Source organism: Pseudoalteromonas sp. SMS1, assembly GCF_021530565.1.
GTDB lineage: Bacteria > Pseudomonadota > Gammaproteobacteria > Enterobacterales > Alteromonadaceae > Pseudoalteromonas.
In genome coordinates this window covers 230,686-314,138 of the sequence record NZ_JAKGBI010000006.1, presented here as the reverse complement: position 1 = coordinate 314,138, position 83,453 = coordinate 230,686, and the positions used below count along the sequence as shown (strand labels likewise).

The window sequence follows — 83,453 nt, the reverse complement described above, 5'->3', positions numbered from 1 at the left end:
CAAACTCAACTGCCAAACTCAACTGCCAAACTCAACTGCCAAACTCAACTGCCAAACTCAACTGCCAAACTCAACTGCCAAACTCAACTGCCAAACTCATTTTGTTCATTAAACTTATGAATGAGTACACACCTTTATAAATTTATTAAAATGCCTTCTATTAAAAAGTAACAAGCCTCATTTTTTAATGTTAAGAGATAAGACCTTAAGCATAATTACTTGATACTAGTGATAAGTTTTAGCTATACTATAAGGAACACATCATACTATATCTAATTTCACTTCTAACTTAACAACATCGAAAATATATACAGAAAGTTACCAATAAAACGACACGTAGAGAGCTGTTTGTTTTAGATAGATACAAAAAAGTTTTTTTGATATAATAAAAGAACACATCATACTTTAATTGTTTTTCAAATTGTTAAACTAAATAATAGTATTTAAGATATTTCCATCCAAAAACTAAACTGCTACGAGCAGCTTTTAATATATTTGAGATTTGAGAACGTACCTCAAAAAAGCATGATGTGTTCTACTGATAATTACTAGCGTTTAATTAAATGTTTCAATTAACTAATAATTGGATATATCTAAAAGATTTAGCTATAATAATAGGAACACATCATACCATTAGAAAAAATGAGTAAAAAATTTAATCTCAGAAGTAATTTTGACTACCTTAATGATCAAATCTCACTGCTTTGTGATGAAATTAGGGATAGTGAAATAGTAACTTGCTATTATTTTTCACTTCCAGATATCACTGAAGAAGACGAAAATAAAGCCCCCGAAGAAATACTTGTTAGTAAATTGTCCGGTGAATTAGCTTTAGAAAAGTGTTTATCTGGGTTTAAAGATCTTTTTGTAGATGATAAAAAAAGCGGAAAAATATTAACTAGGCACCCTGGTATAATTGCGGTAAATGACAGTGATTTAAAGTTAAAGTCACGACTTATTGACGTAAATAAAGCTAAGCAAAGTTTTAAAGATGCTATTTTAGAAATTAACAATAATGATGCACGTTTTGAAGCTGTTCATGATGCTGTTCCAAACTTAATTACTTTAGCAGCATATCGGAAGATACATTTCGAAGATGCAATTCCCTACTCCGTTCGTTTTACTTGGATGAAAAAGCATTCTTCCATTACACTATCAAAGCAAGCTGCACTGGAAATGTTGAATAAATCGTCTGGTTATTCTAACCCGCGTGTTATAGATCAACAAAGTTGGTTTCAAATTGTTGAAACAGAAAAGCTACGTGTAGGAAGCTTAAACGAGAAAAGTAAACTTAGAATAAAGAGGCCGACTCGAGTAACACCTGAAGTTAATATCAGATTCACGGCAAAAAATAGATATCATGTTAGCGGTGCACTTCCTTTTATATTACTAAATCCTCAGAAAGAAACTAAGCTAGGTGAGTTACCAGATTACAGCGCAGCCAATATCGATACCAGAAAAAAAGATTATAGTTATCTCATTGAGCGTATTTATTTAGAAACTTTGGACTAAGCGGTTGATAATATAGGGCTACGCTCAATTTAACATAATTAATTGTAGCTCTATAAACACTATTTCTTAACTATTTCTTCTAGAATGTCTTCATCAATAATTTCTGCATCTTCTACCAATCTCTTACCGCCTTGTATTTCGATGCGTTTATTGTGTTTGTTAAGAGCAAGAATTTCTTCACAGAACTGAGCCGAAGGATGCATTTCATAAATGTAATCTATGATTTTTCCAGTTTGCTCATCTTTTACATTCGATATGTTGTACTCTGAAATAGCACCTTTTTCTATTAGGTCCTTCATCGTCGTAGTCATATCACGTCGAAGCGCTTTCAATTTATTATCTGTTATTTCATCAGAAGAATAGATGGAACCGTATTTTTCCATAATTGACAAAAGTCTAAAATGATAGGTTTTACCTGGAGCTGCATAACGCCATAAGTGATAGAGTCTCAACATCATCCATCGAGATAAACCCCGTTTTAGTTCTTGTGCGCTATTAAAATAATAGCCTTTGTACTCCAAATTATCGATCATGTTGTGAACAAAGGCATTTAAACAAGCAACACATTTTATATTGCCACCCTGCCCTTTTTTTCCACTAAAATGCAATGACGATAAAAAGTTCATATTTGACTCATAAAATGAATCATCAACATCGCTATTTTTAGTATCAGTTGCTCGATATTTAAACGAGAGTTTTGAACCTTGAAGTGCTTCCAGTGATTCTTTTATTTGTGGATAAGGCATAGATTGCCCAACAGCTTTGAGCTCCTGAGCTAGTTCGTTCATAGAAAAAATAACCGCATATTGAATACCGGACTTAAAATTGATTTTAACAATCTTCCCTTTTGATGCCAGTCTAATAAGTGCGCGCTCTACTTTTTCTTCTCTATCAGATGGCCAAACCAAAAACTCTGTTTCATCGCCATCTTTCTTACTGCTAACAACGGCGGGGGTTATTTTAATTTCGCCATCATAAAGAATCCCATCAACCTTCTCAGAAATCCTACGCGTAATGATGGTTTTTTTCGGTGCTTCTTCTAATGGAAGTTTTTTGTGTCCGGAGCGTACAAATCTACCCCATAAGTCATAATGGTTGAACGTATTGGAGTATGCTCTAAGCCCATGATTTGTATTTTCCAAAGAAATTCTTACATCTTTGTTGTCTGTAAATAGTGCTAAGCTTTCGTTATCAATCGCACTTTCAACCCCATGGATTTGACCACGAAGCGAGTCAGGGAGGTTATCAACAGAGATGTTTACCTTGCGGTTCATTTTATTACTTCCAGATTCTTTCGACAGCTAATAACAACACATTCAAAGAGAAAAGTTAAATGATTAAGTTAGTAAAAAACTGATCTGTTCTCAAGTTTTTCTTCAGATCAATTTTTTACTAAGTGATGTCGCTTTTCGGATCAGTATTTTACTTAGAGATGTCCAAAATCAGCGAATCTTGGCTATTTAGCGTCCCTAAAGTCACAGTTTTTCGGCATCTTTGAACTCGCTTGTGTATAAATGGGATATAAATTAGTAAAGATCAGATCTATCCATGGTATAGATCTGATCTTTATTAACTAGAAGAGTTCGTTTTTTTAGTATTTGTGGATATCTGCTCCAATCAAGTTGGTATAAATTAGATCTCACCTACCCAATTTGTTCATAATCCTGTTGATAACCTGTGACTATCTAGATTGATTAGTTTTTAGTTAGTATTTTTTCGATCTGTCAGTACTTAAAGATCTGATCTTTACCACGTATTTTATTGATCTAGAAAAAACATAAAAGACTATAAAAAACAATGATTTATAATCTATATTTTACACTCTATCCTTATATACCTATATATTTAACCATATCTAAACTCCTTATTTATTCTTTATAGCAAAGTCTTAATAGTATTTTTTTGTGATGTCATGCTTTTTATATGTTTACGTTTTATTTAATGGACATTATAATATTAAGTATCAAGTTAAGGAATATTAGTATGTCTATCAATAGCAATGCTCTTTCTACTTATAAATTGTTGAAAGCAACAGCCGAAGTTGCAGAAAAATCGTTAGAAGGACGTATTCAACATTATCGTGCACACCTAAAGTCAGAAGACAAAGAGTTACGAACATATACTCAAAAGGCAGCTGCGGATCTATTGGGTGTCAATAACAGAACTTTAAAAAGAAGACACGACCAAGGCGATTTTGATCATTTAAGCATTCAAAAGGGCGCGAATGGGCATTATGCATATACCCTTAGCAATATTTTCGCGATGGCAGATACACTTGGGATCCATTCTGATCACAGATCGGAGCAAGATAAATTACAAGTGATCGTGATCAATAGTTTAAAAGGAGGCTGTGGTAAAACGACCTCATTGGTAAATTTGGCGGCTGCACTCGCAACCACAAATATCAAAAGATACAGAATAGGTATCATTGATCTGGATCCTCAAGGATCTTCTTCTAGCTTTTTTCCATCTCGAGAACATGATCCAATCACTGTTGGCGATTTAATGAGAGACTGCATAGAGTTAGACGAAGGAGAAACTTGGACCCAATTAGTTTCTGATTCATTTCAAACAACGCATATTCCTAATATTCGTATTCTGCCTTCTGGTATGGATGACTTTTACTTTGAGCATGAAACTGCAACTGAACTAAAAGAGTCTTCTGGATATGACAATACCAGACACTATCACAAATTAAAGGAGCGTGTCATAGAGCCCGTACAGGACGAGTTTGACATTATTCTGATAGATACAGCCCCTTCGTTGAATTTCATGTTCTACAATGCACTGATGGCGTCTACAGCCATGTTAATACCGGTTCATCCTGAGGCCGTAGATTTCGACGCAAACAACAAGTATCTAAAACGCCTTGGTGAGATTTATCATACTGTTGCGGCTCTGGGCCATGAAGGTTGGGATTTTATGCAGTTTTTAGTCACCAATTATGTCAAAGGTAATCATTCTCAGCGTGATATCGTCAAAGACGTAAGAACGGCATTTGGTAGGCAAGTAATGAGTTACCCTATCAACCATAGCTCTGCAATTACGGCAAGTTCTTCTTCATTCAACACTATCTTCGATCAAAAAACGTCTGATTCTCTGGCGAGCCGAGAGTCATTACTAAAATCACAAGAAAACATTAAAGATGTTGTTGATGAATTAGAAATGTTAATTCGCTCTAACTGGGCGTCAACTCAATCAAGTTTAGACTAAGAATACAGGCTTAAATATGGCTAGAAAACGTAAGAATGATACAAGAATAGATCCCTTTGCAACCCCTGTAGAAAGCAGTAGTCTAGACGATTTATTAGGACAGGCATCTGTTGGCCAAGAAGTCACCATGCCAGCACCAAGTGATCCCAACAGACAGATCAAACTGATCTGTGAGGTCATTCCATTTCAACAAATTGAACCGACAACTTCTGTTTATGGTAAAAACCGCCGCGAACAGTCCCTATTGAATGAAAAGTCAGTAGCCGACATATTACCTGCCATTAAAGCAGACGGTAAAAATATGCACCCAGCGTTATGTTGGAAAAAAGGCACTTCACAGGTGGTTTTGTCTGGCTCTAGGCGACGTATGGCGTGTTTATTGGCACAGGCTGATTATATTGTATTTAGTTCTGAAGATTTCACAGACGAAGATGCTAAGGCGCTTGCAATATCATCGGATCAATACATTGCACCTAGTCTATGGGAACTTGGTAAAGCGTATGTTCAAACGCGTCAAAAATTGCAAGATGTTGGAAAAAAAGGCTCATATCGAGAAATCGCTGCGATTGAAGGTGTATCACACACTGCTGTTGCAGATTCAATAAAAGCGTATGAGCAAATAGACAAACAAGTTGTTCTAATGTATCCAACACCAAATCATTTAGGGCGTGAAGTCGCAAAAAAGCTTATTGCTGCGATTAAAGAACACCCTGAGCAATTTGCACTGAAAGTGTCTGAGTTTTCTGATTCCATTCTAGAAGACAACAATATGAGTGACGAAAAGCGTTCGATTGCAATTACAAAGCACCTGACTACATTCGAGTTAGAGTCTACAAATCGCAATGAATGTTTACTTGAGAATAAATTTGTCAAAGTACAAAGAAGCATTAACTCAGGTGCAATTACCGTTAAAATTGATGATAAGGTGCTGACAGAGAAGCGGTTAGAGCAATTGCAAAAATTGTTAAGCAGCTTTAATTAATTTGTTTAGGCCTAGATAACTAGGCCATACTTCTCTCTTTTTGACCTCCAACCAGTCAAATTTTCGTAATTTTGTGCAATTTGCCTCTTTAGCTCATTTCCGTAATTTCATATACTGGTCTTTTACGTCCTTTTACTTGTTAAATAATGTCCTCGCAGTTATCGAAAGAGCAGCTATTAGCTTTATTTGAAGAAATTAAACAGGAACAGTCATCTCAGTTCCCTTTATCAGAGCGCTTTCTCAAGCAGTATTTCAGTTCTGCTATGTTGGCTAAGGCGAAAGAGTATCTTAATGATGATCAAATCTGCTTTTTAGAACACAGCGCCGATTTTTCTCGTATTGATGCACAGGTTATGGGTAACTATGGCAATACGTTCACCCAGCATATTAAAATCGAGCAGGTAAGAGGAACACCTTCCGTTGAAGCGCAGTGTTCTTGTTCTAATAATGCTAAATGTCGTCATATAGCCGCGGTATTACTCAAATTAAAAGTAGAACACTCTGGCGGTTTTGGTGAGTCGTTCATTGTCAATGATTGGTTTAATGAGCTTTCCTTATTACAGCAAGCCTCTGATTTAGATGCCACAAATGTGTTGCTTTTTGTAATTGAGCATCGTGGAAATGAGCTTTTGTTAAATCCTAAGATGTCTCCTCATAAACCTGATGGGCATTACCCTCTTGGCCGTGTTCTTACCGAGAAGCAATTAAATGCGCACGTCCCACCAAAAGACATTTTAGAAAGTGATTACAGGCTATTTAGTTGGGTACGTTCACAAAACACGCCCGGTCACTTCGAGCTATCCGGTAGCTGGGGGTTCGCGGCTTTACAGCAGTTGGTTGCTACAAAGCGTTGCTTCTATGGCAACAGCCGTAAACCGTTGCAGTTTGGACATATGCAGCATTTAGATTTCAGCTGGAAGGCAGAAAAAGACACATTTAAACTCGAAAGCAACCTAACAGATGTGGAGCAGTGGCTGTTAATAAAGTCAGACCCACCGGTTTACTTAGATACAGATAAAATGCTGCTAGGCAGGATTGAGTCAGAGCTGAGTGCGTCTGAAATATCGCATCTTCAAACGATGCCTAGTGTTCAAAAAGACAAGGTTGAAGCGGTCATTAAGCGCTTTCAAGATGTGTTTGCTGATAACGTAATACCTCCTCCTGTAGGCTACGAAAAGCTGCTGCAAAAAAATAAGTTAGTTGCAAGGTTAGACGTAATTGAAGGCGAGTTCAAACAGCTAGCTTTATCTCTGTGCGATACAAAAACAAAGTACTCGAGCGAAAAGCAGTTGAATCGTTGTGAAAAGTTGCTATTGGGTCTCGGTTTTGAAGCGCAAAGCGACGGCTTTAGATTACCGGTAGATGATGACGTTGCGTACCATTGGTTTAATTGTGAAGTCAGGCCCTACCTGCAAAGAAAAATGTGGCAGGTCGATGAAATTCAGCAATGTAAAAAAGTCCAACTGCCAAAAGTGACATTGCAGTTAAAACGAGATAAAAAGCACCATGTGATTGGTAAAGTGATGTTTGATGACAAACTCATTTTACTCGATTGGGATAAGGTGCAAAGCCATGAAGTAAACTCTATTGCAAATGTGTTCCAGTATGTTCAAATTGCTGAGCAACACTATGCAATTTCGAAAGAAGTCTATGAAGAGTTGTTGCTATTAAAGACTAGATTTAGTTATTACTTGTCTAGTTCACAGTTTAAATTCCCCCTCTCCTATGCAAAGAAACTATTTGAATTAGATGCTGTTGAAAGTGTCTCAACGGATGAACGTCTACTGGATTACTTGGCAGAATTGAGTGAGCCCGTCAGTGAAGACGCATCTATGTTAGGGGGCAGCCAACAAACGTTCACATTGCGCGATTACCAATTGCAAGGTGTCAATTGGTTAAAGTTTTTAAATCGACATCAGCTTGGTGGAATTTTAGCGGATGACATGGGACTCGGGAAAACCTTACAAGTCATTGCTTACTTTATTTCTCAACACAATACTTTGGTCACTAAGCCATCTCTTATTGTGTGCCCGACTTCTTTGGTTGGCAACTGGCAGAGTGAATTCAAGAGATTTGCACCACATCTACCTGTGTTAACTGTGCATGGCAGTAACCGTGATAAACAGTTAAACCAGGTCTCTCAGGCACGCTTTATTATTACAACCTACCCTTTGTTAAAACGCGATTTAGCGCATTATTCAGAACTTCATTTTGACTCTATTGTGCTAGATGAAGCCCAATATATTAAAAATGAAACGGCACAAATATCTAAATGCGTGAAACAACTGTCTGCGGAGTTCAAATTATGCTTGAGTGGTACACCTGTTGAGAATAATTTGATGGAACTCAAATCATTACTGGACTTTGTAATGCCGGATGTTTTGGGTACCAAGCAGCAATTTAAACAGTACTTCCAAGTGCCTATTGAAAAAGAACGTGATAGCCGTAAGGCCAAAGAGCTACAGTCATTAATCGCGCCTTTTATTCTACGAAGAACAAAATCCGAAGTGGTTCGAGAGCTGCCCGCAAAAACTGAGCTGATTAAAAAACTTGAGTTTAGTGCTGAGCAAGCTGTGTTGTATCAGCATGTTCAGAGTCAAGTAGAATCGAGCTTAATCGATCTGTTTAAAGAGCAAGGTGTCGAAAGCAGTAAATTGGCATTTTTGGATGCTCTGTTAAAGTTGAGACAAATTTGCTGTCATCCTGGACTGGTAGATAAAACAACCGAATATCATCAGAGTGCTAAATTCAAATGGTTAGGCGAGCATTTACCAATTCTTTTAGAAGAAGGTCGTAAAATTATTATATTTAGCCAGTTTACGACCGTGTTAGATATGATATCTGAACTTTGCACAGAGCAACGTATTCCTTTCACAATGCTGACGGGTCAAACTAGGCAGCGAGACAAAGCAATCGGGCGATTTACTGAAGGTGAAGTTGATGTATTTTTAATTTCGCTTAAAGCCGGCGGTACGGGCTTAAACTTGACTCAGGCCGATACTGTCATTCATTTTGATCCTTGGTGGAACCCTGCTGTTGAGAATCAAGCAACTGACCGCGCGTATAGAATTGGTCAAGATAAGCCTGTATTTGTGTATAAGCTTATTGTTGCCAACTCAATAGAGCAAAAAGTTTTTCAAATGCAAAAAGATAAGCAAGCACTCGTAGATGCCCTATTTGCTGATGCTGGGGTTAAATTAAGCGAATTCAATGAGGCACAAATGTTGGAATTGATAAAAAATTAAAAATAATTTTGAACTTTCCAATCATGTTAAAGTCTACTTTAATGCACGTTGTTAAAGCAGTTAAACAATGAGCACATGTTGATTTCCCCTTATTAATTACGTTACGTTTTTGTAATAAACCAGCTCACTTGAGCTGGTTTTTCTTTTTATGGAGAACTGCTTGTGTTGGAAGCTGTGCCATCGCTCAAGATTACTACTCGTGTAATATAGTGTAATTGCAATTACCCTTTTTTCTGGTTTTGTTCCACATTTGATCCATATTCTTGCTCTTTAATACACACATAGGAAAAAAACACCAAATGAATTGGACTTAAGGCGGGTAACTATGTTGTGCTATGAAAACTCAATTTCGCAGTTAAACTTTATTGAACCTCAATCGCTGTGCGACTATGATCTTATTAATGAAGTTGCAAGCTCTGAAGATTTGGCCAGCATACTAACAATGCTGTTGTTTGATGACACATTGTCTTCTAATTTGAAGAAGCAGGTTAAACAGCAATTAAGAGTACTTAAAGCAAAAAAGAGAAACTAATGGAAGAAATGAACCACATTTTGATTGTCGAAGATGATTTTGATATTGCTGAGCAGGTGATGTTGTTTTTCAAAGCATCCGGCTTTCAGATATCACATATTGCTGACGGCGCAGAAGTGGTTGATTGGGTCCGTGCAAACAGTCCAGATGCAATATTGATGGACATAATGCTACCCAATCAAGATGGTGTTGCGTGTATGCAGCAGATCCGAGAGTTCTCTATGGTCCCTATCGTCATGTTAACAGCGAAAGTCTCTGAAGCTGACCGCCTTAAAGGTTTGGAGTTTGGCGCTGATGATTATGTGTGTAAGCCCTTTAGTGCAGCTGAGTTGGTAATGCGAATCAAAGCGATACTTCGTCGCTGTAGTAATGTGACAGCGCCAGAGAAGCCGCTAATCGAAGTTAATGATGCGCAATTACTGGTCTCTCTAAAAGGCCAATCATTAAGCCTGACAAAAGTCGAATTCGATGTATTTGCGATGCTGTACAATGCGCCGAATAGAGTGTTTTCACGACAGCAAATACTTGATCATATTCAGCCGGATAATTTTGATATTTCTGACCGAGTGATCGATAGCCATATCAAAAATATCCGTAAAAAAATTAAGAATATTGAGTTTTCACCAAAAATAGTTGAGTCGGTTTATGGTGCTGGTTATCGTTTTAATGAGCAACATATCGACAGCTGAGCCCACATGCCTTTGCAGAGAGTGAGTTTCTACCGCTCGCTCTCGAATCCCCACTAAATTTACGTTTCTCTCGCTCATCTAAGTGAATGATTTCAAGTACTCAGGTATGATTTAACGAGCGTTAATTGATAAGAGTCATACTATGTTTTGGAGTACTTTGTCTGATCTGCCAATGGTAACTATTAGTCTTTTGTTTGGTTCAGGGGCGATTTCTGCTTCGATGGTTTTGGCCGTGCTGTGTTATTCCATAAAACAAAAAGCTCGTGCTGACGCTTTAATGTTGCAAAATCAACTGGTTATGCTGGAGAGAGTCAATGAAGAAATTAAAATTGAGCTTAATGAAGCAAAGCAACAACAGTTGAAACTTCACGGCGAAGCTCAACAATATCAGGCTCGACTTACAGAAAAGCATGCCCAACTAAAAGAGTACTATGGGTTGTGGCAGCAAACTCAGACCCTATTGCAAAATGAGCAAGATAAAGCGCATCAATTAGCGCTCAAGCTGACAGATACAGAAACTACCTTGATTGAGAAGCAACGTGCATTTGAAGCACAAATAGCGCAATTAGAGCAAGCAAAAGAAACACTGAAGCAAGAATTCGAAAACCTAGCGAGTAAGATTTTTGAGGAAAAGAGCCAACAATTTGCAGCACGTAGCCAAGAAAAAATACAGCACATTTTGACGCCGGTTCAGGGTGAGTTGAAGGGGTTTCGTGACAAAATGGAAGCGATACACAGCGAAGAGCTTAAACAGCGTGCAGCACTGCAAACTGAGCTTTTACATTTACAAGCAAACAATCAGGCGATGACTGATCAGGCAAGCAAGCTGACCACGGCGTTACAAGGACAGACTAAAACGCAGGGAAATTGGGGCGAGCTGATGCTGGAAAATGTACTAGATAGTGCAGGTCTGCGGCCTGGTTACGATTACAAAAGAGAAGTAAGCTTTACCACAGAGCAGGGTAAGTTTCGCCCTGATGTTATCGTTTACTTACCACAGAGTCGGCATCTTGTCGTGGATGCAAAAACGTCTCTGAATGCCTATACGCGCTATGTGAATGCACAAGATGAGCTCGCAGCTCAACAGGCACTGAAAGAACACGTCTTGGCAGTCAAAGCGCGAGTCAAAGAGTTAGGTGATAAGTCCTATGAGCGACTGCCTGGGTTAAACTCTCCTGAAGTGGTGATCATGTTTATTCCCGTTGAATCTGCTTTTGTTGAAGCCATCAAGTATGCCCCTGACCTTTATCAATATGCGCTCGAGAATAAAGTTCTGGTCGCGACGCCAACCACATTACTGACCAGCCTCAATATTGTAAAACAGCTATGGCGTTTTGAAGAACAAAGCAAACATAGTAAGGAGCTTGCGCTAAGAGCTGAAAAGTTTTACAACAAATTGAACAGTTTTCTGCATAGTTTGGAAGGGGTTGGTAAACAACTTGATAAAGCGCAGGAAACCTATGATAAAGCGCTCGGGCAGCTTTATTCAGGAAAAGGTAACTTGATTAAACAGGCCTCTGAATTTAAGGAGCTGGGTGTTGCAGTGAACAAGGATTTACCGGAAGAGTTACTAGAAAAAGCAAAATTAGAACTGGATTAATTGCGGACAATAAAAAAGGGCTGAAAGCCCTTTTTTATCTGGTACATAAAGCGTAATCACCATTTCTAGGTTTGTCAGAGTACAAGAAGATGTAAAGTGCATTATTTTTTACATCATTCCATACTTTGCTACTTGCATGAGGGCAAAGTGATTGTTGAATATAGCCTTTTATTTCGCTGCGAGTCATCGCTAGCCTTGTTGGGATCTGAATAAATACGTTGAGCTCTCCCTCGTCAAAATTAACACGACTTAGTTTCCAGCTACCCATCATAAATTGTTTAGAGAAATAACGGTTGATGCGTTTTTGCGCTTCAACACTAATATCAGCATGTACAATTGTTTTTGAATTGTTGTCTACCCAATAATTCCAAGCGGACGCTAAAATCAAAAAGCCAGCAAGTAACAGAGACCAAAAAGGCAAAACCTTATTAGACTTTGATGGTACTTTTGACTGACGTCGCTTTCGCTCTGCAATTTTGACCCAATCATTGTGTTTCATTGTACGCTGTGACATAAATTCATTCCTCCCGTTCATGTTGCTTATTAAAACAATGCAATGTGGATAGAAAATGGAGCAAATGAGAAAGGATAAGTGCTCGGAGCAGTTGGGTCGTTATTTTCTAAAAATAGTTATTTTTTCGTATTTTTAAGGTAACTAGGAGCCAGCCCATTAGACTGACTCCTTGGCTTAAACTCGACAACAAACTTACTTGATTGGCAATGAGATTGAAATGTCTAAGCCGCCAAGTGCACTTCGTTTAATATCGATATTACCTGACATAAGTTCAACTAAGCTTTTACAGATGGACAGCCCTAACCCAGATCCCCCGGTTGCGCGACTACGAGAGCTTTCTACACGATATAACCGCTCAAATAGTTTCGGGATTTCTTCGTCCGTAACGGTCGGTGACGAATCTTGCAACTCTATATTTAAGTGCTCTTTGTGTTGATACATTTTAAATACGACACGTCCAGGGCTATCTGTATACAGGCAAGTGTTCTTGCATAGGTTTGTAACAACCCGGTCAAGCTTTGGTTTGTCAATGTTAATGGTTGCGCCATCCGGAATATCAATTTCACTGCTAAAGTCCAAATTATGACTTTCTGTCATACGCGCAATGTCATAGCTATAGTTTTCAGAAAGTGTCCTAACACACTGGATCTGTTCATTGAGCTCTATAGCATTGTTTTCGGCTTGAGAAAGTTGGTAAACATCGGTAATTAGCGCGTTGAGCTGTGAGATTTTGTCATTTATTTTGGCATAAGCTCGGCTATTATCGTCAAATAGATTGTGCTCCAGAGCTTCTATATGGAGTTTCAATACGCTCAATGGGGTTCTGAGCTCGTGGGAAATATCAGCGAGGAGTTTTTCTTTTTGCTTTAAGTTTTGTTGATATAATTTGGCTGCTAGGTTTGCTGAACGATGTTTGATGAAGTAGATGTAGGTCAATAGCGCACATATAAACAACGCCGAGAAACCAGAGATTAACCAGGCTTTTTGCATAAATTTATTGTGCTTTAACTGACTCTGGGCAAGTGCTTTTTCTTTTTCAGACACTTCTAACTGCTGGCGCTGAACTAAGCTACTAATGCTGTTTCTATAAGTCTGCGCTTTTTGGTTGTTCAGTTTGATGTCGTTGGCTTTATGCGCATTGAGCGCCTTTTGAATAAAAGCATAGGCTTCATCGGTTTTCCCTTGTTGTGCAGCTAAGTCTGCAGCTATTTCATAATAGTGTATTGTTAATGGCGAGTGCTCTTCTTCTATGACTAAGTCCGCCAGTTCAGACACATAGTTCTCTGCTAAGTGTGGTTGTTCCAAAAATAAGTATGTTTGAGCTACGCCAATGAGGGCATAAATCAATTGAACAGAGCTTTGTGCCTTGTTTGCAAAGTCCAAACTTAAATGCGCATTGATCAGCGCTTCTTCGCCTTGACCGAGTTTTATGTGGCTACTGGTTAACATATGATAGGCTCGAGAGAGCGCTTCATTCGCCGTTGTTTGCTTTAAGTATGTAAGTGCTTCGTTGATATTCTCAATTGCTAGTACATGGTTTTCTTTTTTAAAAGATACTTGGGAAAGTCTCAAAGCGCTGTCTGCGATAGCCACAATTTCGCCATGCTTTTTATCTTCAGCAAGTGCCCAGCGAAAAAAGATTTCAGCTTGTTCATAGTCATCCAGTCTAACCGAAATGTCACCCAGGTTATAAAAGTTGCTCGCTTTAATCGAGTGGTCATTACTGCCTTTCAAATAGCTTTGAGCTTTGATTTGAAACTGCATGGCTTGTGCCAATTGGTCTTTATGATCGTACAGCGTGCCTAAATTACTATACGCGAGTCCGATTAACGTATTGTCTTCGAGCTCCTGAGCGGCTTTCAATGCGCGATAATAGTGTTTCTCTGCTTCGTCTAAGCGTGACATTCGGCGGTAGTTAATGCCTTTTTCATTATTGAGGGTTCTAACAAGTGGCGTGTCTAAATAGTGATTCTCTTCAATATATTCTAATGTTGATATGGCTTTTTCAAATCGTCCCTGCTTGCGGTAGATTTTCGCCTGTATTAACAGCACTTCAAGCGCTTTTTCCTGATTGAGGTTTTCCAATCTCCAAGGCTCGATTAAATCTAATGCAATTTGATACTTACCTTGTTTCTCTAGACGTTCTAATTCCTCTACATCAATACTTGCAGATACGCTTTTTGTAGAGAATATGCAGGTTAGTAACAAAGGCACGAATATTTTTTTCATAATTTTTCATGTTAAATCAAGACCGTCGCATGCTATGCAACAAATGTGTGACAAATATGGATCATGTAAAGGGGCTTTACAATTTTGAGTAAGTAAAAATGTGCTCTGAGCAAAGTGGCGTTAGTAAAAAAATGATTTATAAGATAATTCGTTGGTAAAATTCAGATCTGAATAGCGAAAATAGTTGGTAAAAATTCGCTTTGTGAGCAATGAAAATGTGCATTTAGTGCTGGATTATTGATTAGCATGCACCAATCGTACTTAATTACGGTCATGTTTGGCGAAAAAGTGAATTATTAAGTGCATTTACCGTACTTAAAATTGTTGTAATTCATAAGCTAGTATTTTCTTGATCCAGATAACAACAGTGCGTAAAAGTGTGATCTGAAACAGATGCAAAACTGACCCCTATCATGATTTTTTCAGATCATGTAAAAAGGGCCCTCAGGCCCTAGTTGTTGGGATTGAAGTGTTTAAAATTGGTTCATTGTGTTTGCTTCGCCGCCAGCTTTGAGTGCATTGTCGCCACTAAAGTATTCTTTGTGGGTATCTCCGATATTTGAGCCCGCTAAATCCTGATGTTTAACAGACGCTTGCGCTCTTCTTATTTCTTGCCTTTGAACATCTCTGACGTATGCCAGCATGCCAAGTTCTCCGAAGTAACCCTCAGACAGCATATCTGTGCTGAGTGCGGCAGTATGGTAAGTTGGCAAAGTAATTAAATGGTGAAAAATGCCCGCTTGTTGTGCCCCATCCATTTGGAAACTTTTTACTTTTTCGTCGGCGATTCTCGCTAACTCAGTACCGTCTAATTCTGGTGCCATGAGTGCTTTTGGGTCGATACTCGGATCTGGATACGCCTCTAATGTTTCACCTTGCGCTTTTAGCTCTTGGTATGCTTGCTCACGGAACTTCAAGGTCCAGTTGAATGAAGGTGAGTTGTTGTACACTAATTTGGCATTGGGCACTTCTTCACGTATACGGTTTACCAGTTCTGCAATTTGATCGACGTTAGGCTTTTCGGTTTCAATCCACAACAGATCTGCGCCAGCTTTAAGGCTTGTGACGCAATCTAACACCACTCTGTCTTTTTCCGTTCCTTCTTTGAATTGATAGAGGCCATTCTCCAAGCGTGTCGGCTTTTGTAATTGACCATCCAGCTTAATGGCCATTTCTCCATCCTGAAGCATACTCACATCATCAATGATTTGTGTATCTAGAAAGGCTGTGTATTGACTTGCAATATCACCGGGCTGTTTTGATACCGGGATCTTTTGTGTCAAGCTCGCGCCCAGAGAATCTGTCCGCGCCACGATAATACCCTCTTCAACACCAAGCTCTAAAAATGCATATCGTACGGCGTTAATCTTGGCTAAAAAATCCTCGTGAGGGACTGTCACCTTACCAGCCTGATGACCACATTGTTTGGCATCGGATACCTGATTTTCAATTTGAATTGCGCAAGCACCAGCTTCAATCATCTGTTTGGCCAACAGATATGTCGCCTCCTCATTGCCAAAACCCGCATCGATATCTGCGATTATAGGCACAATATGTGATTCATAATTGTCTATTTCTGACTGGATAGCGCTGTAGTCTTGGCCTTTTGATCTCATATCATCAAGCGCTTTATATAAATGGTCTAACTCTCGAGCATCGGCCTGTTTAAGGAAGGTATAAATCTCTTCAATTAGCTTTGGCACTGCTGTTTTCTCATGCATACTTTGGTCTGGAAGCGGGCCAAATTCAGAGCGCAGCGCTGCAACCATCCAACCACTCAAGTAAACATATGCCTTTTTGGTAGTTTTTTTGTGCCTTTTTACTGCCATCATCATTTGTTGTGCGGTAAAACCATGCCAACAGCCAAGTGACTGTGTATATTGCGTCGCATCGGCATCATAACGCGCCATATCTGCTCGCATAACTTTGGCGGTATGCTTCGCGATATCCAAACCCGTTTTAAAACGATTTTGCAGATGCATTCTGCTCGCATATTCTGGGTTAATTGATTGCCAGTTTAGATTTTTTGACTCGCAAAGCGTTGTAAAGCGGTCGATCTGTGTTTGGTAGTCACTCATGGTTATTATCCTTCGAACGAGTAGTTAGCTAGATTAAATCGGTATGTCACAACGGAATATGTGAGAGGTGCCGTGACGCTTAATTAAACACTAGGACGACTTTTTAGATTTTTTAAATTTATAGTTGTTATTATGAGTATATTTTTAATGAATGGCTAAAGGGGTTTGTTTTTATACAAATTGATTTATTTTTGAATAACCCGTTCAGAAATTATCGTTCATAGGACCTCGGATATGAGTGCAACTATTCAACAAGCTGGCTTAACAATTGATGGCAGCTTTTATGACTTTGTAAATCAAGAGCTCTTGTCAGGGCTATCAATCGAACCTGAGACGTATTGGCAAGGTGTGGCAACCATAATCAATAAACTCACACCGATAAACCGCGCTTTACTTGCTAAACGCGATGAGATGCAAGAAAAAATTGACCGCTTCCATGTTGAAAACCCTACTTGGGATGCTGCTAAATATCGGACATTTTTGGAATCTATCGGTTATTTACAACCAAAACCTTCTGGATTTGAAATCATCACACAGAATGTAGAACCCGAAATAGCCCTTGTTGCAGCCCCTCAACTTGTTGTCCCCGTGAATAATGGGCGCTTTGCATTAAACGCCGCGAACGCTCGATGGGGATCTTTGTACGACGCCCTATACGGCACGGATATTTTGCCTGAAGAGGACGGCGCTGAAAAAAGTACTCAGTATAACCCTGTGAGGGGGTTTAAAGTGATGGCATATGCGAGGCAGTTTCTGGATAAAGTATTGCCTCTGAGAAATGGCTCACACATCGAAAGCACTCACTATAGCATTGTAAATAAAGAACTTATTGTTACTTTGAACGATCGTAGGCAAGTCCCTTTATTAGATCCAATGCAGTTGATTGGTTATCAGGGACAAATTCAAAACCCCTCGCTATTATTGTTTAAACACAATGGACTGCATTTCGAACTGCTCATTGATCCCAGCGATCCCATTGGTCAGGCTGATAAAGCGGCGATCAAAGATGTGATCTTGGAAGCCGCGCTAACAACCATCATGGATTGTGAGGACTCCGTGGCAGCGGTTGACGCGGAAGATAAAATCCAAGTTTATCGAAATTGGTTACAGCTCAATACGAGTGCGTTAACAACGCAATTCCTCAAAGGCGGTGAGGTAATCACACGTGAACTCAATGCTGATCGAACATACGTGTCACTGGATGGAGAACCGCTTTCATTGGCTGGTCGTGCCATGATGTTTGTGCGAAATGTTGGTCATTTAATGACGACGCCTGCCATTTTAGACATGAATTGTGATGAAGTATTCGAAGGCATTTTAGATGGGATCATAACTGCCACTGCGGCATTACATGATTTGAAGAAAAGCAATGGATGCCGCAATTCAACAGCTAAAAGTATCAACATAGTAAAGCCTAAAATGCACGGTGCCGAAGAAGTCGCTTTCACTGAATTGTTATTCAGTGAAGTAGAGCGGTTACTTTCTTTGCCTGCAAATACGATAAAGATGGGCATAATGGATGAAGAGCGCCGTACGTCAGTCAATTTAAGTGCGTGTATTTATGCTGCTAAAGCGCGTGTTGTCTTTATTAATACAGGATTTTTAGATAGAACTGGGGATGAGATCCATACATCTATGCTTGCTGGAGCGGTATTACCAAAAGAGCAAATTAAGTCCCAACCTTGGATCACCGCTTATGAAAATCAAAATGTTGAAGTGGGGTTGGCATATGGCTTTAAAGGCAAAGCACAAATAGGTAAAGGGATGTGGGCTAAACCGGATAAAATGGCTCAAATGATGGAGCAAAAAATTGACCAACTGCGTGCTGGTGCGAATACTGCTTGGGTGCCCTCCCCGACTGCGGCAACGTTACATGCGATGCATTATCACGAAATAGATGTACAAGCGTGTCAGCAAGCGATTTTATCTCGCCAATCTCAGAGTCTCACCGAACTATTAACCCCACCTTTAATGCGCGGTCATCAACTAAGTGAATCTGATATTCAAGCTGAATTGGATAATAATATACAAGGCATACTTGGCTACGTTGTGAGGTGGGTTGATCAAGGCATTGGTTGTTCTAAGGTACCGGATATATCTCATGTGGGTTTAATGGAAGATCGAGCCACTTTACGCATTTCAAGCCAACACATTGCAAATTGGTTGTATCATGGAATTTGTACGGAAGCACAAGTGCTAAATACGTTCGCAAAAATGGCCAGCGTTGTGGATAACCAAAATAGTGCGGATCCAAATTACCAAATGATGTGCTGTAATGGGCGCCCAGACGCTGAAAACTTATCTTTTCAAGCCGCCGTGGCACTCGTTTTTGAAGGGCGAAATCAACCAAATGGCTACACCGAGCCGTTACTTCACCATTATCGACGCCTATATAAGGCGCAACATAAATAGTCTGGCTTGCTTTGTAGCTCTGCACTTGAGAGGACAGTGCAGAGTGTAAACCCCCTTGACATATTCCCTGCCTAGTAGTTTGTTATTAGATACAATTTGATACACCTTGGTATAATTAGACACGCTATTTTTAATGCGTTTTCAATATATTAATTAGCAAATGTACAAAAATAAGAAATTGCTATGTTCTCTAAAATAACAGGTCATTCGCTACTTGCAGCTGTGTTGTCTCTCTATAGCTCAAGTGCTATATATGCCAAGTCAGAGCCTGATTTTTGGCAAGGGTTTTATAGTAAACGTGAAGTCGGTGGTTTTTTGTCCGTAGGGGCCAGTCTGACTTATTCCGGCGGTTTACTGTCTGATATCGAAACACGCACACATCTCGTCATTAGTGGTAATTACTACTTTGAAAACGGACTGTTTATCGAAGTGCCTGGTAATTCAAACAAGTTTGAACCCAGTTGGGTCATGGGATACAACCTTTATAACCATGGAAACTGGGAGTTTGATGTCATTTATTCATCAGCGCATGCGCCGCTAAACTATCATGTCCACCCCAAAGATGGCAGTGATAAAGATCGCACCGCTTATATTGGAATTAGGGCCTCAGCGGCGTTAGGGGACTATCAGTTTCAAGCACTTGTTGCTCCTAAAGCCGATAATAGTGAATATAACGATGGTGTATATGCATCGGCTTGGATCGCCCGTTCTTGGCAATACAAGAATTGGCATTTTTACGGTTCAGTTGGCCTCCAGTATCGTAATAGTCAGATGCTGGATTATTACTATGGTGTACCAGAAGACGCGGTAATATTAGCGCCTTACGAAGCATCTGGTGGCTTTAACTCGCATTTAAAGGTCGGCTTTACTAAACCACTCAGCGCATCTTGGGTACTAGATGGCACCGTTGGTATAACTGATTACGCCAGCAGTATTGATGACAGCCCTTATTCCAAGCTGGCTAAAAAATATAACGGCAATCGCAGTGAACTTGGTCGACATGTTTCTTTGACATTAAACTATGTGTTCTAGGAGAATTCGATGAATAAATATATGTATTTGCTCGCGATTTTTCCTACTCTCGTCTTTGCAATGCCGGCCCAAACGCCATTTATAATCAGGCCCGACCAATGTGTGGCTTTAGAGCAAGGTCAAAGTTGTTTTATCGATATCACGGTGCGGTGGCAAACAGAAATAAAGGGAAATTACTGCTTATTTATTGATGAGGTTAAGAACCATTGTTGGCAGTCTGCAAAAGCTGGAACATGGAAAAACGAGCTAGAAATGACTCGGGATGTGGTACTAAGCCTCAAAGACAGCGAACATCAATTGATATACAGTGGTAAAGTGCAATATGCGTGGATCTATAAGAAGCGCAAAAATAAAGCCGTTCGTTGGCGTATGTTCTAAGGGTTAGTGATGGAAACGATTAGAATCGCGCTAGTAGAAGATGATGTCGAATTGGCACAGTGGATAGCAGAGTATCTTGAAGTAAAAAAATATCAGGTGACTGTGTACCATGATGGTAAAGCAGGGCTGGAGGGGATAAAGCTCGCGCCGCCAGATCTGGTTATCTTGGATGGTATGCTACCTAGCATGGATGGTTTGGAGGTATGCCGAGTATTGAGCAGCAGCATGACAATCCCTATCCTTATGCTTACGACGAGGGATGAAGAAGTCGACGAAATTCTGGGCTTAGAAATGGGGGCTGATGACTATCTCACTAAGCCCGTAAGAGGCAGGCTTTTGGAAGCTCGGATCAAAAGTTTGCTGAGGCGATCTTGTCACTCTGTGCGGCCCTCCTCTTCGATTGTTTTGGGTCAACTAGAGGTGAACCCAGATACCAGAAATGTGACACTCAATAGTCTTAATATAAAAGTATCCAGTAATGAATTTGATGTGCTGTGGGTGCTTGCGCAACATGCAGGCTCTGTGGTTACACGCGAAGTACTCATTCAGAAATTACGAGGCTTTGAATATGATGGATTTGATCGCTCCATCGATTTACGTATCTCACGTCTGCGCAAAAAACTTGGCGATATCAATGAGCCCTATAAAATCGCAACTGTGTGGGGGAAGGGGTATCAATTGGCAAAAGATGTGTGGTAGGTGACATCATGTGGCAGTTTGTGATTGCATTGGTTGGCGTATTACTGCTAGCAAGTATTGTACTGGGGCAAGTCATTGATCAGTTTTACACATCGGACAATGGGAGCCACCAACACTCGTCGTTTGATGAGATAGAATTGGCTATCCCTTTACTACGCGCCATTGCAGCCAGCGAAATGTCAGAGTCAATAACCGTGCCCAAAGAAAATGGTCGGGCGGCTAAGATTGTGTATCGTGAGCCCCAAGTATACCCTTTACCGGATGTGCTTATGCAGCAACTTGAACGAGGTGAACCGGTTTACTTGGAAACACAAAAACATGTCATGATACATCTACTGACAAGTCAGGGCACAATTTTGGTTTATCAATATGACAAGCCGCGCCCTTTTAGTGAGCATAGTCTAAGCTTAACAATCTCATTTTATGGTTTGCTAGTTACAATCATGGTCGCTTTCCTTACACCTTTTATAAGACGGCTAATAAAACTAAGGCAAGCCGCTAACCGGTTAGGCGATGGGCAATTAGGTGTGAGGCTGAATATTGGCACGCTTTGGTACCTGCGGGATATTGAGTTGTCATTCAATCACATGGCTGACAAAATCAATGTGTTGATGGATGATATTAAGTTGTTAGCAGGGGGGTTGTCACATGAGTTGAGAACACCGCTTGCGCGGATACGTATGGGTTTGGATACCCTGGTTGAAACTGACGACGACACACAACGCGAAAAGTACGAAGTCAGAATTAATAGGCAGCTAGATGAAATGGAGCGGTTGTTACTTCATATGCTTGAATTCGCGCGTCTTCAACACAGTTTAGATGATGCAAGCCCCCACCCTGTGTGTGGGCAAACTCTGCTACAAGAGCTTGTATTTAATGATGTTAATAAATCGATGGCAGTGTGTGCACCGAATACAGACTTTTACATAAATGCAGAGCAAAGTTATGTCATTATGGCACTTTCTAATATTATAGAAAATGCGCTTAAATACGGTAACGGACAAAGTTTATTGGCAGTTATCATAGAAAAAGAAACGGTCGCATTTACAATCAGTGACGATGGTGGCGGCATAAGTGCTAAGCAACATGAGGCTATTTTTAAGCCCTTTGTGAGGTTGAGCCAAGATTCAACCCAAGGGTTTGGAATCGGCTTGGCATTTACTGCAAAAATAGTGCAACGCTTTCGAGGGTCCATAGAGGTTGACCACTGTCCTAAATTAGGTGGAGCAAGGTTCACATTGCGCTTTCCTCGCGTGTATGCCTAGTCGTTTGACTAGATGGTTACATATCTTAAAAAGTTGAATGGTTATGCGTTTTGCGCGTGATTTTTAAGTATTCAGACATGACCTATCGTGCTTTATTTTTGTCATTTATTTGAAATAACCCCTTTTGATGTTTGAATGAGAGGACCTTATATAGGTAAATTATTTTATAGTTTCCATTTTTTTTAATTTTTAATTCCAGGCTGAACAATCAATTAGGATTAATGCTCTAATTTGTGTTTGACGTATTTGGAACCTTCCTATAAATTCCTTTTGAAAATTAAACAAACTGTAGTTACTGGCAAACTAGATGAAAATCTAGGACGCAAAGCTTCCGGTCTAAAGGTTCTGTATTCGTATGCAGAACCCACGATAGCGGGGTTGCTTCATAATCAGGAATATTATGAATACTCATTTAGGATGTGAGCGCCAGATCTACTCAATACCGCTAAATTGTTAGCAAATTGAGGTTAGAGATGAAAAGCTTTTCAACTAAAACACTTGTTTCTGCATTGTGTGCAATTGCAAGTACCATTCCTATTCAGGGCTATACAAATGACTTTTGGCAGAGTTACCTGACGTCGAGAACGGTACAGTCTGATCTAAGAGATCCCGACTCGAAAATAGCGGATGATCAGATCATTGCCAATTATTCTTACGCAGGTTACCAGTTTTCAAATCAACCGATCCCAGACGTTAACACTCTGGGTTACCGTACTTTTGACGTCACAGAGTTTGGTGCTGACATAAAAACTGGTCGCTCTGATAAACAGGCTGTTCGTGATGCGATTTCCGCTGCACATGCATATATCGATGCAGGAGGTCGCGGCGCGATTATCTATTTCCCAGACGGTATCTATGATTTAAATACCCAAGCTGATGTTGAACACCTAGATATGTCCGATACTGCCATGGGCCGTAAAAGCCGTGCCGGCGGATCTATTCGGCTTTCACGAGGCAATATGGTATTACGGGGAGAAAGTAAACAAAGTATCTTATATATGGATAAACACTTAGACTTGGTGTATCCATCTAAGATGTGGACTAGCCCATTTCTATTTGAAATCGGATATAACTATGATAATCGTGATCCCCGTGTAAAGGGTGTGAGTCAAAAAGTCGTCTCTCCAAGTGGTGAGAAGTTCATCACCGATGTGATCTCTACACATCCGAGGCATTCCACACGGACGATACAAGTGAGTGACAGTACTTTATTGAAGGTTGGTCAGTGGGTTCAATTGTCACGCTTTGACCCTCGTGAAGATACCATTGCAGAAGCTTTGTCTCCGTACAAATTAGAGGGAAAATGGGGCGGGATCAAAAAAGGCTTACGCTCGCAAGAATACCATGAAATTACCGCGATTGAAGGCAACCAAGTCACTTTTGCCGCTCCAATTCACCACGCCGTCCAAGGTGATGGGTATTGGGGATTAAAAAAAGCCACATTGATTGAAAACATCGGTATTGAGAATCTGACGATTCAAGGTAATTGGCAAGCTGAATTCAAGCATCATTTGAGTGGTGTACACGATGGTGGTTGGAGCGCTTTACGAGTTTCGCGAGTCGCAAATGCGTGGCTCAAAAATATTGATATTATTGATGTTAACCAAGGCATAACGGTGGTCAACGGCGCTGCTATCACACTAAAAGATATCCATTTTGGTGGAAACCCAGGGCACTTGAGCTTAGACATTAATGCATCAACGCACGTACTGGCGCGCGATATTGATGATCAAGCGCATCACTGGCATGCGGCTGGGTTTTCACATAAAGCAACTGGCAATGTTATCTCTGGCTCAACCCACGCTTCTGATCGTTTTCATAATTTGCATGCGAATATGCCGTATAGCAATTTGATTGAGGACAGTAAAGGTGGCTGGAACTACGGGTTCATGGGAGGTGCTCAAAGCGCACAGCCAAATCATTTAAAACACTTGGTGTTTTGGAATGTGACAAATACAGCGCAGAATGAGGCACTTGATAAGTGGGCATTTATGCGACATGACAGTAAATATGGCCGTGTCATCATGCCTTATGTTGTTGGTTTAAAGGGGGCTGGATTCAATGGTTTCGAAAGCCAACAAAGGTATGACTCTAGCCTTGCGGATGTGGCGCAGGCTCATGTTCAGCAAACCACGCATATTGATAGCTTGTTTGATGCCCAATTAATGCAACGCCGTTGTGCAAAACGTGTGACGGGTGACAATTTAATCGGTGCATGGTCAATTGTTGATAGCGTATGTGATCTCTCTGGCAATGGCCGGCATGGCGTGACATTTGGTGGTTATAAAAGCGTATTTAACGGTGTAGAACAACGCGTAGAGCTTGGCGATATTGACCGTTTTAGTACCATCGAACTGGAATTTAAATATCATACTTGGAATACCACAAAAGCAGGGTTTGCGCTGTCAAAAGGAAACTATGGCACTACAAACCCGTATTACATCCAAATAAACAAGCAAGGCGTGCTCAGTGCCCGTGTTAACGGACAAGGTGTGAATGCAGGCAACTACGCCGATGGTCAATGGCATAAACTGGTGATGCAGTTATCTGGCAACTTACTTTCACTGCACATCGATGGTCAGTTTATCGGCGCTAAAGAAGTTGTTATTCCAGAGGAAAATGATATCCCTTTGAGTATCGGATCACCGCAAAAAGGGACCTACCCCTTCGTTGGTGAAGTGAAAAATATACGCATTTTTCAATAATTGATGGTTGTCCGTTGACTGTTTTTAAACGTGGGCACTGCTTGGCATTTTATTCAAGTCAGCTCGGTATAGACTGGGCTGCAATTGAGCTTATTTAAGGTAATTTATATGACAACGCTTCCTCCATATAAAAAATATGCATTGATTAGTTTGGCATTGGTATTTAGTTGGTTTTCGAGTTTTGCTGTCAATGGTATTAAAGTAGATGAAACCTCTATGTACTGCTTAAAATTAAAAGATAAGGCGAATATGGACTTGTGCAGTAACCAAACACTATAGAGCGAACGGTCTGCATGTCTTGTTGCAGGCCTTCTTTTCTCGATACCTTTAGCCTATTAGTCTGCGTTACTCTCCACACTTTTTTACACACTCTTCTGATGTATATGCTAATTTGAGTACATAAGCTGTGATGTAAAGGACGTATTTTTTGAAAAAGAAAAATGGCCTGCCGTGTTTAATCATGTCGGCACTTTTGAGTGGATGCGTATATTCTCCCTCCAAACAAATTTACTTTGATGAAAGTTGTGGTGTAGAGCGAGAAGTGACTGACGTGACTCAAGATTATTATTATAAATCTCAAGATGGCCGCTTCCCTGCTATGACGGGAGATTTGTTGTTTCCTATTGTACTGACTGCTGTTTCGGCAATCGTATCGAGTACGAAACAGATCGCAGATGCTTCGTCAGAGTCCAGGAAATATCAGAAAACATGTCTTCAAAAAGGTGTTGAACCAAGCACTAAACAGTCGTTCAACCATGCTAATTCGAGTAATAAAACTAAATGCAAAAACAACGCGTTATGTACTATTGAAAGAACGTACTAATGGCTGTAAAGGGGATTTACACGAAACGGAAAAAGCCGCAATGGGCGGCTTATTCAGGGAAGTTCAATGAAAACAAGTTTAAGAAAAGTTTAGCCTTCGCTTTCTAAGAGCTTACCGGTACCAATCTCTATTTTTCTTGGTTTTAACGCCTCTGGTACCTCTCTTTCTAGGCTTATTACCAGTAGGCCATTTTCCAATTCAGCACCGATTACGCGAACATGGTCACCCAATTGAAAGCTTTGCTCAAAGTTACGTTCCGCGATACCTTGGTGAATAAATTTGCGCTCAACTTTGTCTTCTTTATTGGCTTTTTGGCCCTTTATTCTGAGTGTATTATTCTCAGACTCAATGTGTAGCTCATCATTGGTAAAACCTGCGACAGCCATCGTAATTTGGTACTTATCATGGTCCAACGCTTCAATGTTATATGGAGGGAAACTTGCTTGCTTGCCGTTGTGTGCTGCACGGTCCATAAGTGAAGCAAGGTGGTCGAATCCGATGAATGAACGATAAAGTGGAGTTAGATCTACGTTGCGCATAATATATATCCTCAGTTAAGCGATAATACCTGTTTACTCTTCATATGAACCAGTAAACAGGTTAAAAGTAATGTTCTTAATTTGGTTTGGGACCCTGTCGGCGTCCTCAATACACTATTTATGGACGGTCAAAACAGTTTTCAAGAAAAAAACTAAAAAAAAATTTAAAAGCCCGCATGGTGGGCTTTTAAAGCAAGCTCATCTATCTTTCAATTGCTATTGTAACTTTGCTTGGCCTGAATAGACTGTAAATTGCTTGCCGACATATACTTGGTCGTTTTTAAACCCGACAAATGGTACATGGTGCCATTTTGCAACCAGTTTAGAGCGATTTATATCTAGCGTGACAAAACCACGATTTGCTAAATCTACGTAGCGAATATGAGGGTTTTCTGGCATTAATATTTTACCTACATCACCCACAATTTGTTGCAAACCAGGGACCGGTATCGATGGCGAAGTAACAGAGGAGGTCACTATTTCGACGGCAACGGCCCCATCATGCGTAAAGCGGTTATACTTTCGCCAGTCATAGGGGTCTTTACAGATATTCGCAGCCCAAGAAGAGTGAACATCACCGGTAAGTACGACGACGTTATCGATATTATTCGCATCAATAAAGTCGAGCAATCTTACTCTGGCTGCTGGGTAGCCATCCCATGCATCGGCATTGATAGGTTTGCCCAGCATTTGAATTTGCATCATTTGCACTTGTTGACCGAGTAATTGCCACTGTACACCCTGTCGCTTTCCTTCAAGCAAGTTGTCTTGTAACCATTGCTCTTGTTCAAACCCTAATAAGGTGCGCTGTGCATCTAATCTTTCAGGGTCATTGACGTCAACTTGTTGATCTCGCCCTACAAATCGAGTGTCTAGCATATTGAGCTCGGCCAAATCGCCAAATTGAAAGCGTCGGTATGCCTTTTCTCGGTGGCTATTACTAGGCTCACGGATTGGCATCCATTCATAGTAAGCTTTAATAGCAGCCTGACTTCGGGATTGCCAACTGCCCTCACCTTCATTGTGATTTTCAGCACCACCTCGCCAAGTATCATTTGTGAATTCATGATCATCCCAAACGCAGATCATTGGATGTGTTTGGTGCAACTTTTGAAGATCTTCATCTGTTTTATAACAGGCATGGCGCTGGCGGTAGTCGGACAGTGTGACCATTTCATGGGCGGGTACAACTTTACGATTCCATAGAAATGGATTGCGATAAATGTCTTTATTCCCATACTCATACAAGTAATCACCTAGATGCAAGACCGCATCGAGGTCTGATATTTCAGCAATACGTGCATAAACGTTAAAATAACCATAGCTAAAGTGAGAGCATGAAGCCATTGCGAGCTTGATGTTCGATACATCATAAAGTGGCAAAGTCTTTGTTCTACCCACCGGAGAAATGAGTGGTTCATCTAGCTCATCGACAATAAAGCGATAGAAATAACGGGTGCTTTCACGCAATCCCATTGCATCGACTTTCACGGTAAAGTCTTTGTTTTGATCTGTGATCACATGACCCTCTGCGACCATATTTGAAAAGTTTATGTCAGTTGCGACTTGCCAGAGCACCTTAACGGTTAACGTAGCTAGATCGACATGATCGCTGATCTCTTTTGGTATGGTTATCCGTGTCCATAAAATGACGCGATCAGCTAAAGGGTCGCCACTGGCCACACCATGGCTGAATGGGTTTTCTGAAAAGGTGCACCCTGAGAGGGACAGTGACAGAGGCAAACTCGATATGACTACACTGCTTTTGATAAAACTGCGACGGGATATGTTCATAAGTAATTACTCTAATTTTTGCATTTTTTGCATAGTAAATATGTAAAAAGTTAAGGTTTAATTTAATTTTTGTGAATTTTGAGTGTGTGTGGTGTATTAACATGCAATTAAATGAATAAATGCGCGGTATTACAGGACATAAATGTTGAATTGCTAGACAAGCGAGGAGTCGGTAATATGCTTGTTATTTGTTCTAAGTTTTTATATTTAAAATAAAAAAATAATAAATAAGATTTTTTTATTAGTTATTTTTTTGCTGCTGTTTCGTCGTAACTGAGTAACCTAAATTACAGTTATATTGTTAAAATAACAATTTTATTTAAGTGGATGAAAGCGCAAAACTCGGTTCAACCCCTTGTTTAACCTGCCGATTACACTAAACTTTAACGACAAAAGTAAATATGTGATTTCAAACCTAGGTCTGAATATCACAGTGACAATATCGTGGTGGTAATATGCCACGCTCATTGAGACAAATAATATGATTAAAACTCTGCGAACTTCCTTTTATGTGCTTCCTTTAGCACTGGCTACCCATAGTGCTATGGCTGATTGGTCATCGACCATCACGGGTGCATCAGACTACACATTTAATGGTATTAGTCAGACAGAAAATGACTTCGCACTGCAAGCAAGCCTTGATTATAGTGATTCGAAGACAAACTGGTACGCGGGTTCTTGGGCATCAAATGTCGATTTTAGTGATGGCACGGATGTTGAGATTGACGTGTATGTGGGCCGCACTTTTGATTTAAGCAGTGCATGGAGTGTGGATATTGGTATTGCTTATTACAGCTACTATGGCGGTGATGACTCTAGCGACTTAAACTACCCTGAAGCCTATACTAAGTTTGGGTATGAAAATGCCCTTGGCCAAACTAGCTTTAGCTTCTTTTATAGTTGGGACTATGCTGGGACTGAAGCCGGTCACACAATTTCATCATTGTCGCATGCTTTCACAGTTGCTGAAAACCATGATATTACGGTCAGCTATACCGTTTCAAACTCATTGGATGGTGATAAATTTAGCTGGGATGGCAGTGATACCTCTTATCACTACTATGAGTTAGCTTACGCCACCAGCCTTGCTAACTTTGATATCGAAATCGCAGCGCAAGACACATCAATTGATTCAGATACGTCCGACGAACGCATTGCTTTTTCTGTGTCACGCACGTTTGATCTGTAAAGCATAATTTGAGACCTAAAAAAAGCCAGCGTATGCTGGCTTTTTTAGTTATCGGTCGTATTACTTTTTAACGATGGCGTTGTGGTAAACGTTTTGTACGTCATCACAATCTTCTAGCATTGTCATAAACTTTTCGAAGTTAGCAATGTCATCTTCGCTTTCAATTTCTACGTGTGTTTGAGGGATCCAAGTAATTTCGTCTACTTCAAATGTGATACCTTCAAATGCTTCTGTCAAAGCTGTTTTCGCTTTGAAGTACTCTGTATTCGGCGCAAATACAGACACTTTGCCATCTTCAACTTCTACATCCGTTACATCAACGTCCGCCATCATTAGCGCTTCTAATACTGCTTCGTCGTCATCACCAGCAAAACCTAAAATTGCAAAGTGGTCAAACATATGCGCTACACAGCCAGGGCTGCCGATCTTTGAGTCTGTTTTTGTAAATGGTAGACGTACATCTTTAATTGTACGATTAGGGTTGTCTGTTAAACAGTCAACAATCACCATACAGTTACCTGGGCCATATCCCTCGTAACGTGCAGGTGAGTAGTCTTCACCTGCACCACCAGCTGCCTTTTCGATTGCTTTTTCAATAACGTGTGCTGGAACTTGATCTTTTTTGGCTTTGTCGATCAAGCGACGAAGGGATAGGTTAGTTTCCGGATCTGCACCGCCATTTTTAGCTATAACGTAGATCTCTTTACCGTATTTAGAATTTACTTTGGTTTTTGCCGCTGCCGTTTTTGCCATGGCGTTTTTGCGGACTTCAAATGCTCTACCCATCTTAATTCTCGTTATTTGAAATTTTAATGGCAAAGATTCTAACAAGACTGAGGGCTTTGGGCTATACCCTATTAGGAATGACCGTGCCTATCTGAGGCAATAAGCCGGATTTCGCGCTTTTTATGCCAATTGATGCAGAGTTTTTAGGTTTAATTGCTCGACCATCTCTGCGAATTGCTCCCAATCTGTAAAAATGAGATCAGCTTGATTGGCGTAGTCTGGCAGCGCGTGTGGGGCAAAGAAGCAAGCGTGCATATCAGCATTGTGAGCGGCCTGAATGTCATAGAGATAATCGCCTACATATATGCACTCACTTCTTGCGATTTTCCAACGATCTGCGATGCAGAGTAATGCTGAAGGATCAGGTTTGGCTGGTGCGTCATCTCTGGTAACGACGATATCAATTGGCATGTTGCAGCGTTGCAGTTTAATCTGTGCCGCTTTACTAAAATTTCGCGTTACGATTGCAAGTTTAAACCCTCGTTGGTGGAGTGTATCTACGGCGTTTTTGGCACCTGGAATAAACGTACATTGATTAGCATCTTGTAGCTCATGTTGACGGATCAAATCCATTGCTTCTTCGCGCATGTAAGGTGAGGGCAGTGATGATACGAATTCGAGAAGGTCGTCTTCTCTTTGACATCCAAGCTGCGCTTTCATCATTGCGAAATCTAAGCTTGATGTGACGAGTGTGCCATCCAAGTCGAAAATAATTCCTTTAATCATGCGCTTCTTACCTCTTGATCCATAGCAAGACTACAATGTCTGCTTTAAACATAGAGTACGTCAGATCAGGTTGCAAAGATCACAGCCAAAAATAGTTGTAATTGCTGCTGGACCTACCTTTTTGTCAAAAACTTGTCCTTTTTCGCAGTAAATAAAATTACTAAATTGCGCAACAATAAAACTATATTAACTATAATTATTAGTTATTTTATTTGTGAGCGCATAGATGCGCTAATTGTAGCTTTTGAGCGATAACTCGTAACCAATGCTCTATTTTTGTTGGTTGTAAATGTTTTTTTTCTTTTTTAAATTCAAGTTTTTGTTCTTTCAATTTTATGCCTCCTATCATGCCTCAGGGGTAATTATGTGGTATAAAACGATTCAACTCGAACGATATATAATTAACCAAACTATAAGTAAAAATTATGTACAAGGAGCTCGTAAATATTTCTGGGTTACGCATGGTTGAAGCCGCGGCAAGACTCAAGAGCTATAGTAAAGCGGCCAATGAACTGCACGTATCGCAAGCAGCGGTGAGCCAGCAAGTTCGCAAATTGGAAGCGCAGCTAGGGTGTAAACTATTTTATCGCAGCGGTCGAAATATGCATGTAACCCAGCAAGGGGCGGTACTTAGAGACGCAATATGTTTGGGGTTTGATAGCATTGTCGATGGGCTCAAAAAAATCCAATGTGAACCCTTGTCTGGAGAACTAACCATAACCACGACTCAGTCCTTTGCATCTTTAGTACTGGTGCCTAGAATGTGGAAGTTTGCTATTGCGTTTCCTGATATAACGCTTCGAATATTGACTTCAAAGGACACCGAAGATTTGCGTCAAGGTAACATTGATGTTGCCATTCGCTACGGCAGAGTGCCTTATCCAGAGTATCATTGTGAGGTTTTATTTGATGATCCAATTGTACCGTTGTGTTCTGTGGAGGTTGCACAACAGTTGGATGAATATAATCCCAGTAGTTTAAAAGGCTGTTGGCTTATCGATTATGCAGAAAAGCAGTACTGGCCTCAGTGGTTTAAACAAGTTTCCATCTCCCCTGACCTTTCCGATTGCCAAGTATTACAGGTAAACAACATTGATGTGGCGATGAGTGCTGTCCTCGCTGGACATGGTGTCTGTTTAGGATCTGCCAAACAAGCTGCCTACCACATTGAGCAAGGGCTACTGGTACAGCCCTATGCCGCGGGTCTCGAACCTGGTGCGCAATATCGCTTAATGTATGATACCGAGTCTCCAAGGGGGCAACGTATTGCAGTGTTTAGTAACTGGTTACGAGGGGAGCTTGCATGTGTATAGCTTCTACTTTTTTTCATTTAGGGCACAGTGAGTGGATTATTTTGCGCTGTTCCATACTCTACAATAAGAACTAAGAGATGATTTATTTAGTCACAACGGTGGTTTTGATTCTATGCAGTGCCATCTTATTCGTACCAAAATTAAAAAGCTTTACACAGCGCAATGCGTTAGCAAGTAACTTTGCTTTAACGCTGATTGCAACCTTGATAGGTGTTTTATTAGCGATAGGGATTAGTAATTATGATTCGGAAGAAAAAGAGCGGCGCGATTTAGTGAAGTTACTGCATGCTGCTGAAGCTGTTGTGAAAGAAAGCCAAGACTACAGCGTCGAATTGTACAAGCACTATCAACAGCATGAATTGGATAAAGAGAATCCTGATAGCAAAAGGCGATTCTTTGAAAAAAATCCTCTGGTATATCCAACATACTTAGATGCTTTGATGTCACAGCACCTATTCATTAAAAACTTGTCTCAAGAGTCCTTGACTGAATTGAGCGAGCGTTTAATTATTATGAAACGTGCGCAAAGTGCCATGCCCAAATTGTTTATCCAAAGTACGCACTATGTTTTGTACATCCTAGAGCAAGAAAGAAGGTATCAACAACAACATATAACGCTTCTAGAGTTAGAGGCCTTACTTGATGTCAAAGAAGACCAAATAACCCATATTTTGATTGAGGCACTTTAAATGGTAAGGCTGATATTGGCGCTCCTTGTTATTGTGTGGTGTGATAAAGCGGTCGCGTCTGACTGTGACAAAACCGTGTATGATGCAAGCCGTGCACGCCTTGATGCGCAACAGCAGTATAAACACCAAGGGGTTGCTTTTATTGCTGTGGCAAATGGTATTGGACCAGCACGCCCGGCACTAGAACACATCACCCTAACTAAGTGCATAATACTAGACACGCCTTGGCAGATCATTTGGGTTGGTGCTGATAGTAGTATATGCCCAAATCACACAAAGTTGGAAGCAAGTGCACTGCAATATGCACGCGAGTACAATGAACACATGCTGTCTTTGGCACAAACGAGCCCTGACTATTCATGCCCGTTTGTACGTGTAAACCCCGTTGACAAAATTCGCTAGCTTCTGGGCGATTACAATGGCGTTAAACAAGACAATAAAGTGACAGCCCGTTCATTTTACCCGACATTTAAACGCAGTGTTTCCTTTGCGCTGGGCGCTAACAACAATTCTTGATTTGAGGTTGCCTTAAAATTAGAGACCTGTTGGAGTAAATGCTGCGCTTGCTGAATCATTTTTTGGCTTGCATGGGTAGATTGCTCAACCAAATGCATATTCCTCTGTGTTTCGTTGTCTAGCTGTGCGATGGTAGACGACACGGCTGCGACACCATCTGACTGCTCTTGGCTTGCCTCAGTGATCTCGGAAATCATCATATTGACTTCCTGAACAACTTGTACGAGTTGCTTGAATGTGTCGCCTGACGCCGCCACCAGCAAACTCCCTTTTGAAACTGCTTCGGAGCTGTCTTGAATAAGGCCTTTAATTTCTTTTGCAGCAGATGCGCTTCGTTGCGCCAGATTACGAACTTCACTGGCTACCACCGCAAACCCCCTGCCAGCTTCGCCTGCTCTTGCGGCTTCCACAGATGCATTCAATGCTAATAGGTTAGTTTGAAAAGCAATTTCATCAATAACACCGATAATATCGGAGATACTATTACTGCAAGCTTCAATATCACCCATCGCATTGACAGCGTCAGAGACAGTCTCCCCGCCTTGCTGCGCTTTTTTCATCACTTCATCTGCGTGCAATGATACATCCTTAGCGCTTTTTGCATTTTGCTGAACTGTGGTTGTTAACTGCTCCATGGTGGATGCGGTTTCTTCAAAGCTGGCGCCTTGATTTTCTGTACGCTTATTTAACTCTTCATTACCATTGGCGATGCTTTGGGCACCTTGAAATACCTGGTTTGATGCTTCGGTGATCTCCAGTACCATGCTATTGAGGTTGCTCATTAAGCCATTCATGGCCTCTTTCAGAGTATTAAATTCGCAGCCGAGGTCATCATTTATCATGTGGTTTAGTTGACCATCGGCAAGGGCTAAAATGGCTGTTTTAATACTGGAAATGGCATGCTTTCTCACTGTGATATCCGTCGCATACTTTACCACTTTAAACGGGTTGCCATCAGCATCAAAAATTGGGTTGTATGAGGCTTGTATCCAAATTTCTCTTCCCCCTTTACCTATTCGTTGATACTCGCCACTATCAAATTTCCCCTCATTCAATCGCTGCCAAAATTGCGTATACTCCGAGCTGCTGGCATAGTCTGGCAGCGCAAACATTTTGTGATGTTTACCTTGTATTTCACTGAGTGAATAACCCGTTGTCATCAGGAAGTTCTCATTGGCATCTCTAATGGTGCCGTCCATATTGAATTCAATCACGGCTTGCGATTTATGTATGGCAGCGAGCTGACCTGCGAAGTCTGCGCTTTCAAGCTTTTGCCGCGTAATCTCTGAAGCGAATTTAACAACTTTGAAAGGCTTGCCTTTTGAGTCAAATATCGGATTGTAAGTTGCTTGTATCCATATCTTTTTGCCATTTTTGCCTACTCGAGGGTATTCACCCGAATCAAATTTACCCTGATTAAGCTGTTGCCAGAAGTCGATATACGCTTGGCTTTGCGCATAACTGGGATCGGCAAACATGCTATGATGCTGGCCTTGGATTTCTTCTAAGGTATAACCTGTCGTGTGTAAGAAGTTTTCGTTGGCAGTAATAATGGTGCCGTCCATATTAAATTCAATTACAGCTTGTGACTTACTGATCGCCTGAAGTTGGCCCTCATAGTTGGCTGACTGTATTTTTTGAGCTGTAATATCAGACGCATATTTGACCACTTTAAATGGCTGGCCACTGGGATCTAAAATGGGGTTATAAGAAGCTTGTATCCATATTTCTTTGCCGTGTTTACCGCGGCGTAAGTACTCTCCTGAACTAAACTGTCCGGCATTTAGATTAGCCCAAAAGTCACGATACTCTTGGCTATCAGCATAGTCAGGCTCTGCAAACATACTGTGGTGCTGCCCTTTTATTTCATCGAGCGTGTATCCCATGGTTTGCAAGAAATTTTCATTGGCATATAGGATGGTGCCATCCATATTAAACTCGATGACTGCTTGTGATTTACTAATTGCTTGCAGTTGCCCTTTGAAGTCCGCTGATTGCATCTTCGCAGGTGTAATATCCGACGCGTATTTCACGACTTTGTATGGTTTACCCTGTGCATCAAATATCGGGTTATAAGAAGCATTGATCCATACTTCTTTGCCTTCTTTTCCAAGGCGTTTAAATTCACCGGTACTGAAGGAGCCCTGATTTAAACTTTGCCAAAAATGTTGGTATTCTTCACTTTGTGCGTATTCAGGCTCCGCAAACATGCTGTGATGCTTACCAACGATTTCTGAGAGTTCATAGCCCATGACATTGAGGAAATTTTCATTCGCATGAATGATGGTCCCATCTAGGTTAAATTCAATGACTGCTTGCGAACGAGTAATAGCGTTGATTTTTCCGACATAATCCGTATTTTGAATTTTGTAGGTCGTTACATCATGCAGCAGCAACATAGACATGGTGTTGTGAGATGGCGCGTCAAATGCTTTTAGGATATCCAGCTGGAACCAAAAGACTTGATTGTGATTACTGACTATTTTCACCTCACTGGAGGGCGCCTTATTTGTTGTATGTTGGTCTAGGTTCAACTTTCCTTTAAGTACCGTGTCGTATGGCTTATTGATAAGTGCATGGCGTGGGTAGCCGAGCTTGCTAAGCAGCGCATTACTGGCTTCGGTTATCATGCCATCTTCGTTGACTACCAATATACACTGATGATTAAAAATAAGGTCATATTTGGATTGAATTGCTTGTCTTTTTAGACGCTCTGTCCTTGATGAAAAAATCATAAGCCACCGAGTTATTACAAATGAGTGTAAGCAAAAATATAGTTCAAAATATCGGTTATGCCACCCGAGATAAGTGAAGAAAACGGCATGAATTATAGGGAGTTTAAGGACTGGAGCTGTGAAAATGAAACAAACAATTAAAGAAAATAAAAAAAAGCGCGCAGACTCTGCGCGCAAAAAAGTCTCATAAAGACAGGGGGAAAATCAACATGTTAAACAATTGCAAGGTGAACTGCTTGGGTTACTAAGCAGATAACCTGTGTATGCGCTTACTCAACGAGGTAAAGTATAGAATTATTCCCTTGTTGTAATCATCCTATCTCTTGCAAAGGGGTGTGACGCCTTGTTGTATTTTGTAACCTCAGTTGTGCTTTTGAATACACTTATAAATGCGCGCTGAATAGACACGTTAGATATCGTCAATATAGGCACCTGGGGTCATGCCAAGGATATTTTTAAAGTCTTTGATCAGGTGAGCTTGATCTGCATAATCTAATTTGCTTACCAAATGGTGTATGTCGTTAGGTTGTTGCTCTATGAGTGCGAGCGCATTATGTAATCGGTATTTTCGGATCAAATACTTTGGGGAAAGGCCGATGTATTTTTTGAACTGTCGTTGCAAAGTTCGTTTAGATATACCGCTTTTCAGTGCGAGATCCTCGACCGTGTATATATCATCATTATTCTTAATGTGTTCAACTAAGGCTGTTAACTGTTGAACATGGTGCACTTGTACATAGCTACAAAGCGGTTCAAGTGCTTGTTCAAGTGTATAGACTCGGGCTTTATCATTGTCTGTTTGACTTAAAGTTTGAGACAGAGAAACTAAATCACAGTGTAAAAAGCTGGGTAATGAAGTCGTGGTATCAATGTAATGTTCAATCGGGTTTGGCAACACGGGAGCCAATGCTCCGAGTTTAAATTTCACGCCAATTATTCCGTTTTTCCCATGCATTGCGTAATCATATACCTTGCTAACAGGGCCTAGGAATGCACATTTATCTGGAAAAAAAGTCAAATGACAATTCGGGTCCGGCAAGTTCTTTTGGACGTGTTGTGAACCTACTGGTAAATCCCAATCAACCAACCAGTATTGTTCAACTAGACTCGCCTGTTGAGGTGATGGAAAGTAACGTCTTAACGTGTAGTGCTGCTCACTTTTAGCATGATGTAGCACACCGCTTATTTGCTGGTTGTTTTTTTCCACGATTTAGTCCCAATATCTAGCAAGGTATGACGCGTTTTTACAATACCACTGTACGGCGCCATGTTAATGTAATTCAAACTTAAAAACATCTCGGAGAGACATATGAAATGGCAAGGTGAGTTTCAAATTGCAGATTGGCAAGAGCAAACGCGTGAATCAAGTGTTGTATTGACGGGAGGGAAGCGAACAACCGCCATTGTAAATCAAGTTTATCAAGGGGATATACAAGGCACTAGTGAACTTCAGTACAGTATGGTTTATGACGGAGAAGGAAATGCACGGTTCAGCGGTATTGAGCTGATACAAACAGAGTTGGGCGCGCAAAGTCATATTTTAGTCCTATCGCATCAGGGCAAATTTAGTCAAGGCGTTGCCAGCAGTGAGTTTGAAGTTGTAGACAGTGAGCCTAAACATTCGATAATCGGTGCACAAGGGCAATTCACTTCTGGTGAAGGTGGAAAAGCCGAGTATTATCTCGAAAAACGCAGTTAATTGGTTTTTGATAGGCTTGATCAGCAGCGCGTCGACTAAATGAGCGCGTAAGTATTCTTGGCTTGATGATTATTTTGGAACAATAGTCACTGGGGTCACTCTGCTCATTAGTGACATGGGGCAAACGTAGTGGGATTTATATAAGTTCAATGGCGTGTATATGTTAATTAGTTTAATGCAGCACCTTGCTATTTTAGTGTGTGCATTTATGGGGTTGTTTATTGCTAAGTCGCCCCCCCTTTACTATGACTCAATCATATATCCATTTGCCCCAAGTTTTGGTTTATGGCTACAGTTTTACATTGTGTTATACCCGCAAGGGTTCGCTTCAATGTTTGCTGCTTTGATTGGTTCTTGGGTATATCGAAAAACGATGTCTTATGCTGCACTTTGTGCGCTGATTGCATTTACTGTTGATTATCAGATGATGTTGTTTAGCAATTTAAAAATGCACTTTTTCCATGAAAGTTATGTACTGGTGTATTGTGCTGGAGTCTACAGCTGCTATTGGTTGTTTAAGCTTTGTTTGTCTAGATTACGTATCAAATTAACTGCCCTTACGAAGTAAATTAAATTGGTGAAGAATCATCGCAAATGAGCGCACTGTGCGTTCAGTGCAAAAACGAAGCGCCATTTGCTTTACTAATGACTTCCGTTCTACCACACTTCTTACCTATAAGTTTTTGTTTATCCCCTTTATAAACATATGGTTGTTCACATGGAATACGCTCAGAATATGCTTTCTCTACTCACCAAGTCCTTAGGCGGTGGACAATGGAAGTGGGAGTTACAAAGTGGTGAGACGCTGGTGGATAATGCGGTTGAACAGCTGTTTGGGTTGTCGCAAGACAAATTATTCAACACCCGCACTGGCGCAACGACACCAGAGTTTATCGCGTCACACTGTCATGAAGACGATTTAGAGGTCGTGCAGCACGCATTTCGCTTGGCTGTCAATAAAGGTCAAGAGGTTGATATTAAATTTCGTCTGGTCACAGGTGAGTGTGCCCCTACCGTAATGATCGCATGTCTCGCGTTACCTGAATTTGATGAGCATAACAGTTTGATAGCGTTACTGGGCATTTGCTACGAAGTAATGCCTTCACAGCAATCAACATTATTATTAGAAGAACAGTGTCATGAGGGAAATACTTCAGAGCAACATCTGCTATTTGAGGAGCTCGTAGACTTGTTACCCATAATGGTTAACTCATTCGATGAACATGGGCAGTGTTTATTGTGGAATCGCTCTTGCGAGAACCAACTTGGTTACAGTTTTGAAGAAGCGAAAAACACCCCAGATCTAATGCAACATTTTTATCCTGATGAGGCGATTCGCCAGCAAGTGTTTATTGATATTACAGCCACCGAAGGCAAGTTTCGAGAATACCCTGTACAAGTTAAAAACAAAGAAGAAAGACGGCAATTGTGGGCTAACTTTCGGCTTTCAAATGGAATGATGATTGGTTGTGGGACCGATATTACAGATTTAAAACACGTCCAAGGTGAATTAGAAAACCAAATACGCTATAGCCAAAGTGTCGTTGGTAACATGCCTATGGGATACCATCTATGGGAATTTAATGAGGCAGGAGAGCTAGCATTTAAAGGGTTCAATAGTGCTGCGGAAAACATTTTAGGGTTTGAACATGCTCCCTTGATTGGCCAATCGTTAGTCGAGGCTTTTCCTGCCTTGTCAGAGACTGACATACCCGCTCGCATGCACGAAATTGCCCGTACAGGGGGAAGTTTTGATTATGAGTCGTTGACTTATGCCGATGAGCGTATCGATAGTGTATTTTCTACCGTATATTTCCAGTGCTACACAGGTGCTGTGGTGTCTATTTTTCGAGATATTTCAGACTTACGCATTAAAGAAGCAGAGCTTAAATTAGCGGTGAATAAATTAAAGTTGGTGGCTGAAGGGTCTCAGGATGGATTTTGGCATTGGGTTGATCCGGTCAATGATAAGGTTGAATGGTCCGATAATTTTTTCACCATGCTTGGTTTTGAGCCTCAAGAGTTTGAACCGACTTTCGCCTTGTTCCAGACCATGTTGCACCCTGACGATGCCGACAACACGCTGGATAAAGTGAAGCAAGCGATAGCTGACAAACAAACATTTGAGATACAGTATCGCGTACGCAACAAACTGGGCGAGTATGCGTGGTTTAGAGGTCGAGGCACGCCATACTATACGGAAGCGGGAGAGCTAAAGGAGATGGCTGGTTCGATCTCCAATATTGATCAAAATGTTAAGATCCGAAATTCATTGAAAGAAGCGAAAGAAAAAGCGGAGCTGGCCACAAAAGCCAAATCAGACTTTTTGTCTAATATGAGCCATGAAATACGCACGCCAATGAATGCCATTCTTGGCGGTTTACAGTTATTAGAAAACATACCATTAGATGAAAATTCAAAAGTGATACTGTCTAATGCTGCTTATTCTGCAAAGAGTTTGCTAACCATCATTAACGATATATTGGACTACTCCAAAATCGAAGATAATAAGCTAACCTTGGAGCACAATGCGTTCTCTTTGCGCAAAGTACTAGAGTCCGTTCAGTATGACCTCGATGCTCTGGTTAGCAGTAAAAATATCAACTTTATCACGGAGATTGCTGATGACTTCAAAGATGGGTGGATGGGAGATGTAGTTCGGGTAAAACAAATTGTTCTCAACCTTGCTTCAAATGCGGTTAAATTTACCAATGAGGGTGAAGTCAAAGTGGTCCTTAGTCGGACCTCGCATAACCAAAAACAAGCCGTAAAGATTGAGGTGTTCGACTCAGGCATAGGTATGACACAAGAAACACAGGCTCGTATTTTCGAGCGTTTCAGTCAAGCTGATTCATCAACAACACGGCAATATGGTGGGACTGGGTTAGGTATGTCGATAACCATCAATTTGATTAAAATTATGCAAGGAGATATCAAGGTATTGAGTGACTTTGGTCAAGGTACACAAATTATTGTTATATTGCCGTTAGAAAAAGCTCAAAGCAATTCGATTCCAACGATTCAAAAGTCACTCACTGCGCCAAACTTGACTGGAAAGAGGATTTTAATCGCTGAAGATAATTCGATTAATCAAACACTCATTCGCGCTATGTTGAGACCGACTCAAGCTGATTTAACACTCGTTGCTGATGGTAAGCTGGCTGTGGAAGCCTTTATGCAAGGCCAATATGATTTAGTGTTGATGGATATCCATATGCCTGAAATGGATGGCATTGAAGCTCAACAGAAAATTAAAGCACTCAGCGGCACAACGCCGGTGATTGCGCTAACAGCAAATGTAATGGTGGAAGACGTTAATAGATATTTGTCTCAAGGTTTTGTATCGCATATTGGCAAACCCATTGATGTGAATACGCTTTACGGTGTGTTAGGTGGATATGCGAATGAAGGACAGGTTTAGCTTAATTGAGCATACAGGCACTGACCCTGATACTTGACCCTGCTAATAACGGTCACGCCCCTTACACCAAAAACCACGATTAGAGGTGATAAAGGGCGATATAAAAAATTTCAAGTTTGTTGCTTGTGATTTGTTGTCCTCAGTGCGTTAGTCTAATAAGCCCCGTCACTGTAAATCAGTTCATAACTATGGCTGTAAATTTCAAGGATATTGCCAAACGGATCTTCCATATAGATCATCCGATAGGGCTTTTCGCCAGGGTAATAGTAACGCGGTTTTGCCATACGCTTTTTGCCACCAGCGGCAACGATACGCTCTGCCAACTCTTCAACATTGGGGTCTTGCACACAAAAGTGGAATATTCCGGTTTTCCAGTATTCAAAGTTATTGTCCGGGTTCGTTTGGTTTTTAAATTCAAATAGCTCCACGCCAATTCTATCGCCAGTAGAGAGGTGTGCAATGCGAAAGTGTGACCATCCAGCACCGAATACATCGGTACACATTTCGCCGATTGCACTGTTGTCTTCGTTTATCTCTGTCGGTGTCATGATTAAATACCAACCTAAGACTTCAGTATAAAATTTCACGGCTCGCTCAAGGTCTGGAACTGAAATACCAATGTGAGAAAAGTTGCGGGGATATACCTTGTTCATAATGTGTGCTCCTCATAATTTATGGGCAGATTACAAACTCAGGTCTATAATATGAAATTATCATTTGTACTTTATATAATAACGTTTTTTAATGATTAACTTGGTATGGTTACGTACATTTTGCACCCTCGCTGATATCGGGCATTTCACACGGACTGCTGAAAAACTACATATGACACAGTCAGGCGTAAGTCAGCACATAAATAAATTAGAAGCCCAATTGAAACAAATGCTTATTCAGCGTGAAGGAAAGCAGTTTTCGTTGTCTCCGGCGGGTGAAAAGCTTTATTTTAAAGGCCGAAGAATACTGGATGAGCTCATCGATTTAGAGTTGTCTATTGGAGACGATCCAGCCTTTGAAGGCTGTGTGCAGATCCACTCCCCTGGTAGTTTAGGTTTGAAGTTATACCCTCATTTACTTGCGCTGCAGGTGAAGAACCCGAAATTAGTGATCGACCATCGGTTTGCACCGAATACTGAAATAGAACAGGCCGTATCAAGCAAAATGGCTGATGTTGGGCTGATGACGGTAAAAAGTCAGCTGGAAGAAGTGCGCAGTGAAGCCATTGCTAAAGAGCCTCTGTTGCTCATTACTCCCGCGGGGTTTGGCCAACCGACTTGGCAATCTCTCTGTGAACTTGGTTTTATTGATCACCCTGATGGCAATCACCACGCAAATTTACTCTTGGGCGCAAACTTTGCAGAGTTTCAACACGCTGGATTACTAAAAAAGAAAGGTTTCTCAAATCAAATTGGGATGATTTTAGAGCCTGTTGCGATGGGGCTTGGGTTTACTATTTTGCCTGCCCATGCCGTTGCGGCTTTTACCCCGCAATCAAAGATTAAAATACATCATTTAGCACAGCCAGTTTTTGAAACAGTCTATCTATGTACGCGGCAATATTCTTTGCGCCCACAGCGAGTTGAGACCATCGTACAAGAGGTATGTCGCGTGTTGCAGTGATGACGAATTACCACTACAAATCAATTTTTACTTGCAGTCAGAGTGGGGGATCCAGCCTTGAAAAAAAGCATCTAAATGGCTCGGGTCTTGTTCATGGTTCACCGACTTATTGATATTATTTTCAAAAAAGTCGAGTTCTGATTCAATGTAAGCATTTAGAGGCGTAATTTTTTTCACCAATGACTTTTCTGTGGCTTGTTGTTTTCTTTCTGCGACAGCGTGTATTTCATTGCGTAGCTGAGTATCCTCTATTACGTCTTCGACCAACACGGAAAACTCTATTGGCGGTGGGCTGTCATGTTTTTCTATCCACCTTGCAGCACATAAAGCACGCAAAACATAGAGATACTTTTTCAAAGGCACCTTATCTTGTTTGAGATAGCCGCGATAATTGCTCTTCGCCATGTTTACATAGTGATAAAGACCACGCTCGGCTTTGTAGTAGCGAGCATACAAAGCCTGCGCTTGCGACTTAAAGTTTTCATCATTATGGTAGACAATCGGTGAGTTGAGCCATTCACCTACTGCTGGGTTTGAAGCTTTTAAAAGCTTAAGTGCTTTACGGAGATCCCAACCATTGATGTCAATTTCGTCTACGATTGGGTATTCAATCACATCACGTTTGTCCTCTAACATCACAGACAGATACCAGTCTTTTGGGTGAACATAAATAAAGCGCACATCATAATCACTGTTTGGTGACGCAAACCCCCAAGAGCGGCTGCCTGATTCGATAGCGTAAAGGACCTTTACATTGTGTTCTTGTTCAGCCTGTTTGATGCGTGTCATGATTTCATTTTGTATAGCTGGGTCTATTGGTGTAACTGCTTTGTTCATGCTTAATCCAAATATACTTTCCAAAGGTATTCATTTAATTGCTGTGTTTTAATTTTTATGCCGCTGAGCTGTGCAATCACATCTATATTTGTTGTTGTGTGGCTGCTCAATGCTGTGGTTGTGAAACTTCCGCTTCCAGCGAGTGCCATGGGCAATAATAATTGGTCCGCCAAGTGTTCCTCTACCGCTGCGCCAGATTTTAAATAGCGCTTGAGTGCTTCAACTGTGCGCCCTGCTACTCGTTCAGCTGACAGGCCAAGCTCACCAACTTGCTCAAACATGGCGACTTGCAAGCCTTGTCCTACGCTCAAATGAAAGCTGTTGCCCTTGCCAAAGGCATTTGCTCTGTCAATTTCGGTACCTGCATTGGTCCAACTTAATTGAGACTGTGCTTCTTTGATTTCTCGACTTGCCACGGAGTCTTTCACTCCAGCAACAATTGAGAGCACATGGCAATGGTGTTCTTGCAGTTCCAACTCTGCACCTGATTGCTCGAATTGGCAAGGTTTAAGGGACGTAAGTGGCGAAATATCAATTTGCCAACTCCCACCACCTGCCGGGAAAAAACCAAGTTTCTGCGTTGTGATCGTGCAGGTTAACCCCATACTTTTTAGCGCTGACATGAACGAATGCTCAAAAAAGGTCAGAGAAGGTGACATGCCATTATGGGTGCCTCCTTGCAGTTTGACTCTGGACGCTTTGCCGTTTAGTGCCAATGGCAGCAAAATAGTTTGGCAAACTAACACTGTGCTGCCAGCCGTGCCAATTTTGAATTCATATTCACCCGCTTGTATTTGGTTTGGCACAAAAGTGATGTGTTGTGAGTTGAGCTCAGCCCCGCTTACTTGTGCATCACATATTTGCTGTGCGGCCAGCACGCAAGTCAGGTGTTGGCGCTTTAGCCCTGGTTTTTTTCGTCCAGCTCGGATGTTTTTAATCTCAATAGGCTGATTGAGCAGCATCGACAGACTGAGTGCAGTTCTGAGCACTTGTCCACCGCCCTCCCCTTTAGCGCCGTCAATAACAATGGTTGGTTTGTTTGCTATGGTTGTCATTCTTATCCTTTTACACAAACGATTTGTTTTAATGTGTGCATGACTTCTACCAAGTCTTGCTGTGCTGCCATGACTTTATCAATATCTTTGTAGGCATGTGGAATTTCGTCGATCACGGCTGCATCTTTGCGGCATTCCACCCCCTGTGTTGCTGCTTCATGATCTGCAATGCTATACACTTTTTTTGCTTGGGTACGCGACATAACACGTCCTGCACCATGGCTACAGCTATTAAAGCTGTCTGCATTGCCAAGCCCTCTAACGATGTATGAACGGGCACCCATATTGCCTGGGATGATCCCCATTTCGCCGTGTTCAGCACGAAGCGCGCCTTTTCGCGTAACGTAACATGCTTTGCCAAAATGCACCTCTTTAGAGATGTAGTTGTGATGACAGTTCACTGCCACATCTATAGTCTCAAATGGCATTGGCAACTCATCTTTAAGGGCTTTTAATGCATTGAACATCATGAGCTCACGGTTTTTTGCCGCGAAGTCTTGAGCCCACTCAACGGCTTCTACATAGTCATCGAAGTAAACACTTCCTTCTTTTAGATAGGCAAGATCCATATCAGGTAAATGCAGCTGATGACGCTGCATTTCTTTTTTAGCCAGTTCTATAAAGTAAGTGCCAATTCGGTTACCCACACCTCGGCTGCCTGAATGCAGCATCAGCCATACATTTTGTGATTCATCTAGGCAAAGCTCCAAAAAGTGATTACCTGTCCCCATGGTACCCAAGTGGTTTACATGGTTGCTTTTAGCGATAGCTGGATGCTTTGCACAAATCTGAGTAAAACGTTGCTCCAACGCCAACCACTCTTTTTGCACCAGTTTGGGTATATTTCCCCAAGCGCCTTTATCGCGTTTCCCGCGTCCTGTTGTGCGGCCATGTGGTACAGCGGCTTCAAAAGCGCTGCGTATCGACTTTAAGTTATCAGGTAAGTCATTGGCCGTCAGTGTTGTTTTGGTGGCGACCATGCCACACCCGATGTCCACGCCTACTGCCGCAGGAATAACCGCATTCACTGACGGGATTACACTGCCTATCGTGGCGCCTTTACCTAGGTGCACATCGGGCATTACGGCGATATGACTGTGCACGATATCCATTGATGCAATATTTTTGAGCTGTTGCTGTGCCCCGACATCAAAAGGAACGCCTTTTGTCCAAGCCTTTATCGGGTGCTTAGTATCGTTATCCAGTAGCTCGTATTGTGACTTACACATGTTGGCCTCCTTGTTTTTGACCTAGGTTGACTACATTGTTCATGAGCCCTTCCAAGCCACCATAAACGGTTAAGCTATCTATTTTATCTGCAACTTTTTCTAAAGCCTCAAGCTCTTTTAAGCGCATCAGTGTTGGGTTGTTTTCCATTACTTTCGCAGTGTTATGCAAGCTGCGTGTTGCAGCGGTTTCTTCTCGGCGTTTAATGACATTGGCTTCAGCAGCCTTTTGTGCTTCAACAACTTGATTAAGTATTGCTCTCATTTCCCCAGGTAGAATGATGTCTTTCATTCCAACGTTGATTAGCTGTACGCCGATTTCGGCAAGTGGCTCACTTACTAGCGCTTTCACCGTTTCATTGACATACAGTTTGTCGAGCAGCAAATCATCGAGGTTTTGTGTGCCTATCGCTTCTCTTAACGCAAGCTGCAGGGCGTTATACGCGAAAGAACTGACATCTTCAACGCTCGAAGCTGCCCGCGCAGCATCAGTAACTCGAAAGCTGGCGCTAAGGTTGATACGAAGACTGACTCTGTCCTTACTTAAGATCTCTTGCCCGGAGACTTCTAGCATCTGTGTACGCAAGTCGAAAACCTTAGCCTCAATATCTCGGTTAAATTGCCAAATACCATAACGTCCTGGTGCTAACTCTTGTTGCAATTGATTGTTCACATACAGCAACCCGATGTGCTCACTGTCGATAGCAACATCTGTAATCGGCTGGCATACAGCACTCATTGGTTTGAATAATTTTGCTGCGCTATTTAGCCCTGCATTATTGACTTGAGTGAACGTGGTTTTTTCAACATAAAAATCCTCGCTAATATCTACTCTTTGTAAGTGAATATCACCCGCTTCTTTCCACAAGTAGACGTGCTCCCCAGGCGGTATAATGCCTCTTAAGATTTCGTTTACATACAGTAAGCCAACTTCTTCAGCGCCTAACTTTTGATGTGTGACACTTTGCATTGCGCTGTTTTGTTGGTAAATATCTTTGGCTTCGTCTGCTGATACGTTTTTGCAATCAAACATTTTGAGTTCAATTTCACGGCCAAACTGCCATACGCCGTATTTTCCCGCAGGTAACTCCTTGACCAGTTTATTGTCTATAAACAACAAACCAATGTGATCGCGCTCAACTTGTATTTGGAAAATTGGTTTGCAAGCCGTGGTTTTCTCGGTTCTAATGAGTTTTGAAGCGAGGTTTAATCCTGCTTTTTCAATCAGCTTTAAGGTTTTTTCATCAACATAAACGTCGTCGCTGATATCCACTCTTTCCAAATGGATATCACCGGCATCTTGCCATAAATAAAGGTGCTCACCTGGCGCGACGACACCTTTTAACGCGTCATTGAAGTACAGCAAGCCGATTTCTTGCTCATTTAATTTATAGTGGTTGATGTGTGCTTGAACTTCTGAGTTTGAGTGATACAGGCGCTCAGCATTCGGTGCTACAAAGAACAGCGTATCGATGTTGTGTGTCACAAATTCGAGCTCATTTTTAAAGTCCCAAAAGGTGTGCTTGCCAGGTGTTAGGACACACTTAAACTGCTTGTTCTTGTATACGAAAACACGTTGTGTTTCTGCAATGATTTGTTGTTTTTTAAATTTCATTTTTTATTCCTTGTGATGCGTAGTAGCGGCCAGCTAGTTATCGCTGGGTTGGCTAAATAAGTGCATAAATGGGGAGCGTCCAGCTTGCCATTTACGAAGTTTATTCAGTGAAGCCCACCTTAGTGTTAGTGGCGGCTACTTACATAATTAAGCGCTTTTCAGCGCAGTTAAATGTAAAAACTAATAATGTTTCTATCTTTTACTTATGGTGATTAGAGCGGGAATCGAACCCGCAACAAACGAATTACAAATTTCGTGGCTCTACCATTGAGCTATCTATCAAATTAGGGGAGTTGAACCCCACACTTGCTGCGTTTCCATTTTCAGTCCACAAGACTGAGATAGCTGATCTCGGAATACGTGCTTACAGGGTAAGTCGCACCGCGGTGTTATTTAAAAACACGCTATCAAACTACAAGCTTGGTATATCAATTGACGTGCCAAAGGTTTTTAAAAAGTTAGTGGATATTTTTAATTTTATGATTTTAAAGGTTAAAATTTGTTTTTGTTGAATTGGCGTATCGATTTCTAATTGCGCTTGAATCACAAAAGTGATTCTATATGGATATTGTTATATCTAAATGGATAGGTGTGTTTTGAGGGAAGTTGTAGCTGTAAGCTTGCTTGGTACGCAATTAGACGCGATTGGTAAACGGGTTGATCGTTGGCACCGCTGGCGTCCAAATATTTCATTGGTAAGCCAAGATGATTTGATCATCAATCGCTTATACCTGCTGTATGGTAAACAAAGTGTACGCTTAGCAAATAATGTTGCCGTCGACATTGAGACCGTATCACCGGAAACAACCGTGCATTTGGTTGAAGTCAATTTTGACGACCCTTGGGATTTCGGTGAGGTATACGCTAAATTGTATGATTTTTGCCGTACGCTTGAGTTTGATTTGGATGCCCAAGAATATCTTTTTCATATCACCACGGGTACCCATGTAGCACAAATATGTAGCTACTTGCTCACGGAAAGCCGGCAATTTCCGGGGCGTTTAATACAAACATCTCCCGACCCACACAATGACAATAAGTCTGTGGGACAAGTGCAGACCATTGATTTAGACCTTTCAAAATACGACCAATTGGCCGAGCGCTTTGATATTGAGCGCCGCCAAGGTGAAAGCTTTCTAAAAGGTGGTATAGAGACAAAAAATACTGCGTTTAATCGCCTTATCGCCCAAATTGAAAAAATCGCCATACGCTCCACCGCGCCTATTTTGCTAACCGGCCCAACTGGCGCGGGGAAAAGCCAGCTTGCTTCGCGGATTTTCCAGCTTAAAAAGCAGCGTAAAACCTTGCAAGGTGAGCTAGTGATTGTTAATTGCGCAACGCTCAAAGGTGAAAATGCAATGGCTGCTCTGTTTGGCCACACCAAAGGCGCATTCACCGGAGCCCAGCAGGCGCGAGATGGTTTTTTAAAAGCGGCGGACCAAGGGCTCTTGTTTTTGGATGAAGTTGGTGAGCTTGGGCTCGAAGAGCAAGCGATGTTGTTGCGAGCAATTGAAAACAAGCAATTTCATCCTGTTGGTAGTGATCAAGAGGTGACGAGTGAATTCCAGCTCATTGCGGGTACCAATCGGGATTTAAAAGCGTGTGTATTAGAGGGGACATTCAGAGAAGATTTACTTGCGCGTATTAATCTCTGGACCTATCAACTACCAGCTTTAAAAGATAGGCGCGAAGATATTGACGCCAACATAGATTTTGAACTAGACAAATACAGTGAATCACAAGGTCGAAGAGTACGGTTCAATAAAGAGGCAAGATCTGCTTATTTGGAATTTGCACACAGCGCAAAAGCCACATGGCAGGGTAACTTTAGGGATCTTGGGTCGTCGATGATCCGTTTAGCCACGTTGGCCGACTCTTCGCGGATCAGTAAAGAAGATGTGATAGAAGAAATCGCGCGGCTCGAAATCAATTGGCAGACGAGTCAATCGTCACAGCACGGATCTTGCTTATCATTGGTAATGAGTGACGAACAAATTTCTCAACTTGATATGTTTGATCGTCAGCAATTAGAGTATGTAGTCACCATATGTTTGCAAAGCCCTAGCATGGCTGCCGCTGGGCGCGTATTGTTTGACGTTAGCAGGACTCAAAAAGCCACCAGTAATGACTCAAGTCGTTTACAAAAGTACTTGGCTAAGTTTGATATCAGGTGGCGAGATATTGCAGCGGCAAAATAATGCGTTGTGTGTAAGTAAGCTTTTGTAATACCCCTTTACACAAGTTTTACTACACTAAACAAGGAATTAGTGACGCAATTAGAAGGAAAACGATAATGCGATTCGTCAGTATTATATTGGGGTTAGCTATTTTGGCCGGTTGCAGTAGCCAAAAGCCCTTAAAAAAAGCCGAAGTGATCACTGCGTATGCGATGCTTGCGCCAAGCGACCAAGGTGACACGCTGCTTTATATTCGGGCTATTATTCCCGGTATCCAAAACCAAGCGGCGCTTTGCCCTGAGCTTGAAGACTCAGAGGGTAAGCGCAGTAAAATGCATATTCGAGGTTTACATCCAGGTGCTAATTTCCCCATTACTGTGTGTGAAGCTCGAGTATCTGAAGGGCAATCTTACCTTGTAGGTGGCTCGCAGTTAGAGTTTGATGCGATGACACTCAACCCAAAACGCATTCAAGTCTATGGTGATTCAGGCTGTAAAGCACATGTTTGTGATGGCAATGGCCCTGCTGAGCCATTTAAAACACTCATTGATGAAGGAGCCAAGCGTGACGTGGACTTGTTATTACATATGGGGGATTACAATTACCGCGGTACCAGTGGCAGTATTAGCAAAGGCGTCTATGCCTATGATGCAGGAGATGGCGGCTATGGTGGTAAAACCTGCGGTTTAGAAGAAACCTACTATAGCCAAAATGCCAAAGGTAGCCCAAAGCCCGATACATGGCGGGCTTGGCGTGCAGATTTCTTTAGTTCAGCTGATGCAATTCTAACCAAGGCGCCTTGGGTGTTTGCTCGAGGAAATCATGAACTGTGTAGTCGTGCAGGGCTTGGCTGGTTCTACTTTTTTGGCCCTGGTTCGAGTTTAGAGCGTGGCATCGCTCAACAAGCTTGCCCAGCGCAAGGCGACTTTGCTGATCCACCAACGTCTGCGGTGTCCGCTATTGCCATGATTGAGCCCTACATGCTAAAGCTAGAAAAGCTAAATATTTGGGTACAAGATACCGCCAATGCCTGCGATGATAGATTCTCAAATGATTTGACCTCGCAATTCCAAGATCAATATGAAGGGCTGCAAAAGTTTGCAAGTAAAAATCCTGATACACCTATTTGGACCGTGACACACAGGCCGCTTTGGGGTGTGAATAATGTAGCTACCGACAATACTTTGAATATCATGTTACAGCGTGCGCTAGCGAACACTCCGTTAGGTCGTTTGCCGGAACAAGTCACTTTGCTGTTATCAGGTCACATGCATATTTATCAGTCATTAAGCTTTGATAAGCAATATAAGCGTCCCCCGCAAATTGTCGTTGGCAACAGCGGCGTTTCTCTCAGCGAAGAGTTGCCTTATACCAATTTTGAAGCCATTGTAGATGGGCTTCAAGCCAATGGAAATGAACAAGCAAAATTTGGCTTTTTAGAGCTTGAACTAGATCGCTACTTGGGCTGGTATGGTCGATTTTTTGATGAGCAAGGCCAAGCTTTCTTACGTTGTGATTCTCAATTCGCGGCACGCGGCGAGCAAGTTTGCCAATAACTATTACAGGGGGTAAGCCCCCTTTAATTTTGTATGTAGAGCAGTATTAAGCTGTGTCTAATCAAATTCGATGCTCAACCAGTTGTCATCTTTGTCAAAGTACATCGTTTTAACTTTGCCAATGCCTCTAAAATTAACGAGATTAATTTGATCAGGCCAAATGTCTCTTAGTGCACCATGACGCATTTGCAGCCCTTCAAGCGGCTCGCTTTTGATGAACTGGGCGTCTTGATATACCCATAAGTACTTTTGATCAATTTTGACTTTTGCTGCGGACAAAGCCAGTGCTTGTCCGTTTAATCGCCTAAGGGATGTATGCGTATAGACATAATCAGCAAAGGCTTGTTGTACTTTTTTATTGTGATAGATGTCTTTTTGTTCATTGAACAAATGTACCAGCGCATGTTCAATATCATGCAGGTGAAACCGATACTCAATTTGGATATGTCCTTGCATCGGAAATATGTTTGCGGTGGCAATAGATGCTTTTAATTTGTGTGCCTGTGCTGTAAAAGCCAATAACAAGCTGATCCCGGCGAAAAGCCAAGTCCGCATAGAAAAACTCCTTTGCACGAAACGATAGTGTTTACTCACTTACGGATAGTCTACTTTATTTTTGTTGTTGTAGAGAAGATTATTGTGTTTTTTTATTGAATTTGAAAGGACAATTGTCGGTTTTTTGACCTTTTTAGGTACTTGAACACTTGAATTCACATCACTTTGTTATTTTTTATATTAAATTCAGTTAGCTACTGTTAGAGGATACAGGTTTGTATTTTTGTCATCGCGGTTCAGAAGTGATTCAGTCAGTCGACGCTAGTCTTAATATTGACCAAGGTGATGATAAATTGACAATTTCACGTGCATGCCAAGTGTATATTTCTCAAATTTATTGTCTCTATTTTGAAAAAAAATTCAAAAACCACAATAAGACTGTTGATATTTGGTCGCAATTATCATTAAAATCGCGCTCTTTCTCATTTTGGGTAAAACTGGCGTTAGTTTTGCTCAAGTAATTATACCCGTTTATCGAAAAGAAATGTGGTGAGCAGTATGGACTTTTACATACTAAAAAAACAAGAGAAGCTGGTTGCGATACCTGCGGACGAACAAAACTGTAAAGAGTACATTGAAAACGGCTATTGTTACATTGATAAAGTAGCTGCATGTAATGAACGCTCGGCAATTAAACGCCTTGAAGCGAAGCAGAGTAAACTTTACAGGGCGCCAATGCTGTTACTACTAGTCTTACCTGTAATAATTTTTGCATGGTGGCGTTTGAGCTATTAATAAATAGTCCCAAGCAATGCTATATTAGCGTTCCTAAATAGGAAAGGAACGCTGAATGAAGGTTGTACACACATCTGACTGGCATCTCGGTCAACAATTTTATGAACATAGTCGCTACGCAGAGCATCAAGCTTTTTTGGATTGGCTTTGCCAAGAGCTTGTGCAAGTTGCTGCCGACTTGCTAATAGTCAGTGGCGACATATACCATACAGCCACGCCGCCAGCAGCAGCTGAACAACAGCTCTACACCTTTATTAAAGACGTTAAAAGCGCCCTTCCTGCTATCCAGATCGTCATTGTGGCTGGTAATCATGACTCAGCTAATCGCATTGAAACTGCCAAACCTTTATTACTTCAATTTGATACGCATGTGGTGGGTCGATATGACAAGCATCGTCCTAAGGATGTGGTTAAAACGTTGACTACCCCTACTGGTCAAATAAATGTGGTGGCCATGCCTTTTTTGCGTAGTGCTGACATTAGCCACTTAGATAGTGATGAAAACAGCTATGGTCTCGCTGTGAAACAAGCCTACGAAAGTGCATATGCATGTTTGGAAGATAAGGACATTCCAGTGATTGCGATGGGGCACTTACATGCCAAAGGTGGCGATATCTCGAGTGATTCTGAACGTAATATCACGATAGGAGGCTTTGATGCCATTCATGCGGATGTATTTGGAGACACACCAGATTATATTGCGTTAGGTCATTTACATAAGGCGCAAAAAGTCGCCAATAATGATTGTATTCGTTACAGTGGCACGCCAATGCCTATGTCTTTTTCTGAAAGGCATTACAAGCACCAAGTGTTGCTAGTCGAGTTTGAAGGGGGACATGTTAAGGCGGTCTCTCCGCGTTATGTTCCCAGAACCAAAGAAATTATATTACTCCCTGAGAAAGGGGGAGCGACATTAATGGAGCTGTGTGAGGCGATTGAAGCACTTGTTTTACATGAAGAAGATAATGTTGCTAAACCCTATTTACGACTGCGATTAAACGCCAATGAGACTGACAGCCAATTTCGTCACAAAATAGAACAGGCCTTGAAAAATAAAGCCGTCCATTTTTGTGGTATTGAACGGGTTTCGCAACAAGTGCAACAAGCAGACGAGTTAGTCTTTGAAGATTTAGGTCAAGTGTCTGAGCTTGCTCCTAAAACCTTACTTGAGCTGGCTTATAAAGAACAAATAGATGCGCATAGTGCGCTTCCCAACGCACTGGAAAAGTGTCTAGAAGAAGTCTTAGTGTCAATCAGTGAGCAAGAAAAATCATGAAAATCTTAACAATAAAAATTCAGAATCTTGCCTCATTACCTGAAGCTGAAATTGACTTTACCAAAGCGCCATTAAAAAACACGGGGCTATTTGCCATTACAGGAGAGACTGGGGCTGGCAAAAGCACCATGCTTGATGCGATATGCTTAGCATTTTATGGTAAAACGGCGCGACTGAAATCTGATTCAAAAAATAAGGTGATTTTTAATGGCGATGATATCAAGCTCAATGATCCCCGCCACCTGTTACGTCGTGGCACAGTGTCTGGATATGCAGAAGTGGGGTTTATTGGGCAGGATGGCGCACATTATATCGCGCGTTGGCAAGTTGCGAGGGCGCGCAATAAACTGGATGGCAGAATAAAAGAAGCTGAACATGTGGTGCTAAAAGCACCGGATGACCAAGTTTTAGCGCAAAAATCTAAAGCCAAGTTGCTGCTACAACAGTTATTAGGGCTCAACTTTGAACAATTTACGCGAGCCGTGTTACTTGCACAGCATGATTTCGCCGCTTTTTTAAAGGCCAATGCTGACGAGCGAGCGCAACTCTTGGAGTGCTTGACTGGCACAGAGCAGTTTAGCCAAGTAGGCAAAGCGATTTTTGAGGCGCACAAAGCGAAGTTAGAAACCCTTGAGCGATTTAAACATAAGCTTGGCGATATCGTACTATTGAGCGACGAAGAAAAAGAGGACAAGGAAGCGCTGCTAGCCCAACTGAATACTCAACATCAAGCGCTTACAGTAGAAATTAAAGCAATTGAGCAGCAGTTGTCTTGGTATGTCACGCACAGCAAGCTACAACAGCAACATCATGCATTGGCGACCACAATTGCTGACACTGAATCCGCTCTGGTACAACAACAAGAAGAGTTCAAAACTGCGAAGCTGGCACAGTTAGTTCAGCACATTGCAGATAATCGGCAACAAAGAAAGCAATCTCAACGAGCTTTACTCGATGCCGAGTCGGCCCTAGAGACCTTATCTCAAGTCGACCTACAGCCTCAAATAAGGCAAAAAGAAGCTGCGGTAAACGCTGCCGAATCGGCTGTAGCAGAAGCGCAAGCGTCACTGCATAAGCGGGAACCTGATATTATACGCGTGAGGGAATTAGACCGAATTCATGCGGAGCACAACACCCTAGTAGAGCAACATCAAGCACATTTACTGCAATTACGTAATGTCGCGCAAAATCATGAAAAAGAGCTGCATATTTTACATGAGCAAGTGAATGGCTTAAACGTTCAGTATGCTGAGCTTTCAACGCTGATTGCAACCCAGCCTTCGTTAACTGAACTCACTGCACATTGGCAGGAGATCAATGAAGTTTTGCAGCAATACTTGGTGTCTTACGATGAACATCGGGTCCTTGCCCAAGGAATCAAAGCGCTGGAATCACAATATACACTGGCTCAAGATGCACTCGCAAAGGCACAGCCACACTGCTCAGAGTTAGAGCAAAGCCTGAGTGCTGGCCAAGTGAAGCTGGACCAATTACATGCAGAGCTGGCAGGACTGGATTATGAACAATTACAATTTCAAAAATCCCAACTGAATAAAGCGCAGCAGGCCATCGCACAACAGACGTTGCTGGATAATGAATTGCTCCAGCTACAGGCGCAAATAGACAGCTTGCGTCATCAGCAAAATAGCGCAAACGCGCAACGTAAAGATGCTGAGCACCAAGATGAGTTGACGCGGCAACAATTGATGCTCACACAGGACAACCTTCATCAGGTGCAATTGCGGGCCAGTGATAATATCAGCGCATTGAGGGCCCAATTAGAACATGGTAAGGAGTGTATCGTGTGCGGTGCGACTGAGCACCCTTACCATGTTGATCACATCGATACCCATTGGCAACAGCTTATCAGTGACTTTGAGAGTCAATATCAAGCGGCTGAAAAAGCCCGTGCGCAAACCCAAGCGCGTTATCACGAGGTTGTGTCGCATCTAGAACAAGTGAATGGTCAACTACAAGCATTGTTACAGCAACATGCTCAGATCGTACAAAAACAAAATACTAACCAAACCATACTTTCTGAACTACCTGAATCACTGCTAGACGTGTCAAAGCATGACATGCAATTGAGTGATATTGATGACCGGCTTGCTAAGTACAGTGAATTAACTAAAACACAACAACAAACGTTTCAAGCCCAACAGCAATTACAACAGCAGCTCTCAGCTTCGCAAGCCATGTTGAATCAGCATCAGTCTCAGCTACAAGAGTTATCTCAGGATTTGAAGAGTAAAATGGCGCGCAGCGAAGCGCTTGATGCACAGTGCCGAACCCTCATGACAAGAATTACCGGCGCCTACCCTGAGCCTCAATGGTTAACTGACTTTGAACGTGATCCCCTGAATGCTGTTGAGGCATTAAAAAGCAAAGTAGCACAGCGTCATGATAAAGTTGTGCAATTGCAGAAAGTTGAACGTACTTTGGCGGATACGCAACCCCAACTTCATGCAGCTGAGCATCTGTTTGCACAAGTGTCACAGCAAATAAAAGAGACTGCAGGTAAGTTAGCTGAGCAGCAAGCACGGTGTGAAGACACTCAAGCACAACGTGCAGCATTGTTACCATTGCCACAAAGCGCTGATGCATGGCTGCAAACGTTGCAAGATACAGTATCAAATGCACAGAGTCACTTGCAAACACAAAAAGATCAATGTACTCAGCTGATGAAGCAGCACGATGAACAAGCTTTGCAGCTAAAGCACCTAACGGAACAACGTCAAGTCTATCAGCAAACCTTAAAAGACAATCAAGCGAGGTTCTTAAATTGGATATCTGAGCAGACCCATGAATTGAATGAAACCATGGTTGATGAGTTGCTCGCGTTACAACACTCCTATTGGCAGCCTCTATTGGAAGCATCGCAAGTGCTGGAATCCCAACTTGTCGAACAGCGGTCCCAGCTTCAACATGTACAAAAAAATATAGCAGAACATCGCGCGGTGGGTGAACCTGATGTTGGCGAAGATGAGCTCAATTCACAGCTTGAGGCACTCGCAACAGCGCAAACCGCACTGCATCCGCAAGTGATCACGTTGTCAGCACACTTGCAGACGCATCAAGACAATGTGGAAAAGCTGCAAGCGTATCAGGGGGAACTTCAAAATAAGCAATCTGACTATGAAAATTGGCATCTACTAAATCGACTGCTAGGGGATGCGACGGGTAAAACGATGCGTAATTTGGCGCAAACGCAAACACTTAAAATTTTATTGCATTATGCAAACCATCACTTAAGCAGTTTATCGCGTCGTTATCGATTAACTGTCATTGGTCAATCTCTTGAGATTGCCATCATCGATAGAGATATGGCAGATGAACAGCGCAGTGTTAATACCCTATCAGGTGGTGAATCATTCTTAGTGTCCTTAGCACTGGCGCTGGGTTTGGCCTCTTTGTCCTCAAACCAAGTGCAAATAAACTCACTGTTCATTGATGAAGGTTTTGGCACGTTAGATCCAGAAACACTGAGTGTGGCATTAGATGCATTAGATGCGTTGCAGTCCCAAGGGCGTAAAGTCGGCGTGATCTCTCATGTGGCACAAATGACAGAGCGCGTCGCGACACAAATTCAGATAAAAAAACAGGCTGGTGGATACTCAAGCGTCGTAACAAGCCAGTGCTAACATGGCCCAAAAGCAAGCACACTGATAACTACATTGAGAAAAGGAAGGTTTATGCCAACATTTACGGGTGAAGAGGCCCAAAATTATGACCAACGGATTAGCAAGCTTGTGCCTGGCTATGAAATCATACATCAGCTCACTGCCGCTCAGCTGAACGTTACATTGGCCACAAATGCGACGATATTGGTTATTGGTGCGGGTACTGGACGAGAAATTATCGAGCTTGCACAAGCGAATAAAGGTTGGCACTTTATTGCACAAGATGTATCGGCCGATATGCTTGCAATCGCAGATCAGAATTTTACTAACTTAGGTGTGCGTGAGCGCGTTACTATCCACCATGGAAAGGTTGATCATTCGGTGTATAAAGCCGATGCGGCGCTGTGCTTACTAGTGATGCACTTTGTGCAAAGTAAGCGTGATAAAGTGAATTTGCTCAGACAAATAAGTGAAAATCTAAAGCCTGAAGGACAGCTGTATCTCGCAGATCTGATGTCCCCGGAAAACGACTTTGAACGTGATGCGCAATTTCAATTTTGCCATCGCTTTTTAGGGTTAACTGAACAGGGCGTAGTAAAAATGCGAAGAAACTTTATTGAAGAGTTTTTTCCAATCAGCGCACAATGCTTAGCTGAATTATTTGCAGAAGCTAATTTCTCCGTACCAATTCCCTATTTTCAAGCGTTAGGCTTTCGTGCTTTCTATGCTCAAAAGCATATCTAAGCCTGCTACGCCTCCTTGGACTAATGCAGCCAGTTTAGTGATTTTAATATTGCTAAGCTGCCTGTAATCGAAATAAGGGCAGATGATCAGATTATGTTTTTCATCAATGGCAAACTCGTCATCTAACCAAACCAATGAGTGGGTAAAAATCTGCTCTCTGAGCAACTGTTTGGCATAGGTGCGACCGGCTATGATGTGCCAATTATAGCTATTTTGAGTGAGATCAGGCGCACTAAATAGCAAGGCTTCTTGGCTATGTGCTTGAAGTAGCGTACTGTCTCGATACGTTTGCCAACGAGCGTCACCCCCAGGTAGCTTGGTAAAACTGTGATCTGGATGTTTGAGTTCAGCAATGAATTTGCTAAAAACATTGAATACTTTGCGCCAACCATTGCCACAGGCCTGATTGATGTAATCAATTTCTCCAGCTTGTAAGGGTATTATTTTATTAAGGTTTTTAAATTCTTCCAATGGCGGCCTATTTTCTATGTAGACGGCCAGTAGGCCATTTGGTACGCCAAAACCTTGAGTTGGTATTTTCATGATCTATGGTTTATTTCAATAGCTTATATTTATTGAGCGATCGTTTACGGATTGAAAGCCGTATCAGACGATATCAACAATATTAGATGAGTCGAACGTAAGGGAGTGTATCATGTTAAATGGGGTAACTTTAAGGGTAATGCCTTTAATATGGGCAGTAATGAGTATACTTGGATGCTCAGGGCTACCAGAAGGTGTGCAGCCAGTCAAAGAGTTTGATGTTCAAAAATACCAAGGCGTTTGGTATGAAATTGCCAGATTGGACCATCGTTTTGAGCGTGGTATGGAAAATGTGACAGCAACGTACGAAGTGCAAGCTAATGGCACAGTCACAGTTGTGAATCGGGGTTATGTGGTGGAGGAACGCAAATGGAAGCAAGCTGAAGGTGTAGCTAAATTCGTTTCAGCACCTAACCTCGGTCATTTAAAAGTGTCTTTTTTTGGCCCTTTCTACGGCAGTTATGTAGTTTTTAAACTGGACAAAGTGCACTACCAATATGCATATGTAACCAGTTATAACAAAGATTATTTGTGGTTGTTGTCTCGAACGCCGACAGTATCTAAATCCGTTATGACTGATTTTCAAAACACCGTAAAGCAGTTGGGCTACGCTGTAGATGAACTAATCTATATGAACCATAAAATACCCGAGAAATTGTAAATCCCCTTTACAGTTACATTAATCTTGTCTTTAGGGTGACAGAAAAGTTTAATACTTCATCAACTTAAATGTCATCTCTTACCGTCAGGCTGTGTGCGCTTATCAACACAAACCCAATGTAGCAAAACTAATCGGAGTAATAATAATGAAGCGCATAGCCTATTCGTTAATTGCCAGTGCAGTTGTTCTGGCCTTGACCGCTTGTGATGGAGATGACGGTGCACAAGGCATTCAAGGGGAGCAAGGCGTTCAAGGTGAAAAGGGACAAGCTGGGAGCAATGGAGCAGACGGACAAAATGGAACTAATGGTCAAAATGGAACTGATGGCCAAAACGGGGTCGATGGCCAGAATGGCACAGATGGTCAGAATGGTATCGATGGTCAAGACGGTACCAGCACAGGAACAAGTGTAGAAGGACTAGTGCGCATTGCAACAGTGCCGACAGGCTCTGAAGTTACAGGACTATTTTTGACTGAGCAAGGTGATTTGTTCTTCAACGCGCAGCATCCAAGCGATGAAAATACTGAATTTGATTCGCTTAATAAGCGTCCATTCAATACGGGAACTGTGGGTGTATTAACGGGCGTTAACTTTAACGCGCTGCCTAGCAACTTAGTGGATGCACCTTTACATGAGACTCAGTTTGAAGCTCAAACGGTGGTGACTGCTATCGGTCAATATCAAATGCTTGGTCAAAGTGGTGACACGTATGCTGAATTAGGTGCACAAGGACTCGCAGGTGGCTTGGGTGTCATTTATGGTATGACTTCGGGCCAAGAAATCATTAAAAATGATATGCCTGATTTCAATGGGTTTATCTATGAGTCAGAAAACACAGGTTACTTATTTACTAACTGGGAAGACTATCCAGGCGGCATGAGCCGATTAAAAATGAGTAAAAGTGATGCGGGGACTTGGCGCGTAGAGCAGGCTATGATGATTGACTTTGATGCTGTCAAAGGCACGGCAGCTAATTGTTTTGGCTCAGTTTCTCCATGGGGCACCCCTTTGACTTCAGAAGAATGGATTGTCAGTTCAGAGGTCGATACAACCACAAACCCTGCGTGGAACGCGCCGGAGGTAAGTACTCGTTTACAGCAATTTAGAGACTATTTAGCCCCAGAAGCGCCAAATCCTTATCGCTATGGTTATATTGCAGAAGTTAAATCTCCACTTGCGGATAAACCTGTCGTCGAGAAGCACTACACAATTGGGCGTTATGAGCATGAAAATGCAGTCGTGATGCCAGACCGTCGCACCGTTTATTCATCGCAAGATGATACCGGTGGTGTGTTATTTAAGTTTGTTGCGGACAATGCCGAAGACTTAAGTTCAGGCACATTGTATGGCGCGAAATTGACACAAGATAAAGGTTTGTCAGATCCGGCTGTGACTGGATTTGACGTTGAATGGGTAGAGATTGCATCCGGCACGAACGCGGCAATTTTAGGCTGGATTGAAGAGTATGATGGCATCGCTCCCGACAGCTATGTTGACGGTCAAACCAACTACATCTCAATGGAAGATGTTCAAGCGTGGGTTGATGGAAAAGTGACGTACCCAACAGCTGAAGAAGGCGGTTCACCTATCACCGCTGGCAGACCAATGGATGATCGAGTGGCATTTTTGGAAGCGCGTCAAGCGGCTCGTCTGAAAGGCGCTACCGCTGAGTGGCGTAAGCTTGAAGGTTTAGCCATTAACCATGATCGTGTACTAGAAGCGGTAACTGGCCAGGATGTAATTGCTGGAGAAGTGGTTGATAAAGCATATCTATATATTGGCATTGCTGATATCGACAACACCATGATTGATGGTGAAGGTGATATTCAGTTGTCTTCTCGCGTGAAAGATTGTGGCGGGGTGTATCGTGCACATATCGATGCCAATTATAGCCTTACGCGTATCGAACCTGTCATTATGGGGTCTACGTACCGCTCTTCATTAACATCTGATGTGCGTTGTGATGCAAGTCAATTAGCGCAACCAGACAATGTGATTGTGATGCGTGATGGTCGAATTCTTATCGGCGAGGATCACAGTGCATCTTGGAAGTACAACAACACATTGTGGATGTATGACCCGAAATCAAAATAACAATAATTAGAAACTTAAGCGGTGCTTTGGCACCGCTTTTTTCGCATTAAAAATGGAAGTCATACAAATGCAACACCGATTACTTATTACGACATTCGCCGCCATAATGGTACTAACTGGCTGCACTGATTCTGCACCGCAACAGAGCAAAATTTTACCAACTACAACCCAGCAGGAAGTACTTGGTACGCCATATAAGCCCGGTGATGATATTCCGGCAACCGCGTATATTGAGCACGATGAAGTGTATAACCCTGAGTCCGTGATCCCACCTCAGTGCTATACCAAAACTGATGGCGTGAACAACCCATGCTATGCCTGTCATCAATCATACCATGAGCAAAAAAATCGCCCGAATGTGATGAATGATGGAGACCTACAAGGTGATTATGATTTCTCAGATCTGGGTTTAACTAACCATTGGAAAAATCTATTTATCGATCGTACCGAGCTCATTAAGGCAATCTCAGATCAAGAAATTACTAACTGGATTGAACACGACAACTATACACCTTTCATTGAAAAAGTGTCCAAAGATGCTGGCTGGAAGGGCGAGATCACACCGATTAAGGATTTGGCATTTCCAGAAAAAGCATTCGATGAACTTGGCTTTGCTCGTGACGGCAGTGGTTGGGTTGCATTTAATTATAAACCTTTTCCAAGTACGTTTTGGCCAACCAATGGTTCCACGGGCGATGTCATGATCCGCCTACCTCGTCAGTTTCAGACCAAAAACGGTGAGTACAGCCAAGATGTATACCTTGCTAACTTAAGCTTAACCGAGCTGGCTTTGAAGGGGCTCAAAGAGATCAGTGTGCCCAATATTTCTGAGCAACGTATTGGCCAAGACCTCAACGGAGATGGTCAGTTGACAGTTATCTCTTACATTGTTGCACAACCTAACTATGTGGGTGATAGCGATGAAGCATTGGCGCATATGTTATACCCAGAGGGGACCGAGTTTTTACACACGGTGCGTTACTTAGGGGTAGATGAGCAGGGGGAAATATACAATGCACCTAGGCTCAAAGAGTTACGTTATATGAAAAAGCATAACTTTAAGTCTCAGCGAGAAATTGCGGCTTCCTATTACCGAGAAGCAAAGGAAAAAGAATTTGAAAAGATGCCTGTGACAATGTACTTAGGTGACAGAGGTGTCAACAATACGTTTGGATGGACTATCAATGGTTACATTGAAGACAAAAATGGTGAACTGAGGCCGCAACATGCGCAAGAGCTAGCTTTTTGTAATGGTTGCCACAAGACCGTCGGTTCTACATACGATCAAACGTTTTCATTTGCTCGCAAGGTTGAGGGGGCTGACGGTTGGGGTTACATTAATCTTCGTGCGCAAAAAGATGTGCCAAATGTGGGAGAGCAACAGGGGGAGTTTTTAACATACATGGACCGGGTCGGTGGCGGAGATGAGTTTCGTCAAAATCAGGAAATGCTGAGAAAGTGGTTCACAGGCGGAAAAGTGGACATGGAGAAAGTACAATCGGCTGTGAATTTATACGAACTTATTACGCCATCAAAAGAGCGTGCGCTATCACTGAATAAAGCATACCTGACGATTGTAAGGGAGCAGAGCTATTTGTTTGGCCGAGATGCAACATTAGTCAAAGCCAAAAATGTTTTGCAACAAGTGGATGACGCCCAAGCGCCACTGCAACAAGACAAACAGTTTGCATGGGATATGCAATTAGATTGGTCTAAAAACTGATTGAGATGGGGAGTATACTCCCCTGCTCTTTTGTGCTCAGCCACTGACATGCCACTTTCACTCTGCAGTTGCGTTATCAGATCAGATTTTTACTGACTGGCCGAGCAGCAGGAAGCGTGTGTCACGTTTCTTGCTCATCGGCATTTCAAGTTAAGTCACTAATAAATATATATATTCCCGTTTTTTATAGATTTTTAAGCGTGTAGCAATAAAACAATGTGAAGTTACAGATCATTTTTTTACTAACTAGACAGTGTAGGGATCGCTATCTTACTAACTAAATGCCCTCTGTGTTGGTAAAAACATGTGTTGTAATTAGATAGATCGTTATTTTACTAACTCAATTGTTCTAGGAGATTAAGCCCATGCGTCACTTCGTTTAAATTACTTAAAGTATTAAAATTAAGTGAGTTTTAGTCTTTTTTTGAAGTGGCTTTTTATTCTTTTCGTGTATTGAGCCTTTATAAAGATCAATGTTTTACTAACTTGTCACCCCGAGATCGTGTTTTTACTAACTCATTGGCATGTTGAGGTAAACTCAGATCACTTATTTACTAAGTAAACAGACTGAACGGGCGTTATAGATCAAAATTTTACTAACTTGAGTGTGGAAAAGTAGGCGTTTTTAGGGGAAAGTACCGTGATTTTGAAAAGGCAAAGTGCTTAATGCTAGTAAAATCGTGATCTGAAACGACAGGTAGCTTACTACCTGTCGTTCAAATGCTTAAAATACTAGCGAAATGACGGCTAGTAAGAGAGTTGATATGGGAAGTAGGTATAAAAGTGATCTCATCCAACTAGGCTGGTAAGTTAAACACATCGCGATGAGTACAACTGACAGCGCTAATTGCCCACAAAACATAAGACTACCGTATCCAATCGCTTGAGACAGGTTCACACCAAAGCTTAGTAAAATAATGATCCAGCCAAAATTGTTGATATGTTGACTTCGTCTTTGGCTGGGTCTAGTACCAAAAACACTCTTGTAGTGTGCTGTCTTTGCCATTGCGAACGCATAAAAGGCGCTGATACATAACAGGGTTGCTAAGCTATAAATCATGCTTCTTGCTCCGCGACTACCCGTTTGCGTGAGCGCTTAGAGTGTACTTTTGAATGGGCTTGCGATGCTAATTTATTTCCTTGGAAATAAAACACCAACGCAGTTGCCAAGAACGCGATATCAAAACTAGCCAAAACCCACTTACTGTCTTGAATATAAGTGACTAAGTTCCCGTCAGTTGTCAGTGCATTACAGATGGGCAAAAGCAACCAGACCAAGGCGTTTGCATACGCGAACTGCTGCCATGCGCGTTTACCTCTAAACAGTACAGATATAAGGGCAGTCACTAACCATATAATAAAAAAGACTAAGACTTCTTTGTCTGCTCTGGCTGTGAGCGTCTCAGGTAATAAACGGTTTGCATAGAAGAAACCCGCGGTAGCGAGTGGAAGCCCCATAATTGTCGCAATATTGAGTGTTTCGACAAGTTTTAAGCCAAAATTGGCTGTTTGACCAGGCTTTAGTCGCGCGCTAATTCGTTTGGCCCACATAACACAACCAGACGCAATCATGATGCAGCCTGCAATGCCACAAATGAAGTAAAGCCAGCGCAAGCCTGGATGGGCCAACCTACCGCTATGAACTGCAATCATCCCACCATATAGCATCTCTGCATTGCTTGGATCTAGGCGTGCTGTTTTCAGTAACTCACCTGTGGTACCTGAGTATTGCCAAAACGGATATTCATCTCTGATCAATGTGCCATTGTCACCATAAATTTTGATACTGCTAGCCGTATTGCTTGGGTGATCAATAATGACGCGCTTAATTTTCTGGTCGGGCCAATTTTGGTAAAAATGCGCAAACGCAGTCTCAAATGCGGGTACTTTTAATGGTTCAGAAGAAGCTTCGATACGCTGCCTTTCTGGGTAAAAATCAGCCCTAAAGCCTTTCAGACCGTCATCGTAGAGGGTTTCAGCCGGATTGGGAAAGAGCATAAAAATCAGGGTTACTAGTCCGGTGTATGTGATCATCAGGTGGAAAGGTAAAGCCAATACAGAGGATAGGTTGTGTGCATCCAGCCATGCCCTGACTCCTTTCTGCGGCCTAAATTGAAATAAATCCTTAAAGATACGTTTATGAATGACAACCCCTGAAATCAATGCAATGAGCATAAATAGAGAAGCAAAGCAGACAAGCCACCTCGCAAGCTTTCTGTCCATGTAATGCAAGTCGAAGTGCAGTCGATAAAAAAAGTTACCACCTTTTGTGTCTACCAGCCCATCAATTTGAGATAGCGTATTTGGGTCTAAGCGTTCATCAACCCATTTATCTCTTTTCCCCTCCCCTTGAGCGTGGCGGTGAGATACTTGTAACTCGGGTTGTCTCTCGGAAGGCAGTCCAACCCACCAACGATTAGCCTCTGGCGCTGCCTCACGCAAATACCCTAACCCTGATTCAATCAATGTGTGTTGTTGCTGCTTGTTATGTGCGATGCTATGTACGGCTGGTTGATTCCACAAACTAATTTCGTGTCGAAAAAAACTGATAGTACCAGCAAAGAAAATTAAAAATAACAACCAACACAGTAGTAAGCCTACCCAGGTGTGTAACCAAGTCATTGAGCGAAAAAAGCTCTCTTTCATATTCCCCCCTGGATATATTGAGTGAGTAAATCTAATCCTAAGATGCTTGTTATCAAAACCAACCAAATCCATATTAGTGAGCGCACTGCAAACACGGCGATAAATACACAGCAGTAAAGTAATATACTGACGCAAACACTATATAAGACGGCATCGACCTTCGTGGTGGATATGAATAAGCTAAGCAAAGCCACACTGTGGGCGGTGAGAAAGTAACCACCAAAAATTGCAGCGCAAAATCTGGACAATACGCTTAGCCGATATCGAAGCGTCAAGGCATTGTCTGCTTGTGACATAATGTTCCTAAAGTTTTTTATCAGACCTTTAATTATCCATGAATAGGTTTGCAAATGACAGTAATTATCATTGCTAAATGCGTTAAAATAACATTTCTACGGGCTAGGATTTCAATGTTAATTATTTGGCTACAAGTACAACACAAGGCGCATCAACTGATATCTAGGAAACTAACCAATTAAATATTTTATTTACCTCAAAATTTCAATACGGTATAAAAATCACGGCTTTGCTTGCGTAATTTTGTACACTTTGAAATTTTCTTGTACGGTATAGGGTCTTCTTTAGTACACCAAGTTGGTACGCTTAAATCGAGATTTTAATCATGAAAGCAATAAGATTAACTCTATGAGTTTATTGGATGAAATTAACCAGTGCCGGTTATGTCAAGCGACATTTGGCTATGAGCCTCGACCGGTTATCCAAGGTGAAAAATGCGCACGGATATTGATTGCTGGTCAAGCGCCCAGTTTAAGCGTACATAAATCCGGAAAGCCGTTTGATGATGCGAGTGGTAAAAGGTTGAGAATGTGGCTGGGTGTAAATGAACAACAATTTTATGATCCATGTTTGTTTGCGATTGTACCGATGGCATTTTGCTACCCTGGAAGGGGAAAGTCTGGAGACAATCCGCCACCAAAAGTGTGTGCGACGATATGGCGCGAAAAAATATTGGAAGCGTTTAATGAGGTGAGACTGACCATTTTAATAGGACAGTATGCTCAAGCCTATCATTTAGACGATTTCAATAATGTGACAGAAAGTGCAAAGCAATGGTCTGCACAATTGCCGTCAAAAATCGCAATTCCGCATCCAAGTCCACGCAACTTTCATTGGTTGAAGAACAATCCATGGTTTGAAATAAATGCAATTCCTGCATTAAAAGAGCGCGTGAATTCGATAATAAAGAACTAGTTTAGATTAGCTTGTAGCCTAAAGGAGTTGCCAATTTGCCTTACATCTACCATAATCGCACCATATGCTGTGATTTACAAAAAATAACAATTTAATTCAAGGGAACTGAAAATGATTTATCATATATCGGGATGGAGCTCGGTAATTCTTTCCATACTGGCTATTTACCCTAGCTACCAACCTGGTGCTAATTCCGTCATTGGGTTTTACCTCTGTTTATTTGCCTTACTCGTTGCTGCTTTTGCAAGCCATCTAGGCCATGTTTTGTACTATAGAGTGGTGTTTGCTCTGTCGATTGTTAATGTGCTTTTCGTGAATGATGGTACCAATATTGCTCTACTTACCAGCCAGAATAATTGGGTTTATATAGGTTCAATGTATGGAATTTATGTGGTCGTGAGTAGTATCTGTGGTTTCTTAGTCAGTAGAGAAGACTTGTTAGGCAATAGCCTAAGAAGAAAGCAAGAAAAAAGACAGCACAAACACACTGCATTGTAAGTTTAGTGAAATTTTAACTCTTTATGTAAAAGCTTGTAAATGTGCAGCTTTTTGCATTTTTACATTGCAGGTAGATTTGTAAAGTTTTGGCTCAGATACTCATCCTTTGTGAAAGCGTTTGAAAAGTTTTGTCAGCTGCTGACTTCCCTGCCATGTTTCCGCCTTTCGCATGTGGCTTTTTTGCTACACTTACTAAAACGCTAAGACGACGGAGCGAGTATGTACTGGGGTTTACTCATTGTGGCTTTATTAATGGGCTTATGGCTTCATAATCGCTATAGCTCGTCTTCAGAGGTGTTTCCTCCGCTCGAAACCGACCCAGATGACCCTTTGTTAATTGAAGCGATCGAGTTGGCAAAATCGTCAATAGATGAGTTCAAGGCATTGTTTATAAGGTATCCTAATGATGCATTTGTAAAGCTTGGTTTTGAAAGTGATGGCGGTGTTGTTGAGCATTTAGGTGCGCATGTTGAGATGATTAAAGGCAACGAGGTCAATGTTTTTTTAGTGACACCGCCTATTACGCATAGCGGCAAAATGGCTCACAACTTTGTGTGTCAATTGGAAGATATTGAAGACTGGCAGATCACTGATGATCGCGGCAATATATACGGCGGGTTTATTCAGCGCGCCATGTTTTCAATTGCGCAAAGAGACGGTATTTCACTACCGCCTGAATTGCATGCTATGCAGCACAAGTATATTGATCTTTAAGCGTGCTCAGCAAAGTCTCTTAGCGCTTGCCCTGTGAGTCTATAAATGATCCACTCATCTTGTGGTTCGGCGCCAATACTTTGGTAAAAATCGATAGCTGGTTTATTCCAATCTAAAACCACCCATTCAAATCTGCCACAGTCTTTACTAACTGCCAGTTGCGCTAGGTGCTTCATCAGTGCTTTACCTGCCCCAGCCCCTCTTTTGTCCTGTGCAATATAAAGATCCTCCAAGTACAGGCCATACTGCCCAAGCCAAGTCGAGTAATTAAAGAAATACACTGCAAAACCAATAGGTTCACCGCCCTGCTCACAAATGAGCGCATGTGCGCGTACATCTTCTCCAAATAGCTTTTTCTCTATTTCTTCAACGGTATTGAGGACCGCGTCAGGCTCTTTTTCATAGACAGCCAATTCATTAATAAAGTGGAGAATCGTTGCTGCATCTTTTTTTTCGGCTGGGCGTATCGTTAAGTTCATTGTTGTATGTTCTCTATAGTGTTTGACTTCGCTATGGGTCAGTGTAATGTGAAGTTACTCATGAATAAAGTGCATGTTTTGCACCTACTATATGTATAAAATGCATGATGGATATCCCCAATATTGATTTAAACTTACTAAAGTTATTTGCGGTGCTATATGAAACGGGGTCGGTTACGCAAACGGCGCAGCAATTACATATGAGTCAATCTGCTTGCAGCCATGCCCTGACGCGCCTTCGGGAGCGATTAAGTGATGAACTATTTGTCAGGGTAAATAATCAGATGCTGGCGACCAACTATGCACATTTGCTTGCAAAGGAGGTACTGCCAGCATTAAAGGTGATCACCCAAGGGCTAAATCAATCCAAAGAATTTGACCCCTCAGACGCACATCACTTTACCATCGCAGCAACGGATTATACGGCTTGGTGTTTAAAGCCCTTTTTAAATAGCCTACTTAAGCGCTTTAGTAATATATCCGTGCAAGTCATTCAACTTGAACAACGATTACCCATACAAGCACTAAAAGATCTCAAGTTAGATATTGTCTGCGGTTTCGCGCATCAAAAAGAAAAGTCAGAAAGTTTGGCACAGTTGAACTGGTTTGAAGGTAAATATGTGACGCTTAGTTGTCAGCAGCATGTCCCAACGTATAAATTGACAATGCAGATGTTTTTGGCCCGCCCTCATGTGCTTATTGCGCCATGGAATGAAACCCGAGGTATTGTTGACAAGACGCTTGCACAACACAAGAAGTCGCGCAGAATCATATTATCAACACCGCATATGCTCAGTGCGCCAGTATGTGTGCAAAATACAGAGTGGTTGCTGACAATGCCTGCAAAATATGCCACTGAAATTGCGCCCAATCTGGGCTTAACAGTGCACCCGCCTCCCCTTAAAATACCCAATTACCATGTAAAACTGTATTGGTATCGTACTCGGCAACAAGACCCCAAATTACATTGGTTCATTGAGCAATTTAAAGATTTTCATGATCTAAGTTAGCAGTCTCGCTGAAATCGGCTTGCAAAAGCAAAATGGGTAGCGTGTTGACGGTATTAAAGTGAACGAAAGATAAGCTGGCTGCGTATATCTTACAATAGACTTTACATGGACTTAATATGAACCGATTCAGACACAGCTTGATGACGGCGCTGATGTTTTTCAGCTGCCTTGCCAGCAGTACGGGCGTCAATCCTGATGCGATAAAAACGGGGATGTCTCAAGTTGGAGAGACAGCGCGTATGACGTATCTATTTTGGGATGTCTATGACATTAGCTTGTACACGCCAACAGGTGAGTACAACCCGGCAGCGCCATTTGTTTTACAGCTGACTTACTTACGTGAACTCAGTGGAGAAGACATTGCAGAGCGATCACTAGAAGAGATGCAAAAGCAAGGGTTTGATGACGTACAAACAGGCCAAAAATGGCTAGAAGAGATGAAACGTATTTTTCCCGACGTAGAAGAAAACTACTCTTTGCTTGGAGTTCGTACGCCAGCCGGCACAACTAAATTTTATAATGATGAAACGCTGTTAGGGGAAGTTAAAGACCCACGGTTTACAAAATGGTTTTTTGATATTTGGTTAAGTGCTCAAACTTCTGAACCAAAAATGAGACGCAAGTTATTAGGAGAGCAATCATGAGAGCAGTGGTTATTGTTGTTGTGATGATGGTATTGTCTGCATGCAGGTCATCTGTTCATAGCGATGCATATGAAGCAATGTCACCCAATATTGATGTTTACACCTTCTTTAATGGACAGGTCAATGCATGGGGGATTGTGCAAAATCGCAGTGGTCAGTTAGTGCAAAGGTTTAAAGTCGAAATAAAAGGCGCTATCCAGCAAAATAACGAACTTGTCTTAGACGAAACGTTCACCTACGGCTACGGAGATGGTGTAAAACATCGAGTATGGCGAATTACGTCACAAGGTGATGGCTTTAGAGGGAATGCCGGCGACATTGCAACTGAAGCGACGGGTCATGTGTATGGAAATGCCTTGAGGTGGCAATATGAAATGGATTTACCGGTAGATGATACAACGTACCGGGTATCGTTTGACGATTGGATGTGGGCTTTTGACAAATGCACATTGATGAACCGATCGTATATAAAAAAGTTTGGATTGGTTGTTGCCGAGGTCACTATTTTTATGCAGAGCAGTGAAGCAGCACTCGGGTGTACAGGGGGGTTATATCCTCAGTAAACCACAGCGAAGGCGTTTTCTTACCTTGAAGCGCCTTGGCCTCGGATAGTGTGCTTATAGTCGGCTGGATGATACGGCTATTGCCATGCTTAACAACATTATAATTTTCCCTCCATGTAGAGATCAATTTCTTGTGCGATATGCGTTTCTATTTCTTCTTCTAAGTCGGCCTTTGTGATGTTGTGCATCTCAACAACCCTAACCACCTGTTCCGCTTTTAGCAGTTTATTTTTGAGTCGATACTCCCATTCAGGCAGCGTTTTATCATATCTAGGCACCACACTAACAATGGCAAAATTATTTTGCCAAGGCGTGGTATTTTCTTTTTTACAAAATGCTTCAATATGTTCTTTACCTTGCGGCCCCATACATCCGGGCTCTAGACGTAGTTGAATACAAACCTGTAATTCACTCATAAACTCTCCCCATCTAACCATTTACTTGAGTCTAGCTATTTTCATCGAAATTTTAAACACTGAGCGCCGTATAGTTTGTTTTGTACCGCTATTGCATATGACACTGATTGCGCACGATTTTGATTGGGTACTCTACAGGTTTGTGTGCCATGAGCAACTCGCGATGACCCAATGGCGATAAAACACTGCATCGCCGTGTATGGTTTTTCAAGGGGAGCTGAGTTTGCCCTACTACTGGGTAGTCGCTTTAACAATATTCATCATGTTGTTGCTATGATGCCTACTCATGTTAGTTGGAATACTGTCAAAACAACAACGTCTCACTCAGGGTGGACATTACACAACTAGACGCTTAATTATGTAGACGCGCTTTCGCTGTCATGACACATATAAAAAGGAAACTTTACGGATGAATATATTCCCGCCTTTGAACGTACTCTTGTTAACACTCACAAGGGTATTGTCCGCATACCAATAAAACACAATGGCAGGCCTGTTTTATTGGTATCAGCTAAGGGGGGTGAAGTTTGGCCATCTCGTTATATGCCTATTAAAATGACCGACCAATTGAAAGACGTAAACTCCGCACGCACCTATAAGCATATCGCACTGGAAGGGGGCACTATACGTTTAATCACGACACTCAAAACTAGGTCGCCAATTTTTGAAAGACCCCTTTTTGCAAACCGCCATTAATTTCAATTGAGAAACAAGGGACAGCACCTTGCTCTGCTGTCGTGATTTACAATCGGTTCGGGGTCGATAAACCATACCTGGCGGGTAGCCTCTTGGTGATTGCCAAAATCGCAGCAAGATGTGTTTTTTCGGGTTAACCTTGCGTCAATAATAACCACAGCCCAACAGTTTGCTGACCCACCTCCTTTTAAAAAACATACCGAATTTGAAACAAAGCTATCATCTTCGCGCCAAGTATATGGGGTTCACGTTTTTATTTTGACAAGTATTAAGTTGCGACATCCACGATTCTGCCGATACATCAATACGTATACTGTTGTCTGAATTGCTGCGGACTTTGTTGAGTGACTTTGATAAAAGCACGCCTAAACTGTCTACTGCTCGAATAGCCGCAGTTTTGTGCTATCAACTCGACACTTTGATTGCTGTGCTGAAGCAACTTTTTGGCGTGTCCTACCTTGATATGCTGTAAATAGGTATGCGGCGAAACCCCAAGATGCAGAGAAAACAAGCGGCTCAACTGCCTTTGAGAAAGACAAGCAATGTCAGCGAGTTGCTCAAGAGAGTAGTTTTTCTCAATATTGTTGCAAATTTCATCTTGGATTTTATGGATCCCACGATGCATATGATTGCGAAATTGTAACCAACTGCTGAGTTGAGGGTCCTGGCCAGTGCGCCTAAAATAGACCAACATTTCCTGCGCTACTTGGGCGCCAATATGTTCTCCAAAGCGTGAGCTTACGAAGTAAAGAGCCATATCAATACCTGAGCTTATCCCTGCACTACTAATGATGTTGCAGTCTTCGACGAAAATACGGTTTTCCAACACTTGGCTCTCTGGAAAGAGCATGCGCATCTGGTCAATCAATTGATTGTGCGTCGTATAGCGCTTACCAATCAGCAGCCCTGCTTTGGCTGCGATGACGGCACCAGAGCATATGGTTAAAACGGTTTGTTGCGTGATTGTGTGCTTTAGCCATTGGATGGTTTCTTGGGCGGCATCGGTTGTGTAGATAGAGAAAGCGTTATTGCATCCAGGTAATACAATTACATCTTCCAGCTTGAGTTGGGCAGGCAATGCATCGAGGTTTTGTAACCGTAAACCGCCATCTAAAGCGAAATGCGCTGATGCGCTAACATATTTGATGTCGTAAGAGATCCCTAGACGCCGAGCTTCCAAAAAGACTTGTAAGGGGCCTGCAAAATCTAATGGTAAAGTGTCTGGTACCAAAACAAAATATATCGTCACTGATGGCTCCAATTCGTGTTCGTTGGCCGCGCCAAATACAGTGCTATTTTTGGGTATTTGGCGCAGCGATATGAGTACTAATAGTCGCTGTGAGCATGTATTGATGCAAATCGATTGGCAAGCACTAAATTTGTTCTCGCTTGTATTTCTGCCGACGAATAGGGGGTATTCGTGGTAGGGCATCGCATATCAAAAGTCAGTGTCGCATCTGTAACAAACTCCACGGTAAAGCCTAAATCAAACGCGACTCTGGCCGTTGTTTCGCAGCATTGTTCGGTGCGGATCCCAGTAATGACAAGTGTCTCAATTTGATTGCGTTTTAACCACATAGTGAGCCCAGTATCAGTGAATGCATTGTGCACTGATTTATAGAAAACTTTAGTAAAGTCTTGCGGTAAAAATGCCATTGGTTTTACCAAACCGGTTGTTGGGTTAAAGGGGCTATTGAAAGCGTCTTCTCGACTATGTAGTACTTTCACAATGGGTTGCTCATTGGCTTTAAAGGCACTGATGACGCTCAACAGGTTACTTTTAAAGGAAGCAAAGTCTTTATCTTGCCAATAGTCAGTTTCAAAAAAAGAATCCTGTGTATCAATAATAATGAGTGCTTTTGTCATGCTAAGTTCCTGCCTATTAGGTTATTTATGACTAATATAGGTTTTTTCACCCTAAGTTTAGATACGTATAAATGACAATGAGCGGACAGATTCAGACATTAGATAGCCGTGACGTTTAATATAAACGTTTTTATATATCAAAGCGGGAGATGGGGGGACAGAGCACAAAGGTGCGCGATTGATTGAACGCGTAAATAAGGCACTAAGGGGTAAGTTTCTGTCGGTATCCAATGAGTTGGATATCCGCTCATCTGCCAAAATACGCAAGTCTACTCAACGCTTTTTAGATAAACGGCTAGCATAGCAAAGTAAAAACATTAAAAAAGGTACGTAATGACATGGGGGGCTGTGAACTAACTTAATAAAGGCACACAATAAAATAAATCGTGCATTAAAAAGCGACAATTAAAAAGCGAAAAAATCAGACCGAGCAAGCCCAAGAAATAAGAGACTTTGAAGAGGAATAATGATGGCCACTTTTACTGAAGCTGACAATACATAACATCACAAAGGCGATGATTTGACGCCCAATCGCCTTTTAAACTTTAGTTTTGCATCTACACTTTAAATGAGATGAGGATGACAAACCATGCAGATTTTCAACGCTTTTCTAATGACGATTGCACTCTTAAGCAGTCAGGCTAAAGCCAAAGATCCCAAACTGATATGGTTTACTGAAGACTATCCACCATTTAATTACCATGTTAATGGCAACGTAGAAGGTATTGCCATTAACGCCTTGAAAACTATTTATCGGGACCTCAACTGGGACTTTGACGCTAAAGAAGTGATGCTGTTACCTTGGCCACGGGCATACCATATGACGTTGGCCAATCACAACGCATGCATTTTCTCCATGACTTACACAGAAGAAAGGGCCAAGCTTTTTCAATTCGTTGGCCCAGCAATGGATAACCATGTCGCGATTATTGGTCACAAAGAGACCGAGTATCAGTTACCAGACTTACAAAGCTTAGGAAAACTAAAAGTTGGCGTGGTTAAAAACGATATCGGCCATCAACTATTGCGTCAGGCGGGCGTGAATAAAGAAAGCTTGGTGTTCTTGGCATCAGGGTTTGAATTGGTGCAAATGCTCAAGTTGAAGCGTATCGATCTAATTGCCTATGGTGATGTGATAGCCAGATATCAGTTTAAGCGAGCAGGGATTGACCCTAGCCACTTTCGTATTGTTTTACCGCTGCGCTCTTCTTACTTAGGGTTCGCCTGTAACCAAGGTGTAAGGAAGCGACTCGTTGAGCAGATGAATCGCGCTCTTAAAGTAATCAAGCGACGAGAGCCGGAAATTTTTGACCCTGAATACTTTTATACTAAAGTGGAGTAAAGACCTCACTTACTCCACGTTTAAACGATTAAGTTACTAGGCGCCAGGACCGCATTCCAAGCAGTGCTTGATGATATCTGGTCCAAACTTAAGCTTGGCGTTAACATTCCTTAATGCGGTTCTCACCCCTTCTTCGATAACTGGGTGGTAAAAAGGCATATCGAGCATTTGAGGGACAGTCATTTTATTTTGTACAGCCCATGCGAGCAGATGTGCAATATGCTCTGCACCAGGGCCAATAAATTCAGCGCCTAAAAAGAGACCTGTCCCCTGCTCCGCATAGAGTCGCATATGCCCCTTGTTTTTCAACATAACGCGGCTTCTACCTTGGTTCTCAAAACTAACCTCACCAATTTCATAGCATCCGCATTCACCATAGTTTGCGGTTAACTGTGCATAATTGTCACCGACCATGCCGATTTGTGGATCGCTGAATACGGCAGCAATTGGTGTGCGACGTAGTCCATTTCGAATGTCTGGGAAGCGACCTGCATTTGCGCCTGCGATGGTGCCCTGATCTGCGGCTTCGTGAAGAAGTGGAATTAGGTCACTGGCATCTCCGGCGATAAAAATGTGGCTCTCGCCGCATTGCATTGTATGTGGGTCCGCAATTGGCACACCATGATCTTGCAGCTCTACTGACGTATTTTCTAAACCAAGGTTGTCGACGTTAGGTATGCGTCCTGTAGCAGCGAGTACATAGTCAAATTGTTCTGTTTGTGGATTGCCTTGCTTATCAACATAGGTGAGTTGGGCTTTCCCATCTACCACTTGCATCTCTGATACTTTGGCATCCGTGTCAACATAAAACTCATCAGCAAATACTGTATTGGCATAATCTCGAATGACGGGGTCAGTTAAAGGACCAATGTTACCTCCGACGCCAAATAGTTTGACGTTGACGCCCAAACGATGGAGTGCCTGTCCAATTTCTAGACCAATTACCCCAGGGCCGAATACCGCAACTGAATCTGGGAGGTCCTGCCAATCGAACACATCATCATTAATGATTAGCTTTTCCCCAAAAGCAAGAAATGGCGGTGGAATATTCGGTCTTGAGCCTGTTGCAACAACAAAGCGTTTAGCTGAAATAATCGTATGATCATCTATTTGTAGGCGATTATCATCTAAAAACTTTGCATGGCCAATAATACGGTCTTCTTGAGGTAATTCTTCAACAGCTTCTACCACAAAGCCAACGAATCGATCTCGTTCGCTGCGCACTCGGGCCATGACTGCTTTACCATCAATGACAGGCTTTTCTGTCAACACGCCAAATTTTGGCGCATGTTCAACGCTGTGTGCAGCTTCTGCGGCAGCTATTAACAGCTTACTTGGCATACAGCCAACTCGTGCGCAGGTTGTGCCATATTTCCCGGATTCAACCATTAATACGTTGGGGGTATATTGTTTGGCATTTCGGTATGCGCTCAGGCCAGCAGTTCCAGCACCAATTACAACGACATCTGTTTCAAGCTGTTTCATTATTACCTCACTCAATTATGAAAGGGGATGTATAAGGGGTGTAAAACCCCTTTACAGTACTGGTTTTAGTTATTTTCAAAGTAAACAGTTAAGTCATCTGAGCCACCAATATGCTGGCCACCAATAAATACTTGAGGTACTGTTTCACGTCCCGAAAGCGCTTTTAAGCTTGTAAGGCTCGCTTGCTGACCCAGTACAAGCTCTTCATATACTAGTCCTTGCTCGCTTAGCAATGCTTTGGCTTTTGCACAGAATGGGCAACCTGGCTTTGTTATAATTGAAACGGGCTCTGGTTTTTTCTGATCTGGGTTGATGTAAGCCAGCATCGTATCTGCGTCTGACACTTCAAATGGGTCACCTGGTACGTCAGGCTCAATGAACATTTTTTCAATAACGCCGTCTTTGACTAGCATCGAGTAGCGCCAGCTACGTTTACCAAAGCCTAAATCGCTTTTATCTACCAACATGCCCATGCCGTCAGTAAATTCACCGTTACCATCAGGGATTAAGGTGACGTTTTCAGCTTCTTGATCCTGAGCCCAAGCATTCATGACAAAAGTGTCATTGACTGACATACACACAATGTCGTCTACGCCATTTTGTTTAAATACATGTGCCAGTTCATTGTATCTCGGCAAGTGTGTCGATGAACAAGTTGGCGTAAATGCACCAGGTAGTGAAAATACGATGACTGTTTTGCCTTTGAATAGCTCATCAGAAGTGATGTGTTGAAACTCTTCTCCAACGCGAATTGGGAAAGTGACCGATGGTACCGTTTTGCCTTCAATATTGTTTAGCATTTTTCTATTCTCCTCGAAAGTTGATGGAGCTATTATGTCGCCGAGTTTATGTTTTGTATATTTGATTGAATAAATCAAATCAATCAAAAAAATAGATTGGTTGTGCTGTGCACAAAACGAACTTAATCAAAATATAGTCGTTAAATGACAAATTGATTAGGTACAGCTAAATTTCTTGTGGTGGGCAAAAAGGACCAAAGCAGGGGCGCTTTGGCAGCTAAGAGAGGTTGCAGCCTTGGTCACGTTGTGGCGTTGATCAGGTGTGAGTGAGCTTGATAGGCAAAGTAAATTTAATGAATACACCACCCAGTTCACTGTGTTTTGCTTCTATTGCACCGTGGTGAAGCTCAATTATTTTTTCGCAGATGGATAGCCCAAGGCCTGAGCCACCTAAATCTCTGCTACGAGATTTATCGCAGCGATACAGACGTTCAAACAATTTGCCTAGTGCGGCAGAACTCACACCGGGTGCGCTGTCTTCAAAAGTACAAACAATCGTATGATGTTGTTGGTACACCCTGATTTTGATTTTACCTGGCCTATCAGTGTAGTGGACACTGTTTCTGGCTAAGTTATTGAACACTTGGTTTAAGCGACTGATATCACACTCCACCTGGAGAGAATCTTGCAAATGGTTGTCATAGCTTACTTCTATGTCAGGCACATCGATGATTGGACCAATGGCAATCAGTAATTCATCAAATAAGCTGCTTGCTTGCAGGGTTTCAAATTCTAACCTGAGGTTATTGGTGTCAGCTTGGGCTAATTCGTAGATGTCTGCAATCAATGTATTGAGCATATCCAATCTACGCTGTAAAACCTGATACGTGGCTTTTGGATCTTCAGTTAAGTTGTACTCTAATGCTTCTATATTCAATTTCAATACTGTCAAAGGCGTGCGAAGCTCATGAGAAACATCTGCTAAAAGTTGTTGTTTGAGGTTTAGGCTCTGGTTTAGCAGCTCCGTCTCCTTTTCCATGACTCGGCGTCTTTTGAGGTGATAGAGATAAAAAAGCAGTAAAAAGTTGGTCAACACAATAATTGCTGAGGCGAGTACAACAGTGCGTGTTTTGGTGTCTTGTTGCTGCTCTTCAAGTCCAGCTTGCAGTTCGCTTACTTCGAGGCTTTTTAAACCCAACTCGCTATTTAGCTTTTTCGCTTGAAGTCTTGCTGTTATCTCTTGCTCATTCAGTATTTGTTTGTGACTGAGTGCTTGCTCATGGTAGCTGAGCGCTTGTTCAAAGTGGGCTAAATGTTTATGGGCTCGAGAGAGGCTCGTTAAAATACGCAAGGTGTTGTGAGAACTGGCGGAATCAAGCATGGGCGTGAGCAGCGCAACAGCGCGTGCGGGCTGGGTGTAAGATAGTGCTTGCCCTAAATAGGCGCTGTACTTTTCATTTAACTGCCTATTTTTGTCGTAGCTGATTTTTTCTAGCCCGGTTTTAAGTAGGGTAATTGCTTCATCAAATTGCTGTTTTGCCAACTTCACTTGCCCGAGCATGGCTTGTGCTTGGCCTATGTTCTGGCTATTTTTTACTGTTTTAAAGAGTGTCAGTGCTTGTTCCACAGCCAGTTGTGCGGCAGTTATATCGTCTAACTCAAGATGCTGATTTGCAATTTGGAGTAGAGATATACCCATATAGTTTTTGTCTTGCAACTGGGCATCCAATTCGTAGGCCTTTTTAAATGCAGACAATGCGGCTTCATGGTCTGAGAGGTTTCGGTATATCTTCGCAAGACTGAAATAGGTTGCGGATAAATGGGCCTGACTAACTTGGGCTTGGTCGTTTTGAACTTGCAGCTTTTGATTTAGTACATCCAGTGCTTTGTCAAATTGCTTAAAGTCACTGTAAATGCGTGCCTCAGTACTGAGCGCCGCATCGAACAATTGCGTGTGGTTTATCTTCAATGCGGTGTCTTTAGCTTGATAAACATGAGACACCGCTTGAAAATAATCTCGTTTTGCCGAGAGCACATTGGCCAACAAGCGATGCGCATGACTGAGCATACGTATGTCTTGAGTTTGAGTAAACAACACAACGGCTTGACCAAAGTGATATTCAGCGGCTTGATTGTCACCCAGTAGTAACGAAAGATCCCCTGATACCCAATGATACTTGCCTTGTAGATTGTCATCAGGAAAGTCTTTGAGGTGCAATGCGAGTTGAGTTAAGCGTTGCTGTGCATGTTCAAATTGATTTTCTCTGACGAGGTGCAGCGCACTTCTATGTAGAACATATGTGATTTCCTCAGCGCTTAAAGTCTCGTCTTGCAATAGAGCGTTTGCCAATTCAAGCAATGCTGGTCTGTCTTTCTTACCTTTTGCTTCTGACAGTGCTTTATATTGGGGAAACACCTCTGACGCAGCCACGGGAAGTCCAATGGCAGCTAATGAAAATATACTGGCTGCGGCAAGTCGTTTAAACACGTTAAATCCATAGTTTTACATAATAGGGCCATATTATGGTAACTACGTAGGCGGTGACATCGGTAAATATTATTAACGGCACGCACTTAATATGCATTTTTTTTTGCAAAGATACACTTAGCTTATAAGTGCTAATAGCTAGTTATGATAGATTTTCTAGTGTATCAGAATTTATCATTCCATTTACTCGCTTTGGGAGCGATCTGGCTGGCTGGATACCTTGTACCACTAAAAGGTTCGAACTGCGCGTGGTACAAGGAAGATTTGCGGCTTGTTAATCAAATTCAATGACTTTTCTGACATTAGAAACGTTTACTTCGCCTGAACTATCGTCTTTTATTTCCAGTTGCTGGCTGTCACTGACATTAATGTCACCCGAACTATCTTCGATCACAACATGGCCTTGAATGCGGTTTACCCAGATACTGCCCGAGCCATCTATAATATCAACATTGCCGTCAATGTTCTTTACTTTGATATCACCAGAATCATCGCTTACATTCAGTGTTTGTGCGCCATCAACATTGATCTCACCAGAGCCATCATCCAATTTAATACTGCCCGTAACGTGTTTGATAGTGATATCGCCAGAGTTGTCCTCGATAGAGACTTCGGCGCCATTTTCGATATCAATATCACCTGAGCCATCTTCAATTTCAATATTGCCGGACACCGCATTGATTTTGATATCGCCTGAATCGTCATCAATCGATAAGTGCCCCTTGATGTCATTAATGGTAATCGCACCGGACCCATCGGTTATTTGGACTTTACCAGAGATTTTATTAAGCGTGATATGACCTGAGCTGTCGTCAATTGAAACCCCCTTTACATTGCTAATAGCCATGGCGCCTGAACCATCTTCTACTGCTACGAGCAATTTGCTAGGTACTTGCACTTCAATGTCGATTTTGGGACTTTTGTTAGGATACCAAAGCACGCCAACATGAGGGTCATGTTTCGCAATCAGGTTTGCTTCATCACCTGATTGTTCTAATGTGAAAGTGTAACTTCTATTTTCAAACGTGATGATATTCGCGGTGACAGTAATGTCATCCACATCTGAATGACCGCTGACAATGATGTTACCAGCACTATTTTCAATGTTTATCTGATTTAGATTGTTCGAAGCCAAAGATAAAGAGCGTGTTAGCTCTTTGTGGGGCACTTGGGCGTTCGAGTCAACATGTATGATACATCCGCTAAGCAAGATTGTGCATAAAAGTGGCGAGAGTCTTTTTATCATGGTTTTTTTCTTTCTATTATTTGGATTTGTTATTGTAGTGAGCAAGCGCAGTGCCAAATGGTGTATTTTTTATCTGTATGATAAGTATGGGCTTTTTATTTTTTATGAGCTGGCTAAATTAGCGTTATTCACCAAAAAGTGAAGCTTATACAAACATATTCGTCAATTTTTGTCATGTCATTGTCAACTCCAGATGGTAGCGTGGAATCGTCGCTCTCAGTTGGAGACTAACAATATGTTGAAAGATCTCTCGCGTACTCAATCAGTCACAAACAGTTGGGAGAGTGCATGTCTGCGATCACTAGTTCCTGACGTCGCTGTATTCTTAGGGGTTGGGGATGCAAGCGCTGAGTCCTTGGGAAATTCGGCATGTGTCTTATGTAAACAAGAAAAACCCTGGCTGCTGATCGATTGTGGCCATGACAGTGTCAACCGATTCAAGCAGGTATTTTCAAACCAACTGCCCAGTCACGTATTTATTACACATTTACATTATGATCATGTTGGTGGGTTAGAGCAGCTGTTTTTTAAGGCTGCATTGTCGGGTAAACACGTTCGTTTATATGTCCCAGTGCTCCTCGTCCAGCAGTTATGTGCAATGCTACGGTACACTCAGCTCTCGGAGGGGAAAGCAGATGTGTGGAGCACCTTTATTTTACATCCAGTCTCGGAGTCTTTTTGGCACCAAGGGGTTAAGTTATGGGTGTATCCAGTACGACATCATGCGCCCAACTCTGCCTATTCCTTGCACCTGCCGGGCAAAGTTTTTTATAGCGGAGATACTCGCCCTATTCCTGAGTTACTCATGCATATGGCAACCAGTGGAGAAACGATATTCCATGATTGTGGTGTGAAAGGTAACCCGAGCCATAGTGGGATAGATGATCTACTCAGTGAATACCCAGCGGCGTTGTTAGCGCGCTTATGGGCCTATCATTATCATAGCGAACAAGACCATATCGCTTTTAAGCACGCAGGCTTAAAGTATGTTACGCCGTTTAGTGAGATTCAACTGGGACAGAATGAATCGGTGTATAATACGTAGTCAGTTTGTTTATTAACTAGGCTTTTGAGTCTTTTTGTACCCATTTACTGCAAGAAATCGCATTTTAATAACAATTTAAATATTTTCCGTTATACTTGCCTCACTTTCGATTGCACTGACTCGATTAGGTGAGATTTAATACCGCTTTTTATTGAACATTGATGTTCAAGGTCGGTCTCACAATTAGCATTGCGGTGAATAAGCGCCGTGATCACGCCTATGGCAGTGTCATCTTGACTTACAAAATAACAATGTAAAAGGGACCCTATGCAACTAGTCGAGCTAAAGCCTGATGATTCTAATGTGGTAGATTTATTTTCTGAAATCGATCGCCTAATGAATACACTTTACCCCATTGCAAGTGACCAGTCATTGGCACTCGAAGAGTTGAATCAACCAAATGTGCGTGCAGTTGGTTTGATGAATGAAGAAGAAATAGTTGCCTGTGGAGCGATTGTTAAACAGTTTGATAAAACGCTTTATGGCGAAATAAAACGTTTGTATGTGAAACCTAAATATCGAGGCAAGGGCTTGTCAAAGCGCATAATGCAAATATTACTACATTATGCTGGAGATGCGCAGATCCCACTGATTCGCTTAGAGACAGGTATCAAGCAAGAAGAATCGATAAAGTTATATGAGTCTCTGGGTTTTGACCGCTGCGAGCGCTTTGGTTTGTATCGAGATAACCCTCTAAGTGTCTTTATGTCTTTGTCATTAAAAACAGAGTAACTTAGTCTTTAAAGGTGATTGTTGTAAAGTAGGTATTGGCGGTCAGCGCAGTAAGCGTGACGATGTCTTCTAGCTGGATGAGCTTTTTTTGCTCATGCGTAATCAACACAAGGCATTGCTGCTTGTGCGGGTTGTATACAATGTCATGTGCTTTACCTGAGACTGAAAGACCATCAGCGGTAATAACAGCCAGTTCAAACCCCTTAACACAGGCTAGTTCAAGGTAGTCTGTGTGTTCACATCGCATCAGTACCCCCCTTATTTTGAGTTTGCTAGTTTCC

70 protein-coding genes, 1 tRNA gene and 1 riboswitch are annotated in these 83,453 nt (G+C 41.9%); of the genes, 41 read left to right on the top strand and 30 right to left on the bottom strand.

The features are described 5' to 3' along the window. Positions 1–642 precede the first annotated feature (642 nt). On the top strand, positions 643–1,512 hold the full coding sequence (locus L1286_RS10085) for a DNA replication terminus site-binding protein (protein WP_235406811.1): 870 nt from the start codon (positions 643–645) through the stop codon (positions 1,510–1,512). Between the two features lie 59 nt (positions 1,513–1,571). Here the strand turns inward: L1286_RS10085 and L1286_RS10080 are convergent, their stop codons facing one another. Beyond that, positions 1,572–2,786 (bottom strand): replication protein A, encoded by a 1,215-nt coding sequence (locus L1286_RS10080; RefSeq protein ID WP_235406809.1) that lies wholly within the window; start codon positions 2,784–2,786, stop codon positions 1,572–1,574. A gap of 709 nt (positions 2,787–3,495) precedes the next feature. Here L1286_RS10080 and L1286_RS10075 point away from each other — a divergent pair. The 6 genes from L1286_RS10075 (at position 3,496) to rmuC (ending at position 11,773) form a co-directional block, all read left to right on the top strand. Then, positions 3,496–4,725: an AAA family ATPase gene (locus tag L1286_RS10075; RefSeq protein WP_235406808.1), complete on the top strand. Its 1,230-nt coding sequence runs from the start codon at positions 3,496–3,498 to the stop codon at positions 4,723–4,725. Between the two features lie 16 nt (positions 4,726–4,741). Beyond that, positions 4,742–5,707 carry a ParB N-terminal domain-containing protein gene (locus tag L1286_RS10070; RefSeq protein WP_235406807.1) on the top strand — a complete coding sequence of 322 codons (966 nt, stop codon included), beginning with the start codon at positions 4,742–4,744 and terminating at the stop codon, positions 5,705–5,707. Between the two features lie 146 nt (positions 5,708–5,853). Then, positions 5,854–8,952, top strand: a complete 3,099-nt coding sequence (locus L1286_RS10065) for a DEAD/DEAH box helicase (RefSeq protein ID WP_235406805.1) — start codon at positions 5,854–5,856, stop codon at positions 8,950–8,952. 325 nt (positions 8,953–9,277) lie between these two features. Continuing rightward, positions 9,278–9,484: a hypothetical protein gene (locus L1286_RS10060; RefSeq protein WP_235406804.1), complete on the top strand. Its 207-nt coding sequence runs from the start codon at positions 9,278–9,280 to the stop codon at positions 9,482–9,484. An 8-nt stretch (positions 9,485–9,492) separates the two neighbouring features. Further along, on the top strand, positions 9,493–10,173 hold the full coding sequence (locus L1286_RS10055) for a response regulator (RefSeq protein WP_328284209.1): 681 nt from the start codon (positions 9,493–9,495) through the stop codon (positions 10,171–10,173). Positions 10,174–10,315: 142 nt separating this feature from the next. After that, the gene (rmuC, locus tag L1286_RS10050) at positions 10,316–11,773 is read left to right on the top strand and encodes a DNA recombination protein RmuC (protein WP_235406801.1); all 1,458 of its coding nucleotides are present in this window, start codon (positions 10,316–10,318) and stop codon (positions 11,771–11,773) included. A gap of 34 nt (positions 11,774–11,807) precedes the next feature. On the opposite strand, the gene L1286_RS10045 is transcribed toward rmuC, so the two are convergent. The 3 genes from L1286_RS10045 to L1286_RS10035 form a co-directional block, all read right to left on the bottom strand. Then, positions 11,808–12,287: a hypothetical protein gene (locus L1286_RS10045; RefSeq protein WP_235406799.1), complete on the bottom strand. Its 480-nt coding sequence runs from the start codon at positions 12,285–12,287 to the stop codon at positions 11,808–11,810. A gap of 192 nt (positions 12,288–12,479) precedes the next feature. After that, on the bottom strand, positions 12,480–14,516 hold the full coding sequence (locus tag L1286_RS10040; RefSeq protein ID WP_235406797.1) for a tetratricopeptide repeat protein: 2,037 nt from the start codon (positions 14,514–14,516) through the stop codon (positions 12,480–12,482). Positions 14,517–14,989: 473 nt separating this feature from the next. Beyond that, complete coding sequence (locus tag L1286_RS10035) at positions 14,990–16,594, bottom strand: isocitrate lyase (protein ID WP_235406796.1); 1,605 nt, start codon at positions 16,592–16,594, stop codon at positions 14,990–14,992. 234 nt (positions 16,595–16,828) lie between these two features. Here L1286_RS10035 and L1286_RS10030 point away from each other — a divergent pair, with 234 nt between their 5' ends. The 8 genes from L1286_RS10030 (at position 16,829) to L1286_RS09995 (ending at position 25,908) form a co-directional block, all read left to right on the top strand. Next, a complete protein-coding gene (locus tag L1286_RS10030) occupies positions 16,829–19,006 on the top strand; it encodes a malate synthase G (RefSeq protein ID WP_235406794.1) in 2,178 nt (725 codons plus the stop codon). Positions 19,007–19,189: 183 nt separating this feature from the next. After that, positions 19,190–20,038 (top strand): MipA/OmpV family protein, encoded by an 849-nt coding sequence (locus tag L1286_RS10025; protein ID WP_235406793.1) that lies wholly within the window; start codon positions 19,190–19,192, stop codon positions 20,036–20,038. A gap of 9 nt (positions 20,039–20,047) precedes the next feature. After that, the gene (locus L1286_RS10020) at positions 20,048–20,416 is read left to right on the top strand and encodes a DUF3019 domain-containing protein (protein WP_235406792.1); all 369 of its coding nucleotides are present in this window, start codon (positions 20,048–20,050) and stop codon (positions 20,414–20,416) included. Positions 20,417–20,425: 9 nt separating this feature from the next. Continuing rightward, positions 20,426–21,115: a response regulator transcription factor gene (locus L1286_RS10015; RefSeq protein ID WP_235406790.1), complete on the top strand. Its 690-nt coding sequence runs from the start codon at positions 20,426–20,428 to the stop codon at positions 21,113–21,115. An 8-nt stretch (positions 21,116–21,123) separates the two neighbouring features. Continuing rightward, positions 21,124–22,380 carry an ATP-binding protein gene (locus tag L1286_RS10010; RefSeq protein ID WP_235406789.1) on the top strand — a complete coding sequence of 419 codons (1,257 nt, stop codon included), beginning with the start codon at positions 21,124–21,126 and terminating at the stop codon, positions 22,378–22,380. Positions 22,381–22,667: 287 nt separating this feature from the next. Further along, positions 22,668–22,766, top strand: a riboswitch (cyclic di-GMP riboswitch). A gap of 87 nt (positions 22,767–22,853) precedes the next feature. Then, complete coding sequence (locus L1286_RS10005) at positions 22,854–25,085, top strand: DUF4955 domain-containing protein (protein WP_235406788.1); 2,232 nt, start codon at positions 22,854–22,856, stop codon at positions 25,083–25,085. 108 nt (positions 25,086–25,193) lie between these two features. Further along, positions 25,194–25,364 (top strand): hypothetical protein, encoded by a 171-nt coding sequence (locus L1286_RS10000; RefSeq protein WP_235406786.1) that lies wholly within the window; start codon positions 25,194–25,196, stop codon positions 25,362–25,364. A gap of 181 nt (positions 25,365–25,545) precedes the next feature. After that, the gene (locus L1286_RS09995) at positions 25,546–25,908 is read left to right on the top strand and encodes a hypothetical protein (protein WP_235406785.1); all 363 of its coding nucleotides are present in this window, start codon (positions 25,546–25,548) and stop codon (positions 25,906–25,908) included. 89 nt (positions 25,909–25,997) lie between these two features. Here the strand turns inward: L1286_RS09995 and L1286_RS09990 are convergent, their stop codons facing one another. Beyond that, complete coding sequence (locus tag L1286_RS09990; protein WP_235406784.1) at positions 25,998–26,447, bottom strand: Hsp20 family protein; 450 nt, start codon at positions 26,445–26,447, stop codon at positions 25,998–26,000. 216 nt (positions 26,448–26,663) lie between these two features. Further along, a complete protein-coding gene (locus L1286_RS09985) occupies positions 26,664–28,241 on the bottom strand; it encodes an alkaline phosphatase D family protein (protein ID WP_235406782.1) in 1,578 nt (525 codons plus the stop codon). A gap of 481 nt (positions 28,242–28,722) precedes the next feature. Between L1286_RS09985 and L1286_RS09980 the strand changes: the two genes are divergently transcribed. Continuing rightward, positions 28,723–29,430, top strand: coding sequence for a TorF family putative porin (locus tag L1286_RS09980; RefSeq protein WP_235406781.1), 708 nt, complete (start codon positions 28,723–28,725; stop codon positions 29,428–29,430). A gap of 60 nt (positions 29,431–29,490) precedes the next feature. Here L1286_RS09980 and L1286_RS09975 read toward each other — a convergent pair whose 3' ends face one another. From L1286_RS09975 to L1286_RS24125, 3 genes are all read right to left on the bottom strand, one after another. After that, positions 29,491–30,216, bottom strand: coding sequence for a YebC/PmpR family DNA-binding transcriptional regulator (locus L1286_RS09975; protein WP_235406779.1), 726 nt, complete (start codon positions 30,214–30,216; stop codon positions 29,491–29,493). A gap of 120 nt (positions 30,217–30,336) precedes the next feature. Further along, positions 30,337–30,942 (bottom strand): HAD family hydrolase, encoded by a 606-nt coding sequence (locus L1286_RS09970; RefSeq protein WP_235406777.1) that lies wholly within the window; start codon positions 30,940–30,942, stop codon positions 30,337–30,339. Between the two features lie 208 nt (positions 30,943–31,150). Then, the gene (locus L1286_RS24125; RefSeq protein WP_268832226.1) at positions 31,151–31,273 is read right to left on the bottom strand and encodes a hypothetical protein; all 123 of its coding nucleotides are present in this window, start codon (positions 31,271–31,273) and stop codon (positions 31,151–31,153) included. Between the two features lie 94 nt (positions 31,274–31,367). On the opposite strand from L1286_RS24125, the gene L1286_RS09965 reads away from it, so the two are divergent. The 3 genes from L1286_RS09965 to L1286_RS09955 all read left to right on the top strand — a co-directional run bounded on the left by L1286_RS09965 (position 31,368) and on the right by L1286_RS09955 (position 33,346). Beyond that, positions 31,368–32,255, top strand: a complete 888-nt coding sequence (locus tag L1286_RS09965; protein WP_235406776.1) for a LysR substrate-binding domain-containing protein — start codon at positions 31,368–31,370, stop codon at positions 32,253–32,255. Between the two features lie 77 nt (positions 32,256–32,332). Further along, on the top strand, positions 32,333–32,944 hold the full coding sequence (locus L1286_RS09960) for a hypothetical protein (RefSeq protein WP_235406774.1): 612 nt from the start codon (positions 32,333–32,335) through the stop codon (positions 32,942–32,944). Next, positions 32,945–33,346 (top strand): hypothetical protein, encoded by a 402-nt coding sequence (locus tag L1286_RS09955; RefSeq protein WP_235406772.1) that lies wholly within the window; start codon positions 32,945–32,947, stop codon positions 33,344–33,346. A gap of 56 nt (positions 33,347–33,402) precedes the next feature. On the opposite strand, the gene L1286_RS09950 is transcribed toward L1286_RS09955, so the two are convergent. Beyond that, positions 33,403–36,195, bottom strand: a complete 2,793-nt coding sequence (locus tag L1286_RS09950; RefSeq protein WP_235406771.1) for a methyl-accepting chemotaxis protein — start codon at positions 36,193–36,195, stop codon at positions 33,403–33,405. 409 nt (positions 36,196–36,604) lie between these two features. Further along, positions 36,605–37,402 (bottom strand): helix-turn-helix domain-containing protein, encoded by a 798-nt coding sequence (locus L1286_RS09945; protein WP_235406770.1) that lies wholly within the window; start codon positions 37,400–37,402, stop codon positions 36,605–36,607. A gap of 102 nt (positions 37,403–37,504) precedes the next feature. Between L1286_RS09945 and L1286_RS09940 the strand changes: the two genes are divergently transcribed. The 3 genes from L1286_RS09940 to L1286_RS09930 all read left to right on the top strand — a co-directional run bounded on the left by L1286_RS09940 (position 37,505) and on the right by L1286_RS09930 (position 41,315). Then, positions 37,505–37,894 carry a DUF3224 domain-containing protein gene (locus tag L1286_RS09940; RefSeq protein WP_235406769.1) on the top strand — a complete coding sequence of 130 codons (390 nt, stop codon included), beginning with the start codon at positions 37,505–37,507 and terminating at the stop codon, positions 37,892–37,894. Positions 37,895–38,054: 160 nt separating this feature from the next. Further along, complete coding sequence (locus L1286_RS09935) at positions 38,055–38,462, top strand: hypothetical protein (protein WP_235406767.1); 408 nt, start codon at positions 38,055–38,057, stop codon at positions 38,460–38,462. A gap of 150 nt (positions 38,463–38,612) precedes the next feature. After that, complete coding sequence (locus tag L1286_RS09930) at positions 38,613–41,315, top strand: hybrid sensor histidine kinase/response regulator (RefSeq protein WP_235406765.1); 2,703 nt, start codon at positions 38,613–38,615, stop codon at positions 41,313–41,315. Between the two features lie 152 nt (positions 41,316–41,467). On the opposite strand, the gene L1286_RS09925 is transcribed toward L1286_RS09930, so the two are convergent. After that, positions 41,468–41,968, bottom strand: a complete 501-nt coding sequence (locus tag L1286_RS09925; RefSeq protein WP_235406764.1) for a lactoylglutathione lyase family protein — start codon at positions 41,966–41,968, stop codon at positions 41,468–41,470. A 91-nt stretch (positions 41,969–42,059) separates the two neighbouring features. Between L1286_RS09925 and L1286_RS09920 the strand changes: the two genes are divergently transcribed. Beyond that, entirely contained in the window at positions 42,060–42,932 is an 873-nt protein-coding gene (locus L1286_RS09920) for a LysR family transcriptional regulator (protein WP_235406763.1), read from the top strand. A 27-nt stretch (positions 42,933–42,959) separates the two neighbouring features. Here L1286_RS09920 and L1286_RS09915 read toward each other — a convergent pair whose 3' ends face one another. From L1286_RS09915 to L1286_RS09895, 5 genes are all read right to left on the bottom strand, one after another. After that, entirely contained in the window at positions 42,960–43,769 is an 810-nt protein-coding gene (locus L1286_RS09915; RefSeq protein ID WP_235406761.1) for a nucleotidyltransferase domain-containing protein, read from the bottom strand. 2 nt (positions 43,770–43,771) lie between these two features. Continuing rightward, positions 43,772–44,824 carry an RNA 3'-terminal phosphate cyclase gene (gene rtcA / locus L1286_RS09910; RefSeq protein ID WP_235406760.1) on the bottom strand — a complete coding sequence of 351 codons (1,053 nt, stop codon included), beginning with the start codon at positions 44,822–44,824 and terminating at the stop codon, positions 43,772–43,774. Between the two features lie 2 nt (positions 44,825–44,826). Next, positions 44,827–46,053, bottom strand: a complete 1,227-nt coding sequence (locus L1286_RS09905) for an RtcB family protein (protein WP_235406758.1) — start codon at positions 46,051–46,053, stop codon at positions 44,827–44,829. Beyond that, on the bottom strand, positions 46,046–47,665 hold the full coding sequence (locus L1286_RS09900) for a slipin family protein (protein WP_235406756.1): 1,620 nt from the start codon (positions 47,663–47,665) through the stop codon (positions 46,046–46,048). Before L1286_RS09900 ends, L1286_RS09905 begins: the two co-directional genes overlap by 8 nt. A gap of 206 nt (positions 47,666–47,871) precedes the next feature. Next, a tRNA-Thr gene (locus L1286_RS09895) sits at positions 47,872–47,946 on the bottom strand. 300 nt (positions 47,947–48,246) lie between these two features. Between L1286_RS09895 and rtcR the strand changes: the two genes are divergently transcribed. Together rtcR and L1286_RS09885 are read left to right on the top strand one after the other, a co-directional pair. Next, positions 48,247–49,863 carry an RNA repair transcriptional activator RtcR gene (rtcR, locus tag L1286_RS09890; protein WP_235406754.1) on the top strand — a complete coding sequence of 539 codons (1,617 nt, stop codon included), beginning with the start codon at positions 48,247–48,249 and terminating at the stop codon, positions 49,861–49,863. Positions 49,864–49,958: 95 nt separating this feature from the next. Beyond that, entirely contained in the window at positions 49,959–51,398 is a 1,440-nt protein-coding gene (locus L1286_RS09885) for a metallophosphoesterase (protein ID WP_235406752.1), read from the top strand. Between the two features lie 57 nt (positions 51,399–51,455). Here the strand turns inward: L1286_RS09885 and L1286_RS09880 are convergent, their stop codons facing one another. After that, positions 51,456–51,953, bottom strand: a complete 498-nt coding sequence (locus tag L1286_RS09880) for a DUF6702 family protein (RefSeq protein ID WP_235406750.1) — start codon at positions 51,951–51,953, stop codon at positions 51,456–51,458. A gap of 498 nt (positions 51,954–52,451) precedes the next feature. On the opposite strand from L1286_RS09880, the gene L1286_RS09875 reads away from it, so the two are divergent. The 4 genes from L1286_RS09875 to L1286_RS09860 are packed head-to-tail and all read left to right on the top strand — an operon-like array spanning position 52,452 to position 58,328. Continuing rightward, on the top strand, positions 52,452–52,688 hold the full coding sequence (locus tag L1286_RS09875) for a hypothetical protein (RefSeq protein WP_235406748.1): 237 nt from the start codon (positions 52,452–52,454) through the stop codon (positions 52,686–52,688). Between the two features lie 55 nt (positions 52,689–52,743). After that, positions 52,744–53,964, top strand: coding sequence for an exonuclease SbcCD subunit D (locus L1286_RS09870; RefSeq protein WP_235406747.1), 1,221 nt, complete (start codon positions 52,744–52,746; stop codon positions 53,962–53,964). Further along, complete coding sequence (locus L1286_RS09865) at positions 53,961–57,605, top strand: AAA family ATPase (RefSeq protein ID WP_235406745.1); 3,645 nt, start codon at positions 53,961–53,963, stop codon at positions 57,603–57,605. Before L1286_RS09870 ends, L1286_RS09865 begins: the two co-directional genes overlap by 4 nt. Positions 57,606–57,656: 51 nt before the next feature. Next, positions 57,657–58,328: a class I SAM-dependent methyltransferase gene (locus tag L1286_RS09860; RefSeq protein ID WP_235406744.1), complete on the top strand. Its 672-nt coding sequence runs from the start codon at positions 57,657–57,659 to the stop codon at positions 58,326–58,328. Here L1286_RS09860 and L1286_RS09855 read toward each other — a convergent pair. Then, positions 58,290–58,871: a DUF6942 family protein gene (locus L1286_RS09855; protein WP_235406743.1), complete on the bottom strand. Its 582-nt coding sequence runs from the start codon at positions 58,869–58,871 to the stop codon at positions 58,290–58,292. The two genes, L1286_RS09860 and L1286_RS09855, sit on opposite strands and share 39 nt — an antisense overlap. A gap of 160 nt (positions 58,872–59,031) precedes the next feature. Here L1286_RS09855 and L1286_RS09850 point away from each other — a divergent pair, with 160 nt between their 5' ends. From L1286_RS09850 to L1286_RS09840, 3 genes are all read left to right on the top strand, one after another. Then, the gene (locus tag L1286_RS09850; RefSeq protein WP_235406742.1) at positions 59,032–59,532 is read left to right on the top strand and encodes a lipocalin family protein; all 501 of its coding nucleotides are present in this window, start codon (positions 59,032–59,034) and stop codon (positions 59,530–59,532) included. Positions 59,533–59,677: 145 nt separating this feature from the next. Beyond that, positions 59,678–61,627, top strand: coding sequence for an alkaline phosphatase PhoX (locus tag L1286_RS09845; RefSeq protein ID WP_235406741.1), 1,950 nt, complete (start codon positions 59,678–59,680; stop codon positions 61,625–61,627). A 67-nt stretch (positions 61,628–61,694) separates the two neighbouring features. Then, entirely contained in the window at positions 61,695–63,350 is a 1,656-nt protein-coding gene (locus L1286_RS09840) for a hypothetical protein (protein ID WP_235406739.1), read from the top strand. 724 nt (positions 63,351–64,074) lie between these two features. Here L1286_RS09840 and L1286_RS24295 read toward each other — a convergent pair. Together L1286_RS24295 and L1286_RS09835 are read right to left on the bottom strand one after the other, a co-directional pair. Continuing rightward, positions 64,075–64,410, bottom strand: a complete 336-nt coding sequence (locus L1286_RS24295; RefSeq protein ID WP_442961702.1) for a DUF3325 domain-containing protein — start codon at positions 64,408–64,410, stop codon at positions 64,075–64,077. Beyond that, positions 64,407–65,996, bottom strand: a complete 1,590-nt coding sequence (locus tag L1286_RS09835) for a PepSY-associated TM helix domain-containing protein (protein ID WP_235406737.1) — start codon at positions 65,994–65,996, stop codon at positions 64,407–64,409. The genes L1286_RS24295 and L1286_RS09835 overlap by 4 nt, the downstream gene beginning before the upstream one ends. 645 nt (positions 65,997–66,641) lie before the next feature. On the opposite strand from L1286_RS09835, the gene L1286_RS09830 reads away from it, so the two are divergent. The 3 genes from L1286_RS09830 (at position 66,642) to L1286_RS09820 (ending at position 68,420) form a co-directional block, all read left to right on the top strand. Next, complete coding sequence (locus L1286_RS09830) at positions 66,642–67,208, top strand: uracil-DNA glycosylase family protein (protein ID WP_235406735.1); 567 nt, start codon at positions 66,642–66,644, stop codon at positions 67,206–67,208. Between the two features lie 111 nt (positions 67,209–67,319). Further along, entirely contained in the window at positions 67,320–67,706 is a 387-nt protein-coding gene (locus L1286_RS09825) for a hypothetical protein (protein ID WP_235406734.1), read from the top strand. Positions 67,707–67,925: 219 nt separating this feature from the next. After that, positions 67,926–68,420, top strand: a complete 495-nt coding sequence (locus L1286_RS09820) for a DUF2314 domain-containing protein (protein WP_235406732.1) — start codon at positions 67,926–67,928, stop codon at positions 68,418–68,420. On the opposite strand, the gene L1286_RS09815 is transcribed toward L1286_RS09820, so the two are convergent. Beyond that, positions 68,417–68,899, bottom strand: coding sequence for a GNAT family N-acetyltransferase (locus tag L1286_RS09815; RefSeq protein WP_235406730.1), 483 nt, complete (start codon positions 68,897–68,899; stop codon positions 68,417–68,419). The genes L1286_RS09820 and L1286_RS09815 overlap by 4 nt on opposite strands. Before the next feature lie 104 nt (positions 68,900–69,003). On the opposite strand from L1286_RS09815, the gene L1286_RS09810 reads away from it, so the two are divergent. The 3 genes from L1286_RS09810 to L1286_RS09800 all read left to right on the top strand — a co-directional run bounded on the left by L1286_RS09810 (position 69,004) and on the right by L1286_RS09800 (position 71,116). Beyond that, positions 69,004–69,909 (top strand): LysR family transcriptional regulator, encoded by a 906-nt coding sequence (locus tag L1286_RS09810; protein WP_235406728.1) that lies wholly within the window; start codon positions 69,004–69,006, stop codon positions 69,907–69,909. 116 nt (positions 69,910–70,025) lie between these two features. Beyond that, on the top strand, positions 70,026–70,553 hold the full coding sequence (locus L1286_RS09805; RefSeq protein ID WP_235406727.1) for a chalcone isomerase family protein: 528 nt from the start codon (positions 70,026–70,028) through the stop codon (positions 70,551–70,553). Next, on the top strand, positions 70,550–71,116 hold the full coding sequence (locus L1286_RS09800) for a DUF3833 domain-containing protein (RefSeq protein ID WP_235406726.1): 567 nt from the start codon (positions 70,550–70,552) through the stop codon (positions 71,114–71,116). Before L1286_RS09805 ends, L1286_RS09800 begins: the two co-directional genes overlap by 4 nt. Positions 71,117–71,214: 98 nt before the next feature. Here L1286_RS09800 and L1286_RS09795 read toward each other — a convergent pair whose 3' ends face one another. The 3 genes from L1286_RS09795 to L1286_RS09785 all read right to left on the bottom strand — a co-directional run bounded on the left by L1286_RS09795 (position 71,215) and on the right by L1286_RS09785 (position 74,094). Continuing rightward, on the bottom strand, positions 71,215–71,532 hold the full coding sequence (locus L1286_RS09795; RefSeq protein ID WP_235406725.1) for a hypothetical protein: 318 nt from the start codon (positions 71,530–71,532) through the stop codon (positions 71,215–71,217). A 997-nt stretch (positions 71,533–72,529) separates the two neighbouring features. Further along, positions 72,530–73,477, bottom strand: a complete 948-nt coding sequence (locus L1286_RS09790) for a GlxA family transcriptional regulator (protein WP_235406724.1) — start codon at positions 73,475–73,477, stop codon at positions 72,530–72,532. Between the two features lie 77 nt (positions 73,478–73,554). Continuing rightward, positions 73,555–74,094 (bottom strand): isochorismatase family protein, encoded by a 540-nt coding sequence (locus L1286_RS09785; RefSeq protein ID WP_235406723.1) that lies wholly within the window; start codon positions 74,092–74,094, stop codon positions 73,555–73,557. Between the two features lie 589 nt (positions 74,095–74,683). On the opposite strand from L1286_RS09785, the gene L1286_RS09780 reads away from it, so the two are divergent. Beyond that, entirely contained in the window at positions 74,684–75,436 is a 753-nt protein-coding gene (locus L1286_RS09780; RefSeq protein WP_235406722.1) for a substrate-binding periplasmic protein, read from the top strand. A 36-nt stretch (positions 75,437–75,472) separates the two neighbouring features. Here the strand turns inward: L1286_RS09780 and L1286_RS09775 are convergent, their stop codons facing one another. The 4 genes from L1286_RS09775 to L1286_RS09760 form a co-directional block, all read right to left on the bottom strand. After that, entirely contained in the window at positions 75,473–76,921 is a 1,449-nt protein-coding gene (locus L1286_RS09775) for a dihydrolipoyl dehydrogenase (RefSeq protein ID WP_235406721.1), read from the bottom strand. 65 nt (positions 76,922–76,986) lie between these two features. After that, positions 76,987–77,721 (bottom strand): glutathione peroxidase, encoded by a 735-nt coding sequence (locus tag L1286_RS09770; RefSeq protein WP_235406720.1) that lies wholly within the window; start codon positions 77,719–77,721, stop codon positions 76,987–76,989. Between the two features lie 256 nt (positions 77,722–77,977). Then, a complete protein-coding gene (locus L1286_RS09765; RefSeq protein WP_235406719.1) occupies positions 77,978–80,149 on the bottom strand; it encodes an ATP-binding protein in 2,172 nt (723 codons plus the stop codon). Positions 80,150–80,423: 274 nt separating this feature from the next. Then, positions 80,424–81,395, bottom strand: a complete 972-nt coding sequence (locus tag L1286_RS09760) for a DUF4097 family beta strand repeat-containing protein (RefSeq protein ID WP_235406718.1) — start codon at positions 81,393–81,395, stop codon at positions 80,424–80,426. A 235-nt stretch (positions 81,396–81,630) separates the two neighbouring features. Here L1286_RS09760 and L1286_RS09755 point away from each other — a divergent pair, with 235 nt between their 5' ends. Both L1286_RS09755 and L1286_RS09750 read left to right on the top strand, forming a co-directional pair. Then, entirely contained in the window at positions 81,631–82,440 is an 810-nt protein-coding gene (locus tag L1286_RS09755; protein ID WP_235406717.1) for an MBL fold metallo-hydrolase, read from the top strand. Between the two features lie 267 nt (positions 82,441–82,707). Continuing rightward, on the top strand, positions 82,708–83,172 hold the full coding sequence (locus L1286_RS09750; protein WP_235406716.1) for a GNAT family N-acetyltransferase: 465 nt from the start codon (positions 82,708–82,710) through the stop codon (positions 83,170–83,172). A gap of 1 nt (position 83,173) precedes the next feature. Here the strand turns inward: L1286_RS09750 and L1286_RS09745 are convergent, their stop codons facing one another. Further along, positions 83,174–83,419 carry a Rho-binding antiterminator gene (locus L1286_RS09745; RefSeq protein ID WP_235406715.1) on the bottom strand — a complete coding sequence of 82 codons (246 nt, stop codon included), beginning with the start codon at positions 83,417–83,419 and terminating at the stop codon, positions 83,174–83,176. Positions 83,420–83,453 lie beyond the last annotated feature (34 nt).

Coding starts and splice junctions, on each gene's coding strand:
- L1286_RS09870 (WP_235406747.1), top strand. CDS start 52,744: ATGAAGGTTGTACACACATCTGACTGGCATCTCGGTCAACAATTTTAT.
- L1286_RS09750 (WP_235406716.1), top strand. CDS start 82,708: ATGCAACTAGTCGAGCTAAAGCCTGATGATTCTAATGTGGTAGATTTA.
- L1286_RS09985 (WP_235406782.1), bottom strand. CDS start 28,241: ATGAACATATCCCGTCGCAGTTTTATCAAAAGCAGTGTAGTCATATCG.
- L1286_RS09760 (WP_235406718.1), bottom strand. CDS start 81,395: ATGATAAAAAGACTCTCGCCACTTTTATGCACAATCTTGCTTAGCGGA.
- L1286_RS10020 (WP_235406792.1), top strand. CDS start 20,048: ATGAATAAATATATGTATTTGCTCGCGATTTTTCCTACTCTCGTCTTT.
- L1286_RS09825 (WP_235406734.1), top strand. CDS start 67,320: ATGATTTATCATATATCGGGATGGAGCTCGGTAATTCTTTCCATACTG.
- L1286_RS09845 (WP_235406741.1), top strand. CDS start 59,678: ATGAAGCGCATAGCCTATTCGTTAATTGCCAGTGCAGTTGTTCTGGCC.
- L1286_RS09795 (WP_235406725.1), bottom strand. CDS start 71,532: ATGAGTGAATTACAGGTTTGTATTCAACTACGTCTAGAGCCCGGATGT.
- L1286_RS10045 (WP_235406799.1), bottom strand. CDS start 12,287: ATGTCACAGCGTACAATGAAACACAATGATTGGGTCAAAATTGCAGAG.
- L1286_RS10035 (WP_235406796.1), bottom strand. CDS start 16,594: ATGAGTGACTACCAAACACAGATCGACCGCTTTACAACGCTTTGCGAG.
- L1286_RS09990 (WP_235406784.1), bottom strand. CDS start 26,447: ATGCGCAACGTAGATCTAACTCCACTTTATCGTTCATTCATCGGATTC.
- L1286_RS09755 (WP_235406717.1), top strand. CDS start 81,631: ATGTTGAAAGATCTCTCGCGTACTCAATCAGTCACAAACAGTTGGGAG.
- L1286_RS10070 (WP_235406807.1), top strand. CDS start 4,742: ATGGCTAGAAAACGTAAGAATGATACAAGAATAGATCCCTTTGCAACC.
- rtcR (WP_235406754.1), top strand. CDS start 48,247: ATGGATAGGTGTGTTTTGAGGGAAGTTGTAGCTGTAAGCTTGCTTGGT.
- L1286_RS09810 (WP_235406728.1), top strand. CDS start 69,004: ATGATGGATATCCCCAATATTGATTTAAACTTACTAAAGTTATTTGCG.
- L1286_RS09965 (WP_235406776.1), top strand. CDS start 31,368: ATGTACAAGGAGCTCGTAAATATTTCTGGGTTACGCATGGTTGAAGCC.
- L1286_RS09975 (WP_235406779.1), bottom strand. CDS start 30,216: ATGGGTAGAGCATTTGAAGTCCGCAAAAACGCCATGGCAAAAACGGCA.
- L1286_RS09775 (WP_235406721.1), bottom strand. CDS start 76,921: ATGAAACAGCTTGAAACAGATGTCGTTGTAATTGGTGCTGGAACTGCT.
- L1286_RS09940 (WP_235406769.1), top strand. CDS start 37,505: ATGAAATGGCAAGGTGAGTTTCAAATTGCAGATTGGCAAGAGCAAACG.
- L1286_RS09800 (WP_235406726.1), top strand. CDS start 70,550: ATGAGAGCAGTGGTTATTGTTGTTGTGATGATGGTATTGTCTGCATGC.
- L1286_RS09915 (WP_235406761.1), bottom strand. CDS start 43,769: ATGAACAAAGCAGTTACACCAATAGACCCAGCTATACAAAATGAAATC.
- L1286_RS09840 (WP_235406739.1), top strand. CDS start 61,695: ATGCAACACCGATTACTTATTACGACATTCGCCGCCATAATGGTACTA.
- L1286_RS09865 (WP_235406745.1), top strand. CDS start 53,961: ATGAAAATCTTAACAATAAAAATTCAGAATCTTGCCTCATTACCTGAA.
- L1286_RS10055 (WP_328284209.1), top strand. CDS start 9,493: ATGAACCACATTTTGATTGTCGAAGATGATTTTGATATTGCTGAGCAG.
- L1286_RS09780 (WP_235406722.1), top strand. CDS start 74,684: ATGCAGATTTTCAACGCTTTTCTAATGACGATTGCACTCTTAAGCAGT.
- L1286_RS09860 (WP_235406744.1), top strand. CDS start 57,657: ATGCCAACATTTACGGGTGAAGAGGCCCAAAATTATGACCAACGGATT.
- L1286_RS09815 (WP_235406730.1), bottom strand. CDS start 68,899: ATGAACTTAACGATACGCCCAGCCGAAAAAAAAGATGCAGCAACGATT.
- L1286_RS10040 (WP_235406797.1), bottom strand. CDS start 14,516: ATGAAAAAAATATTCGTGCCTTTGTTACTAACCTGCATATTCTCTACA.
- L1286_RS10075 (WP_235406808.1), top strand. CDS start 3,496: ATGTCTATCAATAGCAATGCTCTTTCTACTTATAAATTGTTGAAAGCA.
- L1286_RS09880 (WP_235406750.1), bottom strand. CDS start 51,953: ATGCGGACTTGGCTTTTCGCCGGGATCAGCTTGTTATTGGCTTTTACA.
- L1286_RS09930 (WP_235406765.1), top strand. CDS start 38,613: ATGGAATACGCTCAGAATATGCTTTCTCTACTCACCAAGTCCTTAGGC.
- L1286_RS09835 (WP_235406737.1), bottom strand. CDS start 65,996: ATGAAAGAGAGCTTTTTTCGCTCAATGACTTGGTTACACACCTGGGTA.
- L1286_RS09875 (WP_235406748.1), top strand. CDS start 52,452: ATGGACTTTTACATACTAAAAAAACAAGAGAAGCTGGTTGCGATACCT.
- L1286_RS09785 (WP_235406723.1), bottom strand. CDS start 74,094: ATGACAAAAGCACTCATTATTATTGATACACAGGATTCTTTTTTTGAA.
- L1286_RS09995 (WP_235406785.1), top strand. CDS start 25,546: ATGTCGGCACTTTTGAGTGGATGCGTATATTCTCCCTCCAAACAAATT.
- L1286_RS10065 (WP_235406805.1), top strand. CDS start 5,854: ATGTCCTCGCAGTTATCGAAAGAGCAGCTATTAGCTTTATTTGAAGAA.
- rmuC (WP_235406801.1), top strand. CDS start 10,316: ATGTTTTGGAGTACTTTGTCTGATCTGCCAATGGTAACTATTAGTCTT.
- L1286_RS09820 (WP_235406732.1), top strand. CDS start 67,926: ATGTACTGGGGTTTACTCATTGTGGCTTTATTAATGGGCTTATGGCTT.
- L1286_RS09850 (WP_235406742.1), top strand. CDS start 59,032: ATGAGTATACTTGGATGCTCAGGGCTACCAGAAGGTGTGCAGCCAGTC.
- L1286_RS10060 (WP_235406804.1), top strand. CDS start 9,278: ATGTTGTGCTATGAAAACTCAATTTCGCAGTTAAACTTTATTGAACCT.
- L1286_RS09900 (WP_235406756.1), bottom strand. CDS start 47,665: ATGAAATTTAAAAAACAACAAATCATTGCAGAAACACAACGTGTTTTC.
- L1286_RS09745 (WP_235406715.1), bottom strand. CDS start 83,419: ATGCGATGTGAACACACAGACTACCTTGAACTAGCCTGTGTTAAGGGG.
- L1286_RS09920 (WP_235406763.1), top strand. CDS start 42,060: ATGATTAACTTGGTATGGTTACGTACATTTTGCACCCTCGCTGATATC.
- L1286_RS09855 (WP_235406743.1), bottom strand. CDS start 58,871: ATGAAAATACCAACTCAAGGTTTTGGCGTACCAAATGGCCTACTGGCC.
- L1286_RS10015 (WP_235406790.1), top strand. CDS start 20,426: ATGGAAACGATTAGAATCGCGCTAGTAGAAGATGATGTCGAATTGGCA.
- L1286_RS09770 (WP_235406720.1), bottom strand. CDS start 77,721: ATGCTAAACAATATTGAAGGCAAAACGGTACCATCGGTCACTTTCCCA.
- L1286_RS10005 (WP_235406788.1), top strand. CDS start 22,854: ATGAAAAGCTTTTCAACTAAAACACTTGTTTCTGCATTGTGTGCAATT.
- L1286_RS09830 (WP_235406735.1), top strand. CDS start 66,642: ATGAGTTTATTGGATGAAATTAACCAGTGCCGGTTATGTCAAGCGACA.
- L1286_RS09885 (WP_235406752.1), top strand. CDS start 49,959: ATGCGATTCGTCAGTATTATATTGGGGTTAGCTATTTTGGCCGGTTGC.
- L1286_RS09935 (WP_235406767.1), top strand. CDS start 38,055: ATGTTAATTAGTTTAATGCAGCACCTTGCTATTTTAGTGTGTGCATTT.
- L1286_RS09970 (WP_235406777.1), bottom strand. CDS start 30,942: ATGATTAAAGGAATTATTTTCGACTTGGATGGCACACTCGTCACATCA.
- L1286_RS10085 (WP_235406811.1), top strand. CDS start 643: ATGAGTAAAAAATTTAATCTCAGAAGTAATTTTGACTACCTTAATGAT.
- L1286_RS09905 (WP_235406758.1), bottom strand. CDS start 46,053: ATGTGTAAGTCACAATACGAGCTACTGGATAACGATACTAAGCACCCG.
- L1286_RS10000 (WP_235406786.1), top strand. CDS start 25,194: ATGACAACGCTTCCTCCATATAAAAAATATGCATTGATTAGTTTGGCA.
- L1286_RS09960 (WP_235406774.1), top strand. CDS start 32,333: ATGATTTATTTAGTCACAACGGTGGTTTTGATTCTATGCAGTGCCATC.
- L1286_RS10030 (WP_235406794.1), top strand. CDS start 16,829: ATGAGTGCAACTATTCAACAAGCTGGCTTAACAATTGATGGCAGCTTT.
- L1286_RS09805 (WP_235406727.1), top strand. CDS start 70,026: ATGAACCGATTCAGACACAGCTTGATGACGGCGCTGATGTTTTTCAGC.
- L1286_RS24295 (WP_442961702.1), bottom strand. CDS start 64,410: ATGATTTATAGCTTAGCAACCCTGTTATGTATCAGCGCCTTTTATGCG.
- L1286_RS09925 (WP_235406764.1), bottom strand. CDS start 41,968: ATGAACAAGGTATATCCCCGCAACTTTTCTCACATTGGTATTTCAGTT.
- L1286_RS09955 (WP_235406772.1), top strand. CDS start 32,945: ATGGTAAGGCTGATATTGGCGCTCCTTGTTATTGTGTGGTGTGATAAA.
- rtcA (WP_235406760.1), bottom strand. CDS start 44,824: ATGACAACCATAGCAAACAAACCAACCATTGTTATTGACGGCGCTAAA.
- L1286_RS10080 (WP_235406809.1), bottom strand. CDS start 2,786: ATGAACCGCAAGGTAAACATCTCTGTTGATAACCTCCCTGACTCGCTT.
- L1286_RS09980 (WP_235406781.1), top strand. CDS start 28,723: ATGATTAAAACTCTGCGAACTTCCTTTTATGTGCTTCCTTTAGCACTG.
- L1286_RS10025 (WP_235406793.1), top strand. CDS start 19,190: ATGTTCTCTAAAATAACAGGTCATTCGCTACTTGCAGCTGTGTTGTCT.
- L1286_RS10010 (WP_235406789.1), top strand. CDS start 21,124: ATGTGGCAGTTTGTGATTGCATTGGTTGGCGTATTACTGCTAGCAAGT.
- L1286_RS09950 (WP_235406771.1), bottom strand. CDS start 36,195: ATGATTTTTTCATCAAGGACAGAGCGTCTAAAAAGACAAGCAATTCAA.